The organism is Cryobacterium algoricola (assembly GCF_004402485.1).
Taxonomy (GTDB): Bacteria; Actinomycetota; Actinomycetes; order Actinomycetales; family Microbacteriaceae; genus Cryobacterium; species Cryobacterium algoricola.
The window spans coordinates 1-115,343 of sequence record NZ_SOFG01000007.1 but is presented as its reverse complement, the minus strand read 5'-3'; the positions used below and the strand labels follow the sequence as shown (position 1 = coordinate 115,343).

Sequence of the window (115,343 nt, the reverse complement as noted above, 5' to 3'; positions counted from 1 at the left end):
GAAGCGGATGCCGCGCGCGCGGCCGAGTCGCTCAGCGCGCGCCGGGGCTGGGCGATCGTCACTCTCGGCGAGGAGGGCTGCGTCGTCGCCAGGGGCGGCGTCGCGCTCGGGCTCGCGCCCGCCCGGCCGGTGCGCCCCGTGGACACCACCGGAGCAGGGGACACCTTCGTCGGCGCGCTCGTCGCCCGGCTCGCCGCCGGTGGCGCAGGCACTGACGCAGGTGCCGCAAGTGCCGCAGGTGCCGCAGGCGCTGACGCTGGTGCGGTTGGTGCAGGCACGGCAGATGCTTCGGGCGCCGCGCTTGCGAGTGCTGCGGCACCCGGCACCGCGCGCGCTCGCGCAGAGGTTTCGGAGGACGCCATGATCGACGCCATTCGCTGGGCGACGGTCGCGGCATCCGTTTCGGTCACGAGGGCCGGCGCGACGGCATCGATGCCGACGCACGCCGAGGTCGCCGCGATCCTCGCCTGACCCCTCGACTGAACCCACCGCGAGAGTGCACTCGCGCGGGACGACAAACGCGGGACGCGAGAGGCGGCGCGAGGGCGGGAGGAACGGTTTATGGGGCGAGGCGCAGCGGCAGGTGCGCGGTGAGGTCGGCGCGCTGTCCGCTCGCGTGGATGCGCCCGCTCGCGAGGCCGTCGGACCACGCGAGCTCGCCGGTCGCGAGGGCGAGCCAGGTGGCGGCATCCGTTTCGACGACGTTGGGCGGGGTACCGCGGGTGTGCCGGGGGCCCGCGATGCACTGCACGGCCCCGAACGGCGGCACGCGCACCTCGAGGGTGTTGCCGTTGGCCTCCTCGGAGAGCAGCTGCAGGGTGTAGCGCACGGCGAGCGCACGGATGTCCCGACTCGCGCCCGCCACGTCGGCCGCGTAGCCGCGTACCGCCGCCCGGCCCACTCCGTCGTCGATCCTCGCCCTGGCCATCCCCCTATTCTGCCGGGTTCCATGCGCCGACTGTCCCGGATTCGCCGCCGCACCGGACAGCCGGGCCCCCGTTCGCCTGCCCGGTGGTGGCTAACTCAGGAGATCCAGCGCACGTGAGCTGCTCCGCCGCGTACTTTCGGGCACATGCCCCTGGCGCGCCACCGATCTTCCTGAGTTAGCCCCCGAGGTCGCGGTCCACCCGTGGCCGGGGAACGGTCTGGCAAGCAGGGACCGGGGCGGGGGCGCATCCGGTAGCCTGAACCGGTGAGAATTCTGGTCCTCGGTTCCGGTGCCCGCGAGCACGCCATCATCACCGCCCTGCTCCGCGAGGAGCCGCGCCACGAGGTCGTCGCCGCGCCCGGCAACGCCGGCATCGCCGCCGCGGTGCCCGTGGTCGCCCTCGACCCGAACGTGCCCGGCGCCGTCACCGAGTACGCGATCGCACACGGGGTCGACCTCGTCGTGATCGGGCCGGAGGCTCCCCTTGTCGCGGGCGTCGCCGACGCGCTGCGGGCACAGGGCATCCCGGTGTTCGGCCCCGGCCGCGCCGCCGCCGCCCTCGAAGGCAGCAAGACCTTCGCCAAGCGCATCATGGACGAGGCCGGCGTGCCGACCGGCCGTGCCGAACGCGCCGGCACCCTCGCCGAGGCGACCCACGCCCTCGACACGTTCGGGGCACCCTACGTCGTCAAGGCCGACGGGCTCGCGGCGGGCAAGGGCGTGCTCGTCACCGAGGACCGCGCCGCCGCCCTCGCCCACGCCGAGCACTGGCTGCAGCACGGCGGCGTGCTCATCGAGGAGTTCCTCGCCGGCCAGGAGGTCTCCCTGTTCTTCCTGAGCGACGGCCACACCGTGCTGCCGCTCTCCCCCGCGCAGGACTACAAGCGCCTCGCCGACGGCGACCTCGGCCCGAACACCGGCGGCATGGGCGCATACTCGCCGCTGCCCTGGCTCGACGCCGGCTTCGGCAGCGAGCAGGCCTTCGTCGACGAGGTCCTCGACACGATCGCCCTCCCCACCGTCCGCCGCCTCGCCGCCGAGGACACCCCCTTCATCGGGCTGCTCTACTGCGGCCTCATTCTGACGGATGCCGGCATCCGGGTCATCGAGTTCAACGCGCGTTTCGGTGACCCCGAGACCCAGGTCGTGCTGCCCCGGCTGGTGACCCCGCTCTCTGGGCTGCTGCTCGCGGCGTCCACCGGCGGGCTCGGCGGGCTCGCGCGACCGGTGTTCTCCGGGGAGTCCTGCGTGACCGTCGTGCTGGCGAGCGAGAACTACCCGGACACCCCGGTGACCGGGCGGCCGATCGTGGGCCTCGACGCGGCATCCGCTGTGGACGGCGTCACAATCGCGCACGCCGCGACGGCCCTCGTCGACGGAACGCTCGTCTCCACCGGCGGCCGGGTGCTGAGTGTCGTCGCGCTCGGCGACGGCTTCGCCGAGGCCCGCAGCCGCGCGTACGCCGCCCTCGCCGAGATCACCCTCGAGGGTGCGCAGTTCCGCACGGACATCGCCGCCCGCGTCGCCTCCTGACCCGTCGCCCCGCGAAACGGCCGCCCTGCTGGCGCGTCCCGCGGGGCGGGTTTGGCGCGGGGGCGGGCCGGTGCGGGAGAATGGGGCCGTGACCGCACTCGACCAGCCGACCGCATCCGCCCCCCTCGACCTCCCGGGCTGGCGCCACGCCTACTCCGGCAAGGTCCGCGACCTGTACGTGCCGGCCGCTCCGGCAGCGGATGCCGCGACGCCCGACCTCGACGCCGCCTCCCGCGTGCTCGTGGTCGCGAGCGATCGCGTCAGCGCCTTCGACCACGTGCTCGAGCCCGGTATCCCGGGCAAGGGTGTGCTGCTCACGACGCTCAGCCTCTGGTGGTTCGGCCAGCTCGCCGGGATTCCCAACCACCTGCTGGCGGATGCTGCGAACACCGAGACGTCGGACAGGGCTGACACCGCGGTCACGCACGGTGCCGACGGCATCCCCGCCGCCGTCGCCGGCCGCGCCATGCTCTGCAAGACCCTCGACATGTTCCCGATCGAGTGCGTCGTGCGCGGTTACCTGACCGGCTCCGGCTGGAAGCAATACCAGGTCAGCCAGACGGTCTGCGGCCTCCCGCTCCCGGCCGGGCTGCAGAACGGCGACCGCCTGCCCGAGCCGATCTACACCCCGGCCTGGAAGGCCCCGATGGGCGAGCACGACGAGAACATCTCCTTCGAGCGCACGGTCGAGCTCGTCGGCGCCGACGTCGCCGCAGAGCTGCGCCGCCTCTCCCTCGAGATCTTCCGCCGGGCATCCGTCATCGCCGAGAAGAGCGGCGTGATCCTCGCCGACACCAAGTTCGAGTTCGGCGCCGACCGGGCGACCGGCGAGATCACCCTCGCCGACGAGGTGCTCACGAGCGACTCGAGCCGCTACTGGGACGCCGCCCTCTGGCAGACCGGCACGACACCCGAGCAGCGGATGTCCAGCTTCGACAAGCAGATCGTCCGCGACTGGCTGAGCGCGCACTGGGACCAGACCGGCACGCCCCCGGCCCTCCCCGAGGACATCATCGAGCGCACCGCCGCCCGTTACCGCGAACTGCTCACGCGGCTCGCCGGGACCGACGCGAGCGCCTGACCCGCGCGCCTGCCCGGACCCGCCCGGACCCGCCCGGACCTGCCCGGACCCGCCCGCCCCGGGTACCCGACCCGCGGCCATGCCGTCCCTGGACGACACAGCCACCGGCCCGCTGGACCGTCACAGGCATCATCGCGAGTGCCGCGACCCGTGTCAGCGCGCCCGACGCGCGCGGTCACAGGACTCGGCGCCCGACGCCGCCGAATGTTACGCTCCGGGCATGCGAATCAAGATGTGCAGCGTCCACGTGAAAGACCCCGCCACCGCGTTCGATTTCTACACTTCCGTCCTCGGATTCGAGAAGCTCCTCGCCATGCCCGAGCACCAGCTGTACATCGTCAAGTCCGCGGAGGACCCGGACGGCGTCGGCCTGCTCCTCGAGCCGAGCGACAACAAGGTCGCCGCGAAATACGCCCAGGGCATCCGTGCCCTCGGCCTGCCCGCGATCGTCTTCGGCAGCCCCGACGTCCGCGCCGAATACGAGCGGCTCGGCTTCCTCGGCGTGCAGTTCACGAGCGAACCGTACACGGATGCCTTCGGCACCTCCGTCGTCTTCGACGACACCTGCGGCAACCTGATCCAGCTCCACCAGGACTGACCCCTCCCGCCCCGCAACGCCGGTCCGGCAGCACTCGTTCGCCGTTCTACGCCGCCTCTCACCCTCACGTGGGGGCTAACTCAGGAAATCCACGCCACCGACCGTGGGAAACCCCCGAACCAGTGCCGCCCAACCACGCCCACCCCGCACATCTCCTGAGTTGGCCACGCCCCACGCCTCAGACCGGGGCCGCAGAGCGAGGACCGGGGTACACCGCCGCACTTTCGGGGCGGCGCGGCGCGGAATAGCGGGGCGGGAGCATCCGTTGACGCAGGTGTGACCAGATCTGCAGCAGAACTCCTCCCCGCGGCGACCGGAATGGGCGCCGTCACCCTGCGCGTCGGCAACCTCGACCGCATGATCGCGTACTACCGCGACGCCGTCACCCTCAGCCTGCTCAGCCAGGACGGCGCCATCGCCGTGATGGGGCGCGGCACGACCCCGATCGTGATCCTGCAGCACGCCCCGGAGCTCGCGGCCCCCGAGCCGCGCTCGAGCGGCCTGTTCCACACCGCGATCCTGTTCGAGACCCAGGCGCAGCTCGCCGCAGCGGTCTACTCGGTCGCGACGAAGCATCCGGGCACCTTCACCGGCAGCGCCGATCACCTCGTCAGCCAGGCGTTCTACTTCACCGATCCAGAGGGCAACGGCATCGAGCTCTACTGGGACCGTGACCGCACCGAGTGGAGCTGGGCCCACGGCCAGGTCGAGATGGCCACCCTCGCCCTCGACCCCAACACCTTCATCGGCGAGCACCTCACCGAGACGGGGCTGTCCGACCCGGGCGCCGGCAACGCCATCGTCGGGCACGTGCACCTCTCCGTCGGCGACGTGCCCACCGCCCGCGCCTTCTACGTCGACCGGCTCGGCTTCGAGGCCACCGCGAACTTCGGCCCGTCCGCGCTCTTCGTCTCGGCCGGCGGGTACCACCACCACATGGCGATGAACACCTGGAACAGCGCCGGCTCCGGCCGGCGCCGCCTCGCCCTCGGCCTCGGCGAGGTCGACATCGTGCTGCCCGGCGCCGACGACCTCGGTGCGCTCGGCGAGCGGATGTCCCACTTCGGCATCGAGACCCGGCACGACGGGCAGACCCTCGGCTTCGACGACCCCTGGGGCAACCAGATCGTGGCGCACACGGCGCTCCCCGCCTGACGACCGCGGGCGTTCGTGCGCCTCTGCCCGGCGCGGGACGGTCGCCAAGCGGGGCGGGCGGCTACGGCTACTGCTGCTGCGGCTCGACCGGCGGATGCGCGCGGTCGCGACCCCAGAACTCATCGAGCAGGTCGGCGGTCGCCTCCGGGTTCTCGAGCTGCGGCGAATGCGCAGCCTCCGGGATGATCGCGTACCGGGCATCGAGCAGGCCGGCCATGCTCGCCTGCCAGTCCTGCGGCCACGCCGGGTCGTCGACTCCGTGCGCGACGAGGGTGTCGAGGCCGGTCGCGAGCAACTCGCCGGTGCTGTCGGTCTCGTCGCTGAGGATCGCGGCCGCGCCGAGCAACTGGTCGTCGCTCGTGGCCCCCATCCGCAGCCGGCGGAAGGCCTCGTCGGCGGTCAGGGCGGCATCGGGCAGCCCAACGGTGTGCGGATTGTCCTCGTTCCACCACGCCGCCGATCCGCGCTCGCGGAGGATCGCCTCCTCGCGCTCCATCCGCCCGGCCCAGCCGTGCGGACCCGAGCAGAGCAGGGTGACGTCGAGGAAGCGCTCGGGCGCGAGGATCGCGGCGGCCCGGGCGACGACCCCGCCGAAGCTGTGCCCGAGCAGGTGCACGGGCCGGCCGCTGCCGACGAGTTCGGCCACGGCGACGACGTCCTGCGCGAACGCCTCGAGGGTGTAGTTCTCGGCGCCGGCGGGGGCCGCGGAGTCCGCCTGCCCGCGCTGGCTGTACGACCAGGCGTCCCAGCCGCGGTCGGCGAGCAACGGCAGGAAGCCGCCGAAGTCCTCCTTCGAGCCGGTGAACCCGGGCACGAGAAGCACGACTCCGCGAGCGGATGCCTCCGGCCGGGCATGCAGGGCCGTCACGCGCCCGACGGGAAGGTCGATGCCGACGTTCGCGACGGCATCCGTCAGGGGGACCGGCAGGGTGCCGAAGCGCGGGACCCCGGGCCAGCCGTCGAACGTGCCGGCCGCAGCGTTCGCGACGTCCACGACGTCCGTGACGTCCGTAACGGCCGCGGCGTCCGTGACCTTCGTGACGCCCGCGACGTTCGTGACGTTCGCGACGCCCGCGACGCCCGCGACCTTCGTGACGCCCGCGACGCCCGTGACGTCCGTGACCTTCGTGACGTCCGCGACGGTGGCCGCCTCGGCCGAATGGCGCCCGGTCGCTGGCGGGGTGGCAGTGGGGTCGATCGTGCTCATGGTGCGCTCCATTTCCGGCCCGACGGCCCGGGCTGCCGCCGTGCTGCCGAGGACTCAAGCCTAGGCGCGGCAACGCCGCCGCACCCCGGCCTCCGCCGAGAATCGCCGCTGCCGCCGAGGCGACCCGGTCCACCGGCGACACTGGGCGACAGCGGCGACAGTCGGCACGTGCAGTGGGCGCGGGTCAGGCGGGGAGGGTGCCCTCCGAGCTTTCGCGGAGCAGCACCTTCACGGGCAGGCGCGCCGTGATCGGCGGCTGGTCGGGGTGCTCGATCCGGCTGAGCATCGCCCGGATCGCCGCCCGCCCGAGCTCGACCATCGGCTGGTACACCGTCGTGAGCCGCGGGGTCGACAGGCGTCCGGCCTCGATGCCGTCGAAACCGGTCACGATGACGTCCTCCGGCACGCGCACTCCGGCGGGCACGAGCACGTCGAGCATGCCGAGCGCGGTCCGGTCGTTCGCGCAGACCAGGCCCCGCGGCATCCGCCCGGTGGCGAGCAGCGTTTCGGCGAGCCGACGGGCACGGATGCGGGAGAAGTCGCCCTGCAGGATCGTCGCGGTGGCCGGGTCGAAGCCCGCCCCCTCGAGGGCTTCGACGAAGCCCTGATAGCGCTCGGCGCTGTCCGGCGAATCGGCGGGCCCGGCGACGAAGGCGAGGTCGGTGGCGTCTGCGTTCTCCAGGAGGTGCGCGGTCAGGGCGCGCATGCCTTCCCGGTTGCTCACGCTGACGTGGTCGAAGTCCATCTCGGCGCAGCGGCGGGGACCGCCGATCAGTACGACGGGGATCCGCCGCGAGACGTGCTTGAGGAGTTCGTCCGGGACGCTGCCGGCGAGCACCGCGACAGCGTCGACCCGTCCGGCGATGTCCCGCAACATGTCGGCGGGATTGGCATCCCTGCCGACGCCGACCATGAGGGCGAAACCCTGGCGCCAGGCTTCGCGCTCGCTGCCGCGCAGCACACCGTCGAAGGACAGGTTCGGCGGTGCGACCTCGCTGCCGCCAGCCGCGTCGACGACCATCGAGACCGAGAGGTCCTGCACGAACGGCGCCTCTCCCCCGTCATCCTCGTCGTCGATGCCGGGGAAGAACAGGCCGAGCACGCCGGTGCGCTGGGCGGCGAGGCAGCGTGCGCTCGCGCTCGGCACGTAGCCGAGGGCCTGCACGGAGGCGAGGACCCGCTCCCTGGTCGACTCGCGTACGTCATCCGGCCGGCGCAGCACCCGGGACACCGTCGCGATCGACACCGCCGCGTGGGCGGCGACGTCGTAGACGGTCGCGACCTTCACTCAGCGCCCGGAACCGCTGCCGGATGCCGCGCGCTTGGCGCGCCGGGTGAGCCCGTGAACCGCCGCCTGGAATTCGCGGGCGGCGAGCGGCCGGCCGGGCAGCCGGGGCCGGTCCGTGGCCGGCAGGCGCAGGCCGTCGAGCACGATCGCGAGCTGCCTGCGCCACTGGCCGGTGTGACCGCCGCCGTGCGTGCCGAGGGAACCGACCATGGTGACCAGGACCGCGAGGTCGACCGCGTCGACATCCGCTCGCAGTGCACCGTCCTTCTTCGCGCGGGCGACGAGCCCCGCGATCACGGTCTGGAATTCCTTGCCGCGACCGCTGCCCGGGTCGATGACCTCCATGCGCTTGAGGATGTGCGGGAGCGCGGGGTCGGCGACGAGCCACTCGGAGACACGTTCCATGTAGAGCTCGATGCCGGCCCAGGCCGTCGGCGCCGCGACGACCTCGTCGCGGACGGTCGCGAGTTCGGCGAGCGCGATGTCGTAGAGGGCGCGCACGAGGTCGTCCCTGGTCGGGAAGTTGCGGTACAGCGTGGCCACGCCGACGTCCGCACGGCGGGCGATCTCCTCGAGGGAGGCGTCGACCCCGTTCTGCGCGATGAGCGCCCGTGCCTCGACGATCAGGCGCTCCCGGTTCTGCCGGGCGTCGCGCCGACGCGGTTGTGCGCCGTCCTGCGTGGTCGGTTCGGACGAAGTCATGGAGTCGATTCTAAGTCCCCCGGCTATGCCTGGTCGGAGGGAATCCTCCATGTCGCCTGTGTCCACGCCCGGATTCCGCCGTCCGGGATAGAATCGCGCCGGAGAACCGGGTCTCGCGTGCGAACCCGTGAATCTCGCCGGAGAACCGCGTCGCGCCGGTCAACGGCCCGCAGCCTCCCTGAGAACCAAGGACTCCCGATGACGCCTCCTCCCGACCAGAGCCGCAGCGGTGCCGGCGGCGAGGGCGGCACGGATGCCCACCTCGTCTTCGCGCGCAGAATGGACCGGATCGACGGGCTGGCCCACTACCGTCGGCAGTTCGTGGGCACCGAGGCGGGCGCGGCGGCCGATCCCTTCGTCTACCTGGACGGCAATTCGCTCGGCCGGCCCACCCTCGCGAGTCTCGGGCGGATCACCGAGTTCCTGAGGCACAACTGGGGCACCCGGTTGATCCGCGGCTGGGACGAGGAGTGGATGGACCTGCCGTTCCGGATCGGTGACGAGCTCGGACGGGTCGCGCTCGGGGCGGGACCCGGCCAGGTCTTCATCGGCGACTCGACGACCGTACTGCTCTATAAGCTCGCCCGCGCGGCGGTGGACTACCGCAGGGTCGGCTCGGAACCGGCGCGCACCGAGATCGTGCTCGACACCGACAACTTCCCCACCGACCGGTACCTGCTCGAGGGCATCGCCGCCGAGCGCGGCCTCACCCTGCACTGGATCCACTCCGACCCTGCCGGCGGGGTCTCGGTCGACCAGGTGCGCGCGGCGATCGGCCCGCAGACCGCGCTCGTGCTGCTCAGCCACGTCGCCTACCGCTCGGGATTCCTCGCCGACATGCGCCGGATCACTGCGGCCGCACACTCGGTCGGCGCCCTCGTGCTCTGGGACCTCAGCCACTCCGTCGGCTCCGTCCCGGTCGAGCTGGACCTCTGCGACGTCGACCTCGCCGTCGGCTGCTCGTACAAATACCTCAACGGCGGGCCGGGGGCTCCCGCCTTCGGGTATGTGTGCCGTGACCTGCAGGACGTACTCACCCAGCCGATCCAGGGCTGGATGGGGACCAGAGACGTGTTCACGATGGGGCCGGGGTATCACCCGGCCGACGGCATCCGCCGGTTTCAGAGCGGGACGCCGCCGATCGTCGGGATGCTCGCGATGCAGGACACGATTGCGATGATCGGCGAGGCGGGCATCGAGGAGGTGCGGGCGAAGTCGGTCGCGCTCACCGAGTTCGCGATCACCCTCGTGGACGAGTGGCTCGCGCCGCTCGGTGTGACGCTCACGTCGCCGCGCGACCATACCCACCGCGGCGGCCACGTCACGGTCAACCACCCGGCGATGCGGCAGGTCACGACGACGCTCTGGGAACACGACGTCATCCCCGATTTCCGCGGGCCCGAGGGGCTGCGGATCGGGCTGTCGCCGCTCAGCACGAGCTTCGTCGAGACGCTCGAGGGGGTCGCGGCGATCCGCGACGTGCTGCGCGGGGTACTCCTCGGGCAGGCCGGCCTCGCACCGGGGACCGGCATCGCACCGGGCTTCGGGCAGAGCGGCGCCGGCAGCGGGCGGTAGAAGCCGACCCGGGTGCGGCCCCCGTGGACTGTAGAATCGAGGCATCCACGCCCCCGACGTCTCGGAGTGAACCATGCCAACCATCGTCGTTGAAGTTATGCCCAAGGCCGAGCTGCTCGACCCGCAGGGAAAAGCCGTCGCCGGCGTCCTCGGCCGCCTCGGCAAGACCGGGTTCACGAGCGTTCGCCTCGGCAAGCGTTTTGAGCTCACCGTCGACGGCCCTGTCGACGAGGCCATGCTGGCCGAAGTGCGCGAACTCGCCGACTCCGTGCTCTCCAACGCCGTGATCGAAGACGTCGTCGGCATCCACGTCGTCGGCGCCGACAGCACAGTCGGGGCATCCGCCTGATGCGCATCGGCGTCGTCACCTTCCCCGGTTCGCTCGATGACCGTGACGCGCAGCGCGCGATCCGGATCGCGGGCGCCGAAGCCGTCGCGCTCTGGCACGGCGAGCACGACCTCCGCGGCGTCGACGCGATCGTGCTGCCCGGCGGCTTCAGCTACGGCGACTACCTCCGTGCCGGCGCGATCGCGAGCCTCTCGCCGATCATGGCCGAGGTCATCGACGCCGCGAACAGCGGTATGCCGGTGCTCGGTATCTGCAACGGTTTCCAGATGCTCACCGAGGCGCACCTGCTCGAGGGTGGGCTGACCCGCAACGACCACGGCTCGTTCATCTGCCGCGACCAGCAGCTGCGCGTCGAGAACACCGACACCGTCTGGACCAGCGGCTTCACCGCCGGCCAGGAGATCACCATCCCGCTCAAGAACGGCGAGGGCGGCTTCATCGCCTCCACCGAGACACTCGCCGCGCTCGAGGGCGAAGGCCGCGTCGTCGTGCGCTACGTCGGCCTGAACCCGAACGGCTCCCTCAATGACATCGCCGGCATCAGCAACGCCCGCGGCAACGTCGTCGGCCTGATGCCGCACCCCGAGCACGCGGTCGAGCCCGGCTTCGGCCCGGACACCGCGTCCGCGATGCGCAGCGGCACCGACGGGCTCACGTTCTTCACCTCCGCGATCGAGCGGATGCTCGCAACCGCGTAACCCGGGCACCTGCGGTGCGCGCCGGCATCCGCTCGCCCGCCCTCTGCCGCGAAAGCGGGTGAGTCGTCGTTATCAGTACCGCGAACCGACGATTCACCCGCTTTCGAGAACAGTGAGCTTTTAGACGGCGGCGGATGCCTCCCACAGGTTGATGCCGGCGTCGACGGCGTGAGCGTCGATCGCGATGAGCTCCGCGGTTGTGAAGGTCAGGTTCTCGACGGCGGCGACGTTGGTCTCGAGCTGCGCGACCGAGGACGCCCCGATCAGCGCCGACGTCACCTCCGGGCGCCGCAACACCCAGGCGAGGGCGAGCTGCGCGAGCGACTGCCCGCGCGCCTCGGCGATGTCGGTCAGGGCACGGATGTGGACGAGCGTCTCGTCGCTGACCATGTCGCGTTTCATCGACCCGGCGCGCGCCGCCCGGGAGTCCGCGGGCACCCCGTGCAGGTACCGGTCGGTGAGCAGCCCCTGGGCGAGCGGGGAGAAGGCGATGCAGCCGACGCCGAGGTCCTCGAGGGTGCTCAGCAGGTCGTCCTCGACCCAGCGGTTGAACATCGAGTACGAGGGCTGGTGGATGAGCAGCGGCGTGCCGAGGTCGGCGAGGATCGCCGCGGCCTGCCGGGTGCGTTCTGGCGAGTATGAGGAGATGCCGGCGTAGAGGGCGCGACCGCTCGTGACGGCGGTGTGCAGCGCGCCCATGGTCTCCTCGAGCGGGGTGTCCGGGTCGGCGCGGTGCGAATAGAACACGTCGACGTAGTCGAGGCCCATCCGGCCGAGCGACTGGTCGAGGCTCGCGAGCAGCGACTTGCGGGAGCCCCACTCGCCGTAGGGGCCCGCCCACATGTCGTAGCCGGCCTTGGTCGAGATGACGAGCTCGTCGCGGTGCGGCCGGAAATCCTGCTTGAGGTGGATCCCGAAGTTGCTCTCGGCGCTGCCATAGGGCGGGCCGTAGTTGTTGGCGAGGTCGAAGTGCGTCACGCCGAGGTCGAAGGCGCGGCGCAGGATCGCGCGCTGCGTCTCGAGCGGGGTGACCCCGCCGAAGTTCTGCCACAGCCCGAGCGAGACGGCCGGTAGTTTGAGGCCGCTCTTCCCGGTGCGGCGGTAGGGCATGGACTCATATCTGGTGTCAGCCGGAAGGTAGGTCATTCCTCCATCGTGGCACGGTGCATCCGTTCAGGGGCCCGGCGCGGCGGGTGTGCCTGGCGGGGCAGGCCCGGCGGGCGTTCCAGGCACGGCGGTCACGCCCGCGGGCGACCGGGGGCGCACGGCCGGCTCGTATTCATCAGAGCGAACGATTCTGGCCCGACTGAGCGCGATGGATGCGGGCGAGATCGCGAGCCAGCTGAGCATCGCGATCAGGGGCTGGCCAAGAAGGGCGATCCCGATCGAGACCGTGAACACGACTCCGGGCACCAGGATGTTGCGCCGCACGTAGCGATACAGCCCGCGATCGACCAGGGGGCTGAGCAGGCCCGCCCTCCTGACGTGGACCCAGATCAGGCACTGCACGCCGTTGATCAGCGCAACCGTGGCCGCATAGAGCACGACGCTCAGGATCTCCGGGCCGTACTCGCTGAGCACCGCCGTGGGAAACGGCACGAACGCGACCAGGAGCAGGAGCAGCAGGTCGAGTTGCACGAGCCGCCGGTCGACCCGGTCGATCACCTGGAACCGACGGAAATGGCTCGACCAGTTCAGGCCGATCACGGCGAAGCTGAGCACGTAGGCGAATAACTTGGGCGCCTGGTCGAGAAGCGCCCGACCGAGTTCGTCCCTCGGGACTGTCGCGAGTGACGGAACGCGCAAATCGAGCACGAGGAGCGTCATCGCGATGGCGAACACGGCGTCGCTGAAGAACTCGAGCCGCTCCGTCGAGTCCCTGGCCGCGAGGAGCGCCCGGTGGCGGGCGCGAACGGATGCTCTTTCCATGCCAGCAATGTACCCGCGGATGCGGCGCTCGGGCGCTCTCGCCTGCCTCGGCGCGGATGCCTGCGGCCGGGCGTGTGGGTGCTCTCGCGCCTGCCTCAGAGCGGATGCCGGCGCGCGAGCAGTCGGCGCTGCGCCGCGGACTCGGTAAGCCCGGCCGCCACGACAGCAGCGACGCCCGCCTCCCGGTCTCGCCCCAGCCTGCGGAGCAGCTCCGCCCGGGTCGCGTGGAACCAGAAGTAGTCGTCGAGGCCCTCGATCCGGTCCACCACGGCGAGCGCCGCGGCCGGGTCGCCGCTCTCGGCGAGGGCAGCCGCCCGGTTCAGCCGCACGACCGGGCTCGGGTCGAGGTGGAGCAGCACGTCGTACCAGGCGAGGACCGCGTTCCAGTCGGTCGCCGCGGCATCCGCTGCGAGGGCATGGCAGGCGGCGATCGCGGCCGTGACCGCGAACCGTTCGGGGCGGATGCTGCTGCCGCGGATCGCGGACGCGGCGAGCTCGATGCCCTCCGCGGCAAGGTCAGTGTCCCAGAGGCTGCGATCCTGGTCGGCCAGGAGCACGATGTCGCCGGCGTGATCGAACCGGGCGCGCAGCCGGGAGTGCTGGAGCAGCATCGTCGCGAGCAGTCCCTCGAGCACGGGCTCGCCCGGCATCAGCTCGACGAGCAGCCGCCCCAGCCGGATCGCCTCCTCCGCAACGGATGCGCCGGGCGGCCCGGCCCGCTCGGCCGGCACGGTCACGGGAGGCGGGGCATCCGCCGACCGGGACGCGTAGCCCTCGGTGAACAGCAGGAACACGGTCGTCGCGACGGCGCCCAGCCTGCCGGGCAGCTCCTCGGCATCGGGAACCCGATAGCGGATGCCGGCATCGGCTATCTTGCGCCGCGCCCGGGTGAGGCGCTTGGCCATCGTCGCCTCCGAGACGAGGAGCGCCCGGGCGACCTCTGCGACACTCAGCCCGCAGAGCACGTGCAGGCTGAGCGCGACCTGGGCCTCCTGCGCGAGAGCCGGGTGGCAGCAGGTGAAGATCAGCCGGAGCTGGTCGTCGCGGACGACGCCGGGCGGGGTCTCGTCGGGTGCCCGCTGCACGGCCAGGATGATCGCCTCCCGTTCCTTGACCGGCCGCGCGCCCTCCCGCCGGAGGAGGTCGATCACCCGCCGCTTGGCCGCGAGGGTGAGCCAGGCGCGCGGATTCGGCGGCACGCCGGTCCGACGCCAGGTCTCGAGGGCGCTGACGGCGGCGTCCTGCACGGCGTCTTCGGCGAGGTGCAGGTCGCCGGTCAGGCGGATGACAGTGGCCAGCACCCGGCGCCGCTCGCCACGCAGCAGCGCGGCGAGCGCGCCGCCGGGGTCGGTGCCGGCCGCGACTACCGCGACTGCCGCGCTCCGGATAGTCCCGTGAGATGGCGCAGATCGAGGTTCATCGCCGGCGGGAACGTCGATTCGCGACACCTCAGGGATCCCGCCACCGGCATCCGTCGCGGTCATCACATCAGGGTCGGCACCGTCGGACGCACCTCGACGACGCCGTTCCAGGCGGCGGGGATCGCGGCCGCGTGCCGGATCGCCTCGTCGAGGCTGTCGCATTCGAGCAGGTAGAAGCCGGTGAGGGCTTCCTTGGTCTCGGCGTACGGGCCGTCGCCGACGACGATGTCGCCGCCCTTGCCTCCGGTGACCCGCACGGTCGTCGCGGTCTGGGTCGGGTAGAGCGCGGCACCGCCGCGGATGACGGCCTCGGCGTCGCGGCCGAACTCGCGGTACTCCTGCATCTCTGCCGCCTGCTCCGGGGCGGTCCAGTCGACGTCGCGGGTGTAGGTCAGGGCAACATAGCTGGGCATGGTGACTCCTTCATCGGGGATTTCAGCGAATGACCCATCGGGAATGGTGGGATCTACTCTAGGAACGAACGGGGCGCTCCCGAAAGGACACCGCGGGCCGAATTCGCGGCATCTGTTGCCCGTGCGGACACCTGTGGCCGGTGCGCCGGTCACAGTTGTCCGCAGCGGCAACCGTTCCGAGGGGCCACGGCCCTCTAGGAAGGCAACCGGTAGACTGGGCCGCGCTAAGCATCCGTTGACTCTGGGAGTACACCGCTCGTGACCGCTGCCTCAAACACCCACTCCCGCGGCATCGCCGACACCGTCGAGAACGCGATCGCCACCCCGGACAAGGACCAGCCCTTCGGAGCCCTCGGGCTGACCGCGGGCGAGTACCAGGAGATCCGCACCATCCTCGGCCGCCGGCCCACGAGCGGCGAGCTCGCGATGTACTCGGTGATGTGGAGCGAGCACTGCTCGTACAAGAGCTCGAAGAAGTACCTGCGCCAGTTCGGCGACAAGGTCTCCCCCGCCATGAAGAAGAACCTCATGGTCGGCATGGGCGAGAACGCGGGCGTGCTCGACGTCGGTGAAGGCTGGGCCGTCACCTTCAAGATCGAATCCCACAACCACCCCTCCTACATCGAGCCGTTCCAGGGCGCCGCGACCGGCGTCGGCGGCATCGTGCGCGACATCATCTCGATGGGCGCCCGCCCGGTCGCCGTGATGGACGCCCTCCGCTTCGGCCGCATCGACGACCCGGACACCGCGCGCGTCGTGCACGGCGTCGTCTCCGGCATCTCCTTCTACGGCAACTGCCTCGGCCTGCCGAACATCGGCGGCGAGACCTGGTTCGACTCGGTCTACCAGGGCAACCCGCTCGTCAACGCGCTCTCGGTCGGCGTGCTCCGGCACGAGGACCTGCACCTCGCCAACGCCCGCGGCGTGGGCAACAAGGTCGTGCTCTTCGGGGCCCGCACCGGCGGAGACGGCATCGGCGGGGCATCCATTCTCGCCTCGGACACCTTCAGCGCCGACGGCCCGACCAAGCGCCCCGCGGTGCAGGTCGGCGACCCCTTCGCCGAGAAGGTGCTCATCGAGTGCTGCCTCGAGCTGTTCCGCGACAAGCTCGTCGAGGGCATCCAGGACCTCGGCGCGGCCGGCATCAGCTGCGCCACCTCGGAGCTCGCCTCGAACGGCGACGGCGGCATGTACATCCAGCTCGAGAAGGTGCTGCTGCGCGACCCGACGCTCACCGCCGAGGAGATCCTGATGAGCGAGAGCCAGGAGCGGATGATGGCGGTCGTCACCCCGGAGAAGCTCGAGGGCTTCCTCGCGATGACCCGGAAGTGGGACGTCGAGACGAGCGTGCTCGGCGAGGTCACCGACACCGGACGGCTCGTGATCGACTGGAACGGCGAAGAGATCGTCAACGTCGACCCGCGCACGGTCGCGATTGATGGCCCGGTCTACGACCGCCCGGTCGCGTACCCGACCTGGATCGACGCGCTCCAGGCCGACTCGGCCTCTGCTCTGACCCGCTCGACGGATGCCGCCGACTTGCGCGCGCAGTTCCTCTCCCTGCTGGGCTCGCCCAACCTCGCAGACCCGAGCTGGATCACCGACCAGTACGACCGTTACGTGCTCGGAAACACCGCGCTCTCCTTCCCCGACGACGCCGGCATGATCCGCATCGACGAGGAGTCGGGCCTCGGCTTCGTCATCGCGACCGACGCCAACGGCCGTTACTGCCAGCTCGACCCGTATCGCGGCGCCCAGCTCGCCCTCGCCGAGGCGTACCGCAACGTCGCCGCGACCGGCGCGGTGCCCGTCGGCATCAGCGACTGCCTCAACTTCGGCTCACCGGAAAACCCCGAGGTGATGTGGCAGTTCGAACGCGCCGTCACGGCCCTCGCCGACGGATGCCTCGAGCTCGAGATCCCCGTCACCGGCGGCAACGTGTCGTTCTACAACCAGACCGGCGACCAGCCGATCTACCCGACGCCCGTCGTCGCCGTGCTCGGCGTGATCGACGACGTCGCCCGCCGGGTGCCGAGCGGCTGGCAGGACGACGGCCACAACATTTACCTGCTCGGCATCACCCGCGAGGAACTCGACGGCTCGGCGTGGGCCGATGTCGTGCACGGGCACCTCGGCGGCCTGCCGCCGGTCGTCGACCTCGCCGGGGAGGCCCGCCTCGCCGGGCTGCTCCACGCGGCGTCGATCGAGGCGCTCGTCGACAGCGCGCACGACCTGTCCTCCGGCGGGCTCGCGCAGACCCTGGCCGAGGCCGTGCTCCGGTTCGGGGTCGGAGCCCGCGTGTGGCTCGGCGACATCTGCGAGCGGGACGGGATCGACGCATCCGTCGCCCTGTTCTCGGAGTCGGCCGGCCGCGTCATCGTCTCGGTGCCGCGCGAGGACGACGTGAAGTTCCTCGGCCTCTGCGAGGGCCGCAACTACCCGGTTCTCCGCATCGGCGTCACCGACAACACCCTCGCGGCTCTTGAGGTGCAGGACGTCTTCACGATCTCCCTAGCCGACCTCCGCTCCCGCCACACCGCCACCCTCCCCGCCCACTTCGCCTAGCGCCCTCCCCCGAGCTCCCGCCGCTCGCCCCCAGAACGGGCGTGTGGTTCGCGAGAGTACGAAAATGGCCCCTTCACGACATCCGAAGGGGCCTTTTTCGTACTCTCGCGGTCCCTGACCGACGGGCTGTGGATAGAACGCTCGTTCGTTCGTGGGAATCGGCATCATCGGGGGATGAAACGACGTCGCGAGCTTCCGCCCACGTTGCGTGGCCGACACTTCACCACCCGCCGTGGACGCCACGAGGGCGTATCGCGGAAGCGGATGAGGGGCGTGGACCTTGAGCAGCCGTTTCACGGCATCCGCTCACCACGAGTAGGCCCAGCAACGATCGCGACGCTCATAGCGGCATACTCCGAGCGGATGTCGACGGCCCAGTTCTTCAGTCACGTCACGGCAGCGCACCTGCACGGTCTTCCCCTCCCCCGGAGGTTCGCGTCGTCCGGCGTGATTCATGTCTGCGTCGACGACCCGGCGGAACGACAGAGAGTGAGAGGGACCGTCGCACATCACGCTCGACCTGGCACTGTACGCCTGGTCGATATCGGCGGTTATCGCGTGGCCGCACCGGTCGATGTCTGGCGCCAGCTCGCTGCCGTGCTCAGCCTGGATGAACTCATAGTGATGGGAGACGCCCTGGTCGGAGGGAAGCGGCCGCTGGCGACTATGGCCGAGCTGCGCACCGGCGTGGCGCGCCACGCAGGTAAGCGCGGTGCACGGCGGCTCAGAGAAGCGCTCGAGTGGGTCCGCCCCGGCGTGCTCTCACCACGGGAAACCGAGATCCGGCTACTCCTGGTGCGGGCCGGCCTACCCGAGCCGGAAGTGAACGCTCCCCTGACGGATAGGACGGGACGGAAGATTGCGACGGGTGATCTCGTCTACCGGGAGTATCGAGTGCTCGTTGAGTACGACGGCGAGCAGCATCGAACGGACGAAGAGCAGTATCACTGGGACATCGACCGACTCGATGCGATCATGGAAGCCGATTGGCGGGTGGTTCGCTTGAACAAGACCCATATTCGACTCAAGAGTGCCTCGGCCGTGCGCAAGGTCGACACCGCCCTTCGGGACCGCGGCTGGCGCCCCTGACCCATCCAACCGTCGCGTTCGCGTCGACCCAGCCCCCGGCATCCTTCACCCCTCACCCCTCACTCTTCCCGCGAGAGCGGAGAAATTGCCCCTTGGTGCGCGATATGAGGGCACAATTCGTACTCTCGCAACGGGGTGCCGCCCAGTCGGGTTCGCGAGAGCGGAGAAATGGCCCCTTCGCCAGCGTCGAAGGGGCACAATTCGTACTCTCGCGGCGGGTTTGGGCGGGTTTGGGCGGGAGCGGTGGGCCGAGCGGCTCGGGGCGCTCGGGTTACAGGGGGAAGGGGAGAGTGAGTCGCTCGGTGCGGGACCAGAGGTTCGCCGCAACCAAGGGGTCGAGGCTCGTGTTGGTGGGTTGCTGGCGAGTGGGCACGCCGCGGGTCAGGTAGCGGGGGCCGTAGTATTCGCCGCCACGGGCATCCGTGTCGAGGGCGGCGCGCACGCTCGGCCAGGCGCCGTGGTCCTTGCCCTGGGCGCCGATCAGGCCCTGCAGGTTGTCGGCGAACCGCTGCGGCCGGCTGGGCTCATTGACCCCACGGATGCCCGGCGTCAGCCCAGACACCGAGTAACCGGGGTGCGCAACAAGGCTCTGCACTCCGTCAGGTCCGCCGAGTCCCGCGAGCCGGAGCCGCCGGTCGAGCTCGAAGCCGAACACCTGCATCGCGATCTTCGACTGCGCGTAGGCGACCCAGCCGCTGTACCCCGTCGCGAGCTGCAGGTTGTCCAGGCGCGAGACGACGAGCCGCGTCGCGAGCGACCCGAGCGCGACGACCCGGCTGCCGGGCGTGCGCAGCAGGGCCGGCAGCGTGAGCGCGGTGAGGTGAAAGTGCCCGAGATAGTTCGTCTCGAGGACGATCTCGTTACCGGCCGCGCTCACCTCCCGCTTCCGCGGCGGGTGCACGATGCCCGCGTTGAGCACGAGCCCGTCGAGCCGGGGCAGCTCGAGCAGGAGGGCGGCCGCGGCGCGCACGCTGTCGGCGTCGGCGACGTCGAGCGTGATCGCCGACACGGATGCCCCGGGCACCCGTCCGCGGATGGCCGCGAGTGCGGCATCCGCTCTCACCGGATTGCGGCAGGCGAGCACGACGTGCGCTCCGGTCGCGGCCAGCTGTTCGCTTGTGAAGTAGCCGAGGCCGGCGTTGGCGCCGGTGACGACGAAGGTCTTGCCGGACTGGGAGGGGAGGTGGTGCGGGTCCCAGCTCACGATGCGGGGTCGGACGCCGGGGCCGTAGGCGCCGAGGTCGTAGGCGCCGAGGCTGCGGGAGCCGGGGCCGTAGGCGCGGTCGTTGCAGACGCCTGCGCTGCCGGAGCTGGGGCGCCGATCGCGGAGTCGGCGACGACGCCGGTCGCGGGTGCCGGGGCGCCGATCGCCGAATCGGGCTCGACCCCGATCGCGGCGCCGGGCCCCTGCTCGTCGCCCGAGGCGGCCTGGCCGCCGGCGAGCCGCACGTGGTGGTGGATGACCTCGGCGACGATGAAGTTGAGGAACTTCTCGGCGAAGCCCGGGTCGAGCCTGGCCTCTTCGGCGAGCGCGCGCAGCCGCTGGATCTGCTGCAGCTCCCGCGCGGGGTCTGCGGGCGGGAGACCGTGCTTCGCTTTGAGGCGTCCGACCTGCTGGGTGAACTTGAAGCGCTCAGCGAGCATGTGGATGAGGGCGGCATCGATGTTGTCGATGCTCTGACGGATGCCCGTCAATTCGTCGATCGCATCCTGCCCCGCGCCGGCGGGCAACTCCTCGTGTTCGGCCATGGTTCGACGATACCGTGCGCGCCCTTCCGCGAAAGCGGGTGAATCGTTCTGACTCCCGGAACGCACCCACGATTCGCCCGATCGCGCCGGAGAGAGCGGATACGGCACTCAGCCGGCCGGGCCTCGGTGAGCGAGACTGCGCCGCGAGGCCTGACGAGTCGGCCTGGCCGCGGGCCTCGTTTCGGATCAGGCGAGGACGCGGTGCGGCAGGCGCAAGCGGATGCGCTTCTGGGCGAGCAGGATGCCGAGCAGCACGAGCAGTGCGCCGAGCGGCTCGTTCCAGGAGAGGCTCTCGCCCAGCAGCAGCACCCCGAGGGCGACCCCGACGACGGGCGTCACGTAGGTGACCGTCGACGCATTCGTGGGCCCCCAGGCGCGGAGCACGTTGATGTTCCAGATGTAGGCGAGCCCGGTGCCGAGGGCGCCGAGGGTGAGCAGGCTCAGGACGATCGCCGGGCTGAGCGACACCGGGTGCCAGGCCAGCACCGGGGTGAGCAGCAGCATGATCGCCCCGCCGAGCCCGATGTTGAGGAACGCGAACGTCGCCCCCGCGATCGGCCGCCCGCTCAGGAACCGGCGGGTGTAGCCGAACGTGAAGCCGTAACAGACGGCCGCGCCGAGGCAGGCGAGCTGGCCCCAGAGGTCCCCGGTGAGCGCCGCGTACCGCCACGGCCCGATGATCACGAGCACGCCGGCGATCCCGACGACGACCCCGAGCACCTGCCCGCGCCCGAGCCGTTCGACCCGGAAGGCAAGGGTCGCCATCAGGGCCGTCATGATCGGCGTCACGGCGTTGTAGATGCTCGCGAGACTCGAGGACACGTACTGCTCGGCCCACGCGAAGAGGAGGTGCGGCACGACGCATCCGCTCACCGCGATCACGAGGAAGTGCAGCCACACGACCGCTTCGCGCGGCAGCACGGGGCCGCCGTTCACCCGGGGCCGCGTGATGAGCACGATCAGGCCGAGGGTGAGGCCGCCGAGCACGAGGCGCGACCAGGCGACCTGGCCGAAGCTCACTCCGACGAGGGCGACCTTCATGAACAGGAAGCTCGAGCCCCAGACGACGCCCATGCCGAGGAACTGCAGCGCAACGAGGGCGCGGCGAGCCGGCTCGGCGGGAGCGGACGCGGGGACGGGTGCGGCAGAAGTGGGGGCGTCGCGCGGGGCGGTGCTATCGGTCACCTGCCGACTGTAACGTGTGCGGCCGCCCGCGTCGGCCCCCTCGGAGCGCAACGTCCGGATCCCGCCGGTGAATGGCAGCATCCGCTCGTTTGACGCGGAGTGGGACGGCGTGAGACGACAAGAGCGGATGCGCCGGGCGCATCCGCTCTCTCCGTTCAGGCCCTGCGGCCCGGCCTCAACCGCGCCGGGCCTGGTCGCTAGTTGATCAGGTCGTGGCGGGACACGATCGCTTCGCGGCCGGGGCCGACGCCGATCGCGGAGATGCGGGCGCCGCTCATCTTCTCGAGCGCGAGCACGTAGTCCTGGGCGTTCCGCGGCAGTTCCTCGAAGGTGCGGGCGCCGGTGATGTCCTCGGTCCAGCCGGGGAAGTCCTCGAAGATCGGCTTCGCGTGGTGGAAGTCGGACTGTGAGACGGGCACCTCGTCGTGGCGGACGCCGTCGACGCTGTACGCGACGCAGACCGGGATGGAGGCGAGGCCGGTGAGCACGTCGAGCTTGGTGAGCACGAAGTCGGTGACCCCGTTGATGCGGGCCGTGTAGCGGGCGACGGGCGCGTCGTACCAGCCGCAGCGGCGCGGGCGGCCGGTCGTGGTGCCGAACTCGAAGCCCTTGGCGCGCAGGAACTCGCCGGACTCGTCGAAGAGCTCGGTCGGGAACGGGCCGGCGCCGACGCGGGTCGTGTACGCCTTGACGACGGCGAGGACGCGGTCGATCCGGTTCGGGCCGATGCCCGATCCGGTCACCGCACCGCCGGACGTCGCGTTCGAGGAGGTGACGAAGGGGTACGTGCCGTGGTCGACATCCAGCATCGTGGCCTGGCCGCCCTCGAAGAGCACGGTCTTGCCTGCGGTGAGCGCTTCGTGCAGGAGCAGCGCGGTGTCGGCGACCATCGGGCGGAGGCGCTCGGCGTAGCTGAGCAGGTCGGTCACGATCTCGTCGACCGAGATGGCGCGACGGTTGTAGACCTTGACGAGCAAGTGGTTCTTCTGGGCGAGGGCGCCCTCGACCTTCTGGCGGAGGATGTTCTCGTCGAAGAGGTCCTGCACGCGAATGCCGACGCGGTTGATCTTGTCGGCGTAGGTCGGGCCGATGCCGCGACCGGTCGTGCCGATCTGGCGCTTGCCGAGGAAACGCTCGGTGACCTTGTCGACCGTGCGGTGGTACTGGGTGATGATGTGCGCGTTGGCGCTCACCTTCAGCCGGGACACGTCGACGCCGCGGGAGATCAGTGCGTCGAGCTCCTCGAAGAGCACCTCGATGTCGACGACGACGCCGTTGGCGATGATCGGCGTGACACCGGGGGTCAGGATGCCGGACGGCAGCAGGTGCAGCGCGTACTTCTCGCCGTCGATCACGACGGTGTGCCCGGCGTTGTTGCCGCCGTTGAACTTGACGACGTAGTCGACGCGGCTGCCGAGGAGGTCGGTGGCCTTACCCTTGCCCTCGTCGCCCCACTGGGCTCCGACCAAAACGATCGCTGGCATTAGTTCTCTCCTCGGATGAAAAACGCCTCGGTGATCGGGGCAGGGTCATCGGCCCGGTACCCATCAGGCGTGATGGTCTCCTGGTTGATGCGCGCGATCGCGGTCGGATCGGCGTCGTTCAGGAAGACGGTGAGGCGGTCGAACTCGTCCTGCTCGTTGATCTCGGCGGCAGAGCGGCGCAACGCGTACAGGGCGCGCAGCACCCCGCGGTTGGGCTCGTGGGTCCACGGGATCGGACCGTGTCCGCGCCAGCCGGCCTTGCGGAGGGCGTCGAGGCCGCGGTGGTACCCGACGCGGGCGAAGGCGTATGCCTCGATCGTGCGGCCCTCGAGGTGGGCGACATCCGCCAGCACCGCCCAGGCCAGGGACGACGTCGGGTGCGCGGCGACGAGGGACGGCAACGCGTGGCTTTCGGTACTCCGGAGCGCCGCGATCACCTCCGGTTCCGCGGGAAGGAGGGTCTCGGGCTGGTCGATCAAGTTTTCGCCGGTCACACTCGATCCTAACGCGGTGAGCACTCTGAGCCCCACGGAACCTGCCGCCCCGGGGGCCAATGACCGGAAATGTCCCGGTTTCGGGAGCACGTCGGCACGACCCAGAGCGGGATCAGGCGAGCAGGCCGCCGGAGAGCGACTCGAGGATGGCCGCGGAGACCTCGTCGCGGTCGCGGTCGGGATCGAAGACCAGCCATTCGAGCCCCGCCATCAGCACGGCGCCGAAGACGCTCGACGCCATCAGACCGCTCGTTCCCGCTGCCGCCGTGGCCGGCCGGGCCTCGGCGATCGCCTCGGCGAAGACCGCGAGGGCCTCGTGCCGCAGGGCGAACAGCGTCTTCTGCCAGGCGCGATCGGTGCGGAAGATCTCGGCCGCCATGAGCTTGGCGAGTCCCGCGTTCGATTCGATCAGGTCGAGGAGCACCGCAATCAGCGCGACGAGCGCCTCACTCCCGTGCAGCCCGTCCCGCGCCGCCCGGAGGGAGTCGGAGAGCGAACCGACCCCCTCCTCCAGCAGCGCCTCGAAGAGCTTGTCCTTTGAGCTGAAGTTGTAGTACAGGCTGCCCTTGGCAACGTGCGCGAGCTCGGCGACGTCATCCATCGTGGTGCCGGTGATCCCGCGGGTGGCGGCCAGCTCCAGCGCGGCGTCCAGGATCGCCCGTTTTGTTCCCGTGGCACGTGGCATTGTCGGTCCCTTCGTCGCACTCGGTTCGGGTCGCAACCCTAGATGGTCAGTTCCGGGTGCAGCCGGGTGATCGTCCACATCCGCTGCCGAGACGCGCTCCAGGCGCTGATCGCAATCGAGCCGACCAGGATGCCTACGAGAACGAGCACGGAAAGCCACAGTCTAGAGTCGATCCCACCCGTGATGAGCTGCCGCAGCCCAGTGACGACGTAGGAAGCGGGCATCCACGGGTGCAGGATCTGGAAGAACTCCGGCGTGGTCTCGACGGGATAGGTTCCGCCGGAGGAACTGAGCTGCAGCATGAGCAGCACCAGGCTGATCACGCGGCCGGCCGCCGTGCCGAACAGGATGATGAACATCTGCTGCAGTGCCAGGAACGCAAGCGTCGTGAGGTAGATGAACGCGGACATGCCCAGCCAGTGCGCCGGGGTCAGCCCGATGCCATAGACGAGCACCAGGACCATGATGATGACCTGGCTCAACCCGATTGCCATGGCCGGCAGGAACCCGGTCATCGTGGCCCGCAGGCCGGAGGCTGCGCTGGCGAGCGCCCGCGTCGGCAGGGCCCGCAGGATGAGCCACGTGATGAGTGCACCGACGAAGGTGGCCAGGGCGAGGAAGAAGGGCGCGAAGCCCTCGCCGAAGCTGTCCGAGGCGTTCTCCCACCGTTGGTTGAGGTCGACGGGGTTCGCGATCACCGCGGCCTTCTCGGAGATCTGCGCGTCGGTGAGGCTCGGTGCGTCCGCGGCTCCGGTCGCGAGGGCATCGGCGAGCGTGTGGCTGCCGTCGGCGAGTTGCACGGTGCCGGACTCCAGGGCGGTGCCGCCCGCAACGAGCTGGCTGCTGCCGTCGACGAGGGTGCCGGTTCCGGCGGCGAGGCTATCCGCGCCGGTGGCGAGGGTGGCCGACCCGGTGGCGGCGGTGGCCGCGCCGGTGGCCAGCTGGCCGGCTCCGGAGGCGAGGGCGGCCGATCCGGAGGCCACCTGCGCCGCTCCGGCCGCCACCTGCGCGGCCCCGGGGGCGCCGGCGGTCAGCGAATCGGAGAGCGTCCCCATGCCGGTGGCGAAGTTCCCGCTGAGCTTCGCGTAGCCGGAAACCTGGGTGGCGGCGCCCTGCGTCTTCGTATTGAGGGTGTCGGCTCCGGTTGCGAGCTGCGTCACGGTCGGCAGGAACGCGGATGCCGGCGTTCCGGGCGGGGCAGCGGCCATGGCCGTCTGCAGCTTCGCGAGGCTGTCGTCGAGGTCCTTCGTTCCGGTTGCGAGCTGTCCGGTTCCCGTCGCGATCGTAGTCGCCCCCACGGCGAGCTGGTCGGAGGAGTCAGAGAGGGCGGCCGCCCCCGTTGCGGCCTTTGCGAGTCCGTCGGACACCTTCTGGGTCCCGGCGGCGACAGTCGACGCGCCGTCGGAGAGTTTTACCGAGGAGTCAGAGAGCGTTGCCGCGCCCGAGGAGAGTGTGCCGATCCCCGCGGCCAGCGTTGACGATCCGTCGGCCACCTGGGCCGCGCCGTCGTCGAGGGTGGACGCGCCGGCGGAGAGGTCGTTCAGCCCGGCGACGAGAGTCCCGGTGCCGGTTTCGGCCGTGCTGAGACCGTCGGCGAGTGTTCCGGCACCGGCCGCGGCGGTGCGGATGCCGTCACCGGCCTTGTTGACGGCCACGAGCATCGTGTTGACGGTCTGGTCGCCGATGTTCAGGGACACGGCGTCACGCAGCTGGATCATGGCCTGCTTGCCGAGGGTGGAGGCGAGGAAGCTGTTGCTGTCGTTGTAGTCGACCATGACCTGGGCGGCGGTCGGGGTGTCCGTGCCCGCGGAGATCGCATCCGTGGAGAAGTCCGCGGGGATGGTGACGGAGAAGTAGTAGTCGCCGTCGGTCACGCCGGTGGCGGCATCGGCCGCGCTGGTTTCGACCCAGCCCAGGTCGTGACCGTCGAGGAGCTTGCCGACGAGGTCATTGCCCGCGGTCACGTCCGTGCCGTCGCGGACGGCGCCCGTGTCGGAGTTGACGAGGGCGACCGGGAGCTTGCTGAGTTCCTTGTCCGGCGCCCAGAACGCCCAGAGGTAGAGGGCGCCATAGATCAGCGGAATGAACATCAAGACGACGAGGGCGATCTTGGGCAGGGTGCCCTTGCCGAATCGGCGCAGTTCGGTGCCCGTAGAGAGGAAGGCGAACATCTAGCGAATCTCCTGGTTCATGTACTGGACGGTCGGTTTGAGCCCGAGATCCGCCCACATTTCGAAGTCTGGTGCGATGGCCGAGGCGATCACGGGAGTGCCGGCCGCGACGATCGCGCCGAGCCGGGACCAGAGCAGTCGGCGTGCCTCCGGGGAGTGCACCTGCTCGACCTGGTCGAAGAACAGCACGCTGGGCCGGCTCATCATGGCGAGGGATGCGCGGAGGAGCACCATCTCGACCTCGTCGAGGTCCCAGATCATCGTGCTCGCGGCCGGAACCGGGATGTCGCCGAAGACCGGTCCGCAGACGCGGAAGACCTCGGCGTCGTCGACCGCACGGATGAAGGACCACCAGGGGGCGAGCCAGGCGTGGCGCTCGCGGATGGCCGCCCCGACGGTGACCGACTCTTCGAGGGAGTCGATGCCGTGGAACCCGGACACGCCGGTGCGGCGCTGGACCCGGCGGGCGTGGCGGGGAAGGTCTTCGCCGAGCACCGACAGGGTGCCGGAGGATGGCCGCATCCGCCCGGCGAGGGTGAGGAGCAGGCTCGTGCGCCCACTGCCGGCCGGGCCGCAGATGACCGTGAGGCCGTCATCGGCGGTGAAGCTGATCGGCCCGTAGACCAGGCCTCGTTTGTAACTGACAGTCAGTTCGTCCGCTACCAATGTCGCCTGCACGTCGTTCCTTTCGTGGCGGTACTCGTTTTGTACCGACTAGTCAGTATAGATCCGCGGGCCCGCCCGCGCAAAAACGGGCGGGTTCGACCGGTGCGAGTGCCGGGCTGTCCGACGCCTGTCCGGAATCCCGCGCATTTTCGCCACTGGGACCGCCACGCGGCCGTGCTCTTTGACCGCCAGAACGGCCCCCTCCGTGCGCGCACAAGGGAAGGTCACCTAGCCGCACGCAAAACCGGAACCGCACAAGTCATCATCCCGACCGTGCCGGGCCCGGGCTGGGTTCGGTAAGAACACGCGCACCGACTAGAAAAAGGCCCCGGGATCCCCGGGGCCTTTTTTGTGTCGGGCATCCCTGCCTATGACAGCGCACCCGTAAGACGCTAGATATTGACAGTGTCACCCAGATTTGAAAGGTCAGTAGATGGCGAGACTTCGAGCGCTTCTACTCCCCGGGCTCGCAGTATCTCATCTACACAATCACGAGACGCCGCGACGATCGTGCTGTCATAGTCAATTTCCGAGACCACAAACCAGGCATGGTCCGCAGGCCACCAAAGGTTGGCACGCCGGTCCGCTGGCCAGGGCTCGAACGACTGGTTGGCGTCTTCGATTGAACCTTGAAAGAGTCCCATCACACGATTCGGTATCTCAAACGTTGGGATCTTGGATCCCAACGGAGCCCCACCCCAACCTTCCCACAACCCATAGAAACAGTCGCTAGGTGTGCCTGTATGGTCCGCCAAGATTTGCGTGAGGCGTCGGGCGGGTTCAGAGGGCAAGGATCCAACCATCGGCTCATCAGGGCGATCCCAGGACTCGCTGGCAGTAGACCGGGAAATGCTCTTCCATTGCATAGCGGGATGTGAGATTCGCCCAAATCTCGCGGCGATATCACTCCAGAGCACCGGCGGCTCATCGTCGCCATTGGTCGTCCGGAGAGGGTGAAATATCCTCGCGTACGCGGGGTAGGCGGCGGGTGCGAGGTTCTTCACCGTGGATCCGAAGGTACTCATTCCCGCCACCACCCACTCCGCGGGCCGTGGAGTAGATGAAGGTTTCACGTGTTCACTCAATTGCTTCTCTCATCGTCTTTCGGCCATTGGATTCCAGGTCAGTGCTTTAATGTCTCAGCCAGTCCACGTGGCCGAAAAGTCCTTGATCACAACATACTCATCGTCAGATTCTTGGCTCATCCTGCTCTGAGTCGAGCAATTGATGGGTTCAGTGGCACCGGTAGCTTCCACGCTCTGAACGCGGGTCGTGAACCGCCAGATGGCATGTGACGACCGAGCCGCCGGGCCCCGTCGCTGCCTGGGAGGGTGCCGCTCCGACGAACCCCATTCCCACCAACGTCAGGCAAGCGATTCCGATTGCTTGAATCTTGCGTGAAAGCTTCATCGGGGCTTGGCTGTAGCCGAGTTCCTGCGTCACGTACTCCAACGCGGCAGCACTGCCGATAAGGTCTACGACCTGGTGCGCAATCCTCCTGCCATCCAGCGCGCGATAGGTGGCGGACTGACTAGTCAGTAAAAATGGGGCCCGGTGAATTAGAGTGACCTCAGTCCCAGCGCCGCGATACCCCGTCCTGTCCCCAGGATTCCGTGCCGGCCTCGTACCGGTTTCCTCTCACCTCCGGAGGCGCTCGCATGCGCGTTAACCTCTCGTCCGTCGCCAAGGGTCCGAAAGACTCGGCCCTTCCCCCGACGACCCTGGAATTCACCAGTGGCGCGGTCGCCTTCGCCCGGGCCGAGACCGAACGCCGTCCCACGGTCCTCGGCCTCATCGCCTCCGGCCGGATGCGCCCGGACACCGGGACCGTCACGATCGACGGCCACACCGACTACGCCGCGATGCGCCGTCAGATCGCCCTCGTCGACGCCCTGGGCGTCTCGGAGCCCGCCGCAGACGTCATGGTCGAAGACGTCGTCGCCGAAGAGCTGATGTTCGCCGGCCTCCGCCGCAAGACCACCCAGCACCTCCTCGCCGGCCTCGGCCTCGCCGACCGGGCACGGTGGGACATGGGCGACCTCGCACCCGACGACCGCATCCGCTTGCTGACCGAGCTGGCCGTGCTGCGCGACGGCGTGCTTGGCCTCGTGCTCACCTCTCCCGACCGCCACGGCGGCGACCCGCTCGGCTGGTGGGATATCGCCGGCGGCCTGGCCGCGCGCGGCTATGCGGTGCTCGTCATCGCCGGAGATGCCTCAGCACACGCCATCGCCGACCTTGAACTCGCCAACCTTGAGCCCGACGGCGTGCTGCCCTCCGGACTCGGACGCTCTCCCATAACCACCGCTGGAGCCGATTCCCTGTGAAAGTCCTCGCCATGATCCGCGCCGAACTGGCGCGCCTGACCGCAACCGTGATGTCCCGGGTCGCCCTCGCCGCCCTGCTGCTCGTGCCCGTGCTCTACGGCGGCCTGTACCTGTGGGCCAACCAGGACCCGTACGCCGGCCTCGACCGGGTGCCGGTCGCGCTCGTCGTCGCAGACACCGGAACGGTCATCGACAACGTGAGCCACAACTACGGCGATGACATCGCGACCGAGCTCTCCGACGCTGGCGCTTTCCAGTGGCATCGGGTCTCCGCCGCGACCGCAGAAGCCGGTGTCGCCGACGCGAGCTACGACTTCAGCGTGACCATCCCGGCCGACTTCTCCGAGGGCATCGCGTCCTCTGCGACGTCCGCGCCGCGCAAATCGGTGATCACGCTCACCACGAACGACACCAACAGCTACCTCGCCTCGACGATCGGCGGCCAGGCCGCGACGAAGATCCGCGAGGCGATCGTCTCGAAGGTCAACGAGGAGGCGGCCGACCGGCTGCTGATCGGGCTCTCCGACGTGCGGTCGAGCCTTGTGACGGCCGCAGACGGCGCCACCAAACTGACGGATGGCGCGACCTCGGCCACCGACGGAAGCGCGAGCCTCGCGAGCGGTGCCGCCCAGCTCTCGAGCGGAGTCGGCGTCCTCGCCTCCGGTCTCGGCCAGCTCGCCACCGGGACGAGCTCCCTCGCGACCGGCGCGGGCCAGCTCGCCACCGGCACCAGAGACCTCGCCACCGGTGCAGGCACCCTCGCCTCCGGCACGAGCCAGCTCTCGAGCGGCGCAACGAGCCTCGCCGCCGGGACCGCGACGCTCGCGACCGGCGCGGGCCAGGTCTCCGCAGGGGCGACGAAGGTCTCCTCGGGCGCTGCGGATCTCGCCGCAGGGACAAAGGACCTTGCTGCCGGGACCGCACTCGTGTCGGGTGGGGCGAGCGCCATGTCCGATTGGTTGACCGCCTTCTCGAAGGCTGCGCCCACGCTCGCGACGAAAGCCCTGGCGACGGACGACACCATCACAGCTGCCACCTCCGAGCTCACGGCAGCGCCCTCCACGATCACGACCGCGCTTCAGACGGCCGGTTTGTCGTCCACCCAGCTCGACGCGGTGCTCGCGGCAGTGCACGCCTCAATCGACCCGATCACTGCCCGGCTTGATGGGCAGCACGACGATGCATCCGCAGTCGCTTCAGATCTCGGTATCTTCGCCGGGACGAGCGGAAAGCTTGCTCCTGTAGCCACGTTGACAGCCACCGGCGCAGCAAACTCTGCCGCCGGCGCCGTCACCGCCCGGGACGGCGCGGCGAAACTCGCAACCGGCGCGGCGCAGACCGCGGCCGGTGCGAGCACCGTCTCGACCGGGGCAAACACCGCGGCAGCAGGGGCCGCGAAGCTCGCGTCCGGCGCAAGCGATGCCTCGACCGGCGCGGCGAAGCTCGCCTCCGGAGCCGGCACCGCCGCATCCGGGGCCGCGTCGCTCTCCACCGGAGCCGGAACGGTCAACAGCGGCGCAGCATCCGCCGCCACCGGAGCGAGCACCGCAGCGACCGGCGCCGAAAGCCTGGCGACCGGCGCGACGAGCCTCAACACCGGGCTCGTGACGCTGCAGTCCGGCGCGGGCGTGCTGCGCGACGGCCTCGCGAACGGGGTGACGAGCATCCCGAATTCGGACGCGCCGACCCGCACCCTGCAGGGCTCGACGATCGCCGACCCGGTCTCGCTCGCGACCGCCGCCGTCACCTCGGCCGGAACATACGGCGCGGGCATGGCCCCGTTCTTTGCGAGCCTCGCCGGCTGGATCGGCATTTACGCGCTGTTCCTGATCGTGAAGCCGGTCTCCCGCCGGGCGATCACGGCGCTGCACTCCCCGCTCAAGATCACCCTCGCCGGCTGGCTCACCCCCGGCCTGCTCGGGCTCGTGCAGATGGCGGGGCTGTTCGGAATCCTCGCCGGGATCCTGCACTTCGAGGTGCACAACCCGGTCGGAACCTACGCGATGATGGGGCTCGCCGCCCTCGCCTTCGCGGCGATCATCCTCGCGCTCAATGTGTGGCTCGGCAGCGTCGGCCAGTTCATCGGCCTCGTGCTCATGGTGATCCAGCTCGTCACCGCCGGCGGGACCTTCCCCTGGCAGACCCTGCCGGCCCCGCTCGCGTGGCTGCACCACGTCGTGCCGATGAGTTACGCGGTCGACGGCATCCGCCAGCTGATGTACGGCGGCAACCCGGCCACGGCCTGGGCGGATGCCGGGGTGCTGCTGCTCTGGGTCGTCGGCGGCCTGGTGCTCGCCGCGGTCGGGGTGACGCGGATGACGCACTTCCGCACCCTGCGCGACCTGCGCCCCAGCCTGATCGGCTGATCGGCTGATCGGCCGATCGGCCCGCGCCGGTTTCCGCGGGCCGCACCCGAAACGGCGGGCGCGGGCTGCCAAAACCGGCGCGGCGGCGGCCCGGCTCAGTGGGTCGAGAGGGTGGACCAGCGCAGCAGGGCGGCGGCCCCGCTCCCACCGTGCAACTCCGCAGGCGACACCACGACGACACGCGCGTCGGTGAGCACCGCGGCGCGGACGAGCGCGTCTGCGGCAGGCACGGCTCCGAGAACGACCGCGCCGAGGGCATCCGCTTCATTCGACGCCACCCAGGGCTCACGATCGAGCGCGAGCAGGGTCGCCTCGGGCAGCGCGCCGGACGAGAGCAGGAGGACCTCGACCTGGCCCTGCTGCAGATCGCGCACGACGGCGGCGAAGTCGGCCTCGGAGAGTCCCTCGTCGCGACCCGACTCGAGGCGTTCGAGGGCGTCGTATTCGTCCTGGGCGAGGATCGCCGCGAGGTGCCGGTCGAGGTCGGCCTCGAGCTCCTCGGTCGTCGCGCCGCCTGGCCGGGTATTCGTCGGCACCACGGCGAGGATGTCCCTACTCGCGGGGGCCAGCTGGGCGACCAGTAATTGCCGCGCGCGCACGTCTCCCGTGAGCATCAGCAGCTCCGCGCCGCTCGTGCGGACCATCTCGTCGATCGCGTCGGCGACCTGGCCCTCGTTGCGCTTCCAGATCTCCTCGGTATCGCGCTGGTACCGGGAATTGGAGAGGAATCCCCCCTGCACCTTGGTGATGTACTCGGTGTCGCCCTCGATCTCCTCCTCGGCGACGGCTCCGGTGCGGCTGAGCCGGAACTGCCGGATCTCGCCGCCGTCGCGCCCGACCTCAGCGATGATGTACGTGAGGTCGCGCGGCCGCTGGGTGAGCAGCGGCAGCAGGCTCGGCACCGGCCCGTGCGAGACGATCAGTTCGCCGAGCGGTTCGCCGGGCAGGAGCTCGTCGAGTTCGACGACACCGTCCCGGACGACGAGCAGCCTGCTGACCTTGCCCGGCCTGCCCGGAGGCTCCTCGATCCGGTCGATCACGGCGTCGGCATCCGCATCGAGGGCGCCGGCGTCGGCCAGCGCCTCGCGCACCGAGCGATGCCGCAAGCTCGAGGTGCGTCTCGGATCCTCACGATCCTGGGTGACATCGACATAAACGGTGGATGCGTCACCGGGCCGGCGATAGAGCTCCGCAAGGCCCTCGTTTCCAAAGTCAGCCATTGACCCAGGTCCCTTCTTCGCTACCCAAGGTTCCCCACCTTGCGGGACCCCTGTCTCGCCAAGCTAGACCCGCCCCCCTATCCCCACAAGCCACGCAGCATCCGCTCGCGAAAGCGGGTGGATCGTCGTTATGGCACGCTCATACCGACGATTCACCCGCTTTCGCGGACGGGTTACGGAGCTAGACGGGGCTTTGCTGGTGCAGGGCTACACACCAGCCGCCGTTCTGGAACACGTACGTCGTTGCTGCGCTCGACTCCGTCGTTTCGTCGCCGCGCCGGGTCACCAGCCGGTAGACGAGGATGCCCGCGCGATCGTTGATCCGGATCACGGCGGGGTCGTGCAGCTCGTAGCTGTCGAGCTGCGGGAGTGCCTCGAAGAACGCGGCGACCGCGTCCCGGGCGACCACGTTCCCCGGGAGCACCAACAGGGCATCGCGCGTCATCGTGCGCCAGTAGTAGTCGCCGGCGCGGCGGGCAAGGATCGCATCCCAGCCCTCGCGCTCTTCGTGCAGCAGGCGGGCGGGCAGATCGTCAGTGATCGCAGTCATAGTGCAACGCTAGCCCCTATTCGGAGCGCTGGGCGCGGCGCCGGCGGCTCATGGACACGAGCACGGCACCGAGCAGGAGAGCGAGGAGGGCGAGCAGGGCGAGGAGCTCAACCGGAAGGTCGATTCCGGTGTGCGCGAGGGCCTTCAGAACTGTCGCGGAGTCGCTCGCCGGGGCGGCCGGGTCGGCGTAGAGGCTGTGCGCGGTGGCCGTGTTGACCACGGTCGGGAACGCGGTGGCCAGCACGGACACCGTGATCGTGACCGTGCGGGTCGCCCCGACGGCCAGCGCGCCGGCGAAGGTGCACGTGACCAGCGCCGCGTCGGACCCTGCGGCGCAGGTCACGGCGTCGCCGTGGCCGGAGACGTAGCTGAGCCCGACCGGGAGTGTGTCGACCACGGTGAATCCACCCGGGTCCGCCGTGGCTCCGGTGTTCGTGACCGAGACGAGGTAGTCCAGGTTCGATCCGATGATGGCCTGCCCGGTGTGGTGCTTCGTCACGGCGAGACTCACCAGCGGGGCGACGCCGAGCGGATCGGTCGCCGAGTTGTTTGCCGGGTCCGGGTCGGGGGTGACCGCGGTGACGGCGGCGGCGTTCGTGACCGTCGGGAACGATCGTGCGTCGACGAGGGCGTTCACGACGAGGGTCGGCGCGTCCGCGCCGGGGGCGACCGGCATCGCGAGCGTGCACGAGACATCCGTTGCACCGAGGGAGGCCGATGCCGCGGCCGAGCATGACCACGCCGGGTCACTGCCCGCGCTGTTGACCCAGGTGAGCCCGACCGGGAGGGTGTCGACCACCCGGACCCCGACAGCGCTTGACGGTCCCGCGTTGGAGACCGTGAGGATGAAGGGGGTCGGAGCGCCGATCGCGCCCGAGCCGGTGTGGGTCTTCACAAGGGACAGGTCGGCGCTGCGGGCGAGGAGCACCCGCACGGGGCTCGGGTTGTTGACGAGCGTGGACTCCGTTGTCGGTGTCGCGGCGATCGCGGGGTTGTCGAGCGTGACGGCACCGAGAGTCGGGTCCGTGTTCACCGTGATCGAGAGCGCGGTCGCCGTACCGCCGGCGGCAAGGCCGGTGCTCCCGCCGCCGAGGGTGCAGATGACGACCTGCGGAGCGCTCGCGGCAACGGCACTCGCGACGCAGGTCCAGCCCGTCGTGTTCGAACGGAACCGGAGCCCGGCCGGCAGGGTGTCGGTGATCGTGATCGGACCGATGGCGTCCGAGGGACCGACGTTACGCAGCGCGAAGTCGAAGACGACGTCGGCGCCCGCGAGGGGGGTCGCCCTCGCGGTCGACTGGTTCAGGTCAAGGTCGGCGATCGCGACAACTGTCACAGGGACGGTGTCGGTGTCGCTGTGAGCGGATGAGCGGCTGTCGGTCCAGCCGACGGTCGCGGTGTTGACCGCGCGGGTGCCGTCAGACACCGCTGCGGCAACGGATGCCGTGACACTGATCACGGAGTTCGTCACGCCGAGCTGGGCGCGGGTGCAGCTGAGGCTGGCCAGGACGCAGGTCCAGCCGGCCCCGCTGATCGCGGTGGCGGTAAAACCGGCCGGAAGTGTGTCGGCGACCGTGAGCGCATCCGCGGTCGACGGACCGGAGTTGGTGACCGTCAGGGCATAGCCGATGCTGCCACCGGCGGTGACGGTCCGAGCGGACGGCACAATCGTCTTGACGATCGTGACGTCGGCGTGCGTGGTCACGTCAGTCGGGTCGCTTGCGGAGTTGGGGTGCGCGTTCGGCGTTGGCTCGTCGAGAACCCCGGTCACGTCCGCGACGTTGGTGAAGCCGGCGGGCCCGGCGTTCGCCGGGATTCCGGCGGTCACGGAGACGACGCCTGCCGTGGCTCCCACGGGAAGGATGCTCGTGCTCGTGCACGTCACATCCTGTCCGACGGGTGCAGCGCAGGTCCAGTCGGCGCCGCCGTCCGCGCCCTGGGCAACCAGCCCTGCCGGGATGTGGTCCGTCACGACGGTGCCTGCCGGGGCGTTCGACGGGCCGTAGTTGGTCACCGAGAGGGAATACGTCAGGTCGGTGCCTGCGGTCACGGCGCCGGCGGGGTGGGTCTTCGTAATTCCCAGATCGGCCTTGCCGGTCAGTCCCGTGTTGGTGTTGTCGCTCGCGTCGGGGGCGTTGTCTGCTCCTGCGGTCGCGGTGTTGACGACGGAACCGGTGAGGCCGCTCGGTACCGCGACCACGACGTCGACGGTCTGGGTGGCCCCGGCGCCGGGCTTCAGTGTGCCCGTGAGGATGCACCCGATAGTCGAGGGAGTGGTGCTGGTCTCGGTGCAGGTCCAGGCGCCAGGGGTGCCGGCCGCGAGCCGCACGAAGGTCAGGCCGTTGGGCAGCGCGTCGGTGATCCGCACGTTGCGGGCGTCGGCGCGGCCGGTGTTCGCGACGACGAAACGGTATGTCGCATCCGTTCCGGGCACGAGCTGGGCATCCTGCAGGGTCTTCGCGATCGAGAGCGTTGTTGCGCTCCCGACCGGGGTCGTCGGTGCGGAGCTGTTATTTGCCGGGTTCGGGTCGGGCGTCGTCCCGGTGACGGCAACCGTGTTGGTGAGGCTGCCGGTGAAGTCGGAGGCGATCGTGGCGGTCACGGTCAGGCGCGAGGTCGCGGAGAGCGCGAGGCCGCCCGCGGAGACACAGCTCACCGGGGTCACGGCGGTGGTGCAGGTCCAGCCGGTTCCCGTGACCGAGACGGCGGAGAGGTGCCCGGGCAGGGTGTCGGTCACGGTGATCGGTCCGACAGAGGTCGACGGACCCGCGTTGGTGACGTCTATGGTCCAGGTCGCCGTGTCGCCGGCGGCGAAGACGCCACTGGCGAGCTTCGTGATGCCGAGGTCGGCGCTCGTGGTCACCGTGTTCGTCGCGCTCGCAGTGTTGTTGCCGAGGAGCGGGTCGAAGGTGCGGGCGGAGACGGTGGCGGAATTGACGACGGCCGTGCCGTTCGGCACACCGGATCCGGCGAGAACGGCGACCGTGATCGCCGGGAATGCGGTGTTTGCGACGAGGGTTTCGTTCGCGTTGACACGTTCACAGCTGAAGGCGCCGGTCACGGCGTTCGGAACCGTGCAGCTCCAACCGGTGCCGGTCGCCCCCGTGACGGTGATGCCGGCGGGCAGGGGCTGGGTGGGGGTGTCCGTGACCGTGAAGTTGTGTCCGGCGACGGCCCCGACCGCGGTGTCCGGTCCGGTGTTGCTGACGGTGACGCTGAAGGCATCCGGCGTGCTGCGCCCGGCGACGAGGGCCGAACCGGCCGTCTTGGCCAGGGTGACGTCGGCCGCATCGATGTGCGCGTCAGCGGTCACCGGGCTCGCCGCGTACGGGGCGGGGCCGGCGTCACCGGTCGCACCGGTGGCATCCGTCGCGGAGGCCGAGAGGGTGTTGGTGTGGCGGATGCCCGCGCCGGCTCCCGGAGTGACGGTTGCCGCAGCGGTCGGCTGCGCGCTGTAGCGGATGCTGATGACGGTTCCGGGGGCCACTGCCGTGAACGCGGGCCAGGCCAGGGTCTGCACTCCGCTCGCTGTGGTCACCGTCGGGTCGCCGAGGGGCCCGGCCGCGCCGCTCCCGATCGAGACCGTGCCTGAACCGGCGAGGTACACCCAGTTCGCGGGAAGGGCATCCGTCGGGGTGACGGTCGCCGCGGTGCCGGCTCCGGTGTTCGTGAGCGTCAGCGTCCAGCCGAACGGGGTGTTCACGTATGCGGTCGCACCGTTGGTCGCGGTCTTGGCGAGGCCGATGTGCGGGAAGCGCGGTGTGACCGCCGCCGTCGCCGTCGGCGGGTTGGCCGTGTAAACCCGGCCGCCCGCCGTCAGGGAGGCGTAACTCGTCACGCTCACGCTGTTCACGATCGCGCTGCCGGTGAGGCTCGGTGACGCGGCCAGCCTGGCGTCGAAGGTCAGGGTGACGGACGCGTTCTTGGCGATGGTCGGCATCGTCCAGGTGATGGTCGTGCCGGAGAGCACACCATTGCCGGAGATATTCGCCACGCTCGCAGGGTCGATCCCGGCGGGAAGCGTGTCGACGATGGTCACGGCAAACGCGTCGGACGTCGTTGCTGTGTTCGCGTTGGTCGCGGTGACGGTGTACGTGAAGGCCTGGCCGGGTTCCGGAGTGGCGTTGGAGACGGTCTTGGCGATTCTGAGCACCGGTTCGAGCACGGTGACGCCCGCGGATCCGGACGGGCCGGTGCGGTCGAAGCTCGCTGCGGCATTGGCCGGATCGGACTTGGCCGTGTCGTTCCAGCGCGGAGCGGCGGTGTTGGTCAGCAACGTTCCCGCGGTATTGGCGGGCGCCGTGGTGACGGTGCCGGTGACCGAGACGGTGACGGTGCGGTCCTCGGTCGCAGCGACGACGTCCCCGAGGAGCCACCCGATCTTCTGGCCGGACGGGGCGAGGGTGAAACCGGGGCCCGTGGGCAGCGCGGCGATGCAGTCGACGGCGGTGGCGGTGCGGCAGGCGACCGTGGCGGAGCCGGCGTTCGCGGTCACGCCGACGGGGAGGGTGTCAATGATGGATGCGTTGTAGAAGTTGACGTTCTTGGGCAGGGTGACGGTGATCGTGTATGCGACCGCGCCGCCGACCGCAACGGCATTCGGGGTGGCCGTCTTGACCGTCGTCGCACCTTCGACCGTGACGACGGCCGACGCGGCCGCAGAGACAACGCGCTCGACGAGGGCGTTGTTCGCGGTGTTGCCGCTCAGGGTCGAGCCGGTAACGCTCGCCGTGTTGGTGTACGTGACGAGCCCGGCGGAGCTGGGTGCGACCCGTGCCGAATAGGTGAGCACGGTGGTGGCGGGGGCCAGAAGTGCACCGGTGCCGGGGAGCATCCAGCCGAGCCTGGTGGTTCCGGTGGCGCAACCGTTGGTGCCGTCCCCGGGCACGCTCGTCGTCGTCGGCGAAGCGGCAGGGGAGAGGAAGGCCGTCAGGGTCAGTCCCGCGGGCAGGCAGTCGACGACGACGGAGTCGTAGGCTGCGGGGCGGCCGGCGGTGTTGCCGGCCGTGAGAGTGAAGGTCACGATGTCATTACCCTGGGCGGTGGGCTTGTCGACGATCTTGGCGAGGGTCGGCAGTGGGGTCACGACCGTGATGGCCTTGGCCGCCGTGCGCGGCGTCACCGCGGTCCCGCCGAGGGTGGCATTGCTCGCGAAGGTCGCGGTGTTGGTGAGCGTTCCGGAGGCCAGACCGACGCCGACGAGCACGCCGGGCAGCGTCACCGTGAAGACCTGGTCCACGGCTGTGGTGTTGTCGAAGGTTGCAGGGAAGGTCAGGGCGCCGTTCGTCGGGTCGAATGAGCCGCCGGCCGGCACGCTCGACACTGTCGCGGCGGTTCCGACCGGAATGGTCAGTCCGGCCGGGAGCGCGTCGGAGAGCTTTCCGTTGTATACCGTTGTATGAGCAGGCACCGTGACGGAGAAGGTGTAGTCGACGAGTTCCCCCGCGACGGCCTGGTTGGCGGTGTTGCCGGTCGCCACGATCCGGGACACGCCGGTCTTGGCCACGGCGGCGTCGGCGAGGCGGATCTGCGCGGTGCTGTTGGCCGGGAGCGCATTCCCGTCGGTGTCATGGGCAGGGTTCAACGAGCCCTTCGGGAAGTAGACCGTGTCGCCGCCCGCGGTGTTCGGTGAGGTGAAGGCGACGACGGATGCCGTATTCGGGAACACCGTCGACACGCTCACGCCGGTGGGAACCGTCACCGCATAGCCGAGCCGGGTGGCTGCTGCTCCTGGGGCGAGTGGACCCGGAACGGTCCAGACGATGACGCTGCGAGCGTTGGCCGGCACAGCATTTGTGGTCGGGTAGCCGGAATCAGCGGGATTGAGACAACTGCCGGCGGGTGTGATCGACGCGACGATCCACGTGGTGCAGGTGTAGCCGGCGGGGAGGGCGTCCCAGACCTGTACGGCAGCGACCGGCACATCGGTGCCCGCGGCGGCCGTTCCGGTGTTCGCGACGTCGAGGGCGTACGTCACGACGTCGCCCTCCTTGACCTTGACGTCTGTTGCCGGCGCGGCCGGGGCCGCACCGTTGACGGCGGAGATCTTCTTGGCGAGGGAGACGGTGGGGGCAGGGGCGATCGCGTAGTCGACCTGGTCACGGAGTGCGAGCACGGCGCCTGCCGTGGATTCCTGACGGTACTTCATCAGGTTCGCGGTGATGTCGATGACGGCGGTCGGCGACGTCGACGTGACGATGGCGCTCACGAAAAGGGTCAGGGTTGCGCCCTTGGCGACGTAGAGGTCGGTCGATCCGTTGTCCGGCGTGCCGAGGTTCCAGGCGGCGGGCAGGGTACCGGCCGGGGTTGCCGACTCTGTGCCGGTTGCGGGGGTCACGGCGACGGTGCTTCCTGACGCGGGCGCGAAGCCGTCGAAGCTCGTTCCGACTGGGGTGAAGTCCGTGATGCGGGCGTTGCGGGTGCGGGTTGAGCTTGCGAACGCCACGGTCAGCTGGAAGCAGACCTTGTCGCCGAGGTGGTAGGTCGGCACCTGGGTGTCTGTGTAGTTGGGCGCGTTGACCGCGGCGGCGCAGTCAACGGCGGTGCCACCGGCGGCCGGGCGGGGAAGCACCTTCTTGGTGATGGTCGGGCTGGATGACGCGAGGCCGGCCGACGAGTCGTCTGTGACCGGCGTGCTGCCGAGGCCGGCGGTGACGTCGGTTGTGGTGCCGGTGATCCCGACGGTGTTGAGGAAGCTGTCTCCCGCGACGGTCGGCCCGCTTTGGCTGTCTCCGGCGTAGGTCGAAGACATCAGGGCGTCGTAGCCGATCGTGCGGCTCGTGTTCACCGGGAGGCTCGTCGGGTTCGGCGTGAGGACGACCGTGAAACTGCCGTCGGCGTTGGCGACGACGCTGTTGACGGTGGCGCCCGTCACCGTGCCGCCTCCGGTACAGCCGGCCGGCAGCTGACCGGCCCGCGGACCGGTCACCACGACGGAAGCGGGCATGATCGGGCAGAGCCCGTTGGGAACGACGTCGGTGATCGTCATTGCGGAATCGGTGGTGTACTCACTCGATCGAAGCAGCAGGGTGAAGTGCGCGATGCCGTCGGCCACGAAGTCCGAGGAGTCCACGGATTTGACGATCGATAGGTCCATGGCCTTGACAGTCACGGAGTCGCTCGAGGTTGCGGCAGCATCCGCGGGGGTGGCGACGGGTCCGGTGTATGTGCCGGTGGCGACTGCGGTGTTCGTGAGGCCCTGGCCGGCGGCGGCTGGCGCTTCCTGGCGAGTCGATGCCCCGGTGTTGTTGTTCAGGTTGGCCGCCTGCAGGCGCGCGGCGGCGTTGGGCACCTGGCCGGCGGGCCACATCGTGTTGGCCTTCAGCGGGATCGCGGCCGAATAGGTGACGGTGCGGGTGGACCCGGCCGTGAGGGTGCCGAGGTTCCAGGTGACCTTCGTGAAGACCTGGCCGAGGAAGCCTGCGCGGTCGTTGACCGTTTCGACGAGCGCGGGAGTCGCGCAGGAGGGACCGCCGGTGGAGGAGCCGAGCGGGCCGCTGCCCGGGTATTCCGCTGTGCCCGCCGCACTGTTGTCGACACTACCGCAACCGAGGAATTCGAGGCCGGCCGGGAGGTAGTCGACGAGCACGACGCCGGTCGTGGCGGCGACCCCGGTGTTCTTGGTGGTGATTGTGTAGACGGTGGCCTGGTCCTGTGCGCCGCGCATGAGTTCATGCTCGGGGCTCGGTTCGGTCTTGGTGACCTTGAGGGCGGCGACCTTCGTGGAAACGGGAGTGACGGCATCCGTGAATGCGAAGCTGCCTGCGACGACGACGCCGGTTGTCGGCGTGAATTTGGCGAGCAGTCGAGGATCGGTCTGGCCGTAGACGGAGGCATTGCCGGGGATGGGAGATCCGACCAGGAAGACGGAGGGGTTGGGCGTGATCCCGAAGGTGAGGCCGGTGGTGCTTCCGTGCACGAGGTCGGCGACGTTCGGCCAGATCAGCACCTGGTGGGTGACCGCCGGAGGCCCCACGACGTCGGTGATCGTCACGATCGTCGGGTCTGGGAGGGCCGGACCGCTTGCCCCTGCCGTACTGCCGGGGACATAGCTCGCGCCGGCGGGCAGCTGGTACCGGAATGCGAGGTTGTAGTAGTCCGTTGTGCCGCCGGCAGGAGCCGTCGCGGTGAGACTCACGGTCGCGTTTTCGCCCGCGAGGATGGTCGGCGTGCTGCTGGCCGTGAGGGTGACGAGCCCGGCAGCGGTCGCCGGGGCGACAATGGCGCCGACGGTCAGGCCGACGGCGACGAGCAGTCCGGCCAAGACGCTGGCCGTGATCCGCATGTGCGCCCGGGCCGGGGCGAGGAAACCGTGGTCGAAGAGGATCTGACGCTTTTTGTGGCGCGGCACGATGGCAGGGCGGAAAAGCGGCATGACGAGTACTCCAGGGTAAGCAATGCGAGCAGCGCTGTTTCGGCGTACGCGGGGCATTTCGGGTGCCCGGGTACGCAGAAGCGTCCCTGTCCAGTACGTTTCCTAGAAGCTACTGGTTGCGCGTCGGGCCGGGCCATCCCTCGGATGACCCCAGTGCGGGGCGGAGCCCTCCCCCAGAACGGGGCGGCTCCGGTTCCTGCTCCGGCTCCGTGAGCGGGCTACTTGAAGCGGTGCTGAAGCACCCAGTCGTGCATTGCGACGGCGGCGGCGGCCGAGGCGTTGATCGAGCGCGTCGATCCGAACTGGCTGATCTCGAGCACCGCGTCCGCCGCGTCGATCGCCTCGTCGGAGAGGCCGGGGCCCTCCTGGCCGAACAGGAGCACGCAACGCTCCGGGATCGCGAAGGTTTCGATCAGCACGCTGCCGGGCACGTTGTCGATCGCGATGATCGGCAGGCCCTCGTTCGCCGCCCAGAGGACGAACGTGGCGACATCCGCGTGGTGCAGCACGTGCTGATACCGGTCGGTGACCATGGCACCGCGCTTGTTCCAGCGCTTGCGGCCGATGATGTGCACCGTGTCCGCTCCGAAGGCGTTGGCGCTGCGCACGATCGAGCCGATGTTCATGTCGTGCTGCCAGTTCTCGATCGCGACATGGAACGGGTGCCGCTTCTCGTCGAGGTCCGCGACGATCGCGGCCATCGACCAGTACCGGTACCGGTCGATCACATTGCGGGTGTCGCCGCGCTCGAGGAGTTCCGGGTCGTAGAAGGATTCCTCGGGGAGCTCCCCCTGCCAGGGCCCGACCCCGTTCGTCGACAGCTCGACGGTCGGTGCGGCGGTCTGAGCGGGAATGGGGAGCAGCGGTTCGGTCACCGCTCCACCGTATCCCGACCCGCGCCAACCCCCGCCCCGAATCCGTGCCCGTGCTCGTCCCCGCGAGAGTACACTCTTGGCCCTTAAGACGGCGGTTTAAGGGCCAAAAGTACGCTCTCGCGGACAGGGACGGACGGGCGGGCGAGACTGAACGGGCGGGGCGCGCGTATGATTTCGGTATGCCTAAAACTGCTGGGGGCACCGTAGCGGATGCTGCGCGCCTGCCGGCTGCGCCCGCCCGGCTGGCGATGCTGCTGGGTCCGGCCCTCGTGGCCGGGGTCGCCTACCTGGACCCGGGCAACGTCGCGAGCAACATGACCGCCGGCGCCCGGTTCGGGTATCTGCTGGTCTGGGTGGTGCTCGCCGGGAACCTGATGGCCTGGCTGATCCAGTACCTGTCCGCGAAGCTCGGGATCGTGACCGGGCAGAGTCTGCCGGAGCTCCTCGGGGCCCGGTTCCGGCATCCGTTTCTGCGACGGCTCTACTGGTTGCAGGCCGAACTCGTCGCGATGGCCACGGACCTCGCGGAGATCATCGGCGGCGCGGTCGCACTCTACCTGCTGTTCGGGCTGCCCTTGCTGCTTGGCGGCGTGATCACGGGCACGGTGTCGATGCTCGTGCTCACCGCGCAGGCCCGCCGCGGGGCGCAGAGCTTCGAACGGGTGATCGTCGCCATGCTGTGCGTGATCACGATCGGGTTCACCGCCGGGGTGTTCTTCGCGCCGCCGGACCCCGCGAGCGTGCTCGCCGGCCTCGTGCCGCGGTTCGAGGGCGCCAACTCGGTGCTGCTCGCGGCGTCGATCCTCGGTGCGACGATCATGCCGCACGCGATCTACGCGCATTCCGCCCTCGCCCGCGACCGTTTCCCCGGCGCCCACGACCAGCCGACCACCCGCCGCCTGCTCTGGGGCACCCGCTGGGACGTGACCCTCGCGATGGTGCTCGCCGGAACGGTCAACGTGGCCCTGCTGGTCCTGGCCGCATCCGCTCTGCAGGGTGTGCCGGGCACCGACTCGCTGCCCGGCGCGTACAACGCGCTGCGGGCGAACCTGGGGCCGATCGTCGCGACCGTGTTCGCGGTCGGCCTGCTCGCCTCCGGGCTCGCCTCGACCTCCGTCGGCGCGTACGCGGGCGCCGAGATCATGCACGGGCTGCTGCACCTGCGGCTGCCGCTCCTGGTGCGCCGGCTCGTCACGCTGATCCCGGCGCTGGTCATCCTCGCGATCGGCCTCGACCCGACGGAGGCCCTCGTGCTCAGCCAGGTGGTGCTCTCCTTCGGGATCCCGTTCGCGCTGGTCCCCCTCGTCTGGCTCACCTCCCGGCGCGAGCTCCTCGGCGAGTACACCAACCGCTGGTTCACGACCCTCGCCGGGGCGATCGCCGCGCTGCTGCTCGTGACGCTCAATGTCGTCCTCCTCGTCCTGATCTTCAGCGGCGCATGACCGGCATCCGCCCGGCATTCCAGCGACGGATGCCCGGCATCCGCTCATGATGGACGGCAGCGCATGAAGCACAACGGCACCAGTACCCCGGCCTCCGAGGACTACCTCAAGACCATCTACGCGCACACCGAATGGCAGCCGGAGCGGATCACCCCTTCCGCGCTCGCGGCCCGACTCGGGGTCGCGCCCTCCTCGGTCACCGAGATGGTGAAGAAGCTCGCCGCCGCCGGGCTCATCACGCACGTGCCCTACGGACCGCTCGCCCTCACTCCCGCCGGGGTGCTGCGCGCGAGCGCCGTCGTGCGGCGGCACCGGCTGATCGAGACCTGGCTCGTGCAGGAGATGGGCTACGACTGGGACGAGGTGCACGACGAGGCCGAGATCCTCGAGCATGCTCTCTCCGACCGGCTGCTGGACGCGATCGACGAACGCCTCGGCCGGCCGGTGATCGACCCGCACGGCGACGCGATCCCCGCGGCGGACGGGACGGTCCTGCCGCGCTCCGGGATCACGGTCGACCGGGCCGACCCCGGCCTGGTCGGCGTCGTGCTGCGGGTGAGCGACCGGGACCCCGTGGTGCTCCGCGGCCTCGCTCGCGACGGCATCGGGCCGGGAACCGAACTCGAGGTGCGGGAACCGGGGCGGGTCCGGCTGCCGGGCGGCGACATCCGTCCTCTCTCCGATGCGGAGGCTGCGTCAATCTGGCTCACGGTGCCGTCCGTAGTTGAGTGAACCCTCGACCGCTACTCTGGAAGAGACCCTGAGGAGCGCCGAATGACACGCCGTGACGAGATCGAATGTTGGCTCACCGACATGGACGGGGTGCTGGTCCACGAGAACAGCCCGCTGCCCGGGGCTGCCGCGCTTCTGCAACAGTGGGCCGACGCGGGGACGCCGTTCCTCGTGCTGACCAACAACTCCATCTTCACGCCCCGGGACCTGAGCGCCCGGCTGCGCGCGTCGGGGCTCAACGTGCCGGAGGAGCGCATCTGGACCTCGGCCCTCGCGACCGCCGACTTCCTGAAGAGCCAGATGCCCGGCGGCACGGCCTTCGTGATCGGCGAAGTCGGCCTCACGACGGCACTGCACGAGGCCGGCTTCATCATGACGGAGACCAACCCCGACTATGTCGTGGTGGGCGAGACCCGCAACTACTCCTTCGAGGCGATCACGAAGGCCATCCGCCTGCTGCTCGCCGGCGCGCGATTCATCGCCACGAACCCGGATGCGACGGGGCCGAGCGCGGACGGCCCGATGCCCGCGACGGGCGCCATCGCCGCCCTCATCTCGAAGGCGACGGGCATGGAGCCGTACGTCGTCGGCAAGCCGAACCCGATGATGTTCCGCTCGGCGATGAACAAGATCGGCGCGCACTCGGAGAACACGGCGATGATCGGCGACCGGATGGACACCGACATCGTCGCCGGGATCGAGGCCGGCCTGTACACCCTGCTCGTGATGACCGGGATCAGCGACGAGGCCGAGGTCAGCCGCTACCCGTTCCGTCCGGACGAGATCATCTCCGGGGTGGACAAGCTCGTGTCAGCCGAACCCGTCGAGTCCGACGAGATCTAGCCCGCCAACGGTCATAACTCCTGCAAATTCCGCCAGCGCGGATTGCCGGCCGCGGAATTCCGGGTCACCGCAGGGACCCGGCCGCCGCCGTCGGCAAATTTGCAGGAGTTATGACAAGAACGGCGCGGCCGTGCCCTACGGGGTGCAGAGGGTCAGGCGGTCGGCCCGGGGCCCGCGAGACTCCCGGTGATTCCGTCACCCGATGACCGGCTGACGAAGCAGAAGTACTGGTGCGGGGCATCCGCCCACTGCTCGGCGGTGATGGGATAGCTGCCCTGCACCTGCACGTCGGGATACGCGTTCGCTGCCGCGAGGTCGATCACGCCGGGCGCGCTGCAGAGCAGGTTGATCTGCGCAGCAAGCGCCGCCTCGCCGGGGAACGGCGTGGTCGCGTCGCCGGCGAACAGCCCGCGATAGACGAGCTGCGCCTGGTGCGGGGCTGCGCAGTCGGCGACGGTGAAGGTCTCCTCCCACGGGGAGACGTACGGCTGCAGGCATTCGCCACCGAAGAGGGTCTGCCAGGCGTGCACGCCGACCGGCTGCGCTGCGGTGGGCGCCGGGGTCGGCGTGGGGGTCGGCGTCGCGGTGGGAGTGGGAGTCTCCGATGCAGAGGCGGCGGTCGTCGCCGGGGAGCCGACGAGGCGCTGACCGAGCAGGAAGAGCCCGACCAGAACGACGGCGACGAGCAGGCCGACCGCGGTCCAGATCAAGGGTTTCGGAAGACCACTGTGCTCGGCGGATGCTCCGCTCCGGCCGTGCCCGGAACCACCGTTGCCGGAACCGCCGTTTCCCGAGCCGTGGCCGGAACCGCTCGGTGCGGAAGTGGGTGTCGTCCCCGAAACGCCTGTCCCGGGCACGCCAGCTGCGGCGGCGGGTGATTCCGAGTCGCCGACGGGTGTTCCCTTCGAGCGACGCGAAAAGAAGCCGGCCGTTGCGGGCGTCCGAGGGGACGCATCCGCACCAGTCCCGGCAGCGAGAACCATCGTCGGGGCACCGGCCTCCGCGACCGCGGCGTCGTGTGCGTCCGTGTCGGCGGGGACCTGGAACAGGGCGTCAAACGCGCTCAGCGCCCCTGCAGGTTCTGCGCCGTCGCTGGCCGCGGGTGCAGCCGGGTGCTCGGTGGACTCGGCGAGCGGGGCCGGAGGGGTGACGAGCTCGGTCGGCGCCAGTCCGGAATCGGCCCACGGGTCGTTATCGACCGGAAAGGGCACGATCGGAGCCGGGAGCGGCGGCAGTGCTGCGGCCGGCGCCGCGCTCGCGGACGCGACGGATGCCGCGGCGACCGCGGCAGCGGCACTCGCGGCGGCGGCGCCCTCGATGTCGAACTCAGCGCGGGTCGCGGCCGTGACGTCGGCATGCTCGGCGCCAGCGAATGCGGACGCGTCGGCGTCGGCGTCGGCGTCGGCACGCTCGACGGCGGTTGCCGCTGCTTCAACGGCTTCGGCGTGCTCAGCAGGGGTAGTTGCGACGGCTTCGGCTTCGGCCGCGGCGGCTTCGGTTTCGGCACGCTCGGCTGCTTCGGACGCGGCGGCTTCGGCAATGGCATGATCGGCTGCTTCGGCACGCTCGGCTGCTTCGGCTCGCTCGGCTGCTTCGGACGCCGCGGCTTCGGCAACTGCACGATCGGCAGCAGCGGCTTCGGCCGCGGCACGTTCAGCAGCGGCGGCAGCGACGGCTTCCGCACGCGCCCTGTCGGTGGCTTCGACGGCGGCACGTTCGACGGCTTCGGACGCCGCACGCGCGGCGGCAGCCTCCGCGACCGCACGTGCCGTGGCTGCGGCGGTTGCGGCGGTGAACGCGGCTGCAGCGGCACTCGCTGCAGCGGCACTGGCAGCACCGGCGGCGGTCGCCGCGGCCGGCAACGCCGAGTCGGCCGCCTGAGCGGCGGCACGACGCCCGCGGAGCCGGAAGTGCGACGGCGCAGGCGCCACGGGCAGGGGCTCGGGGACCGGCTCCGGCAGGTTGCGAGCCGGGTACAGGGTGCCGCGCCCGTCGGCGGTGGCGGCGCGATCCGCGGCGACCTCCTCGGGAGTGAGCACGAGCGGCGACCGTGCGGGGGTGGTCCACCAGGGTTCGGGCGGGGTCTCCGGGCGGATGCTCCGGCCGACACCCACGGTCGGCGAGCCTCCGGTGGCGCCCACGTTCGGAGTCGCGGCAGCGTCGCCGGTCGTGGCGAGTGGGCGCGCGGACGGGTAGAAGATGTCGCCGGGGGCGTAGCCTGCGGAACCGACCGTGCCGGTCGAAGCAGGCGAGGTCGATGAGCCCGAGCCTGCGGAGGCAGACGCAGAGGCTGCGGAGCCTGCTGAACCCGCGGCTGCGACTGCCGAACCGGCGGAGGCCGAAGAAGTCGATGGGGTCACCCGGGCCGGCGTCAGCCCGGCCGGCGTCAGTCCAGCGGGCGTCGCGAAGGACGAGGCGCCGGCGGCGCGCGGCCGGAACACGGCCGGATCGCTTGCGGTCGGCTCGCCAGAGGGCGCCGGAGTGTGCACCGCGGGAGTCGGTGCGAGGGGCGGGGCGAGGGGCGGGGCGAGGGGCGCGACCGGCGGGGCAGGGACCGGCGGGGCAGGGACCGCCGGCTTGACCACGGTGACCGCGGCGGTCGCCGTCGTCGGCTTGAGTCCCCACAGGAAAGCGGGGGCCGGAGCAGCGGGAGCCGGGGGTGTGCCGGCAGTACCAGCAGCACCGGAGTCGCCGTGGCCTGCACGGGAGACCCGGCCGGCGGCATCCGCGGGGGTGCCCTTCGCCCGACGCGGGCGGCGCATCACGAAGTCGTCCGGCAGGGTCGGCTTGGTTCCGTCGCCGAGCTGGGAGGCGAGCCAGTCGAGTCCTTCTTCGCCGCTCCCCGGCTGATCCGGCACTAGTTCAGCCCCAGGTCCTCAAGGCCGATCGCTGCGAAGTAGGGGTAGCCGGCCGCTTCGATCACTTCGCGTGCGCCGGTGTTGCGGTCGACGACGACCGCGACGCCCGCGATGATGGCGCCGACCTTGAGCAGGGCTTCGACGGCCGCGAGCGGGGACCCACCGGTGGTGGAGGTGTCCTCGAGCACGATCACGCGCTTGCCGGCGAGGTCAGGGCCTTCGACCTGGCGGCCGCGACCGTGGTCCTTGGGCTCCTTGCGCACGACGAACGCGTCGTAGGCGAGGCCGCGGGCGACGCCCTGATGCAGGATCGCAGCGGCGACGGGGTCTGCGCCCATCGTCATACCGCCGACGGCGGAGACGTCGGGCACGTCGGCGATGAGGTCGATCATGACCTGACCGATCAGCGGGGCGACCCGGTGGTCGAGGCTCACCTTGCGGAGGTCGACATAGTACGTCGCCTTCTTGCCGCTCGTGAGGGTGAAGTCACCGTGGAACACGGCCTCAGCCGAGATGTAGTCAATGAGCTGCTGCCGAATGTCCGTCACGGATCAACTGTATGCCATTCGGGATTGGCGATGCCTGCCCCGTCCCGGGGGACAGGGAGGCGTCGCACCGGGATCAGAAGCCGCGGACGAAGGTGCGCTGTTCGGGCATGTGACGGTAGCCGTCATTCTGCACATCGACAACAACGCCGACGATGGACGCGACGACGATCAGGGAGAGCACGGCAATGAGAACGAACACGATGGGGCCTTTCAACCAGGGGTGGATGTCGGTGAGACGGAGGCACTGCTGCACGTGTTCGACGTATTTATTTGACCACCTCTAACCATTCAGCACAATCGCATTGTCCTGTACTCATTGTGTAGCGTGGCTACATGGACATTCAGCGGCTCGAACTGCTCAGGGAATTGGCCGAACGCGGCTCGATCACCGACGTCGCCCGGGCGACGCATCGCACGGCATCCGCTGTTTCGCAGCAGCTCAAAGTGCTCGAACGCGAGGCCGGCGTGCGCCTCACCGAGCGTCGCGGTCGGGGCATCGTGCTGACGGATGCCGGGCGCGCGCTCGCCCGCAGCGCCACCGATGTGTCGGTCGCGATCGCCCGCGCCACCGCCGTCTGGCACGAGTTCCGGAACGACGCCTCCGGCGGGGTCAGCGTGGTCACCTTCCCGACCGCTGGCGAGATGCTGCTGCCGGGGACGATGCTGCAACTCGCCGACCGGCCGGGCCTCGTGGTCACGTGCACCGACCTCGATCCCGAGCTGCGGGACTTCCCCGCGCTCACGGCCGACTACGACATCGTGCTCGCGTACAGCCTGAGCGGCCAACGGTCCTGGGGCGGGCGCGGCCTCACCGTGGTTCCGCTCATGACCGAGCCGATCGACGTCGGGCTGCCGGCCGATCACCGGCTCGCCGGCCGGACCTGGCTGGCCCCGGCGGACGTGATCGACGAGACCTGGATCGGGGTACCGGACGGATACCCCTTCGAGCGGATCCTGGACGAGATCGAGGAGCGGACCCCGGGCCACGTGAAGGTCGCCCAGCGGTTCGCCGATATGCGGCTGATCGAGGCCTTCGTCGCGGCCGGGCTCGGGATCGCGCTCGTGCCGCGGTACACCTGGGGCGACGGGGAGCCGGACAAGGTGACACTCAAGCCCCTGCGCGGCGTGGACGCCGAGCGGCAGATCGTCGCACTGATGCGCCCGGACCGCGCCGAGCGCCTCGCGGTGCGCACGGTCGTCGACGTGCTCCGCACCCAGGCCGCCCGCGTCCAGCAGGCCCACACCCCCGCATCCGCCCCCACCGCCACCCTCTGAGCCGCCCCACCCTCCCGCGAGAGTACGAAATGTGCCCGTATTCGCGTGGTTTAGGGGCACATTTCGTACTCTCGCGGAAGAGCGGACGAGCGGAAGAACGGACGCGAGCATGCGGGGAGGTGCGGCGCGGTGCGGGCGGCTAGAGGAGGGTGAGGACCTCGTCGTAGATGGAGAGGGCTTCGGCTGCCTCGGCGTCCGTCACCACGCAGGGGGGCACCACGTGGATGCGGTTCTCGGCGATGAAGGGCAGCAGTCCGCGGGCGAGCAGCTCAGCCTTGATCTTCGCCATCACCCCGGCTCCCACGGGTTCCCTGGTCGCCCGGTCCGCGACGAGTTCGAGCGCCCAGAAGACGCCAACCCCGCGCACCTCGCCGATGATCGGGTGCCGCTCCGCGAGCTCCGCGAGCCCCGGCGCGAGCACGTCCCGGCCGATCCGGGCCGCGTTGTCGACGATCCCCTCCGCCTCCATCGCGTCGAGTGCCGCGACGATCGCGGCCATGGCGAGCGGATGCCCGCTGTAGGTGAGTCCGCCGGGGAACACGGTCGTGTCGAAGTCGTTCGCGATCGAATCCGGGATGATCACCCCGCCGGCGGGAACGTACCCCGAGTTGACGCCCTTCGCGAAGGTGATCAGGTCGGGAACCACGTCGTAGAGATCGAGCGCGAGCCAGCTGCCGGTGCGGCCGAAGCCCGCCATCACCTCGTCGAGGATGAGCAGGATGCCGTAGCGGTCGCACAGCGCGCGCACCCCCGGCAGGTACCCGGGCGGTGGCAGCAGCACGCCCGCGGTGCCGGGGATCGTCTCGAGCAGCACGGCGGCGATCCCGCTCGGCCCCTCGCTCACGATCACGCGCTCGAGGTGCCGCAGGGCGCGTTCGCACTCCTGCTCCGGGGTCGTCGCCCAGAAGTCGCTGCGGTAGAGGTACGGGCCGAAGAAGTGCGCGTGGCCGCGCGCGAACTCGTTCGGCACCCGCCGCCAGTCCCCCGTCGCGACGATCGCGGCGCCGGTGTTGCCGTGGTACGAGCGATAGGTCGAGAGGATCTTGTCGCGACCGGTGTGCAACCGGGCCAGCCGGATCGCGTTCTCGTTCGCATCCGCCCCGCCGTTGGTGAAGAACACCTTGTGGAAGCCGTCGGGGGCGCGGGCGACGATGCGGCTCGCGGCCTGGCCGCGGGTGAGGTTCGCCGTCGCGGGCGCGACCGTGGCCAGCAGGCCGGCCTGTTCGACGATCGCTCGCACCACGGCCGGATGCTGGTGGCCGATATTGAGGTTGACGAGTTGACTCGAGAAGTCCAGATACGTGGTGCCGGAGTGGTCCCAGACCCGGGACCCGCGCCCGCCGGCGAGGACGAACGGGGTGCGCCCGCCGCCCTGCGCCGACCAGGAGTGGAACACGTGGGCGAGGTCGAGATCGGCGGTGAGTTCGTCGAGGTCGGCGGTCGGCTTATGGTCGGTCACAGGGGTTCTCCTTGGTGTTTCGGCCGGACCGGACAGTCCGGCCGGATGGGATCTGCCGGGCGGATTGCCGGCACCGGGGTGTCGGCCCGGCGACTCATGACTTCGCCGAGACCGCGGTCTGCAGCGCGGGGATGACGCTCTCGCCGTAGACCCGCAGGGTTTCTTCCTTGTTGTCGTGCTGCAGGTATCCGGCGAACTGGTCGACGCCGAGGTCGCGGAGCGCCTCGAGTTTCGTGATGTGGTCCGTCTTGGATCCGAGCACGCAGAACCGGTCGACGATCTCGTCCGGCACGAAGTCGGCGTGGGTGTTGCCCGCCCGGCCGTGCTGGTTGTAGTCGTAGCCCTCGCGGCCGGCGATGTAGTCGGTGAGGGCCCGCGGCACGGCGGAGTCGGCGCCGTACTTGGCGACGATGTCGGCGACGTGGTTGCCGACCATGCCGCCGAACCAGCGGCACTGGTTGCGCATGTGCTCCCAGTCGTCGCCGATGTACATCGGCGCGGCGACGCAGAACTTCACCGCGGCCGGGTCGCGACCCGCGGCCGCGGCCGCCTTCCGGACGGTCGTGATCATCCATTCGGCCACGTCGAGGTCGGCCATCTGCAGGATGAAGCCGTCTCCGACCTCGCCGGTGAGTTTGAGGGCGAGCGGCCCGTACGCGGCGACCCACACCTCGAGGGAGCTGCCGAAGCTCCACGGGAACCGGAGCGTGGCACCGTTGTACTCGACCGCGCGGGAGTTGGCGAGCTCACGGATGACGTGGATCGCCTCCCGGAGGGTCTTCAGGGTGGCCGGGGCGCCGTTCGTGACGCGCACGGCGGAGTCGCCGCGCCCGATGCCGCAGATGGTGCGGTTTCCGTACATCTCGTTGAGGGTCGCGAAGGTCGACGCGGTCACCGTCCAATCCCGGGTGGACGGGTTCGTGACCATCGGGCCGACCAGGATCTTGCGGGTCTCGGCGAGGATGCGGCTGTGGATCACGTACGGTTCCTGCCAGAGCAGGTGCGAGTCGAAGGTCCAGACATGGCTGAACCCGTAGGCCTCGGCGAGCTGCGCGAGCTGCACGACCCTGGCCGATGGCGGGTTGGTCTGCAGCACTGCTCCGAAGTCCATGGGTTGCCTGCGCTCTCTCGGTGGTGGGGCGGGTGGGCGGCGGATGCCGGGGTGACGCGACTAGGTCAGGTACTGGCTCAGGCCGCGCGGCAGGTACCGCCCGTCGCCCTTCGCCCCGAGGTAGCTGTTGCCGTCGACGATGACCTTGCCGCGGCTGAGCACGGTGTCGACGTGCCCGTCGATCTCGTACCCCTCCCACGCGGAGTGGTCCATGTTCATGTGGTGGGTCTTGCCCACCCCGATGGAGGTGTGCCCGGCGGGATCGTAGACGACCACGTCGGCATCCGCCCCCGGCTGGATCACGCCCTTGGTGCCGTAGAGGCCGAACATCCGGGCCGGCGTCGTCGAGGTCAACTCGACCCAGCGCTCGAGGGTGATCCGGCCTTCGACGACGCCCTGGTACAGCAGGTCGAGGCGGTGCTCGACCGAGCCGATGCCGTTCGGGATCTTCGAGAAGTCGCCGAGTCCGAGGTCTTTCTGGCCCTTCATGCAGAACGGGCAGTGGTCGGTCGAGACGAGCTGCAGCTCGTTCGTGCGGAGGCTCTGCCAGAGCTCCTCCTGATGTCCCTCCGCGCGGGAACGCAGCGGCGTCGAGCAGACCCATTTCGCACCCTCGAAGCCCGGGGCGCCGAGGCTCTCCTCGAGCGAGAGGTAGAGGTACTGCGGGCAGGTCTCCCCGAACACGTTCTTGCCCCGGGAGCGGGCGGCCGCGAGCTGGGCGACGGCCTGTTTCGCGCTGACGTGCACGACGTAGAGCGGCGCCCCGGTGAGGTCGGCGAGCATGATCGCCCGGTGGGTGGCCTCCTCCTCGAGCTGCCAGGCCCTGGCGATGCCGTGGTAGTACGGGTCGGTCTTGCCCTCGGCGAGCAGCTGACCGACGAGCACGTCGATCGCCGGCCCGTTCTCGGCGTGCATCATCGTCATGAGCCCGGTCTTCGCGGACTTCTGCATCGCCCGGAGGATCTGCGCATCGTCGGAGTAGAACACGCCCGGGTAGGCCATGAAGAGCTTGAAGCTCGACACCCCCTCGGCGAGCAGCCCGTCCATCGCCTGCAGCGAGTCCGCGTTGAGGTCGCCGATGATCTGGTGGAAGCCGTAGTCGATCGCGCAGTTGCCCGCCGCCTTCTCGTGCCAGGTCGCGAGGCCGTCGAAGACCCGTTGCCCGTAACTCTGCACGGCGAAGTCGATGATCGTCGTCGTACCGCCCCACGCGGCGGCGCGGGTGCCGGTCTCGAAGGTGTCCGAGGCCGCGGTACCGCCGAAGGGCAGCTCCATGTGGGTGTGCGCGTCGATGCCGCCGGGGATGACGTATTTCCCGGTCGCGTCGATGACCCGGTCGGCGGATGCCGCGACGTCGAACCCGAGAATCGTGGAGCCAGGGGCGAGCACCGCGACGATCGTCTCGCCGTCGATGAGGACATCCGCTTCGGAACGGCCGGTCGAGCTGACCACCGTGCCGCCCCGGATCAGGGTGCGCCCGACCCGGGTGCTCATGCTTCGACGATCGGGTCGTAGGAGTCCGGCCTGCGGTCGCGGTAGAACTGCCAGGAGTTGCGGGTCTCCCGGATCACGCTCAGGTCGAGGTCCCGGATCACGATCTCCTCGGTGTCGGTCGAGGCGATGGCGCCGACATAGTTGCCGCGCGGGTCGACGAAGTAGGAGCTGCCGTAGAACGTGACGGCCTCGTCGCCGAACTCGCCGGATTCGGTGCCGATCCGGTTGTTGGCGCCGATGAAGTACTGGTTGGCGACGGCGGCGGCCGGCTGCTCGAGTTCCCAGAGCCGGTTGGACAGGCCGGGCTTGGTGGCCGAGGGGTTGAAGACGATCTCGGCGCCGTTCAGGCCGAGGATGCGCCAGCCCTCCGGGAAGTGCCGGTCGTAACAGATGTAGACGCCGATCTTCCCGACCGCGGTGTCGAAGACCGGGTAGTCGAGGTTGCCGGGCCGGAAGTAGAACTTCTCCCAGAACTGCGGGAGGTGCGGGATGTGGTGCTTGCGGTACTTGCCGAGGTAGCTGCCGTCGGCGTCGATCACTGCGGCGGTGTTGTAGAGCACCCCGGCCTGCTCCTCCTCGTAGACCGGCAGCACGATCACGATGTGGTGCTCCGCGGCGAGCGCCTGGAACCGTTCGACGAGCGGCCCGGGGACGCTCGTCGCGTAGCCGTAGTACTGGGGGTCCTGGACGATGCCGAAGTACGGGCCGTGGAAGAGCTCCTGGAAACAGATCACCTGCGCGCCCTGCGCGGCCGCCGAGCGGACGAATCCCTCGTGCTTGGCGATCATGGATGCTTCGTCGCCGGTCCAGGTGGCCTGGGTGATCGCCGCTCGCACGATGTTCGCACCCTGGCCGGCTGCATCCCGACCGATCTTCCCGCTGGCCGGGTTATTGGATCCGTCGGACATGTCTGCCTCCACCAAGTCAGTATTGCGAGATGACTGAACCTGCACTGGAACTTCCGGGCGTGCTGAGTGCGTGTGGATCATCCTGTCGCCCAACAGCGCCCGTGGCAAGCGATCGGCGAAACCGTTATCAGGCGCTGGTACGATTCAGAAAGTCCCGCCCGGCCACCGAAGGTCTCATGACACGTCTCCCGTTCTCCCGCGGGCCCCGCGCTTCTCGCGCCTGGCCGGCGCTCATTGCTGCCACGGCGCTCACCGCCCTCCTCGGAGGCTGCGCGACCACGAGCCCGATTCCCGCAGGCCCCGCCCCGGATGCGGCAACGGCCAGCGCCACCCCGACGGCGACGCCGGCCTACCCGCTCACGATCGAGAACTGCGGCAGGACGACCACGATCACGAAGGCCCCGAGCCGGATCGTGTCGATCAAGTCGTCGGCCACGGAACTCCTCCTCGCCCTCGGTCTCGGCGACCGCATCGTCGGCACCGCGTTCCTGGACGGTCCGCTCCCGCAGGCGCTCAGTTCCATCGGCACCAACCTCAAGGTCGTCAGCGACTTCCTGCCCAGCCAGGAGGCCGTGCTCGCCCTGAACCCGGACTTCGTCTTCGGCGGCTGGGAGTCCAACTTCGCCGCCGACGGTGTCGGTACCCGCGACACCCTCGCCGCGGTCGGCATCGGCAGCTACGTCGCTCCGTCCGCCTGCAAGGGCGCCGCCCAGCCCAACCCGCTCACCTTCGACACCGTCTTCGGCGAGATCACCCAGGCCGGCGCCGTGTTCGGCGCCCCGGAGGCCGCCGCGCGGCTCGTCGCCACCCAGCGCAAGGAGCTCACGACGCTCTCCCCCGCGACCACGAAGACCTCCGCAGTCTGGTACTCGAGCGGCGTCGACAGCCCGTACGTCGGCGCCGGAATCGGCGCGCCGCAGATGATCATGGATGCCGCCGGCCTCACGAACGTCTTCGCGAGCGTGAAGGACACCTGGACCTCGGTCGGCTGGGAATCCGTCGTCGCGGCCAACCCGAGCGTCATCGTGCTCGTCGACGCGACCTGGAACACGGCAGAGTCGAAGATCAAGACCCTCGAGGCGAACCCGGCGACGAAGAACCTCTCCGCGGTGAAGAACAAGCGCTACATCACCCTCCCGTTCGCCTCGACGGAGGCCGGCATCCGCAACGTCGAGGCCGCGGCCACGACGATCGACCAGCTGGCCGACCTCAACTCGCTGAGCAAGTAGTCGGTGAGAGCGGTCACGGGCTCCGCGGCGGGACGGACCCGGCCGGCGGCATCCGCTCGCCGGAACGCTCGCTTCGGGCTGTGGCTCGCGCTCGCCCTGGCCTCTCTCGTGCTCGTCTCCGCGCTGGCCGTGACGATCGGGCCCGCCCCGGTGAGCCTCACGGATGTCCTCGGCAGCCTCGCGGCGCACCTCGGCTTCCCGCACTCCGGCACGGTGCCCGTGCTCACGGACGCGATCGTCTGGCAGCTGCGGCTCCCCCGGGTGCTGACCGCGGCGTTCGTCGGCGCCGGCCTCGCCCTGAGCGGCGCGGTCATGCAGAGCGTGACCCGCAACCCGCTCGCCGACCCGTACCTGCTCGGCCTGTCGTCGGGGGCGTCGCTCGGCGCGGTCTGCGTCGTGATCCTCGGCGTCGGGGTCGCGCTCCCGCTCGCCGCCTTCGCCGGGGCACTCGCCGCGCTCGTCGCGACGCTCTCGATCGCCAGGGTCGGCGGAACGATCACGCCCGGACGGGCCGTGCTCGCCGGACTCGCCATCGCCCAGCTCGGCGCGGCGGGCACCTCCTTCGTGATCTTCTGGGCGGCCAAGGGCGACTCCTACCGGGAGATCCTGAACTGGTTGCTCGGCTCCCTCGCCGGCAGTTCCTGGGGCACGGTCCTCATCGCCGGGAGCGCGCTTCTCCTCGCCGGCACCGGGCTCGTGCTCGCCGCGAGCCGCCTCGACGCCTTCGCCTTCGGCGACACTGCCGCCGCCTCGCTCGGAGTCGACGTCAACCGCACCCGCTGGGCGCTCCTCGGCCTGGTCGCGCTGCTGACCGGGGCGATGGTCGCCGTGAGCGGTGCGATCGGGTTCGTCGGGCTGATCCTGCCGCACCTCGTGCGCGGGCTCAGCGGGCCGGGGCATCGCCGACTGCTGCCTCTCGTCGCGGTATCCGGCGCGGTGTTCCTCGTGATCGCGGACACCCTCGCCCGCACGGTCTTCGATCCGCGCGAGCTGCCGGTGGGGATCATCACCGCCCTGATCGGGGTGCCGGTGTTCATCGCGCTGATCAAGAGCCGGAAGTCCGGGACATGGGTGTAGTCATCGAGCGGGTGTCGTTCCGCATCGGCGGGCGCACGATCCTGGACGACGTCTCCGCGGCGATCCCGACCGGCTCGGTGACCGGCCTGCTCGGCCCGAACGGCGCGGGGAAATCCACGCTGCTGCGCCTCATCGCGGGCCTGCACACCCCGACGACGGGACGGATCACCCTCGACGACGCGCCCCTCGCGACCCTCGGCCGGCGCGAGACCGCCCGGCGGATCGCCCTCCTCGAGCAGAACGCGAGCCCCACGATCGACCTCCTCGTGCGCGAGGTCGTCCTCCTCGGTCGCATCCCGTACCGCACCGGGATCTTCGGCGGATTCGACGGGGCCGGGGACCTGCGCATCGTCGCCGAGTCGCTCGCCCAGGTCGGCGGCACAGAGCTGGCCGACCGGAACTGGGGCTCCCTGAGCGGCGGTGAGCAGCAAAGGGTGCAGATCGCCCGCGCCCTCGCCCAGCGCCCGAGCCTGCTCCTGCTCGACGAGCCGACCAATCACCTCGACATCGGCGGACAGCTCGGCCTGCTCGCCCAGGTGCGGGACCTCGGCCTCACCGCGGTCCTCGCCCTGCACGACCTCAACCTCGCCGCCGCGTATTGCGACCAGATCCTGCTGCTCTCCGACGGCCGCCTGGCAGCTGCCGGCGCCCCCGCCGAGGTGCTGGTCCCCTCAGTCATCGCCGCTGTCTATGGCGTGGACAGTTTCGTCGTCCCGCACCCCCGCGGCGGGCATCCGTCTCTGCTCTTCGCACCCCCCGCCCCGCCCGTTCGCGAAAGCGGGTGAATCGTCGTTATGACTCATCGAAACCGACGATTCACCCGCTTTCGCGGCAGCAGGACGACTGCAGGAGGATAGGGGTATGACGAAGATCACGGTTTTGGCGGGCGGGATCGGCGGGGCCCGGTTCACGCGCGGGCTGCTGCACTACCTGGAGGCGAACGATCCGTCCGCGCAAGTGACCGTCATCGTCAACACCGGCGACGACATGTGGCTCGACGGCCTGCGGATCTGCCCCGACCTTGACACCGTGATGTACACCCTCGGCGGTGGCATCAACGAGGAGCAGGGCTGGGGCCGCCCGGACGAATCCCGCCGCACCTCGTCCGAGATCGCGGCGTACGGGCGCGGCTGGTCCTGGTTCACGCTCGGCGACCTCGACCTCGCGACCCACATTGTGCGCAGCGACCTGCTGCGCTCCGGCTCCACCCTGAGCGAGGCGACCGCGTTCCTCTGCGAGCGCTGGCAGCCCGGCGCCCGCCTGCTGCCGATGAGCGACCAGCCGGTCGAGACCCACGCCCGCCTCGCAGCGGATGCCGACGAGCACCGCGCCGGGGACCTGATCCACTTCGAAGAATGGTGGGTCCGGTACCGCGCGAGCGTGCCGGTCACGCAGTTCGTGCAGCGCGGGCTCGACGCAGCTGAGGCCGCGCCGGGCGTCCTCGAGGCGATCCTGACGGCGGACCTCGTGATCCTGCCGCCATCGAACCCCGTGGTCTCGATCGGCACGATCCTCGCGATCCCGGGCATCCGCGACGCCCTGCGGTCGACCCCGGCCCGCGTCGTCGGCGTCTCGCCGATCATCGCGGGAGCGGCCGTTCGCGGCATGGCCGACGCGTGCCTCCAGACCATCGGCGTCGCCACGACCGCTGCGGCCGTCGGCCTGCACTATGGCGCCCGGTCCACCGGCGGCCTCCTGGACGGCTGGCTCGTCGACGAAACGGATGCCGCGGCCCTGCCCGCTCTCACGGCCGCCGGCATCCGCTCGCTCGCCGTGCCGCTCTGGATGCACGACCTGGACACGACGGCGGAAATTGCGGCAACATTGTTCCGAGTGGCGTCGCCCGCGCGGGGGATACACTAAGTCAGGCTAATTATTTCTTAAGCTAACTAATTTGCCCCCGGTTCAGCGCTCGATTCCGGTCGGCCTACCGGAAGGACCCTACTGTCATGCCCGCACATCTCGACTCCGTGTTGCACGGCGGCTCGATCACCGCCGTCGTCGGAGCAGTTCCCGGCATGCCGGCCATCGTCCCCGTGCTCATCGTGGCCGTCATCGTCGTGGCGGCCGTCGTCGTCGCGATCGTCGTCTCCCGGCGCCGCGCGGCACGACGCATCGCCCCCAGCGCCTCCAGCGCCTCCGCGCGCGCCACGGACACCGCGCGCCCCGCCGCCACCACGACCGCGTACCCCTCAGGCATCCGCGGGCACGCTGCTGCCGGCGCCCCCCACACCGCCGCCGGCACGGCCGCGAACCCCGCAGGTAGCGCCCAGCGAGGCACTCAGACGGTCGCAGCCGACTCCGCCACCGCAGCCGCTCGCGCCGCAGCCCCCTCGGTCGACTCCACCGGCGCATCAACCTCCCGGGCCGCAGCGCCCGCTCCGGATTCGGCCGCGACCCCTGCCGCGACCCCGGGGACACGCGCCGTCGCCTCGGCCGCAGCCGCGGCATCCGCCCCCGTCGCATCAGCCCCGTCCCTGGTGCACCCGAAGGCCGAGCCCGTGGTCATCAGCACTCCGCACCCCAAGCGCAACCTCGCCACGATGACGATGCCGCTGACGACCGCGATCCCGATCGTGCCGTCGACGACGACCGGCTCGGTGTCGACAGGCAAGAAGACCGTGCTCGACTACATCGACGCGCGCACCATCGTGCTCGACGTCGACGAGACCGACCGGGACCGGATGATCCGCACCCTCGCCGGCATGATGAGCACGACCGGTCGCATCACCGACGTCGCACTCGTCGCCCAGGCCGCTTTCCGCCGTGAGACCCACGGCACCACGAGCATGGGCAACGGCATCGCGATCGCGCACGCGAAGTCCGAGGCCGTGCTCGCGCCGGTGCTCGCCTTCGCCCGGAGCAAGCACGGCATCGACTGGAACTCGGCCGACGGTGAGAAGGCGACGCTGATCTTCATGATCGCCGTGCCCAAGGCCTCGGCGGGAACCGAACACCTCCGGGTGCTGTCCCAGCTCTCGCGCTGCCTCGCGAAGCCGGCGTTCCGCGCCGCGATCCAGTCCGCTCAGACTCCCGCCGCCGTGCTCGAGGCCCTCGCGATCAGCGCCAACCTCAAGAAGCCCGAGCACCCCCAGGCCTGACTCCGCGGGGCCGACCACCCGGCACCGCGTGACACCCATTTGTCTCCGGCACCGGCGGGGGCTAACTCAGGAAATCCGGCCCACCGGCCGCGGACACCCCGCGGACCAGTGCGGCCGATCCACCCCACCCCGGGGAGTCTCCTGAGTTAGCCACACTCACCCGGATACACACCACGCCACCGAGCCACCGAATTGGGGATCGCCTCAGCCCACAAGAGGCATGGCCCCACACCGGGCGCCCGCCTTTGCGGGGGCCAACTCAGGAAATCCGGCCCACCGTCCGCGGACACCCCGCGGACCAGTGCGGCCGATCCGCCCCGGCCCCGAGAATCTCCTGAGTTAGCCACGGCCGATGGCGCGCTCCGCCGGGCGGCGGCGTTCCACAAGGCCAGGTGCGGGTCAGGCGCCGGCGCGGGCGCGGATGCGGGGGGCCAGGTCGCGCTCGAAGGCCGTCAGGAACCGCTCCTGGTCGTGTCCGGGGGCGTGGAAGACCAGGTGGTTGAAGCCGGCGTCGATGTACTGGCCGATCGCCGCGACCGTCTCGTCAGGGTCCGAACCGACGATCCAACGCTTCGCGACCTGCTCGATCGGCAGGGCATCCGCGGCAGCCTCCATCTCCGAGGGATCGGTGATGTCGTGCTTCTGCTCGGGCGTGAGCGACAACGGCGCCCAGAACCGGGTGTTCTCGAGCGCGAGCGCCGGGTCGGTGTCGTAGGACAGCTTGATCTCGATCATTCTGTCGATCGTGGCCCCGTCCCTCCCGGCCTTCTCCGCGCCGGCCGCGACCGCCGGCAGCAGCTTCTCGGTGTAGAGCTCCATGCCCTTGCCCGAGGTGCAGATGAAGCCGTCCCCCGACCGTCCCGCGTAGCCGGCCACAAGGGGCCCGCCCGCCGCGATGTACACCGGGATGCCTCCCTCGGGCCGATCGTAGATGCTCGCGTCGTGGGTGCTGTAGTACTCGCCCTCGAAGCTCACCTTGTCCTCCGACCAGAGCGCGCGCATCAGCGCGATCGACTCGCGCAGCCGGGCGTAACGTTCCTTGAACTCGGGCCAGTCCTGGGCGCCGGCGCCGCGGAACCCGGTCGCGATCTCGTTGAGGGCCTCGCCGGTCCCGACACCGAGCATGATCCTGCCCGGGTAGAGGCAGCCGAGCGTCGCGAAGGCCTGGGCGATCACGGCCGGGTTGTACCGGAACGTCGGCGTCATCACCGAGGTACCGATCTGCACCCGCGTCGTGCGTTCCCCGACGGCCGCCATCCAGGCGAGCGAGAACGGCGCATGCCCGCCCGTGTGCCGCCAGGGCTGGAAGTGGTCGCTCACCGCGACCGATTCGAAACCGTGCCGCTCGGCGGCGACGGCGATCTCGACCAGCTCGCGCGGGGCGAACTGTTCGGCGGATGCCTTGTATCCGAGTTTCAGAGGAAGCATGATGCTCATTTCTCGAGGGGGCGATCGGTGGACGTAACCAGGGGTGCGGCAAGTGGGACGCGTGCGTGGTGAGGGGCGGATGCCGCGGCGAACAGCGCGGACGTGTGCGGTCCCGCGCCCAGCCGTTCGACCAGGTCCAGGTCGGCCGGGGTGTCGACGTCGCGGCGAATTCCGGAGCGGGTGGGCAGTGCGAGCGGAACGTGCCCCGCCGACTCGTGCGCGGCACGTGAGCCGGGTCCGAAGCGCGGGCTGATCGGCACCCCGGCGAGCGCGAGCAGGGTCGTCGTGCCGGTCCCGTCGGCGTCGGGCACGAACGAGCGTTCGTGCCCCGCGGCGAGCACGAACGCCCGTTCGACGTCGGCCGCGGTGAGGGCAGGCAGGTCCCCGGTCATCACGGCACGATGCGCGGTCGGGAACTCCGCGGCCGCCGCGGCCAGCCCCACGACTATCGCGGCGTTGAGCGCGTCGGCCTGGTCCCGAACCTCGGGGACGATGTGCGCGCCGAGGCGGGCGAGTTGCGCGCCGAGGACGGTGTCCCCGGTCACGACGAAGACGGCGAGGACCGGGGCGGCGGCGGTGAGGGCGGCAACGGTGTCGAGCGCGAACGCGTCGGCGAGCCGGGCACGGTCCTGGCCGGGGCCGCCGAGGCGCGTCTTCGCGCCCGGGTTGCCCTTGACCGGAACCACGACCACCCAGCTCACGGCAGGTCGGCTTTCGCGGCCGCGGCTGGAACGTCCGCGACCGCTTCAGCGTCGCCAGCCCGCCCGGCCGCGATTCCGGCCGCATAGCCCCGGGCATATCCGAGGGCCTCCGCCTCCGCACTGCCGAGCCGGAACATGTCTGTCTCGCTCGGGCGCCGCAGGACCGCAGCACCGCGATCGACAGCACCACGGTCAGCAGCACCGTTGTCGGCACCGGTCGGTGCAGCATCGGCGCCTGCGGATGCGGCATCGGGGGCCTCCGCGGCCGGGAGCGGCAGGACCAGCCGGCCGAGTCCCCGGATCACGGCGACCGGGGTGCCATTCGCCTTGCCCTTGACGAGGTCGGCAGCGCCGGCGATCTCGTCGCCGACGGCGGGCGCGGTGACGTCGAGGCGCCGGCCGTGGGCATCCGTCGTGCCGCGCAGGTCGTCGATCACGGCGACGCCGGCCGCGCCGATCGCGATGTCGGTCTGGCCCTCGCGCCAGGGGCGTCCTGCGGTGTCGGTGATGATCACGCCGAGGCGAAGCCCGGTGCGCACACGGAGCGCGGCGCAGAGGGTGCGGGCGGAGGCATCCGGTTGGGAGGGGAGCAGCAGCACGAGGCCGTCGGGGGTGTTGCTCGCGTCGACGCCGGCCGCGGCCATTACGAGGCCCTGCCGGTTCTCGACGATGCGGGTGACGCCGCCCGGGTAGGCGCGGGTCGCGACGACGCGCACGGTCTCGTCGGTGATCGCCTGCTCGCGGTCACTCGCCGCGCGCACCCGCCCCTCGGCCTTGGANCGCACGGTCTCGTCGGTGATCGCCTGCTCGCGGTCACTCGCCGCGCGCACCCGCCCCTCGGCCTTGGAGACGATCTTGCTCGTGACCGCGAGGATATCGCCGTCACGCAGCAGGGTGCCCGCACCGGCACCGGCGGCACCTGCGGCCGCGAGGATCAGCCCGGCGAGGTCGTCGCCCGCGACGACCTCGCCGATCCCGCCGAGTGCGAAAATGCTCAGTTCGCCGTGCACCGGTCCCGCTTTCCGCTCATTCTTCGATCCTGTCACGTCCCATAACCGCCCGGACGTCCCCGCTCTTCCCGAGGTGTCGCAGATCGAGGTTCCCACGTCCCGCGAACGTCGATCTGCGATACCTCGCCCGGTCACCCTCGTTCGCGGGGCGAAATGAAGTTAGTTAAGCTTATGAAATTGAGCTGTGGTGTTCACGGAGATTCCGGTCGACCTCGGCCCGGAAGGACTCTCGAGCCATGCCCGAACCCCTCACCGCAGCGCCGATAGCACCGCATCGGCTTCTGATCCTGGGAATCACCGCCTGCCCCACCGGCATCGCGCACACCTACATGGCCGCAGAGAAACTCGCGGCCGCGGCGGCCGAACTGGGCTACGACATGAAGGTCGAGACACACGGCTCCGTCGGCGTCGAAGGAACCTTCAGCCAGGCCGACATCGACCGTTCCGACGCCGTCGTGATCGCCGCAGACACCAGGATCGACCCGTCGCGCTTCGCGGGCAAGCGGATCGTCTCCGTCGGGGTGGCCGACGGCATCCACCGCCCCGCCGCACTGATCCGGGAGGCCCTCGCAGCCGAGCCCTCCCCCACGGCCGACGGCTCCGCCGGTTCGGGCGGGGCGACCCCGGCCTCGACCACCGGCAGAACCGACTTCGGCGGCACCCTGTACCGCGCCCTGATGAACGGCGTGTCCTACATGATCCCGTTCGTCGTGGTCGGCGGGCTGCTGATCGCCATCTCGCTCTCCCTCGGCGGCGAGGCGACCCCGAAGGGACTCGTCATCCCGGAGGGCAGCTTCTGGTTGACGATCAACCAGATCGGCGTGCTCGGCTTCACCCTGATGGTGCCGATCCTCTCCGGTTTCATCGCCTACGCGATCGCCGACCGGCCCGGGCTCGCGCCGGGCATGATCTGCGGCTGGATCGCCACGACCGGATCGTTCTACCACTCCGAATCCGGGGCGGGCTTCATCGGCGGCATCGTCACCGGATTCCTCGTCGGCTTCGTCGCCCTCGGCATCAAGAAGATCCCCGTGCACCGCTACATCAAGCCGATCATGCCGATCCTCGTCATCCCCGTGCTCACGACCGTGATCGTCGGCGGTGCCTTCGTGCTCGCCCTCGGCCAGCCGATCAGCTGGGTCTTCTCGACCATGAGCACGTTCCTCACCGGCCTGCAGGGCGGCAGTGCGATCGTGCTCGGCCTGATCCTCGGCGCCATGGTCGCCTTCGACATGGGCGGCCCGGTCAACAAGACCGCGTTCCTCTTCGGCAGCGCCCTGATCGCGACGGGGAACCCCGCCCCGATGGGCATGGTCGCCGCCGCGATCGCCGTTCCGCCGCTCGGAATGGGCCTGGCCACCCTGATCCGCGGCCGCTACTTCTCCAAGCCGGAGCGTGAGGCCGGGATCGCCGCCCTGTTCATGGGCTTCTTCGGCATCACGGAGGGCGCCATCCCGCTCGCCGCCGCCAAGCCGCTGCAGGTCATCCCCGCGAACATGATCGGCGGAGCCGTCGCCGGTGGCATCGCCGCCCTCTTCGCGGTCACCGACTCCGTGCCGCACGGAGGCCCCATCGTCGCCGTCTTCGGCGCGGTCTCCGGGGTGCCGATGTACTTCGCCGCCCTGCTCATCGGTGCCGTCGTCACCGCCCTCGTCTCCCTGCTGCTTCTCGGCGTATCGGCGCGCAGGGCGGAACGCCACGCACCGTCGGTCGCTGGCACGACTCCGACGAACGGTTCCCCCGTTTCGGTCTCCGCTCCGGCCAGCACGTCACTGGCGGATGACCCCACGCCCGACCCGGCGGCGGTCACGCCCGCCGCCGCGAAGACATCCGTCTCGACAGCACCGAAGACGGTGCTCGACTACATCGACGAAGACACGATCGTGCTCGACGCCGCCGAGACCGACCGGGACGCGATGATCCGCACCCTCGTCGGCCTGATGGGCACGACCGGTCGCGTCACCGACGAGGGCCTCGTGGTCCGGGCGGCCCTCGCCCGCGAGCAGCTCGGCACGACGGCGGTCGGCGACGGCATCGCGATCCCGCACGCCAAGTCGGACGGAGTGAGCGCCCCCATCCTGGCCTTCGCCCGCAGCAGGCACGGCGTCGACTGGACCTCGCCGGACGGCACCCCGGCCACGCTGATCTTCCTGATCGCCGTTCCGGAAGCGGCGGCCGGAACCGAGCACCTGAAGGTGCTCGCCCAGCTGTCCCGCGCCCTGATGAAGCCCGCGTTCCGCGCCACCCTCCAGGCCGCGGCGACCCCGGCGGACGTGCTCGCAGCGCTGGCCGCCCAGGTCGGCCCGAAGCAGTCGGCGCCCGTAGCCCCCTGAGGCCGGCACCCGCGCGCCGTGCGGTGTCGCAGATCGAGGTTCCCACGTCCCGCGAACGTCGATCTGCGACACCTCACGGAGCCGTGCCGGCAAACGCGAGCTGCGGCATCCGTCAAATAGGCTGGGCGCATGCGCATCGCCACCTGGAACGTCAACTCCATCCGAGCCCGCTCCGCCCGTGTCGTCGACTGGCTCGTGCGCGAGGACATCGACGTGCTCGCCATGCAGGAGATCAAGTGCAAGCCGGAGCAGTTCCCCTCCGACGTCTTCGAGGAGGCCGGCTACGAGCTCGCCATCCACGGCCTCAGCCAGTGGAACGGCGTCGCCTTCGCGAGCAGGCACCCTATGACGGATGTCGCCACGAGCTTCCCCGGCATGCCCGGCTTCCTCAAAGGCCAGGAGGGCCCCGGGCTGCCGCTCGAGGCCCGGGCGCTCGGGGTCACGGTCAACGACCTGCGACTCTGGAGCCTCTACGTACCGAACGGGCGCGCGCTCGACGACCCGCACTACGCCTACAAGCTCGACTGGCTCGCCAAGCTCGACGGGCACACCCGCGCCGAACTCGCCGCCCGCCCCGATCTCGCCCTCGCGCTGATGGGCGACTGGAACGTCGCCCCGCTCGACTCCGACGTCGGCGACCCGACGCTGATCCCCGGGGTGTCGACGCACATCTCACCGCCGGAACGGGCCGCCTTCGAGGCCTTCGCCGCCGCGGGGCTCACCGACCCGGTGCGCCCCCTCGTTCCGGAGGGCTTCACCTACTGGGACTACAAACAGCTGCGGTTCCCGCGCAATGAGGGCCTCCGCATCGACTTCATTCTCGGCTCGCCGGCGTTCACCGACCTCGTCACGGACGCAAGCATCCACCGGAACGAGCGCAAGGGCGACGCACCGAGTGACCACGTGCCCGTCGTCGTCGACCTCACCCTCGACGACGAGGACGACGACCGCCCAATGATCTTCTAGTCGAGCCGCTCGACCCGCATGGCTCTACCGGCCCCGTGTGGTTCCGAATTCAGGAGTTGAGCTCGAGTGCGGTCCCCCGGGTCGCAGACCAGTGCCGCACATCCGCTGAGTTCGAGCACCTGTGGGGCTCAACTCCTGAATTCGGAACCATACCGCCGCACGGGGATGCCTGAGCGGAAGGATGCGGTGGGGGCTCGACCGGGACCGCGGCCGTCGAGGATACTGGATGCATGTCTTCCGCATCGCCGGGGAATGATGGCAATCCGGCGGCGGCCGGGCCGTCCGATTCCATCACCGTCTCCATCACCCGCCGCGTGCAGCCCACCCGGATCCCCGAGGCGACCCACTGGGCCCAGCAGGGCATGGACCTCGCGAGTGCGTTCCCCGGGTTCCTCGGCTCCGGCTGGGTGCGCACGAGCGCGGACTCGCTCAGCTGGCACATGCTCTACCGCTTCGACAACTCCGATTCCCTGGATGCCTGGGAAGGGTCCGATGAACGCGCCGAGTGGCTCGCCCAGGGCGTCGACTACATCCTCGACGCCCGGGTGCAGAAGCGCACCGGCATCGAAGGCTGGTTCGACACCCCGCAGGAGGGCGCGGACTCGAGCATCTATCAGCCCTCGCAGTGGAAGCAGACGGTCGCGATCGGCCTCGGCTTCTTTCCGACGAATGTCGTCTTCACGTTCCTCGTCACCCTCGCGATCCCCGAGTGGGGCGGCTTTCCGATCGTGCCCCGCATCCTGCTGACGACCCTCGTGATGGCGCCCACGATGACGCTGCTCGTGATGCCGTGGATCACGCGGTGGCTCCGTCCGTGGCTGACCCGGCCGCCGGCATCCGCCTACCGCCGCCCGCGGGTCTGACAGTCCGGGACGCTACGCGACCGGCGCGAGTAGCGCGGCGACCACGATCAGCGCCGGCACAGCGGCGAGCGTCGTGATCAGCACGGTGTCGCGCGCGACGATCGTGCCCCGGTTGTACCGCGCCGCGAAGTTGAAGACGTTCTGCGCGGTCGGCAACGCGGCCACGCTCACCACGGCGAAGAGCTCCGCGGGTGAGAGGTCGAAGACGAACCGGCCGAGGGCCCACGCGACGACCGGCATCACGGCGATCTTGAGCACGGCGGCGAGCACGACCTGGCGCCGGCCTGACCCCGGCCGCAGCACCCGGTCGCCGTGCAGCGACATGCCGAACGCGAGGAGGACCATCGGCACGCCGGCCCCGCCGAGAATGTCGAGGGGAGCGAACACGGCCTCCGGGATCGGGATGCCGAACACCGCCACGATGAGCCCGCACAGCGACGCGAGGATCATCGGGTTCCGCAGCGGCTGGGTCGCGACCGCCCGGAACGAGAGCCGCCCGCTCGTGGTGACGTCCAGGATGCCGAGCACGATCGGGGCGAACAAGAGCAACTGCAGGAGCAGCACCGGGGCGACGTAGTGCGCGCTGCCGAGCACGTAGATCGCAACGGGCAGGCCGATGTTGTTCGAGTTGACGTAGCTGGCGCCGGCGGCCCCGAGCACCGTCTCGGCGACCCGGTCCCGGCGCGGCACCGCGCCTTGACCGCTGCCGCGGCCGAGGAACCGGCTCGCGACCAGGTACAGGGCCACCACGATCAGGACGCTGCACAGGGTCGTCAGGAGGAAGCGGGAGAACACGACCCGGACATCCGTGCGGCTCAACACCGTGAACAGCAACGCGGGCATCGCCACGAAGAACGCAACCCGGTTGAGCACGAACCCCGCCGAGGGGCCGGCGAACCCCGCACGCTCGATGAGGTAGCCCACCAGGATCACGAATCCGATGATGGAGAACCCGACCAGGACGCCGCTCATTACTCCCAGATTAGGGGACAGTTCGGCCGCAGCGGGAGCCGGTTCCTTGCCAGCGGTCACGCCGCCGCCGTACGCTCGAAGCATGCCTCATCTCAGCGTTCCGGGTGCGTCGCTCTACTACGAGACCGAGGGCGCGCTGTCGTCACCGGCGATCCTGCTGCTGCACGCCGGGATCGCGAACCTGCGGATGTGGGACCCCCAGGTCGCTGCACTCGCCGCGAAGCACTTCGTGGTGCGGTTCGACTCGCGCGGCTTCGGGCAGACCTCGACCGAGAACGTCGCGTTCTCCAACCGGGCGGATGCGCTCGCCCTGCTCGACCATCTCGGCATTGCGTCCGCGACCCTCATCGGCTGCTCGCGCGGAGGGTCGATCGCGATCGACATCGCCGTGGAGAGCCCGGACCGGGTCGCGGGGCTCGTCACGATCGGGTCCGGCCCGAGCGGGTTCCCCGAGGTCGAGCTCACCGAGCTCGAGGATGCCCGCTTCGACGAGCTCGACGAGGCCTTCGACGCCCGGGACTGGCACCGGCTCGCCCGGCTCGAGGTCGCGCTCTGGGCGATCGGGCCGACCAGGGACGAGAAGGCCCTCGACCCCGAGTTCGTGTCGACGGCGTACGCGCTCAACCGGGTCAACGTTGTGCACGCCGAGGAGAGTCCGGTGCCGATCCCGCTCGAACCGCCCGCGAGCAACCGGGTGATCGACATCGAGGTTCCCGCGCTCGTGACGGTCGGCGAGTTCGACGTGACGCCGGCGCTCGCCCAGTACGAGTACCTGCTGTCGACGCTGCCCTTCGCGAGCGGCTGCACCTTCCGCGACACCGCGCACCTCCCGAGCGTCGAGCGTCCCGAGGAGTTCGAGCGCGTGCTCCTGGACTGGCTCACCTCCAACGGCCTCTAGCCCCCTCCCGCGCTCCGCTCCCCGCGCATCCGCTCGACCTCCCGCGAGAGCGGAGTTATGGCCCTTAAAACGCTGGTTTGAGGGCCACAACTCCGCTCTCGCGGAACGAGAGGGGGCGAGGGGTGGGAGACGGAAGCGGTTCTCCACAGGCCGAACGGGGGCCGCCGCGTGCCTGCGGCCGCACGATAGCCTGTGGGGGCAGTCCACATCTAGCGAGGGGCAAGGATGTCAGAACCGGCCGGCGGCGATTCCGCCGTACCCGATCCGTTCGCACAGTACGCGGGCACGGTGCTCTGGCCCGGCGCGCTCCGCGACCTGACCGACACGACCCTGTGCCCGGCCTGCCAGACCCCGCTCGCACCATACGGGTGCCCGTCCTGCGGGCTCGACCTGCGGCATCCGGTCGCCGCAGACCTTCTCGCCGTGTCAACGGATGCCGCGAAACTGTTCGACCGGCGCGTCGCACTGATCGGGCGGCTGCGTTTCGACGCCGCCCAGGCCCGGGCCGCCGCCCAGCAAGTGCAGCGGACGCCGACCGCGCCCGCTCCGGCGCCTCCCCTGTCCTGGCTGCCCCAACCGTCCGCGACTGCTCCCCTGGTCGTCCCGATCGCGGGTGCGGCTTCGACCGCTTCTTCGGTGCCGGTTCCGTCCGCGCACGCGACGCCGGCGCCCTCCCTGTCCGCGCCCGCGATGTCCACGCAGCCCCACCAGTCGCCGCCCAGCCAATCCACGCCCCGCCCGTCCCCGCCGCGGCAGGCACCCCCGCAGTCCGCACCGGCGCTGCGGGACCCGTCGCTCCCGCCGAAACGGTCGAGCGTGCAGATCCTGCTGCTCCTGGTCGGGGTCACGCTCGTGTCCGTCGCCGCGATCTTCTTCCTCACGGTGGCGTGGATCTTCGCCGGGCTCCTCGTGCGCTCCCTCATCGTCGGGGCGTTCACCGCCGGGGCACTGGTCACGGCCGCGCTGCTCAAGCGGCGCGGTCTCGGGGTCACGGCGGAGGGCATCGGCGCCCTCGCGGTCGTGCTCGTGCTGCTCGACGCCTGGTCCCTCCGCCAGAACGACCTCTTCGGGCTCGGCGCGACAGAGGCCGACGGCTATTGGGGAGTGACGCTCCTCCTCTGCACCGTGCTGTTCCTCGGTTGGAACGCCGTGTCCGGTCTGCGGGTCGCGAGCGTCGCCGGCTTCGCGGCCGCCGCGCCCGGTCTCGGCCTGCTCGTCTCCGCCGCGGCCGTCGGCCAGGACGGAGTGACCCGGGTCTACCTCGCGTGCCTCGGGGCAGCCGTCGGCGCGCTCATCCACCGCTTCACACGGGTGTCACCATCGACGGGTGCCGCTGCGCCGGCCGGTCGCCGACCCGGTGCCGACCGGGCGCCCGAGCGGGCGATCGTGTTCGGTTTCGCCGTCGTGTCGCTGCTCGGCGCGCTCGCAACGGCCCTCTTCGTCGACCCGGGCAGCGAGGTCGCCCCGCTCTGGCTGCTCGGCGCGGTCGCGCTCGTCGCGGCCGTGCACGCGGCCATGGTCGTCGGGGTGCGCTCGGCGCTTCCGGCCCCGGGTGCCGGATCGCTCGTCTTCGCGTGCTTCTGCTCGGCCGTCGCGGCGCTCGCGCTCTCGCTGATCGCCCTGATCATCGCGATCCGCACCAGCACCATGCCGCTGCTCGTCACAGCGCCCCTGCTGGTCGCGCTGGCCCTTGCGCTCGGCCTGGAGTTCCTGTCCAACCGCGCCACCGGAGCCCGGCGCACCGCCGAGCGCGTCGCCGCCCTGACCGCAGCACTTGCGGCGGGCTATTTCGGCCTCGCGACGACGCTCTCTGCGGCGGCGTGGCCGCTCGGTGTCGCGGTCGTGCGCGGCCTGACGGTGTTCTCCAGCGACCCGGGCACCACGTTCAATCCGCTCCTCTCCTGGTTCGACGAGCTGGACAACCCGGTCGGTGCGACCAGTCTCTGGGCCCTTGGCGCCCTTGTCGTCGCCGGCGCCCTCGCCGCCGCCAGCTGGCGCGCCGGGGGGCTGCTGCGCGCCCGCGCACGCCTCGTCGCCGCGTTGTTCGCTGCGACTCTCGTGCTCGCGGTGCCGTTCACCGGGCCGGTTTCGGGCCTGCTGTGGCTCGTCACCGCGCTCTTCGCGCTGGTGGGCGCGGGCGCCCTACTCGCTCTCTTCGCGCACCAGCACGGCCGCCTGCCGCTCGGATCCCTCCGTCCGATCGTGCTCGCGCTCGTCATCGTGAGCATCTCCCTCGGTTTCCTGGTCGGCTGGGCGCGCTCGGACACCTGGTGGATCGGCACGGCCGCCGGCATCCTCGCGCTCGTCTTCGCCCGCGGCCTGCTCGGCGCCGGCCAGGAAGCGAACGTCTCCGGACCCGCCGACCAGCCCGCACGCGGCCGACGAGCGCAGGGGCGAGGCGCACTGCTCGCGGGCGCGGTCCTGCTCACCCTGCTCGCCGCCGTCGTCGCACCGTGGGCGCTCACCCTCGGCGCCCGCCCACCGGCATCGGTGCTGCTCGTGGATCAATTGCGCGGCCTCACCGCCGCGACCGCGCTCCTCCAGCTCTTCTTCGCCGTTCCGTTGCCCCGGTGGGTGCAGCCCACCGAGCGCCGCTGGGCGTTCCGCACCCTGCTCGCCCCCACGATCCTGGCCTTCGCCCTGGCGGTCGCGAGCCTCGCCGCGGCCCTCGACCCCGCCGGACGCGCCGACCTGCTGCAGCCCGAACCGGTCGCGGGCATCATCCACACCGCGGTTCTGCTCGCCGCCGCCGCTCTCTGGCTCGCCCTCCGCGGAAACCGGGTCGGTGCACCCATCGAGCGCCTCACCGCGATCGTCGCGCTCGCCCCGGTGCTGCTCCTGCTCCTTGGCGCCGTGCTCCGGGCGACGGATGCCCCCACCACCGTCGCCGACGTCGCCGCGCCTGCCGCCGCCATCCTCTGCTGTGCCCTCGGGCTCACGCTCGGGTCGCTCGGGTCGCGCACGCCGCCCGGAACACCCCCGTCGATGCCCCGCCGCCCCTCCGACCGGCTCGCCCTCGAGGCCGGTGCGCTGCTCGTGCTCGGCCCGGCAACGATCACTGCGATCGCCACGGGCCGCCCGCTCGGCTGGGTCGCGCTCCTCCTCGCCGGCCTCGCCGCGCTCCTGGCCGCGATCGCCTCCGACGGGCTGTTCGGTTCGCGCTCCCCGCGACGCCACCTCGGCTGGGTCGCGCTCTGCCTCGGGATCGCGGGCCTCTGGCTCGGCCTCTCCCGGTCGGGAACCGAGGCCCTGGAACCCTATGTCCTGCCCGTCGCGGCGGTCCTGCTCGTGCTCGCCGCGCTCATCCGCCGCTTCGGCCTGGTCGACCGCCGGACCGCCGGGAGCCCCGTCGCCGGCTGGCTCACCCTCGCCGGGCTGCTCGTCGCGCTCGTGCCCCTCGCGCTCGTCTCCGGAACCGGCGCGCTCGCCCGCCCGCTCGCGGTCGCCGGTACCTCGGCCGTACTGCTCCTTGTGGGCTGCGCCGTGCGCTGGACCCCTCCGCGGTCCGGGTACCTCGCGGCGGCCACGGCGAGCGGCGCCCTCGGGCTCCTCGTGACGAGTGGCGGCCGGATCGTGGCACTCCTCCGCGGCCCCGAGGACGCGGGCCTGCTCATCGAGGCCTGGCTCCTGCCCGCGCTGCTGGTTCTCGTGGTCGCCGGAATCCTCAGCGCACGATCCGGGCGACGGATGCTCGGGGACGCCTCGGCTGCCGGTGACGCCCACATCACCGCCCGGCTCGCGGTGCGCACCGGCTACGGCCTGCTCACGCTCGCCATCACCTTCGGCGCACTCGCCGAGGTCCTGAGCCTCGCTGCAGCGGCCCCCGACGAGATCCCGCTCGCCGCCCCGCGCGTCGTACTGCTCGCCCTCGCCTGCGCGGCCGTGCACGTCGGCCTGATCCGGTGGGACCGCACCCCCGAGGGCCGCGCCCTCGCCTGGGCCGCCCTCAGCGGGGCCGGCGTGGCACTGATCGGCGGGTACCTGCACGGCGTCCCGGTTCCGCTCGAGATCGTGACGGTGCCCGTCGGACTCGCGATCGTCGCCGGACGTCTCCTCGCGGCTGACTTCTTTCGCGACCCCCTTCCGGGCGCGGGCGCGGCCCGGTCGACCCAGTTCTGGATCCAGGCCGGCCTCCTGCTCGCCGTACTCCCGAGCGCCACGCTCCCGCAGGCACCGGACGGGTCCCTGCTCCGCCCGATCCTCGTGCTCGCTCTCGGCGGCGCGCTCGCGATCGGCGGCGCCGCACTCAGCGCAGCACCGGCGTGGCACCCGCTGGCCTGGTCGGCCGTCGCCGCCGGACTCGTCGCCGTACTGCTCACCGCCCTGAACCGGGTGAGCCCGCTCCTCGACAGCGTCCCGGACGGGCCGGACTCCCGGCTCGAGGGCTGGCTGTTACCCGCTGCCGTCCTGACGACCGCGACCGGAATCATTCTCGTGGCCGGGGTCCGCCGGGGCACCCTCGCCGGGCTCCCCGCTGCCGTCGGCGACCGCGCGCCCGACGGCACCGACGGCACCGGCGGCACCGGCGGCGGCGGCGCACGCGACGGCATCCGCTTCACCGGTGCACTGCCCGGTCTGACGCCGCCTGGTCCGCAGCGGGCTCCAGGGACGGATGCCGCGGCGATCCTGACCGGCTACGGTCTCGTCGTCCTGGCGATGGCCAGCGTGCTCGGGGCCGAAGTCGCCGCACTCGGCTACGAGCCGCTCGCGACGATCCGCGTGGTGCTGCTCGCGTGGACCTTCTCCGCCGTGCACGTCACGCTGTTCCAGCTCGACCCGAGCCGCGGCGGTCGCTGGGTGGCCTGGCTGGCCATCATTGCCGGCGGAGTCGCGGTGCTCGCCGGCTACGGTCACGGCGTGCCGCACCCGATCGAGATCGTGAGCGTGCCACTCGCCGTCGCACTCGTCGCGAGCGGCTGGCTGCACCTCGAGGCGACGCCGTCCGCGCGGAGCTGGCCGTGGCTCGCGCCCGGCCTGGTCGTGCTACTCGTTCCATCGCTGCTGCTCGACGTGACCGAGAGCCCGCTCTGGCGGGTCGTCGGACTCGGCGTGCTCGCGCTCGGCGTGCTCCTGGTCGGCCTCCGTCAGCGGCTGCAGGCGCCGTTCGTCCTCGGCGCCGTGGTGCTGCTCGTGCACGGTCTCGCCCAGCTGTGGCCGTGGATCGCGCTCGCCTACGCCGCCGTCGCCTGGTGGCTGTGGCTCGGAATCGGCGGCACCCTGCTGATCGTGCTCGCCGCCCGCTACGAGCAGCGGATCCGGAACCTCAAGCAGATCGCACTCGGCATCTCCTCGCTCCGCTAGTCCCCCGTTAATCCAGCGCGACCGGATGCGCGCGGCGCCGCCGCCGCTCCCGTTTTCGCAGGCCGCGCCCGCCGTTTCGGGCGCGGCCTGCGAAAACCGGCGCGGGCGTGGACGCAGGAATGCGACGAGCGGCCGAGCTCGTCTACAGGAGCGACAGGGCGTCAGCCGAGATCGAAGGTGACCCCGGTGAGACGTTCGCTTTCCGACCAGAGGCGGAGGGCATCCGCTCGGTTGGCGGCCCGCTCGGACCGCCCGACCGGATGCGGGTGGCCGTGCTGCTCACCGAAGCCGTCCGGCCCGACGAAGGTGTTCCCGCCGAGCCCCGGCTCGGTCGCCGCGTAGAGCGAGGGCAGCGCCCCCATCTCCGCGGGCTGGGCGAGCACCCGGTTCGCGAGCTCCGTCAGGCGGCGTTCGAAACCGCTGCCGCGCATGCTCGCGCCGACGGACTGCAGGTTCGTGCGGGCGTACCCGGGGTGGGCGGCGAGTGCGAGCAGGGGTGCCCCCGCGGCGTCGGCCCGGCGCTGCAGTTCGCTCGTGAAGAGCAGGTTGGCGAGCTTGCTCTGGCCGTAGGCGGCCCACGGCTTGTACTTCTGCTCGCCCATCAGGTCGTCGAAGTCCATCCGGCCGCGCCGGTGCAGGGCGGAGGAGAGCGTGACGACCCTGGCCTTCCGGCCGGCTCCCCCGACGGTGTCCGTGCCGGCGACGGCGCGGGAGAGCAGGCCGGGCAGCAGCAACCCGGTGAGTGCGAAGTGGCCGAGGTGGTTGGTGCCGAACTGCAGTTCGAATCCGTCGGCGGTCCGGCGTTCCGGCACGTTCATCACGCCCGCGTTGTTGACCAGGATGTCGAGTCCGCCCGGGTGCGCGGCGAGCCAGGCGCTCGCGAAGGCCCGAACCGAGGCGAGGCTGGACAGGTCGAGCACGCGCACCTGCACCGCGGCATCCGCTGCCCGGCCGGCAGGAAGCCCCGCCAGAATGCGCCGCGCGGCGTCTTCGCCCCGCGCGAGATCGCGCACGGCGAGGGTGACGGATGCCCCGTGCCCGGCCAGCTCCGACGCCGTCACGAAGCCGAGCCCCGAGTTCGCTCCCGTGACGATGGCCGTGCGGCCGCGGAGGTCGGGGATGTCCGCGGCGGTCCAGCCGGACTTCTTCGGCGATTTCATCGACGAAGCGGCGGTCATTTCGACAGCTCGATCCGGTAGCGCACGTGGTTCCGGTCGGCGCTCGCCTGCCAGAATTCGATTTCGCTCGGCTGCAGGGCGTAGAGCCGCCAGCTCGGGTTGGGCCGGCCGTCTGTGGCCGGGCGCTCGTCCCAGTCCCTGGCGGATGCCTCGGCCGAGAGCTCGATGACCGAACCGACCACCCGCACCTGCCTACCCAGCTGCGGCCAGTAGAAGTTCATCGCGGCGCGCGGGTTCTCGCTGAGCTCGAGCCCCTTCCGCGATGTCACCGAGCTCGCGAAGTGCCAGCCGGCTTCGTCGATGTTCTTGAGGATCAGCATCCGCGAGGACGGCTGGCCGGCGGCCGTCGCCGTGGCCAGGCTGAAGGCGTGCGGCTGGGGTACCCCGGCGGCGAGCGCAGCGGCGAGCCAGCCCTGGAAGAGCAGGGTGGGATCGGACTCGGCGGCCTTCGCGTCGAAGGGCGGGAGGGAGGCCGGGAAGTCCGGCAGGGAGCGCAACAGGGAACGGAAGGATTCGGTCACGCGCCGAGCCTAGCGGGATCGGCCGGGATCGATCGGTGTCGCGGAGGAGGCGCGGACGATCAGCCGGCTGGGCAGGCGCACGGACTCTGGCGCGCCGCCGTCGATCACGGTCCTGAGCATGTCGACGGCGATCCGGCCCATGTCCGCGACGCTGTGCGCGATGACGCTCACGGGCGGGTCGAGCAGGGCGAGCCAGTCGATGTCGTCGAAGGAGACGAGAGCGACGTCGGTGCCGATCCGCAGGCCGAGCCTCTGGATCGCGCCGATCGCGCCGATCGCCATCGGGCTGTCCGCGACGAGCAGCGCGGTCGGCGGTTCGTTGAGGGCGAGCAGGGTGCGCACGGCGGTGGATCCGCTTTCGGCCTGGAAGTCGCCGAAGACGATGAGCGCGGGGTCGAGGCTGAGGCCCCGGTCGCCGGCGGCCCGCACGAAGCTCGCGTAGCGTTCGCGGCCGGTCGAGGTGGACTGCGGCCCCGCGATGTAGCCGATCCGGGTGTGCCCGAGCGCGGCGAGGTGATCCACCGCCTCCCGGATCCCGGTGTCGCTGTCCGTGGTCACGCTCGGCAGATCGATGCCCTCGATGGTGCGGTCGATGAAGACGGCCGGGATCTCCCGGCCGACGACCGAGCGGATGCTGCCGCTCCCGTCCCCGAGCGGCGCCACGATGATGCCGTCGACGCGCCGGGCGATCAGGTTGTCGAGGTAGCGGTCCTGCTGGTCCTTCCGTTCGTTCGCGTTGCCGAGCAGCGTCGCGAAGCCGTGCACGAGGGCCGCCTGCTCGACCGTGTGCGCGAGGTCCGCGAAGAACGGGTTCCGGACATCCGGCACCAGAAGTCCGATCGCGTGCGTGCGCGTCGACCGGAGCGCCCTGGCCTGGGCGTTCGGGTGATAGTCGAGTTCTGCGGCGGCCGCATGCACCCGGGAGCGGGCGTCCGCCGAGGTGGCGGGATTGCCCGAGAGCACCCGGGACGTCGTCGCGACGGACACGCCGGCGAGTGCGGCGACATCCTTGATGGTGATGGTGACCATCACTGCACTCCCCTGCCCGGCCGGGACTGCGTTAAGTGGAAACGTTTCCAAGCTGATGCCCAGACTATGGCGGGAGCGCGGAGGTGTCAAAATGCGAGAGGGGGTTGTTCTTCCCCCGGCACTCACGCGAGGAGACGCACATGGCCCAGGTCGTTCAGTACACGGAATTCGGCGGACCCGAGGTGCTCGAGCTGGTCGAGGTCGCCGAGCCCCGGGCATCCGTGGGCGAGGTCGTCGTCGCGGTCCGGGCGGCGGGCGTGAACCCGATCGACTGGAAGATCCGGAGGGCCATCCGCCCGACCGGCCCGATCACGACGCCGAGGCGGCCAGGCTCCGACGCCGCCGGCCGAATCGTCGAGGTCGGTGCCGGAGTCACCGGCTGGTCGGTCGGGGACGCCGTGATCATCCTCGGCGCGGCGGGTGCCTATGCCAGCCGCCTGACGGCGACCCCCGCGCAGCTCACCCGGAAGCCGGACGGGCTCGGCTGGGCGGAGGCCGCCGCCCTCGGGGTACCGGCCGGGACGGCGTACCAGGCGCTCCGTTCCCTCGGGCTGGGGTCCGCGGACACCCTGCTCATCCACGGCGGCTCCGGCAGCGTCGGCCAGGCCGCGATCCAGTTCGCCCTGCTCGACGGTGCGACCGTGATCGCCACGGCGAGTGAGCCGAACCAGGCCCGGCTGGCCGAACTCGGCGCCACCCCGGTCGTGTACGGGCCCGGCCTCGTCGATCGCATCCGCGCGGTCGCGCCCCAGGGCGTCGATGTCGTCCTGGATGCCGCGGGCACCGATGAGGCCCTCGAGGCCTCCTTCGCGCTCGTCGACGACCGCAGCAGGATCGGCACGATCGTGGTCGGCTGGAAGGCAGCAGAACTCGGCATCCAGGCCTGGTCAGGCGGCAGCCCGGTGCCGCTCACCCCCGAGCAGGTCGAGCTCAGGGCGGAGGGCCTGCAGCTCGCCACCGAGCTGGCCGCCGCCGGCCGGTTCGACGTCGAGATCGCGACGGTCTTTCCGCTCGCCGAGGCCGCCGCGGCCCAGGACCTCAGCGAGCACGGGCATCCGCGCGGCAAGATCGTGCTGCTGCCCTGACCCGCGTTGCCGGCCAGCGATGGTCGCCGACGCTCAGTGACGGTCAGCGACGGCCGACGAAGCCGTCCATGGTGTTGTAGACGCCGAAGACGCGGCCGGCCACGAAGTCCCAGACCGGCAGCGGCAGGACGCCCCGCAGCACTCTCGAGAGACCGACCGTCCACGGCATGGTCACCTGCGGAGTCCCGGCGAGCATGGCCCGCCAGACCCGGTCGACGACGTATTCCGGGGTGAGGATGGGGGTCAGCAGCGGCCCGCGTGCGCCGTCGAACATGCCGGTCGAGATGTAGCTCGGCGACACCGTGGTGACCTTGACCCGGCTGAAGCCCTGCTGCACGAGTTCGAGCCGGAGGGAGTCGCTCCAGCCGATCAGGGCGGCCTTCGAGGCCGCGTACACGCTCATCCTCGGGTTGGAGAGCAGTCCCGCCGCCGAGGCGATGTTCACGATCCGCGATTCGCGGCCGTTGGTGCTCATCATCCCCGGCAGGAACTCGCGGGCGATGTACATCGGGGCGAGGGCGTTGATCTGCATGGTCGGGCGCGTGTCGTCGCCGTTGTCGTGCTCCCAGAAGAAGGCGCCGCGCACGATCCCGGCGTTGTTGATCACGATGTCCGGATTTCCGACCTCTGTGCGCACGCGCTGGGCGGTCTGCGCGATCGCGCCGAGGTCTCCGATGTCGACGACGTAGGGGAACACCGTCGTCGATGCGGTAGCGCCCTCGGAGAGGAGAGCTACGGTGCGGGTGAGAGCGGCGGCATCCCGGTCCCAGAGGATGACCGCCCGCGCCCCTTCGGCGACGGCCCGCTCGGCGTAGAGGCGGCCCATGCCGCTGGCAGCGCCGGTGATCAGCACGCGGGCTCCGGAAACGGTTCGAGTCATGCCTCCATCATTCATCATCGCCGCCGGTCCGGGGGCCGCCACCCGCGGGAGCGCCTGCGAAGCCCAGTGCATACCCAGCCCGGCCTGCCATCGTGGACGCAACCGATCGACGATCCACCCCGAACACCGACTGACCAGGAGCACACCATGGGATTCCTCGACCGCCTCTTCGGCCGCGACGAACAGGGCACCACGGCTCAGGCCCGAACCGCGCCCACCACGCGCGGCGCCACCCCGCAGCGCACCGACGACGAGATCGCCGTCGAGCGCTACCAGTACCTGTTGCGCACCGCGCCGCCGGAGACCATCGAGCAGGTGCACACCGAGGCGTTCGCGAAGCTGACCGACCAGCAGCGCGACCTGCTCTTCCAGCGCCTCACCGAGAACTCCACGCCGAGCGAACGACCCGCCGACGCCGAACCGGCAACGCTCGCGAAGGCGGCCACCCGTGCAGAGCTCCGCGAGCCCGGCGCCCTCGAACGCACCCTCGGCCGCCAGGGCCAGGGCGGCCTGGGGTTCGGCGGCATGGTCGGCAGCACCATCCTCGGCACGGTCGCCGGCTACGTGATCGGGTCCGCGCTCGTGAGCGCGTTCATGCCTGACCCGGGGGCGACGGATGCCGCGGCGAGCGACTCGGGGACCGATTCCGGCGGGGGCGCCGCAAGCGACACGAGCACGGAAGCCGGTGCAGACACCGGTGCCGACTCGGGCGGCGACTTCGGCGGGGGCGACTTCGGCGGCGGGGACTTCGGCGGCGGCTTCGACTTCTGAGCCCCGCCCCGGAACGACGCCGCACAGGACGACGCCGCACGGCACTCCACGGCACGACACGACACGGCACGACCGGGCGATAACCTGACAGGAGCGTCCCAGCCGGAGCGCCGAGAGGACAGGCCAGTGAGCACGCACACTCCCGGTACCCTCGTGCTCCTGCGGCACGGCGAGAGCACGGCGAATGCCGCAGGCCTGTTCACCGGAATCCTCGACGCGCCACTGTCCGACCAGGGGGCGGCAGAGGCCCGGTCGGCCGCCAGGCTCCTGGCCTCGGCGGCCCTGCACCCCGACGTCGTGTTCACCTCCGCCTTGCAGCGGGCCCGGCGAACGGCCGAGATCGTGGTCGAGGAGCTCCGGCCGCACCCGGCGGCCGCGCTGGCCGACTGGCGGCTCAACGAACGCAATTACGGGGCCCTGACCGGTCGCTCCAAGGCCGATGTGCGCACCGAATTCGGCGAGGCCCAGTTCCTGGCCTGGCGACGGTCGGTGAACACCGCGCCGCCCCCGCTCGACGACGCGGCCTTCGCGGCCGCCCGCGACTCTCCCCTGTTCCGCGGACTCCCCGCTGACGCACTGACCCGCACCGAGGCGCTCAGCCAGGTCATGGCCCGGGTCGGCCGCTTCCATGCCGAACGGGTGGTTCCGCGCCTGCGCCTCGGCCAGACCGTGCTCGTCGTCGCCCACGGAAACTCGCTCCGGGCCTACTGCGCCCTGCTGGACGGCCTCGACGACCACGCGATCCACCGGCTTAATCTGCCGACCGGGCATCCGCTCGTCTATCGCTTCACGACCGCCGACCTGGTGACGGAACCCACGGATGCGCTCCCGCGGCAGCCGCTCTCGGCCGGCGGCCACTACCTCGACTCCGCCGCCGCCCTGCCGGCCGCGGCCCGGCTCACCGCAGACGGCGGCACCTAACCCGCTCGAGTTGCGGAAGCGGATGCCGCGGGTCAGGACCCGGCGTGCGTCGAAACCGCGAGCAGGCGACAGGTGGTCGCGACGGCGTTCTCCAGGTTGGCCGCGCCCGCGGCGAGCGCCTCCTCCAGGGTGCAGACGCCCGGCACGATCGGCACGAGGGCAGCGAACCCGTGCCGATAGAGCGCCTCGGCGCCCTCCCCGACCCGCCCGGCGAAGGCGATCACCGGCACGCCGTGCCGGGCCGCGAGCTCAGCGACGCCTAACGGGGTCTTCCCGCCGAGGGTCTGGGCGTCGATGCTGCCCTCCCCGGTGAACACGACGTCGGCGCCCGCCATCGACTCCGAGAGGTGGGTACCGTCCATCACGACGTCCACGCCGCGCCGCATCGTGCTCTCGAAGAAGGCGAGGAAGGCGGCCCCGAGCCCGCCGGCGGCGCCGGACCCGGCGACCGTGGCGACCTCGCGCCCGGTGGCCTCCCGAACCACGGCCGCGTAGACGCCGAGGGCCGCATCGAGCTCGGCCACGGCGCCTGCGTCGGCGCCCTTCTGGGGTCCGAACACCCGGCTGGCGCCGTCCGGGCCGAGCAGCGGGTTGGTCACGTCGCTCGCGATCCGGAAGGCCGTGCCGGCGAGGCGCGGGTCGAACCCGGCCAGGTCGATCCGCGTGAGCCGGGCGAGGGCGGCTCCGCCGTCTGGCAGCTCAGCACCGTCCGCGTCGAGCAGCCTGGCTCCGAGGGCCCGCAGCATCCCGGCACCGCCGTCGTTGGTGACGGATCCGCCGAGCCCGATGATGAACCGGCGCGCGCCGCGGTCGAGCGCGTCGGTGATCAGCCGGCCGACCCCGAAACTGCTCGCGATCCGCGGGTCGCGGTCGGGCGCCGCGACGAGGTGGATGCCGGCGGCCGCTGCGATCTCGATGATCGCGAGTTCCTCCGCCGCGACGAACCCATAGCTCGCCCGCACCGTTCGGCCGAGCGCATCCTGTACCTCGGCCGTGACGAGCGTGCCGCCGAGTGCGGTCACGAGGGCGTCTGCCGTGCCTTCGCCGCCGTCGGCCATGGGCACGGCGACACAGACGGCATCCGGGAACACCGAGCGGATGCCGCGTTCCATCGCGGCGACGGCCTCCGCCGCGGTCAGCGATTCCTTGAAGGAGTCGGGTGCCAGAACGAACTTCATGCGGTTTCCTCTGCCGAGCGCGGCCGATGGGGGCGAAAAAAGGGGGCCGGGGAAAATTCCCCGACCCCCTCAGTGTGGCCGTTTCGGTGCACCACGTCGATCTCTGGAGCCGTGGCTCAGAACGACACCCCGCAGACCAGCGCCGCATTCGCGTACGGCGTGGCCTCGCCCGTGCGGATGAAGAGCTTGGCGGACGCGGACAGCGCCTTGAGCTCCTCGTGGCTGATGTACTCGATCCCGTCGAAGCGCTCCGTCAGCCAGGCACCCGCAGGGGCGCCCTTCGCCTCCTCGGCGGCGATGCAGTGCTGGAAGACCATCTCGCCCAGCAGGGCATCGAGGACCTGCTCGAACCGCGGAATGCCGTGGACGAGGGCGAGATCGATCACCGAGACCCCGGCCGGGATCGGCATGCCGCAATCGGCCAGGAGCACCACGTCGGTGTGTCCGAGGCGGGCCAGGGCTCCGCAGAGGTCCGCATTGATGATGCCGTTTCGCTTCATTTCTCCACCTCGGGCAGGTCGTCGTCCAGGCCAGGATATGACTGCTGGGTGCCGAGGGTGCGCACCGCGAACGCGCCGACCCTGACCGCGAGGCGCACGGCGTCGACGAGGCTGGAACCGGCGGCAAGCCGCCCGCTCAGCGCCCCGACGAAGGCGTCGCCTGCGCCGGATGAGTCGACCGCGGCGACCCGGGGAGAGGGAACCGTGGTCGTGCCGAGGGAATCGGAGCAGATCGCGCCCTGTTCTCCCCTGGTCAGTACCACGGAGGTCACGCCGGTGGCGCGGAGCCGGGACACGAGCTCGGCGTCTGCGCGGGGAATGTCGGTCCCGGGGTCGAGGAGCGCGAGGACCAGTGCGGCCTCGTGCTCGTTGACCACGAGCGGGTCGGCCCGCCGGATCGTGGCGGGGTCGACCGTGATCACCGGAGCGAGGTTGAGCACGACCCGGCCGGTGGCCAGGCGTGCGGCGGCCTCGATGCCGGCGGCGGGGATCTCGCCCTGCAGCACGACGACCGCGGCCTGGGCGATGAGCTCGGCGGCGCCGACGACGACGCTCTCTCCTACCGCGGCGTTCGCGCCGGGGACGACGACGATCGTGTTCTCACCGTCGTCGGCCACGGTGACGAGGGCGAGGCCGGTCGGGCCGTCGATTGCGGACACGGCGGACAGGTCGACGCCGGCCCGTTCGAGGAGCTCGATCGTGAGCGCGGCCACCGCGTCGCGTCCGGTGGCGCCGACGAGGCTGACGTGCGCGCCCAGCCGGGCCGCCGCGACGGCCTGGTTGGCGCCCTTGCCGCCAGGCAGGAATTCCATCGACCGCGCGATCAGGGTTTCCCCTGGCGCGGGGTGGCGCTCGACGACCATCACCTGGTCGACGTTGATCGAGCCGACGACGACGATCGGGCCGCCGTCAGCGGTGGGGGTGAAGGAACTCACTTGGTGAAGTCGCCCACGTTCGTCTTCGTGACGGTGACGACCTCGACGGGGACGGTCGCGTCGACCTTCTCGCCGGCGAGGGTCTTGACGGCCAGTTCGATGGCGAGCTTGCCGAGTTCGGCCGGCTGCTGGGCGATCGTGGCGGCGAGGGTGCCCGCCGTGATCGCGGCGAGTCCGTCGGTGGTTCCGTCGAAGCCGACGACCTTGATGTCGGTTCCGGCGCGGGAGCCGAGCGCCTGCACGGCGCCGAGGGCCATCTCATCGTTCTCGGCGAAGACGCCGGTCACGTCGGGGTGGGCCTGGAGCAGGTTCGTGGTCACGTCGAGTGCGGTCGCCCGGTCGAAGTTGGCGGTCTGCTTGGCCACGACGGTGATGTTCGGGTATGCCTTCATGCCCTCCTCGAAGCCGGCTCCGCGGTCGCGGCTCGCGCTGGTTCCCGAGACACCCTGCAGGTCGATGACGCTGCCCTTCTCGCCCATCGCGGTCGCGAGCTCGATCGCGGCCTGCTTGCCGCCTGCGACGTTGTCGCTCGCGACGAGGGACGCGACGGTGGCGCCGTTGACGGTGCGGTCGACCGCGATGACCGGGATGTTCGCGGTGTTGAGCGCCTTGACCGCCGAGCCGGCGGCATCCGAGTCGACGGGGTTGACGATGACGAGCTTGGCACCGCTCGACGCGGCCGTGGCCAGCTGGTTGGCCTGGGTGGCCGAGTCGTTCTGGGCATCCACGATGTTGAGCTGGACACCGGCGGCCGTCGCAGCGGCCTGGGCGCCGTCGCGGAGTTCGACGAAGAACGGGTTGTTCAGGGTGGAGACGGCGAGCACGATCTTGGTGCCGGACGCCGAGTCCCCGCCGCCCCGGCCGCAGGCGGTCGTGCCGACGAGGATGAGTGCGGCTGCGGTGGTGACGGCGGCGATTCTGCGGAAAGAGGACGACTTCATTGTGTGTTCCTTTGGGTTGGGCGATGGAAGGGAAAAAGGGGAAGGAGGGAGGACGGGCGCCGGCGGGTCAGCTGTTGCGCGTCTTGCGGCGGAGCACGTCGACGCCGACCGCGAGGGCGATCACGAGGCCGATGACGACCTGCTGCCAGAACGAGGTGACGTTCAGCAGGTTGAGGCCGTTGCGGATGACGACGAGCACGAGCGCGCCGACGAAGGTGCCCGAGATCTTGCCGAGGCCGCCGGAGAGCGACGCGCCACCGATGACGACGGCCGCGATGGCGTCGAGCTCGTAGCCGGCCGCGGCCTGGGGCTGCGCGGAGTCGAGCCGCCCGGCGAGGAGGAGCCCGGCGAGCGCCGCGAACAGGCCGGCGAGGGCGAAGACCGTGACGAGGATGCGCTTCACCGGCAGTCCGGACAGGCGAGCCGCCTCGGCGTTGCCGCCCACCGCGTACATCGACCGCCCGATCACCGTGCGGTTGAGCACGAAGGAGGCGACGACGGCCGAAAGCAGGAGCACGACGATCGGCATCGGGACGGGTCCGAGGTTTCCGCCGAGGAAGGAGACCTCGGGTGCGGTCTTGATCGGCCGCCCGTCGGAGATCACGAGGGTGAGTCCGCGGGCGACGCTCAGCATGGCCAGAGTCGCGATGAAGGAGGGCAGCTTGCCGTAGGCGTTGGCCAGACCGTTGACCATGCCGGCGAGGAGCCCGGTGGCGAGGCCGCCGAGCAGGGTGAGCCAGCCGGGCAGCCCGGCGGCGACGAAGAGCCAGCTGGACACCATGGCGGCGAGGGCCGCGACCGCGCCGACCGACAGGTCGATGCCGCCCGCGACGATGACGAAGGTCATCCCGAACGCGAGCACGGCCACGGTCGAGACCTGGATGCCGATGTTCAGCAGGTTCTGCCCGGTCAGGAAGTCCGGGGTGGCGATGAAGAGGGCGAGGCACAACACGACGAGGCCGACGAGCGCTCCGTTGTTGGCGAGGAATTTCTTGTAGTCGACGCGGCGGCGCGCCGGGGCCAGGGTAGTCGTGGACATCGGTGTCATTCCTTCTCGTGGGTCGGTGCGTTGTCTGGGGTGACGGCGGCGAGGGTGCCGTCGATCGTCGTGCTGTTCGGTTCGCTGATCGGTTCGTCGGATTCGATGTCGTCGACGATGGCGTCGATCTCGGTGCTGCCCGCCTCCCGGGCGGCGAGGGTCATCACGGCGTCCTGGGTCGCCTCCGCGGCGCTCAGCTCGCCGGCGATCCGGCCGTCCCGCATCACCAGGATGCGGTCACTCATGCCGAGGACCTCGGGGAGTTCGCTCGAGACCATGACGATCGCGCCCCCGGCATCCGTGATCGCGTTCATCAGTTCGTAGATCTCCACCTTGGCGCCGACGTCGACGCCGCGGGTGGGCTCGTCGAGCAGGAGCACGGTCGAGGCGGCAATAATCCAGCGGCCGAACACGGCCTTCTGCTGGTTGCCGCCGGACAGCGCGCCGACGGCCTGGTCGATGGTGTGCATCCGGATGCGGAGCTTCTCGGCGACGGCCTGGGCCCTGCGCCGCTGCCCGGTGAAGTCCGCGAGCCCGAGGCGGGCGGTCGACGCGAGCGTCGCGTAGCCGAGGTTGTCGTTGACGGATGCCCCGAGCACGAGCCCCTGTCCCTTGCGGTCCTCGGGCACGTGGCCGATCCCTGCCGCGATGGCGGCCGGGATGTTGCCCTTGGGCAGCCGGTGCCCGCGCACCAGAACGGTGCCGGAGTCATAGTGATCGACGCCCACGATTGCCCGGATCAGCTCGGTGCGCCCCGCGCCGACGAGCCCGGCGATGCCGAGCACCTCGCCGGCGTGCACGGTGAAGCTGACGTCGCTGAACGAGCCGCTCGCGCCGAGCTTGTCGACCGCGAGGATCTCGGCCGGGTTCACGAGCTCGGGGGCACGGCGGGGGAACTGGTCCTCGATGTTGCGGCCGACCATGAGCCGCACCAACTCGGCCTCCGGCGTGGACGCGGGCACCTCCGCGACGAACTCGCCGTCGCGCAGCACCGTGACGGTGTCGCCGACCTCGGCGATCTCGTCGAGGTGGTGGCTGATGAAGAGCATCGCGACGCCCCGGCGCCGCAGGTCGGCCATCACGGCGAAGAGCGCCTCGGTCTCGTGCCTGGTCAACGCGGCGGTCGGCTCGTCGAGGATGAGGATGCGCGCGTTGATGCTGAGCGCCTTGGCGATCTCGACGAGTTGCTGCTTGGCGATGCCGAGCTCGCCGACCGGGGTGTCCACGTCGACGTCGAGGCCGATCAGGGCGAGGGCGGCACGCGCCCGATTGCGGAGGGCGCGCCGGTCGACCATGCCGTGCCTGGTCGGCATCCGCCCGAGCATCACGTTCTCGGCGACGCTCATGGTCGGTACGAGGTTGAGCTCCTGGTGGATGGTGGCGATGCCGAGGTCCTCCGCCGCGCGGGTCGTCGGCAGTGTCACGACGGCGCCGTCGACGACGATGGCGCCGGAATCCGGCTGGTAGACACCGGCCATCATCTTGATCAGCGTGGATTTTCCGGCGCCGTTCTCGCCGAGGAGCACCTGCACGTGGCCGGCGTACACGCTCACGGTGACGTCCTTGATGACGGTCACCTGGCCGAAGATCTTGCCCACGTTCTGCAGGGTGACCAGGGGTTGTGGATTCATTTCAGTGCGTCCTTACGCTGTTATGACTGGCTGTGGGTGCTGTGGGCGGGGTCGCCGGCGTTCCCGCTGCTCCCGCTGTCGCCGACGACGCCGACGACGCCGACGACGCCCGGACGATCAGTTCGCTCGGCAGCACGACGGAGGCGGGGGTGCCGCCGTCGATGACCTGCAGCAGCAGGTCGACGGCGGTGCGGCCCATGTCCGCGACGCTGTGCGAGATGACGCTCAGTGCGGGGTTGAGCAGCGCGAACCATTCGATGTCGTCGAAGGCGACCATCGCGAGGTCGACGCCGAGCCGAACCCCACGGTCGTGCAGGCTGGCGATGGCGCCGACGGCCATCAGGCTGTCGGCCACGAGCAGGGCGGTCGGCGGCTCGCGGAGGCCCAGCAGGGCATGCACTCCGGCCGATCCGCTGGCCGCCTGGTAGTCGCCGAAGTAGACGAGTGCGGGGTCGGCGCTCAGCCCGTTCTCGACGACGGACCGGGTGAACGCGGCGAACCGGTCGCGCCCGGTCGAGCTGGCTTGCGGGCCGGAGATGTAGCCGATCCGGGTGTGCCCGGCCACCGCGAGGTGCTCGACGGCCTGGCGGATGCCGGCCGTTCCGTCCGTCGTGACGCTCGGCACGTCCATGCCCGCGATCGTGCGGTCGACGAAGACGGTGGGGATCTCGCGGGCGATCAGCGAGCGGATGCTGTCGCTCCCCGCCCCGACGGGGGCGAGGATGATGCCGTCGACCCTCCGCGAGATCAGGGTGTCGAGGTACCGGTCCTGCTGGTCGGCGCGTTCGTTGGCGTTGCCGAGCAGCGTCACGTAGCCGTGCAGGATGGCCGCCTGTTCCACGGTGTGTGCGAGGTCGGCGAAGAAGGGGTTCCGCACGTCGGAGACGAGCAGGCCGAGGGCGTTCGTCCTGGCCCCGCGCAGCGCGCGGGCTTGGGCGTTCGGCCGGAAGTCGAGTTCCGCCGCGGCGGAGGCGACGCGGGACCGCGAGGCCGGGGACGTGGCCGGGTTGCCGGAGAGCACCCGGGAGGCGGTGGCGACGGAGACGCCGGCGAGCGCTGCGACCTCGCGGATCGTGATCGCGTTCATCAAGCTCACCTCATTGTGTGATCGGGCCGTACCTCGTGGAAACGATTCCATGGAATCGTTTCCATACTAGGACGCTCCCCGTCGGACTGTCAACACCCCTCCCGCAAACCGCGTTTTCCCACCCCATCCCTTCTCGAACGCTGCGATACTCGGGAGAGACCGCCGGCACTCGTCCGGGGGGACGAGTCCCGCGCGCACGAGCGTCGAAGGCCCTGCTACCGAAGTTCGTGTCACTGGAGCGGACCCCATGTCCCGCACACCGCAGAAGCCCGCCGATCTCACGCATCCGGCGCCCCCGATCACCGGCTGGCATTCGGAGAACCACTGGCCCGCCCCGGAGACCGTCGTGGTCGCCGACGACCGGATGACCGCGGACGCGGCCTACCGCCTCGCCAAGTCGGGCACCGGGATGCTGTGGGCCGGCGACTTCCAGAACGCCCGGCAGCTACTCGGCGCGCTCGCCCGCCGCATCGACCACATCGACACCGCCCGCCGTCGCACGCATCCGCCGCGCCGCGGCCCGGCCGCCCTCTTCGAGCGGACCAGGGCCGACGCCCACGAGCGCGCCCGGCTACTCGGCCTCGTGCTGATCCCGCTCGACGCCGACTACACGATCGCCCTGCGCCGCGCGCCAGACGCCCGCGCCGCCTGCCTCGAGACCTACGGCCCGGCCGGCCGCACCGCGACGGTCACGTCGCTCCGCGAGCTGCTCGGAGTCATGGGCGCCCACGAGTGGCGGGTCAGGGGCGTCGATGTCCCGGCGCTCGGCGGCAGCATCCACGCGCACTACGGCGTCTTCTCGCCCGTGCGCGGGGAGTACCTCGACCTCGTGCTCGCCGCGCCGCTCCCCGCGTCGGCCGCGACCACTGCGACCGGGACCACGGCGACCGGGACCACGAACGCGGCAGCGGATGCCTCGCGCACCGCCTTCGACATCGGCACCGGCACCGGCGTGATCGCCGCGATCCTCGCCGGCCGTGGCTTCGATCGCGTGATCGGCACGGACACGGCCCCGCGGGCGCTGGCCTGCGCGCGCGAGAACGTGGCCAGGCTTGGCCTCACGAAGACGGTCACGATCGAGGACACCGACCTGTTCCCCTCGGGTCTGGCCGACCTGATCGTCTGCAATCCGCCGTGGATCCCCGGCGCCGCCGTCACCGCGACCGACCACGCCGTCTACGATCCCGACGGGCAGATGCTGCAGGGCTTCCTCTCCGGCCTCGCGGGCCATCTCACTCCCGGGGGCGAGGGCTGGCTCGTGCTCTCCGACATCGCCGAGCACCTCGGCCTGCGATCGAGGGACGCCCTGCTCGACCAGTTCGACGACGCCGGTCTCGAGGTCGTCGCCCGCCTCGACACGAAGCCCGTGCACCGGAAGGCCGCCGACGCCGACGACCCGCTGCACGCGGCGAGGGCCGCAGAGGTGACCTCGCTCTGGCGGCTGCGCGCGGGATCCGCCCCCGAGCGCCCGTGACTGAAAAAACACAAGGCGGGCAGAGGATTCTCTGCCCGCCTTGTGCGGTGAAGCGGTGAAACGGTGAAACGGTCTAGCGAGTGACGACCGTTACTTCGCGTCGACGGTCAGGAGCGGGCTTCCGACCTGGACGTGGCCGGAGGCGGCCGGCTCGACGGGCCCGAACTTCCGGGCGTTCGTCACGAGCACCGGAGTGACGAGCGAGTAGCCCGCAGCCTCGATGACCGCGCGGTCGAAGGTGACCAGCGGGGTGCCGGCTTCGACCCGGTCGCCGGCGGCGACCTTGACGTCGAAGCCCTTGCCGGCCAGGTTCACGGTGTCGATACCCACGTGAATGAGCAGTTCGACGCCGCTGTCGAGCAGCAGCCCGAAGGCGTGACCGGTCGGCTGCGCGACGAGGACCTTGCCGGCCGCGGGGGCGTAGACGGTGTCCTCTGTCGGGTCGATCCCGACGCCGGGGCCGACGATTCCCTTGCTGAACACGGGGTCTGGGACCTCGGCGAGCGGAACGACGATACCGGCGACCGGCGAACCGATCGTGGCGAGCAGGGTGGCGACGGCGGTGGCCGTGCCGGTGCTGGTCGCTGCGGCAGTTGCCGTGGCGACGCCTGCGGTACCGGCGACTACCGGTGCTGCGACGGATGCGGCGTGCGCGTCCTTCTTGGCGGTTGCGGCGTCATCGGCCTCGACCTGGGCGACAACGGCCGCCTTCTGCTCGGGCGTCTGGTAACCGGAGAGGATCACGAGGACCATCGCAACGATGAACGATGCGGCGACGGCGATCGTGTAGAGGGGGATGTTGTCGAACGCGGGGATGGTCAGCAGCGAGGTGAACACGAATGCGCTCGTCTTCACGCCACCGCCGATTCCGATGATGACACCGCCGACGAGGCAGCCGATGAGCATGCGCGGGTAGATGCGCTTGAAGCGCAGGTGGATTCCGTACAGGGAGGGTTCTGAAATACCGCCGAGGAGACCGGCGGCGAGCGCGCCCGTTGCGGTCTGCTTCATCTGCTTGTCACGTTCGCGGATGGCGATGACGAGCACACCGGCGGTTGCACCGAAGCACGCGAAGTTCCAGGCGCCCATCGGGCCCTGGATGAAGTCAAACCCGAGGGTCTGGATGTTGAGCAGCATGACCGCGTTCAACGGCCAGTGCAGTCCGAGCGGAACCATGAACGGGTAGGCGAGCGGGATGACGACCGCGAAGATGAACGGTGAGAAGTCATTGATCGACTTGAGGAAGTTGCCGAGAGCCGCACCTCCGTAGACGCCGAGCGGGCCGATCAGGAAGGCGGTCAGCGGGATCATCACGAGCATGAGGATGAACGGCACGAAGATCAGCTGGATGCTGCTGGGGATGATCTTCTTCAGGCCCTTGTTCAGCAGCGCGAGCACGCCGGCCATCAGCAGCGGCGGGAACACCTGCGAGCTGTAGTCGGTCACGGTCAGCGGCAGGCCGAAGACCTGCACGATGGTTGCGTGGCCGTCGAAGACGGTCTGCGCACCCTCGGTGAGGCCGAGGGACGTGAAGCCGGGGAGCATGACGACGGCCATGACGCCGAAGCCGACCCACGGGTCCGCGCCGAGCTTCTTGGTGGCGTTGTAGGCGACCATGAGCGGCAGGAAGACGAAAACGCCCTTCCACATCAGGTTCACGAACTGCCAGGACGGGTCGAGGGTGACGCCCGGGGCGTTCCACGCCGGAATGACACCGAGGGTGGCCATCAGGGCCATGAACGTAATGAACAGCGAGGCGCCGAGCAGGGCGCCGAGGATCGGGCGGAACGAGTCGGACAAGACCTCGAAGAACGTGTCGAGCCAGGCGAACTTGCCGCGCGGGCCCTGTGCCCGTCCGGCGGCCTTCATGTCGGCGACGGAGTCACCGGCGGCGGCTTCGCCGGAGCTGATCCGCTTCATTTCGGGCAGCGCCATAATGTCGTTGTACACAGTCTCAACCGCTCCACCGATGACGACCTGGTAGCGTTCGCCCGCTTGGGGGACAGCGCCCAGAACGACCGGGATCGCCTCGACGACCGACTGGTCGATTCCGGATGCATCCTTGAGCTGGAAGCGGAGCCGGGTGGCGCAATGGGTCAGACCCACGACGTTTCCGGCACCTCCGATACTTTGAATAATCTCTGCAGCAGGTTTCGACGCCACCTTGGACTCCTTTGGGTGTGGATTAAGGACGTGTGTCTCCGGTGGCACGGCTCAGCGCGACCGTGTGGGCCGGCTGAGAAAGTCGTGTGGGTTTTCACACATCATTAGCAACGTACACGATCTTTGTGCACATCTCACCTCCGGTTTAGGCCGTCGCGACGAGCGCACGGACCGTGAATCGTTTCAGGACATCGCGAGCGAGATGACGAGCCAACCCGACTCGCATCCCCAGCGTCCGGGGCCGACGCCGGCCGGTCGGGCGCGGCATATTCACGCGCGAAACCGACCGAACACAGCGATTCGCTGCGGAAGCCCGCATGAAAACGCCGTCTGTCCCCGGATACGCTGGGGGCGCGCGCCGAGAAACGCGTTCACCCCGCCGCGACCGCGGCACTCACGAGGACGGGAGGTTCCCATGTCGAATTACATTGCAGATGCACTGGTCGGTGAGCCCGAGGTTCTCGAAGACGCCGCGAACCTCGCGACGTCGTCGGAGTGGCTCCGGCTCAAGGCGGCCGCGACCGCGATGCAGGCCATCCAGGCGAAGGACGGCTCGGTCCCCGAGCCCACCGACCGGGCGGATGCCGCCGGCCACGTCGCCGTGATCCGCTCGGCCATTGAAGAACTCGCCCCGCACTTCCCGCACGACGCCGGCTACCTCGCGGCGCTCGACCGTGATTTCGCCCGCTGGGCGACCGAGGACTTCGGCGTGCCCGACTTCTTCGACTCCCTGATGGAGTTCCAGCCCCAGGCGCACCGGGACGCCGGAATCCGTCACCTCGTCGTCTTCCCGATGTACACGCAGAACGGCAGCACGAACCGGCTGGTCGAGGCGGTCCTCGTCGAGGTGATCTGGCCGGAGTTCGTCGCCGAGCTGGAGCAGGAATACACGAACAAGCTGTTCGTGCCGATCCGGTTCCTCGACTTCACGCCCGGGTACGACACCAATTCCGCGGTGCTCTTCCCCGAGACGGTCGCGATGCGGGAGATCCCCACGTTCACGTGGGGCGCCATCTTCGCCGACCGTGAGGCCGCCCGGTTCCGCAGGGTCGTGCGCGCGGCATCCGCCATCACCCGACTCGAGGTGCCTGCCGGCCTGTCCCTGCTGCTCGAGGACCAGCGCCTCGCCGAAGAGACCTTCGTAATGTGGGACCTGATCCACGACCGCACCCACATGCGCGGCGACCTCCCCTTCGACCCGTTCATGATCAAGCAGCGGATGCCGTTCTTCCTCTACTCCCTCGAGGAACTGCGCTGCGACCTCACCGCCTTCCGCGAGGCCGTGACGATCGAGCGCGACGACAACGCGAGCCCGGAGGCCCGCAGGCACGCGAGCCTCGTGCAGTACGCGGTGATCTTCGACCGGATCTTCCGGTTCGCGATCAGCGGCAGCCGGGTACGCAACTACGACGGCCTCGGCGGGCAACTGCTGTTCGCGTGGATGCACCAGCACCATGTGCTGCACTGGACGGACACGGCGCTCACCTTCGACTGGGACGCCGTCCCCGATGTCGTGATCGCCCTCGGAGCCCGGATCGACGAGCTCTACTGGGCCTCGATCGACCGGCCGAAGAAGGCACACTGGCTCGCCGCGTACGCGATGGTCGCCGAGACGCTCACTCCGAACCCGGCGTCCACCTGGGCGCGCGGGCTGCCCATCGACGTGCTCGCCGGGCCGCCGAAGGGGTACACCGACCTCGTCCTCGACGACGAGTTTCCGCTCTCGATGTTCTTCGAGGCGCTCGACAAGAAGATGAAGACCGTCATCGAGTCGACGGCCGGCATCACCGGGCGCGACTAGGCCGGGCTGGGCCGGCGACGATGACCGAAGCAGTGGATTCCGCGCGCCGGTCCGTCGCCGGCCGCACGGTACTCGTCGCGGGCGCGACGAGTACCGCCGGCCGTGCGGTGTCCGCGGCGCTGGCCGGGGCCGGCGCCCGCGTGATCGTCGTCGGCTCGAACGGGCAGCGCCTCGACGCGCTCGTCGAGAGCGTGCCCGGCGCATTCCCCTACGTCTGCGACCTCGCCGACCCCCCGGCCGTCACGGGCCTCGCCGAACGCGTCCATGCCGATCACGGCATGATCGACGGGCTCATCCACCTCGTCGGCGGCTGGCGCGGCGGCGGCGGGCTCGCCGGGCAGTCCGACGAGGACTGGGCATTCCTGCACCGGAATATCGTCACGACGCTGCGCAATACGACCCGCGCCTTCAACGCCGACCTGCTGGCCTCGCCGGCCGGGCGCCTCGCCATCGTCTCCTCGGTCTCGGTGGGCACCCCCACCCCCGGCGGCGCCAACTACGCCGCGGCGAAGTCGGCGGCCGAGACCTGGACCCGCGCCGTCGGCCACGGCTTCGCGAAGGCTGCCCTGCCGAGCGGCCAGACCGCCGCGACCGCGATCTTCGTCGTCCGCGCCCTCGACGGCCTCGAACCCGAGCTCGCCGAACGGGTGGTCGCCCTCTGGGACGTGCCGGCGGCATCCGTCACCAACACCCGCATCCCCCTCGGCTGACCTCCCGGCCACAGATAGTGGCCAGCCGGCCCTGCGACCACTAGCCTGAACGCACAGACGCACCAGCAGCGCACCAACCGGCACCATCGACGGCTCGGGGGAGCACACCATGGACGATCGCCAGACGGAATTCCTGGACACGGCTCGGCGGTTCATGGAGGAGCTGATCCTCGCGCCACGACCGACCCCGTCGTCCCGCACCCCGCTCGGCGAAGTGGTGGAGGAGTTCCTGCACGCCGACGTCACCACGCTCCCCCTCGTCACCGAAGACCTGCCCGCTCACCGCCTGGTCGATGCGGAGATCGCCCTCGACGAACTCGCCGCCGGGCCCGGTTCCCGGTTGCTCGGAGTCTCCGGCGGCCAGCAGCGGGAGCACTGCTCGTTCCAGGAGCTCATCTCCAGCCCCTTTCTCGCCTATGGGACGGCGCCCGTCGACTACATCACCGCGGCGACCGGCCCGGACACCGAACGTCGCGTCGTCTCCTTCGGCATCCGCCTGCTGACCGTGGACGGGCATCCGGTCGCCGTGCTGCAACGCGGCGCCCGCCCCGAGTTCAACCGCCAGAGCGCCCGGCTCGAGATCCTCGCCGTCGACGAGGCCGGCAGCGCGGCGTTCCTCTCCGCCCTCCGGCGCCTGATGCTCGAGCGCAGCGTGCTCCGCGGCCAGGTGCTGTCCTTCAGCGGCAACCAATACAACATGGGGGCCGCGGGCGCCGATTTCCTGCCGCGGCCCGAGGTCCCGGTCGAGGACGTGATCCTCCCGCCCGGCGTGCTCGACGAGATCCTGCGCCAGGTCGTCGGGATCGGGGCGCATCGCCGGGCCTTGCGGGCCTCCGGCCGGCACCTGAAGCGGGGCGTCCTGCTCTACGGCCCTCCCGGCACCGGAAAAACGCTCACGGTGCGACACCTCCTGAGCGCGACTCCCGGGGTGACCGCAGTCGTTCTCACGGGCAACAGCATCGTGTTCGTCACCCAGGCCGCTGAGCTCGCCCGGGCGATGCAGCCCGCCATCGTCGTGCTCGAGGACGTCGACCTCATCGCCGAGGACCGCTCCCTGGCGCAGGGCCCGCAGCCGTTGCTGTTCGCGATGCTCGATGCCCTCGACGGGCTCGACGGCGACGCCGACGTCGCCTTCGTGCTCACGACGAACCGGGTCGACGTGCTCGAACGCGCCCTCGCCGACCGCCCCGGCCGCGTCGACCTCGCCGTGGAGATCCCGCTGCCCGATGCGGATGCGCGACGTCAACTTTTCGAGCTCTACGCGCGCGGCCTGCCGCTCTCCCCCGGGGCGATCCACGCCGCCGCCGAGCGCGCCACTGGTGCGACGGGCGCCTTCGCCAAGGAACTCATGCGGCGCACCGTCCTGCTCGCCGCCGAGGCCGCCCGGCCACCCCGCGACGCGGATCTCGCCGAGGCCCTGGACGCGCTGGTCTCGGCCCGCGGCGCCCTCACCCGCCGTCTCCTCGGAGCGTCCCCCGAAACCGCCGCCCCGCAGGTCGGCGGCCCGCGCTAGCGTGGGCGTTCAGACGGAGGAGGGGCATGCTTTCGATCGAGCACGTTGACAAGCGGTTCGGCACCCGGCAGGTGCTCACCGATGTGAGCTTCGACATTGCCGACGGCCGCCTGACCGGGTTCGTCGGGGCGAACGGTGCGGGCAAGACCACGGCGATGCGGATCATCCTCGGCGTGCTCTCGTCCGACTCGGGCGTGGTCCGGCTCGATGGGGTCCCGCTCACCGCGGACGACCGCCGCCGCTTCGGCTACATGCCCGAGGAACGCGGGCTCTACCCCAAGATGAAGATCGGCGAGCAACTCGTCTACCTGGCCCGCCTGCACGGGCTGCCGCCGGCATCCGCCCGGCGCAACACCGCAGAGCTGCTCGAACGCCTCGGCCTCGGCGAGCGCAGTGGCGATCTCGTCGAATCGCTCTCCCTCGGCAACCAGCAGCGCGCGCAGATCGCGGCGGCCCTCGTGCACGACCCCGAGTTCCTCGTCCTCGACGAACCGTTCTCCGGGCTCGACCCGCTCGCGGTGGAGGTCGTGATGGGCGTGCTCGGCAGTTATGCCGCACGCGGCGTCCCTGTGCTGTTCTCGTCGCACCAGCTCGACATCGTCGAACGCCTCTGCGACGACCTCGTCATCATCGCCGGCGGCGAGATCCGCGCGAACGGCCCCCGCGACGAGCTTCGCGAACGGCACAGCAGCCCGCGCTTCGAGATCCGCACGGGTGACGACGTCGGCTGGGTCCGCACCGTCCCCGGCATCGACGTCCTCGAGGTGAACGGCGGTTTCGCGGTCTTCGAGGCCCAGACGGATGCCGCGAGCCAGCACGTCCTCCGCCTCGCCCTCGAGCGCGGCCCCGTCTCCGCGTTCAGCCAGCAACGCCCGAGCCTCGCCACCATCTTCAAGGAGGTCGTCCAGTGAGCGCCGCGAGCGGCAACGCCACCCCGACACGGTACCCGCGGCATCCCGCGCCCTCGCTCGGGCAGAGCGTCCGGCTCGTGGCGACCCGGGAGATCGTGGCCCGGCTCCGCAGCAAGGCCTTCCTGATCTCCACGGGCATCCTGCTGCTCGTCTCCATCGGGTCCGTCGTCGCCGGCGGCATCGCGAGCCAGAACCAGACCCTGCCCAAGGTCGCGGTGGTCGGGTCCGCCGCCGCGCAGATCGTGCGCCAGGCCGGCACGCTGACCGCCGTCGAGGCCGACGACGTCGCCGCCGCCGAGTCCCTCGTGCGCGCGGGCACGGTGACCGCCGCGATCGTGCCCGCGGAGTCGCAGGCCGGCTACCCGCTGCCCGTGCGGGTGATCGCCCTCTCCGGGACCCCGCTCGAGGTCGTCGGCGTCCTGAGCCTCCGGCCGGAGGTGACCCTCCTGGAACCGTCGAAACAGGGCGAGGGCCTCGTGTACCTCGTCGCGATCGGTTTCGGGCTCGTCTTCTTCATGTCGGCGATCACCTTCGGCTCCACAATCGCGCAGAGCGTCGTCGAGGAGAAGCAGACCCGCGTCGTCGAGATCCTGATGACGACCATCCCGGTGCGGGCGCTCCTCGCCGGCAAGGTCGTCGGCAACAGCGTCATGGCCTTCGGGCAGATCGTCGCGATCGGCCTGCTCGTCTCGATCGGCATGGCGGTCACCGGCCAGCACGTCCTGCTCGGCGACATCGGCCCGGCGCTCGTCTGGTTCGCGGTGTTCTTCGCGTTCGGGTTCGTTATGCTCGCCTCGCTGTTCGCGGCGACGGCGTCGATGGTGTCCCGGCAGGAGGACGTCGGCTCCGCGACGTCGCCGGTGCTCGTCCTCGTGATGATTCCGTATTTCCTGGTGATCCTGTTCAACGACAACCCCACCGTGCTCGCAATCATGTCCTACATTCCGTTCTCGGCACCCGTCGGAATGCCGATGCGGATCTTCCTCGGCACCGCCGCCTGGTGGGAACCGCTGCTCTCACTCGCGATCCTGCTCGCCTCGACCGCGCTCGTGATCCTGATCGGCTCCCGGATCTACGCGAATTCGCTGCTCCGGATGGGCGCACGGGTCACCTTCCGCGAGGCACTCCAGGGCTGAGCGGACGCGGCTGAACGGATGCTCGGGAGTCGCCCGGTCGGCACGACTCACAGTGGCGGCGGAGCCGGATGCGCAAGGATGGAGGGGTGACTCAACTCCATGACCTTTCCTCGCGCGGTTTCGCCTCGGACAACTACTCCGGGGTGCACCCCGAGATCCTCGAGGCGATCGGCAGGGCCAACGGCGCCCACCAGATCGCCTACGGCGAAGACGTCTACACCGAGCGACTGCAGGAGGTGTTCGCGCGGCACTTCGGCGAGGGCACAGAGGCCTTCCCCGTCTTCAATGGCACCGGCGCGAACGTCGTCGGCCTGCAGTCGATGCTGCCGCGCTGGGGCGCCGTCATCTGCGCATCGACCGCGCACATCAACTCGGATGAGGGCGGTGCCCCCGAGAAGGTCGCCGGCATCAAGCTCCTCACCGTCGATACCCCGGACGGCAAGCTCACCCCCGAGCTGATCGACCAGCAGGCCTGGGGGTGGGGGGACGAGCACCGCGCCCAGCCGCTCGTCGTCTCGATCACCCAGACCACCGAACTCGGCACCGCGTACAGCGTCGACGAGGTGCGGGCCATCGCCGACCACGCGCACGCGAACGGGATGACCCTGCACATGGACGGCGCCCGCCTCTCCAACGCGGCCGTGGCGCTCGGTGTCCCGTTCCGCGCGTTCACGCGCGACGCCGGCGTCGACGTGCTGAGCTTCGGCGGCACCAAGAACGGGATGATGTACGGCGAGTGCATCGTCGTGCTCAACCCCGAGGCATCCGCGGGCCTGGTCTACCTGCGCAAGCTCAACATGCAGCTCGCCTCGAAGATGCGATTCATCTCGGCTCAGCTGATCGCGCTGCTCGACGGCGACCTCTGGCTGCGCAACGCCGGCCACGCGAACGCCATGGCCACCAAGCTGCGCACCGCCCTCGACGCCGGCATCGCCGACGGCTCGATCGCGGGTGTCTCCTTCAGCCAGCCCACCCAGTCCAACGCGGTGTTCGCGGTGCTGCCGCCCGGCGTCGCCGACCGCCTGCGCGAGGCGTTCCGGTTCTACGACTGGAACCCGGCGACCGGCGAGGTGCGCTGGATGTGCGGTTTCGACACCGAGGAGACCGACATCGATGCCTTCGTCGCCGCGCTCACGGTCGAGCTCGGATCGGCTCACGCACTCGCGAGCGACCTGAACACGGCGCCGACCCCCGAACCGGCCGCACGATGAACGCCTTCGCCAACAAACCCTGGCTCGGCTCGTACGCCCCCGGGGTGCCGAACACCATCCCCGCCCCCTCCGAGACCCTCGTCGGCATGATCGAGGCCTCCTGCCGGCTCTACGCCGACGCGATCGCGCTCGACTTCTTCGGCGGCACCACGAGCTACACCCAACTCGGCGAGCAGATCTCCCGCGTCGCGAACGGGCTGATGCGCCTCGGCGTGAAGCCCGGCGACCGGGTCGCGCTCGTGCTGCCCAACTGCCCCCAGCACGTCGTCGCGTTCTACGCCGTGCTGCGCCTCGGCGCGATCGTCGTCGAGCACAACCCGCTCTACACCGAGCGCGAGCTGCGGCATCAGTTCGAGGACCACGGCGCCCGGGTCGCGATCGTCTGGGACAAGGTCTATGCGACCGTGCGGGACTTCCCCGCCGACCTGGGGGTCCGCACCGTGGTCGCCGTGGACCTCACGGATGCGATGCCGCTCGTCAAGCGCCTCGCCCTGCGGCTGCCGATCAAGCAGGCCAGGTCCTCGCGAGACGCACTCACCGTCTCCGCGCTGCCGAAGGACGCCGTCGAGTGGTCCTCCCTCGTGCGCGCACGCAAGCTCCGCCACAACCACCCGCGGCCGGCCCTCGGCGACACCGCCGTGCTGCAGTACACCAGCGGCACGACCGGCACCCCGAAGGGCGCGATCCTCACCCACTCCAACCTGAGGGCCAACGCACTCCAGGGCGAGGCGTGGGTACCTGGGCTCACCCCCGGCCAGGAGGTCTTCTACGCCGTCCTGCCGATGTTCCACGCCTACGGCCTCACCCTGTGCCTCACCTTCGCGATGGCGACCGGCGCCCGGCTCGTGCTGTTCCCCAAGTTCGACGAGAACCTGCTGCTGGATGCCGCGAAGCACACTCCGCCGACCTTCCTTCCCGCGGTCCCGCCGATCTACGACCGGCTGGTCACCGCTGCCGAGAAACGGAAGGTGAGCCTGCGCAGCATCCGCTTCTCGATCTCGGGCGCGATGAGCCTGCCCGTCTCGATCGTCGAACGCTGGGAGACCGCGACCGGCGGGCTGCTCGTCGAGGGCTACGGCATGACCGAGGCCTCGCCGATCGCCGTCGGAAACCCGATCGGCCCGAGCCGCCGCCCCGGCACCGTCGGGGTGCCGTTCCCGAGCACCGAGATCCGGGTCGTCGACCCGGCGGACCCGTCGATCGACCGCGGTGTCGAGGAAGAGGGCGAGCTGCTCGTGCGCGGCCCGCAGGTCTTCTCCGGGTACTGGGACCAGCCGAGTGAAACCGCCAAGGTCCTCCTCGAGGGCGGCTGGCTTCGCACCGGCGACATCGTGCGCGTCTCCGCCGACGGCTTCGTCACGATCGTCGACCGCATCAAGGAACTCATCATCACCGGCGGTTTCAACGTGTCACCGTCCGAGGTCGAGGCCGCTCTCCTCTCGCACCCCGACGTCGCCGACGCCGCGGTCGTGGGCCTCGCGAGCAAGAACGGCGGGGAGGACGTCGTTGCCGCGATCGTGCTCACCGACGGTGCCGCGCTCGACGTCGACGCCCTGCGCGCGTATTGCCGCACCCGCCTCTCGGCGTACAAGGTGCCCCGGCGCATCGTCGAGGTCGAGGAACTCCCCCGCTCGATGATGGGCAAGGTGCTCCGTCGCTCCGTGCGCGACGACCTCATCGCCGCCACCCCCAACTAGTCCCGCCCCCCCCGGCCCACCCCCCTCCGGCGAAAGCGGGTGAATCGTCGTTATCGCGCGCTGAAACCGACGATTCACCCGCTTTCGCGACGCATAGGGGGGCACACGGGGAGACGCGAGCGCACAGTATGCGTGCGCATGGAATAAGCGCGCGGCGTGCGCGTTTTAGATCGTGGGTCAGCGTTGCCCCGGACACCCACAGGCTCCAGACGAAAGACGGGCACATGACCCTCATCACCGACACCCTCAGCCGCGCCGCCGACACGACGTCGCCCATCCTCTCCGTGCTCTCCGAGCGTTGGAGCCCGCGCGGTTTCGACCCGACCGCGGTCATCGACGAGACCACCCTGACCACCATCCTCGAGGCCGCCCGCTGGGCCCCCTCCGCGAGCAACATCCAGCCGGCCCGCTTCATCGTCGCGCGCCGCGGCACCGCGAGCTTCGCCAAGGTGCACGAGGGCCTGATGGGCTTCAACAAGGCCTGGGCGGATTCCGCGTCGGTCCTGATCGTGAACATCGCGCACCTGCCGATCGACGAGACCCGCGAGAACCCGTGGGCGCGTTACGACCTCGGCCAGGCGGTCGCGCACCTCACCATCCAGGCCCAGGAAGAGGGCCTGTACACGCATCAGCTCGGCGGCATCGACGGTGCCGCGATCGCCGAATCCTTCGGACTCACGCCCGATCTGGCCGTCGTCTCGGTGACCGTCCTCGGCGTCCTCGGCGACGTCGACGCCCTCTCCCCCGAGCTCTACGCCCGCGAGATCGCCCCGCGCACCCGCAAGCCCCTCGCCGAGCTCCTGCTCGCCAACGACTAACCCGCCCCTCCCCCTCGCGAGAGCACGAAAAAGGCCCCTTCACGCGAAGTGAAGGGGCCCTTTTCGTACTCTCGCGGTCAGGAACGGCGCGAGCCGAGCCTGGCGCGGGCGGTTCAGGGGCGGAGGAGCACCTTGATCGCGCGGCGTTCGTCCATCGCGGCGTATGCCTCGGCGACGTCGGCGAGCGGCAGCTCCAGGTCGAAGACGCGACCCGGGTTGATCGACCCGGAGAGTACCTCGGGGAGCAGTTCCTCGATGTAGCCGCGCACGGATGCGACGCCGCCGTTGATCCCGACGTTGCGGCCGAAGAGGGGCTGCATCGCGATCGGGCCACCGGTGGGCACGCCGACGTAGCCGACCATTCCGCCGGGACGGGCAGACGCAACCGCCTGCTCCATCGATTCCTTGGTGCCGACGCACTCGAGCACGAAGTCCGCGCCGATGCCGTCGAACATCTCGCGGATCTTCGCGACACCCTCGGCGCCACGCTCCTCGACGATGTCGGTCGCGCCGAATTCGCGCGCGACGACCTGCCGCGAGGCGTGCCGGGACATGGCGACTATCCGCGAGGCGCCGAGGCGCTTCGCGGCGATGATCGCGCAGAGGCCCACGGCGCCGTCACCCACGACGACGACGGTGCTGCCCGCGGTCACTCCCGCAGAGACCGCGGCGTGGTGGCCGGTACCCATCACATCGGCGAGGGTCAGCAGGCCGGGGATCTGGGCATCCGTCGGCATGGCCGGCGTCGCGACGAGGGAACCGTCCGCGTGCGGAACGCGCACGCGCTCGCCCTGGGCGCCGTCGGCGAAGCCGCCGAGCCGGTCGTCGGCACCCCACCAGCCGCCGTGCAGGCACGAGGTGCTCACGCCGTTGCGGCAGTTGATGCAGGTGTTGTCGCAGTCGTAGAAGGGGGCGATGACGAAGTCGCCGACCTTGATCGTCGTTACGTCTGCGCCGATCTCCTCGACGACCCCGACGAACTCGTGGCCGATCCGGTGCGGCTCGGTGGTGGGCTGCACGCCGCGGTACGGCCACAGGTCGGAGCCGCACACGCAGGCTGCGACGACACGCACGATCGCGTCACCGCCGGTCGAGAGAATCGGGTCGGGTACTTCTTCGAGGCGGATGTCCCGCTCGCCATAAATCACAGTTGCACGCATGCTTCGAGCCTAGTTCCCGCCCTCGCGAGCACGCAGTCACCCGGCCTCCGTTCCGCTGACCGCGAAAGCGGGTGAATCGTCGGTTTCGGGACCCGAAAACGACGATTCACCCGCTCTCGCGGTGATACGGGCCGGCGCCCGAGGTGACCTAGAGGTCGGCCTCGTCGAGCGGATGCGCCGGCACGGGCGCCGCGGGCGCCGGCGTGACCGTGAGGGAGTCGCCGTCCGCCGCGAGGTCCACGAGCACGGTGTCGCCGTCGCGCACCTTGCCGGAGAGGATCGCAGTCGCGAGCCGGTCGTCGATCTCGGTCTGCATGAGGCGCCGCAGCGGACGGGCGCCGTACATCGGGTCGTAGCCGCGTTCGGAGAGCCAGGTGCGCGCCTTCGGGGTCACGGCGAGTTCGAGGCGGCGCTCCACGAGGCGCTTCTCGAGCCGGTCGATCATGAGCTCCACGATCTGGCCGAGGTCCTCCATCGACAGCGACTGGAAGACGACGATGTCGTCGAGCCGGTTGACGAACTCCGGCTTGAAGGTCTGCCGTACGAGCAGTTGCACGGCTTCCTCCTTCTGCTCGGTGCTGAGGGTGGGGTCGATCAGGAACGCCGAGCCGAGGTTCGAGGTCAGCACGAGGATGGTGTTGCGGAAGTCCACCGTGCGGCCCTGGCCGTCGGTGAGGCGCCCGTCATCGAGCACCTGCAGCAGCACGTCGAAGATCTCCGGATGCGCCTTCTCCACCTCGTCGAACAGGATCACCGAATACGGGCGCCGGCGCACCGCCTCGGTGAGCTGCCCACCCTGTTCGTAACCGATGTAGCCCGGAGGAGCACCGACCAGGCGGGACACCGAGAACTTCTCGCCGTACTCGCTCATGTCGATGCGGATCATGGCCTTCTCGTCGTCGAAGAGGAATTCGGCGAGCGCCTTGGCGAGCTCGGTCTTGCCCACGCCCGTCGGGCCGAGGAAGAGGAACGAGCCGGTCGGCCGGTCCGGGTCGGAGATGCCGGCCCGGCTGCGGCGCACGGCGTCGGCGACCGCGCGCACGGCGCGCTTCTGGCCGATCAGCCGGTGAGCGAGTTCGCCCTCGAGGTTCAGGAGCTTCTCGGTCTCGCCCTGGAGCAGGCGCCCGACGGGAATGCCCGTCCACATGGCGACGACCGCGGCGATGTCCTCCGCGGTGACCTGGTCGTTGACCATCCTGGGCCCGTCCGACTCCGCCTGCTCCGCCGCGGCGAGCTCGCGTTCCATCACGGGGATGTCGCCGTAGAGCAGCCGGGAGGCGCGTTCGAGGTTGCCCTCGCGCTGGGCGCGCTCCGATTCGCTCCGCGCGGTGTCGAGCCGGGTCTTGAGTTCGCCGACCCGGTTGAGCGAGGCGCGTTCCTTGTCCCAGCGCGCCTGCAGCCCCTTCAGGGTGTCCTCACGTTCGAGCAGGTCGGCCCGCAGCTTCTCGAGTCGCTGGCGGGAGGCGTCGTCCTTCTCCTTCTTGAGCGCGAGCTCCTCGAGCTTGAGCCGGTCGACGCTGCGTCGCAGCTCGTCGATCTCGACGGGTGCGGAGTCGATCTCCATCCGGAGCCGGCTCGCGGCCTCGTCGATCAGGTCGATGGCCTTGTCCGGCAGTTGCCGGGCGGTGATGTAGCGGTTCGAGAGCGAGGCGGCCGCGACGAGGGCGGCATCCGCGATCGACACCTTGTGGTGGGCTTCGTAGCGCTCCTTGAGGCCGCGCAGGATCGCGACGGTGTCCTCGACGCTCGGCTCGTCGACGAGCACGGGCTGGAAGCGCCGCTCGAGGGCGGCGTCCTTCTCGATGAACTCCCGGTATTCGTTGAGCGTCGTCGCGCCGATCAGGCGCAGCTCGCCGCGCGCGAGCATCGGCTTGAGCATGTTGGAGGCCGCGACCGAGCCCTCCCCGCCGCCCGCGCCCATCAGGGTGTGCAGTTCGTCGACGAAGGTGATGATCTGGCCCTCGGCGTCGTTGATCTCTTTGAGCACGGCCTTCAATCGCTCCTCGAACTCGCCGCGGTACTTCGCCCCAGCCACGAGGGCCGCGAGGTCGAGCGCCACGAGTTGCTTTCCCTTGAGCGAGTCGGCGACGTCGCCGGCCACGATCCGCTGGGCGAGGCCCTCGACCACGGCGGTCTTCCCGACGCCGGGTTCGCCGATCAGCACCGGATTGTTCTTGGTCCGGCGGGTGAGCACCTGGCTCACGCGACGGATCTCGGCGTCGCGCCCGATCACGGGGTCGAGCTTGCCGCTCTTCGCGATCTCGGTGAGGTTCACTCCGTACTTCTCGAGCGCAGATTTCGCTTCTTCCTGGGGCGGCTGCTGGCCTGCTTGCATGGGGAAGATCCTCTCTCTCGCGCGACCACCCGCCGACGGGTAAAGCTGAGTCGCCTCGACTCAAGTTTAGGGGATCTCGGCGGATGCCGCTAGCACTCACGATCGACGGTACCGGTGCCATAATGACCGCAAACGGCGCCGGGCAACAGCGCCGTCGACACGCACAGCCGATCACGAGGAGCCCCGATGACCTTCCATCCCCTCGACCCGCTGACGGCCGACGAGTTCACCGCGGCCGCAGGCATCCTCGCCCGCGAACGCGGCGTCGGACCGGGCTGGAGGTTCGCCTCGATCGAACTCGTCGAGCCGGGCCGGCACGCCAGGGCCGCCTTCGACGTCGCGGGGGCGGTCCCCGAGCGCCTCGCCCGGCTCGTCGTGCTGAACCGGGCCGAGAACAGCACCTGGGTGGCGGTCGTCTCCCTCAGCGCCGACGCCCTGCTGGACTGGAGCACGGTGCCCGGCGTGCAGGCCAACTTCACGGTCGACGAGTGGGACGAAGCGGATGCCGCTCTCCGCGCGCACCCGGAGGTGGTCGCGGCCCTCGCCCGCAGGGGCATCACCGATCTCGACACCGTCTTCATCGATACCTGGACCTACGGCGACGCCGTCATCCCCGAGCGGTTCCGGGGCCGGAGGATCGGCTGGTCCGACGTCTGGGTGCGCGCCGATGCGGGCGCCAACCCGTACGCCGGACCGGTGAGCGGCCTGCACTTCGTGATCGACGTCAACACGATGGAACTCCTCGACGTCGAGGACACGTTCGCGGTCGACCGGCCGGCCGTGATGGGCGAATACGTCCCGCACCTCATCCCGCCCCGCATCCGCGACCTCAGCCGGCGTCCGCCGCTCAAGCCGCTCGACATCGTGCAGCAGGAGGGGCCGAGCTTCACGGTCACCGGCCACCGGGTCGAGTGGCAGAACTGGTCGCTGCGGGTCGGCTTCAACTACCGGGAGGGCATGACCCTGCACGAGGTGAGCTACCGGGACGGCGAGCGGGTGCGCCCGATCGCCAATCGGCTCTCCTTCGCCGAGATGGTCGTGCCCTACCGGGATCCGAGCGTCGACCACTTCCGTCGCACGGCCTTCGACATCGGCGAGTGGGGCCTGGGCTTCATGACCACCTCCCTCGAACTGGGCTGCGACTGCCTCGGCGAGATCCGCTACCTCGACGCCGTCCTGCACAACAGCGCCGGCGAACCGTACGCGATCCCCAACGCCATCTGCATCCACGAAGAGGACAACGCGGTGCTCTGGAAGCACGTCGACCATAGCGGCGGATCGGAGGTGCGACGGATGCGGCGCCTCGTCGTCTCCTTCCACGTCACCGTCGCCAACTACGAATACCTCGTCTACTGGCGCTTCTACCAGGACGGCAACATGGAGTGCGAGGTACGTGCCACCGGGATCATGGTCGTCACGAGCCTCGCAGAGGGCCAGTCGCACCCGAGCGGCACCCTCGTGGACACGCGCACCTATGCGCCCTTCCACCAGCACTTCATCGTCGCGCGGATGGACCTCGACATCGACGGGCCCGAGAACACGGTGTTCCGCTCCGAGACCCGCGTCGAGCCGATCGACGACGCGAATCCGCTCGGCCTGGCCCTCACCCAGCAGAACACGCCCATCGAGACCGAGGGCTTCGACGACTACGACTGGACGACCCAGCGCAGCTGGAAGGTCGTGAACGAGACCGCGGTCAACGGGCTCGGCACCCCGGTGTCGTACAAGCTCGTTCCGGGCGGCGCCATCCCGGCGTTCTTCGACCCCGCCTCCCCGGTGTTCCAGCGCGCCCAGGTGATCGGACACACGGTGTGGGTCACGCCTACCGACGACCGGCAGCGCTGGCCCTGCGGTGAGTTCGTAAACCAGAGCGCGGTCGACCACGGCCTGCCCGAGTGGACCCGTGCCGGTCGAACGGTACGGAACACCGACATCGTGCTCTGGTACGTCTTCGGCATCCACCACATCACCCGCCAGGAGGAGTGGCCGATCATGCCGGCGGACACCGTGTCGTTCTGGCTCAAGCCGGTCGGCTTCTTCGACCGCAACCCCTCCCTCGACGTGCCGGCGAGTCACGCGGGACCCGCCCACGCCGACGGGCACGGGCATCACGACCAGCACTGAGCAGCCCTGAGCAGCAGCACAGGCCCCGAAGCGCACAGACCAGCACGACCGATATTTCACCGAGACCCCAGGGAGATCCAGAGTGACCAGGACAGCGAATTACGTCGTCGCCTACGAGGCAACCGATCGCGGCAATGATGCCATCGAGCTCGGAGTCGCCCTCGCGCGCCTGACCGGAGCCGAGTTGCGGATCTGCCTGGTGCTGCCGCACTCGACCGTCGCGCCCTCACGGCTGCGCGCCTCCGGCTCCGACTTCGAGGCGCTCCTCGAGCAGCAGGGCCTCGAATGGCTCGTCGGGGCCGCGGCGCGGGTGCCGGCGGGCATTGTGGCCACGACGCACCTGATCTGGGCGGATGCTGTCTCCGACGGTCTCCTGAGGGCCGTCACGGAATTCGACTCCGACCGGATCGTCGTCGGGGCCTCCCGGCACGGCATCCGCGGCCGCTACACGATCGGCAGCGTCGCCAACGCACTGCTGCACGCCTCGCCCGTTCCCGTCGCGCTCGCACCGCACGGGTACATCGCCCCGGCACAGCTCTCCCGGATCACCTGCGCGATCGGCACCCGGCCCGGCTGGTCGACGCTCCTCGATTCGCTCCTGGCGTTCACGGCGGGCCTCACCGTGGACGTGCGCTTCCTCACCCTCGTCGAGGTCGACTCCCGGCGCACCCAGCATGGCGAGTCGACACCCGCACTGGAGGCGGCCCGGACCGCAGAGAGCACGGCGCATCTGGAATCGGTGCTCGAGTACTTCACCACGCGGGCGCCTGCACCGGGCACCATCACGACCGAGGTCGCCGTCGGCGAAAACGTGGAGTCCGCCGTCGAGGCCATCGAGTGGCGTGCGGAGGAGGTCGCCTTCGTCGGTTCGAGCCGCCTCGCCCAGCCGACCACGATCTTCCTCGGCATCACCGCCCACCGCATGCTCAACGCCCTGCCCGTGCCGCTCATCGTCGTTCCCACCGGCGCGTCCGCCCGGCTGGCCCGCTGAGCCGCAGCCGCGGGGCCGTCATCGCCGACGAGTGCCCGCACACCGTGGGAGAATGGGGTTCGACCTTCTAAGGAACCCTCTTCCCCCTTATGGCTCACTCTCTCAGCTCACACGAGATCGCCCTCCTCGTTGGAAGCCAGGCCTTTTCGCGCGGTGAACGTTACGCGCGCAACGGCCACGTCCTCTCCGAGATCTGGGACGAGTCGGGGACCAGGCTCACCGGGAAGGTCCGCGGCACCGGACGCTCCCCGTACACGGTGACCATTTCGTTCATCCTGAATCCCGCCGGGGTCGCGGTGCGCGCGACCGGACTCTGCACCTGCCCGATGCGGAGCAACTGCAAGCATGTCGCCGCCCTCCTCGTCACGAGCCGGAACGGCGGGAACCCGGGGTCGATCGAGGTCGACGAGGCCGGCATCGACCGCTTCAGCCGGCGACCCGCGCCGCCGGCCCTGTACGCACTCCAGTCCCCCACACCCCCCGCAGCCCCGCCCGCGCCGTCCGTTCCGCGCTGGCGCAGCGCCCTCGGCGGCCTGCCGACGCCCGGGGCGACCTCCGCGCAGACCGGGACGGAACTCGCGCTGCAGTTCCAGGTGCTCGCCCCGGTCAACTCCCGGTTCCAGTCCGGCGGACGGCACCTGGCCGCCCGGCCGATGCTGCTCGGCAAGCAGGGCCGCTGGATTCGCGGCGCCCTGACCTGGGACAACATCGCCCAGACCGCGGGCACCGCCCAGCGCGCCCAACGGCGGGTGCTGTCCGCGCTCTACGCCCTGCATCTCGCCGGACGCCCGTACTACGGCTCGGCGACGCAGTGGATCCAGCTCGACGATTTCCCCGACCGCGCGCTCTGGGGCCTGCTCGAGGAGGCGACGGCCGCCGGCATCCCGCTCATCTCCACCTCGGGCGCCCAGGATCCCGTCCGCATCGCGGAGCGTCCGGCATCGCTCGAGCTCGACATCCGCCGCACGCCCGGCGGCCTCGCGCTCACCCCGACCGTCGTGCTCGACGAGCACCGGCTGCCCGGGGGCCGGTTCGGGTTCACGGGCGATCCCGCCCACGGCATCTACACCTGGCAGGACGCCCCCGCCGGGGACCCGACCGGGGGCCGCCTCACCCTCGCCCCGCTCGCGATCGAGGTCAGCAGGGAGCTGCGCACCCTCGCGCTGAGCAGCCAGTCCATCGACGTGCCCACCGACGACGAGCCGGCCTTCCTCGCCGAGTTCTACCCCTATCTCCGCGACCGGGCGCGCGTCACGAGCCGCGACGCCTCGTTCGAGCTGCCCGAGACCCCCCGGCCCGCGCTCACGCTCACGATCGGCCACCAGACGGATGCCCGGATCGCCCTGAACTGGGCGTGGCGCTACCAGGCCGGTCCGTCTACCGCCGGTGCCTCCGCCAGCACAACGGGGACTCCCGCCGAGGCCCCTGGCGGCGCCTACGACCTCGAGCTGAGGCCCGTTCCCGGCGAGCACCGCTACCGCGACGCCGCCGCTGAGGCCCGGATCCTCCGCGGCGTCGACGACCTGCTCGCCCCCCTCACCGAGCTCGCGCCGAGACGCGGCGGCGTGCCGCGGCTGTCCGCGCACTCCGAACTCGGCGGCGCCGGCATGATCCACTTCCTGGAGCAGGTCCTGCCGCGGCTCGACGAACTCCCCGACGTCCTCGTCGTCCAGAGCGGCGACGTGATCGACTACCGCCCGGCGGACACCGCCCCGGTGATCAGCGTCGGGACGAGCGAACGCCTCGACGACCGGGACTGGTTCAACCTCGCGGTCTCCGTGTCGATCGACGGCGAGGACGTGCCCTTCGACGTGCTGTTCCGGGCCCTCGCCACGGGCCAGGACATCCTCATCCTGCCGAGCGGCACCTACTTCAGTCTCGACCGGCCCGAACTGCACACCTTGCGCCGCCTGATCGAGGAAGCCCGCAGCCTGCAGGAACCATCCGCGACCTCACTCGGCATCAGCCCGTTCCAGGCTGATCTCTGGGAAGAGCTGCAGGAACTCGGCGTCGTCACGAGCCAGGCCGCCGGCTGGCGGGACATCGTCGCCGGGCTCACCGATGTCGAACGGGTGCCGACGCTCCCCGTGCCGGACGGCGTGCACGCGACCCTCCGCAGCTATCAGCAGTCCGGCTTCGAGTGGCTCGGCTTCCTCCACGACCACCGGCTCGGCGGCATCCTCGCCGACGACATGGGTCTCGGCAAGACCCTGCAGGCGATCGCCCTGATCAGCCGCACGGTGGCCGGACGCGACAGCGACGCACCCGCAGACCCGTTCCTCGTCGTCGCGCCCACGAGCGTCGTCTCGAACTGGGCCGCCGAATGCGCCAGGTTCGCGCCGGACCTGCGCGTCGCCTCCGTCACCGAGACCTCACGCAAACGGGCGACGAGCATCGCGGCACTGCACGCCGGAGCGGATGTCGTGATCACCTCATACACGTTGTTCCGCCTCGACTTCGACGAGTACAACGCCGTCCCCTGGGCCGGTCTCCTGCTCGATGAGGCCCAGTTCGTGAAGAACCGCGTGTCCCGGGCCTACCAGTGCGCCCGGCGCCTGGACACGCCGTTCAAGCTCGCGATCACCGGCACCCCGCTCGAGAACAACCTGATGGAGTTCTGGTCGCTGCTGTCGATCACCGCGCCCGGTCTGTTCCCGAGCCCGACGCGCTTCGCCGACTTCTACCAGAAACCCATCGAGCGGGACGCGAACGACGAGCGGCTCGCCCAGCTCCGCCGCCGCATCCGCCCGTTCATGCTGCGCCGCACCAAGGAGGAGGTCGCCGGTGACCTGCCGAGCAAGCAGGAACAGGTGCTCGAGCTCACGCTCAACCACCGGCACCGGGCCGTCTACGACACCCACCTGCAGCGGGAACGCCAGAAGGTACTCGGCCTGATCGAGAACCTGAACGCGAACCGGTTCGAGATCTTCCGGTCGCTCACGATGCTCCGCCAGCTGAGCCTCGATGCGGGGCTGTACGACGCCAAGTACGACGGGATCCCCTCGACCAAGCTCGACGCCCTCCTCGAACTGCTCGAAGACATCGTCGCCGGCGGGCACCGCACGCTCATCTTCAGCCAGTTCACCCAGTACCTCGGCCGGGCCCGCGCCCGGCTCGACGCCGCGGGAATCAGCTATTCGTACCTCGATGGCAAAACCCGCAATCGCGCGGCGGTGATCGACGAGTTCAAGACCGGCGACAACGCGGTGTTCCTGATCAGCCTCAAGGCGGGCGGATTCGGGCTCAACCTCACCGAGGCCGACTACGCGATCCTGCTCGACCCGTGGTGGAATCCCGCCACCGAGGCGCAGGCCGTCGACCGGATGCACCGGATCGGCCAGACCAAGAACGTCTTCGTGTACCGGCTCGTCGCCAAGAACACGATCGAGGAAAAGGTCATGGCGCTCAAGACCACCAAGGCCCGCCTCTTCGACAGCGTGCTCTCCGCCGACGGCGCCAGGGGAACCGCGCTCACGGCCGCGGACATCCGCGAACTGCTCGCCTGACCGCCATCAGGCTGTGAGCTCTCTCAGCAGGAAGGGCCGGTAACCGGGCAGAACTGTCTTGCAACCCAGCGGACAAACCTATAATTTGGATGAAGTCTGCCCTCCCGGGCTTTTGGCCGTCTGCAGAGGTGAGTGAAATGTCCTACATTCTTGACCAGGTCGACCACCGGGTCCGACGCGTCCTCACGCCCGCACGGCGCCTGTGGCTGGAAACCCCGCGCACCCTCGTGATCGGCTTCATCGCCATCCACGTCGTCTTCCTGCTCGCCCTGCTTCCCGCGATCCTGACCGGCAATGTGCTCGGCGACCTGCCCCTGTACCGCACCTGGGCCCAGCAGGGCCTCGTGCACCACGTCTGGATGGGCATCAACGTCGAGTGGGTCTACCCGATCGGCGCCCTGTTCCCGATCGTGGTCGCCGGCCTCGGCGGCCCGCTGCTGTACCAGCTGATGTGGTTCCTGATGACGGCCGCGCTGAACGCCTTCGCCGTCGTCGTGCTGACGGATGCCGGCCGCAAGATCAGCGGCTACCGTTCCGCCTGGTTCTTCCTGGTGATCAGCTTCGTGCTCAGCCCCGTCGGACTCCTCAGGCTCGAGGGTCTCACCGCCCCGCTCGTGATCATGGGCCTCGTGCTGCTCGCGCGCCGCCCGGTCGTCGCGGCAGCCCTGCTCACCATCGCCACGTGGGTAAAGGTCTGGCCCGCCGCCGTCGTCGTCGCGGTCGTCGTCGCCTCCCGGCGTCGCATCACCGTGATCCTCACGGGCATCGCCGTCACCGCGGGCATCGTCGGCACGGTGTTCGCCCTCGGCGGCCTCAAGTACATCACCGGATTCGTCACGATGCAGTCCGACCGGGCCATGCAGCTCGAAGCGCCGATCACGACCCCTTGGGTCTGGCTCGCCGCCCTCGGCCACCCGAACACCTTCATCTACCAGAACTACGCGATCGCCACCCGCGAGGTCAGCGGCCCCGGCACCACGCTCGTCGCTTCCCTGATGAACCCGCTGATGTTCATCGCGATGGGGGCGATCGTGACGCTCATGCTGGTCGCGTTGCGCCGTCACCACGACGTCTCGCAGCTCCTGCTGGTCGGGTCCCTTGCCCTCGTCGGAGCCTTCATCATCTTCAACAAGGTCGGGTCCCCGCAGTACATGCTGTGGCTCGCACCCGTCGTCGTCGTCGGGGTCAGCCAGAGCTGGCACGCGTGGCGTGCGCCGGCGTACATGATGGTCGCCATCGGCATTCTGACCACCCTGATCTTCCCGGTCTTCTACATGCCGCTCATCAACGGCGACCTGTCGGCTCTCGTGCTGCTCACCGCGCGTAACGGCCTGCTGATCGTGATGTTCGGCTGGTCGCTTGTCGCTCTGTGGCGCATGGTCGTGGCTCCCGTCACCTCGCCCGCCCTGCTGTCTCGCCGCCAGGCCGCGAGCGACGCGCGCACCTTCGCCGCGTAGTCCGGTCCACGCAGGTCGCCATCGGGTGATTCTGCGTTGTCTCCCCAGCCGGGGGACAATGGAGGGGTGACTTCACCAACGACCTTCGCCCTCATCCGCCACGGCCAGACCGACTGGAATGCCGCTATGCGGATTCAGGGCCTGTCGGACGTCCCCCTCAACGACACCGGGCGTGACCAGGCCGCCGAGGCGGTGGGGCACCTGGCCCGGTACGAGTGGGACTTCGTCGTCTCCTCGACCCTGTCCCGCGCGGCAGAGACCGCTGACCTCATTGCGGACGGCCTCGGCCTCACGGTGACCCGGCGCATCCCCGAGCTCGTCGAGCGCAACTACGGCCCCGCGGAGGGCCTGAGCGCCGGCTCCGAGCTCGACGCACTGCGCATCGACGGGGGCCCGACCGGCAACGGCGGCTTCATCGGCGCAGAGCCCGAGGCGGATGTCGCCTCCCGCGGCCTCCACGCACTGCGTGAGCTCGCGGCGGCGCACCCGGGGGCCCGCATCATCGTCGTCTCCCACGGCACCCTGATCCGCCTGACACTGATGAGCGCCCTGGGCAAGTTCGTCGGCACCATCACCAACGCGGCCCTGACCGTAGCCAGCGTCGATGACGACGGCTGGACCCTCCAGGCACTCAACGGCGAGGTCCTGACTCCCGTAGACGACCTCGACAACGACCTCGATCCCCTGGACGCTGTCCCCGCCCGTTAGCCGGCTCCTGCGGTTACCTTTCCGGTCGAGAGTTACCCATACGAGGGCAACTCTCGACCGGAGAGGCAACTCTCGGAGGAACGTGTGAGAGGGCACCTCCTTCGCGGACAGTGACGGTCGATCGCACTAGTGTCATGGCATGGTTGTGACCCGTCCTACGCGCGCACGTGACTACGCGCGTCTTCTTGAGTGGGTGCCCGATGCGCCTGCGTTGTATCTGTTTGCCGGTCCGAGCGTGACGTGGCCGCCGACCGCAGCGCAATTCGAGGAGATCTCCCGAAGACCGGGGCTGAGCGCCTGGATGGTGGCTCATGACGAATATCCGGCCGCCTGGGGACATTTCGATCTCACGGTGGGCGGCGCTTCAGCCCGCCTGGGACGAGTCATTGTCGACCCCCGGTACCGCGGGCAGGGCCTGGGGCGCATACTCACCCGGGCAGTCATCGAAAAGGCTCGCGAACTCGGAGTTGACGAAGTCCGCCTGGCCGTCGTCGCGGACAATGAGCCTGCGGTGAGGGCCTACCGTCGAGCTGGGTTCACAGAATTCGTAGATCCCGAGCGCCCCCAGTTCACGGCGATGACGTATCGACTCCTCGAACGCCAGTGAGGGTTAAAGCAGAAAAGCCACCCCGTGGGGTGGCTTTTCTGGTGTTTCTAAGTTAAGTCCGGCGGTGTCCTACTCTCCCACAGGGTCCCCCCTGCAGTA

At 70.3% G+C, this 115,343-nt stretch carries 88 protein-coding genes and 1 pseudogene (1 of these 89 running past the window's edge); 44 read left to right on the top strand and 45 right to left on the bottom strand.

Annotated elements, in window-relative coordinates:
- A protein-coding gene (locus E3O44_RS05225; protein ID WP_241976070.1) for a ribokinase crosses the window boundary here: on the top strand, window positions 1–471 show its 3' portion. It extends 573 nt beyond the left edge of the window; the window shows 471 of its 1,044 coding nt (coding positions 574–1,044); the start codon falls outside the window, past its left edge; its stop codon occupies window positions 469–471.
- Between the two features lie 88 nt (window positions 472–559).
- Here the strand turns inward: E3O44_RS05225 and E3O44_RS05220 are convergent, their stop codons facing one another.
- Window positions 560–928: a sterol carrier family protein gene (locus tag E3O44_RS05220; protein ID WP_134533236.1), complete on the bottom strand. Its 369-nt coding sequence runs from the start codon at window positions 926–928 to the stop codon at window positions 560–562.
- Window positions 929–1,192: 264 nt separating this feature from the next.
- Between E3O44_RS05220 and purD the strand changes: the two genes are divergently transcribed.
- The 4 genes from purD (at window position 1,193) to E3O44_RS05200 (ending at window position 5,295) form a co-directional block, all read left to right on the top strand.
- The gene (gene purD, locus E3O44_RS05215; protein WP_134533234.1) at window positions 1,193–2,461 is read left to right on the top strand and encodes a phosphoribosylamine--glycine ligase; all 1,269 of its coding nucleotides are present in this window, start codon (window positions 1,193–1,195) and stop codon (window positions 2,459–2,461) included.
- 88 nt (window positions 2,462–2,549) lie between these two features.
- The gene (locus tag E3O44_RS05210; protein ID WP_134533232.1) at window positions 2,550–3,542 is read left to right on the top strand and encodes a phosphoribosylaminoimidazolesuccinocarboxamide synthase; all 993 of its coding nucleotides are present in this window, start codon (window positions 2,550–2,552) and stop codon (window positions 3,540–3,542) included.
- 220 nt (window positions 3,543–3,762) lie between these two features.
- Complete coding sequence (locus E3O44_RS05205; protein WP_134533230.1) at window positions 3,763–4,140, top strand: VOC family protein; 378 nt, start codon at window positions 3,763–3,765, stop codon at window positions 4,138–4,140.
- A 318-nt stretch (window positions 4,141–4,458) separates the two neighbouring features.
- Window positions 4,459–5,295, top strand: a complete 837-nt coding sequence (locus E3O44_RS05200; protein WP_134533263.1) for a VOC family protein — start codon at window positions 4,459–4,461, stop codon at window positions 5,293–5,295.
- A gap of 67 nt (window positions 5,296–5,362) precedes the next feature.
- Here the strand turns inward: E3O44_RS05200 and E3O44_RS05195 are convergent, their stop codons facing one another.
- From E3O44_RS05195 to E3O44_RS05185, 3 genes are all read right to left on the bottom strand, one after another.
- Window positions 5,363–6,502, bottom strand: a complete 1,140-nt coding sequence (locus E3O44_RS05195; protein WP_134533228.1) for an alpha/beta fold hydrolase — start codon at window positions 6,500–6,502, stop codon at window positions 5,363–5,365.
- A 184-nt stretch (window positions 6,503–6,686) separates the two neighbouring features.
- Window positions 6,687–7,790 carry a LacI family DNA-binding transcriptional regulator gene (locus E3O44_RS05190; RefSeq protein ID WP_134533226.1) on the bottom strand — a complete coding sequence of 368 codons (1,104 nt, stop codon included), beginning with the start codon at window positions 7,788–7,790 and terminating at the stop codon, window positions 6,687–6,689.
- Window positions 7,791–8,492 carry a TetR/AcrR family transcriptional regulator gene (locus tag E3O44_RS05185; protein WP_166792550.1) on the bottom strand — a complete coding sequence of 234 codons (702 nt, stop codon included), beginning with the start codon at window positions 8,490–8,492 and terminating at the stop codon, window positions 7,791–7,793.
- A 279-nt stretch (window positions 8,493–8,771) separates the two neighbouring features.
- On the opposite strand from E3O44_RS05185, the gene E3O44_RS05180 reads away from it, so the two are divergent.
- From E3O44_RS05180 to purQ, 3 genes are all read left to right on the top strand, one after another.
- Entirely contained in the window at window positions 8,772–10,067 is a 1,296-nt protein-coding gene (locus tag E3O44_RS05180) for a kynureninase (protein ID WP_241976074.1), read from the top strand.
- A gap of 73 nt (window positions 10,068–10,140) precedes the next feature.
- On the top strand, window positions 10,141–10,416 hold the full coding sequence (gene purS / locus E3O44_RS05175; RefSeq protein WP_134533220.1) for a phosphoribosylformylglycinamidine synthase subunit PurS: 276 nt from the start codon (window positions 10,141–10,143) through the stop codon (window positions 10,414–10,416).
- The gene (gene purQ / locus E3O44_RS05170; RefSeq protein WP_134533218.1) at window positions 10,416–11,114 is read left to right on the top strand and encodes a phosphoribosylformylglycinamidine synthase subunit PurQ; all 699 of its coding nucleotides are present in this window, start codon (window positions 10,416–10,418) and stop codon (window positions 11,112–11,114) included. Before purS ends, purQ begins: the two co-directional genes overlap by 1 nt.
- 120 nt (window positions 11,115–11,234) lie before the next feature.
- On the opposite strand, the gene mgrA is transcribed toward purQ, so the two are convergent.
- The 4 genes from mgrA to E3O44_RS05150 form a co-directional block, all read right to left on the bottom strand.
- Window positions 11,235–12,260: an L-glyceraldehyde 3-phosphate reductase gene (mgrA, locus tag E3O44_RS05165; RefSeq protein ID WP_134533216.1), complete on the bottom strand. Its 1,026-nt coding sequence runs from the start codon at window positions 12,258–12,260 to the stop codon at window positions 11,235–11,237.
- Window positions 12,261–12,287: 27 nt separating this feature from the next.
- On the bottom strand, window positions 12,288–13,043 hold the full coding sequence (locus tag E3O44_RS05160; RefSeq protein WP_134533214.1) for a TMEM175 family protein: 756 nt from the start codon (window positions 13,041–13,043) through the stop codon (window positions 12,288–12,290).
- 95 nt (window positions 13,044–13,138) lie between these two features.
- Complete coding sequence (locus E3O44_RS05155) at window positions 13,139–14,527, bottom strand: RNA polymerase sigma factor (RefSeq protein WP_134533212.1); 1,389 nt, start codon at window positions 14,525–14,527, stop codon at window positions 13,139–13,141.
- Window positions 14,527–14,877 (bottom strand): YciI family protein, encoded by a 351-nt coding sequence (locus E3O44_RS05150; RefSeq protein WP_134533210.1) that lies wholly within the window; start codon window positions 14,875–14,877, stop codon window positions 14,527–14,529. Before E3O44_RS05150 ends, E3O44_RS05155 begins: the two co-directional genes overlap by 1 nt.
- 258 nt (window positions 14,878–15,135) lie before the next feature.
- Between E3O44_RS05150 and purL the strand changes: the two genes are divergently transcribed.
- Window positions 15,136–17,442, top strand: a complete 2,307-nt coding sequence (purL, locus tag E3O44_RS05145) for a phosphoribosylformylglycinamidine synthase subunit PurL (RefSeq protein WP_134533208.1) — start codon at window positions 15,136–15,138, stop codon at window positions 17,440–17,442.
- 273 nt (window positions 17,443–17,715) lie between these two features.
- On the top strand, window positions 17,716–18,531 hold the full coding sequence (locus E3O44_RS05140) for a hypothetical protein (protein WP_134533206.1): 816 nt from the start codon (window positions 17,716–17,718) through the stop codon (window positions 18,529–18,531).
- A gap of 271 nt (window positions 18,532–18,802) precedes the next feature.
- Here the strand turns inward: E3O44_RS05140 and E3O44_RS05135 are convergent, their stop codons facing one another.
- The 8 genes and pseudogenes from E3O44_RS05135 to E3O44_RS05100 form a co-directional block, all read right to left on the bottom strand.
- Complete coding sequence (locus tag E3O44_RS05135) at window positions 18,803–19,735, bottom strand: SDR family NAD(P)-dependent oxidoreductase (protein ID WP_134533204.1); 933 nt, start codon at window positions 19,733–19,735, stop codon at window positions 18,803–18,805.
- Between the two features lie 218 nt (window positions 19,736–19,953).
- Window positions 19,954–20,280 (bottom strand): annotated as a pseudogene (locus E3O44_RS19515) (chorismate mutase); the annotation flags it as partial.
- Between the two features lie 186 nt (window positions 20,281–20,466).
- Window positions 20,467–21,369, bottom strand: a complete 903-nt coding sequence (locus E3O44_RS05125) for a DMT family transporter (protein WP_478213353.1) — start codon at window positions 21,367–21,369, stop codon at window positions 20,467–20,469.
- A 293-nt stretch (window positions 21,370–21,662) separates the two neighbouring features.
- Entirely contained in the window at window positions 21,663–22,949 is a 1,287-nt protein-coding gene (locus E3O44_RS05120) for an adenylosuccinate synthase (RefSeq protein ID WP_134533200.1), read from the bottom strand.
- Window positions 22,949–23,443, bottom strand: coding sequence for a DUF3151 domain-containing protein (locus tag E3O44_RS05115; protein ID WP_134533198.1), 495 nt, complete (start codon window positions 23,441–23,443; stop codon window positions 22,949–22,951). Before E3O44_RS05115 ends, E3O44_RS05120 begins: the two co-directional genes overlap by 1 nt.
- 112 nt (window positions 23,444–23,555) lie before the next feature.
- Entirely contained in the window at window positions 23,556–24,128 is a 573-nt protein-coding gene (locus tag E3O44_RS05110; RefSeq protein WP_134533197.1) for a TetR/AcrR family transcriptional regulator, read from the bottom strand.
- A gap of 38 nt (window positions 24,129–24,166) precedes the next feature.
- The gene (locus E3O44_RS05105) at window positions 24,167–26,299 is read right to left on the bottom strand and encodes a YhgE/Pip domain-containing protein (protein ID WP_134533195.1); all 2,133 of its coding nucleotides are present in this window, start codon (window positions 26,297–26,299) and stop codon (window positions 24,167–24,169) included.
- Window positions 26,300–26,977: an ATP-binding cassette domain-containing protein gene (locus E3O44_RS05100; protein ID WP_134533193.1), complete on the bottom strand. Its 678-nt coding sequence runs from the start codon at window positions 26,975–26,977 to the stop codon at window positions 26,300–26,302.
- Window positions 26,978–28,623: 1,646 nt separating this feature from the next.
- Between E3O44_RS05100 and E3O44_RS05095 the strand changes: the two genes are divergently transcribed.
- Both E3O44_RS05095 and E3O44_RS05090 read left to right on the top strand, forming a co-directional pair.
- Window positions 28,624–29,292: a hypothetical protein gene (locus tag E3O44_RS05095; protein ID WP_174775041.1), complete on the top strand. Its 669-nt coding sequence runs from the start codon at window positions 28,624–28,626 to the stop codon at window positions 29,290–29,292.
- Between the two features lie 11 nt (window positions 29,293–29,303).
- Window positions 29,304–31,658: a YhgE/Pip domain-containing protein gene (locus E3O44_RS05090; protein WP_134533191.1), complete on the top strand. Its 2,355-nt coding sequence runs from the start codon at window positions 29,304–29,306 to the stop codon at window positions 31,656–31,658.
- 95 nt (window positions 31,659–31,753) lie between these two features.
- Here E3O44_RS05090 and E3O44_RS05085 read toward each other — a convergent pair whose 3' ends face one another.
- The 4 genes from E3O44_RS05085 to E3O44_RS05070 form a co-directional block, all read right to left on the bottom strand.
- Window positions 31,754–32,878 carry a baeRF2 domain-containing protein gene (locus tag E3O44_RS05085; protein ID WP_134533190.1) on the bottom strand — a complete coding sequence of 375 codons (1,125 nt, stop codon included), beginning with the start codon at window positions 32,876–32,878 and terminating at the stop codon, window positions 31,754–31,756.
- A 181-nt stretch (window positions 32,879–33,059) separates the two neighbouring features.
- The gene (locus tag E3O44_RS05080; RefSeq protein ID WP_134533188.1) at window positions 33,060–33,428 is read right to left on the bottom strand and encodes a DUF4440 domain-containing protein; all 369 of its coding nucleotides are present in this window, start codon (window positions 33,426–33,428) and stop codon (window positions 33,060–33,062) included.
- A 16-nt stretch (window positions 33,429–33,444) separates the two neighbouring features.
- Window positions 33,445–41,802, bottom strand: coding sequence for an isopeptide-forming domain-containing fimbrial protein (locus tag E3O44_RS05075; protein ID WP_166792549.1), 8,358 nt, complete (start codon window positions 41,800–41,802; stop codon window positions 33,445–33,447).
- Between the two features lie 218 nt (window positions 41,803–42,020).
- Complete coding sequence (locus E3O44_RS05070; RefSeq protein WP_420897911.1) at window positions 42,021–42,677, bottom strand: TrmH family RNA methyltransferase; 657 nt, start codon at window positions 42,675–42,677, stop codon at window positions 42,021–42,023.
- A 179-nt stretch (window positions 42,678–42,856) separates the two neighbouring features.
- On the opposite strand from E3O44_RS05070, the gene E3O44_RS05065 reads away from it, so the two are divergent.
- The 3 genes from E3O44_RS05065 (at window position 42,857) to E3O44_RS05055 (ending at window position 45,694) form a co-directional block, all read left to right on the top strand.
- On the top strand, window positions 42,857–44,119 hold the full coding sequence (locus E3O44_RS05065) for an Nramp family divalent metal transporter (protein ID WP_166792548.1): 1,263 nt from the start codon (window positions 42,857–42,859) through the stop codon (window positions 44,117–44,119).
- A gap of 63 nt (window positions 44,120–44,182) precedes the next feature.
- The gene (locus E3O44_RS05060; protein ID WP_134533185.1) at window positions 44,183–44,851 is read left to right on the top strand and encodes a metal-dependent transcriptional regulator; all 669 of its coding nucleotides are present in this window, start codon (window positions 44,183–44,185) and stop codon (window positions 44,849–44,851) included.
- Window positions 44,852–44,893: 42 nt separating this feature from the next.
- Complete coding sequence (locus E3O44_RS05055; RefSeq protein ID WP_134533183.1) at window positions 44,894–45,694, top strand: HAD-IIA family hydrolase; 801 nt, start codon at window positions 44,894–44,896, stop codon at window positions 45,692–45,694.
- 152 nt (window positions 45,695–45,846) lie between these two features.
- On the opposite strand, the gene E3O44_RS05050 is transcribed toward E3O44_RS05055, so the two are convergent.
- From E3O44_RS05050 to E3O44_RS19735, 3 genes are all read right to left on the bottom strand, one after another.
- Window positions 45,847–48,552: a hypothetical protein gene (locus tag E3O44_RS05050; RefSeq protein WP_134533181.1), complete on the bottom strand. Its 2,706-nt coding sequence runs from the start codon at window positions 48,550–48,552 to the stop codon at window positions 45,847–45,849.
- Window positions 48,552–49,100 (bottom strand): orotate phosphoribosyltransferase, encoded by a 549-nt coding sequence (gene pyrE / locus E3O44_RS05045; RefSeq protein WP_134533179.1) that lies wholly within the window; start codon window positions 49,098–49,100, stop codon window positions 48,552–48,554. Before pyrE ends, E3O44_RS05050 begins: the two co-directional genes overlap by 1 nt.
- Window positions 49,101–49,173: 73 nt before the next feature.
- Window positions 49,174–49,299, bottom strand: coding sequence for a hypothetical protein (locus E3O44_RS19735; protein WP_255454334.1), 126 nt, complete (start codon window positions 49,297–49,299; stop codon window positions 49,174–49,176).
- A 134-nt stretch (window positions 49,300–49,433) separates the two neighbouring features.
- Between E3O44_RS19735 and E3O44_RS05040 the strand changes: the two genes are divergently transcribed.
- Entirely contained in the window at window positions 49,434–50,375 is a 942-nt protein-coding gene (locus E3O44_RS05040; protein ID WP_134533177.1) for a LysR family transcriptional regulator, read from the top strand.
- A 139-nt stretch (window positions 50,376–50,514) separates the two neighbouring features.
- Here the strand turns inward: E3O44_RS05040 and E3O44_RS05035 are convergent, their stop codons facing one another.
- The 4 genes from E3O44_RS05035 to E3O44_RS05020 form a co-directional block, all read right to left on the bottom strand.
- Window positions 50,515–51,834 (bottom strand): aspartate aminotransferase family protein, encoded by a 1,320-nt coding sequence (locus tag E3O44_RS05035; protein ID WP_134533175.1) that lies wholly within the window; start codon window positions 51,832–51,834, stop codon window positions 50,515–50,517.
- Between the two features lie 94 nt (window positions 51,835–51,928).
- A complete protein-coding gene (locus E3O44_RS05030) occupies window positions 51,929–52,945 on the bottom strand; it encodes a TIGR03842 family LLM class F420-dependent oxidoreductase (RefSeq protein ID WP_134533173.1) in 1,017 nt (338 codons plus the stop codon).
- Window positions 52,946–53,005: 60 nt separating this feature from the next.
- Window positions 53,006–54,439: a dihydropyrimidinase gene (hydA, locus tag E3O44_RS05025; protein WP_134533171.1), complete on the bottom strand. Its 1,434-nt coding sequence runs from the start codon at window positions 54,437–54,439 to the stop codon at window positions 53,006–53,008.
- On the bottom strand, window positions 54,436–55,347 hold the full coding sequence (locus tag E3O44_RS05020) for a nitrilase-related carbon-nitrogen hydrolase (protein WP_134533169.1): 912 nt from the start codon (window positions 55,345–55,347) through the stop codon (window positions 54,436–54,438). Before E3O44_RS05020 ends, hydA begins: the two co-directional genes overlap by 4 nt.
- A gap of 176 nt (window positions 55,348–55,523) precedes the next feature.
- On the opposite strand from E3O44_RS05020, the gene E3O44_RS05015 reads away from it, so the two are divergent.
- The 5 genes from E3O44_RS05015 (at window position 55,524) to E3O44_RS04995 (ending at window position 60,754) form a co-directional block, all read left to right on the top strand.
- Window positions 55,524–56,576, top strand: coding sequence for a putative F420-0 ABC transporter substrate-binding protein (locus E3O44_RS05015; RefSeq protein WP_134533167.1), 1,053 nt, complete (start codon window positions 55,524–55,526; stop codon window positions 56,574–56,576).
- Between the two features lie 3 nt (window positions 56,577–56,579).
- Complete coding sequence (locus E3O44_RS05010; RefSeq protein ID WP_174775040.1) at window positions 56,580–57,653, top strand: putative F420-0 ABC transporter permease subunit; 1,074 nt, start codon at window positions 56,580–56,582, stop codon at window positions 57,651–57,653.
- Window positions 57,644–58,438 (top strand): ABC transporter ATP-binding protein, encoded by a 795-nt coding sequence (locus tag E3O44_RS05005; RefSeq protein ID WP_134533166.1) that lies wholly within the window; start codon window positions 57,644–57,646, stop codon window positions 58,436–58,438. The genes E3O44_RS05010 and E3O44_RS05005 overlap by 10 nt, the downstream gene beginning before the upstream one ends.
- A 76-nt stretch (window positions 58,439–58,514) precedes the next feature.
- A complete protein-coding gene (gene cofD / locus E3O44_RS05000; protein WP_134533164.1) occupies window positions 58,515–59,516 on the top strand; it encodes a 2-phospho-L-lactate transferase in 1,002 nt (333 codons plus the stop codon).
- 86 nt (window positions 59,517–59,602) lie between these two features.
- Window positions 59,603–60,754, top strand: a complete 1,152-nt coding sequence (locus tag E3O44_RS04995) for a PTS sugar transporter subunit IIA (RefSeq protein ID WP_134533162.1) — start codon at window positions 59,603–59,605, stop codon at window positions 60,752–60,754.
- Window positions 60,755–61,153: 399 nt separating this feature from the next.
- Here the strand turns inward: E3O44_RS04995 and fgd are convergent, their stop codons facing one another.
- The 3 genes from fgd to cofE are packed head-to-tail and all read right to left on the bottom strand — an operon-like array spanning window position 61,154 to window position 63,893.
- Window positions 61,154–62,182 carry a glucose-6-phosphate dehydrogenase (coenzyme-F420) gene (gene fgd, locus E3O44_RS04990; protein WP_198415872.1) on the bottom strand — a complete coding sequence of 343 codons (1,029 nt, stop codon included), beginning with the start codon at window positions 62,180–62,182 and terminating at the stop codon, window positions 61,154–61,156.
- A 5-nt stretch (window positions 62,183–62,187) separates the two neighbouring features.
- The gene (cofC, locus tag E3O44_RS04985; RefSeq protein ID WP_134533160.1) at window positions 62,188–62,883 is read right to left on the bottom strand and encodes a 2-phospho-L-lactate guanylyltransferase; all 696 of its coding nucleotides are present in this window, start codon (window positions 62,881–62,883) and stop codon (window positions 62,188–62,190) included.
- The gene (cofE, locus tag E3O44_RS04980) at window positions 62,880–63,893 is read right to left on the bottom strand and encodes a coenzyme F420-0:L-glutamate ligase (protein ID WP_134533252.1); all 1,014 of its coding nucleotides are present in this window, start codon (window positions 63,891–63,893) and stop codon (window positions 62,880–62,882) included. Before cofE ends, cofC begins: the two co-directional genes overlap by 4 nt.
- A 236-nt stretch (window positions 63,894–64,129) precedes the next feature.
- Between cofE and E3O44_RS04975 the strand changes: the two genes are divergently transcribed.
- From E3O44_RS04975 to E3O44_RS04965, 3 genes are all read left to right on the top strand, one after another.
- A complete protein-coding gene (locus E3O44_RS04975; protein ID WP_134533158.1) occupies window positions 64,130–66,226 on the top strand; it encodes a PTS fructose transporter subunit IIABC in 2,097 nt (698 codons plus the stop codon).
- 129 nt (window positions 66,227–66,355) lie between these two features.
- A complete protein-coding gene (locus E3O44_RS04970; RefSeq protein WP_134533156.1) occupies window positions 66,356–67,192 on the top strand; it encodes an exodeoxyribonuclease III in 837 nt (278 codons plus the stop codon).
- A gap of 230 nt (window positions 67,193–67,422) precedes the next feature.
- A complete protein-coding gene (locus E3O44_RS04965; protein WP_134533155.1) occupies window positions 67,423–68,055 on the top strand; it encodes an antibiotic biosynthesis monooxygenase in 633 nt (210 codons plus the stop codon).
- A 12-nt stretch (window positions 68,056–68,067) separates the two neighbouring features.
- Here the strand turns inward: E3O44_RS04965 and E3O44_RS04960 are convergent, their stop codons facing one another.
- Complete coding sequence (locus tag E3O44_RS04960) at window positions 68,068–69,027, bottom strand: AEC family transporter (protein WP_134533153.1); 960 nt, start codon at window positions 69,025–69,027, stop codon at window positions 68,068–68,070.
- An 82-nt stretch (window positions 69,028–69,109) separates the two neighbouring features.
- Here E3O44_RS04960 and E3O44_RS04955 point away from each other — a divergent pair, with 82 nt between their 5' ends.
- Together E3O44_RS04955 and E3O44_RS04950 are read left to right on the top strand one after the other, a co-directional pair.
- A complete protein-coding gene (locus tag E3O44_RS04955) occupies window positions 69,110–69,925 on the top strand; it encodes an alpha/beta fold hydrolase (RefSeq protein ID WP_166792547.1) in 816 nt (271 codons plus the stop codon).
- A gap of 225 nt (window positions 69,926–70,150) precedes the next feature.
- Window positions 70,151–75,226 (top strand): SCO7613 C-terminal domain-containing membrane protein, encoded by a 5,076-nt coding sequence (locus E3O44_RS04950; protein ID WP_134533149.1) that lies wholly within the window; start codon window positions 70,151–70,153, stop codon window positions 75,224–75,226.
- Between the two features lie 161 nt (window positions 75,227–75,387).
- Here the strand turns inward: E3O44_RS04950 and E3O44_RS04945 are convergent, their stop codons facing one another.
- The 3 genes from E3O44_RS04945 to E3O44_RS04935 are packed head-to-tail and all read right to left on the bottom strand — an operon-like array spanning window position 75,388 to window position 77,954.
- A complete protein-coding gene (locus E3O44_RS04945; RefSeq protein ID WP_198415871.1) occupies window positions 75,388–76,404 on the bottom strand; it encodes an oxidoreductase in 1,017 nt (338 codons plus the stop codon).
- On the bottom strand, window positions 76,401–76,925 hold the full coding sequence (locus E3O44_RS04940; protein WP_134533147.1) for a pyridoxine/pyridoxamine 5'-phosphate oxidase: 525 nt from the start codon (window positions 76,923–76,925) through the stop codon (window positions 76,401–76,403). Before E3O44_RS04940 ends, E3O44_RS04945 begins: the two co-directional genes overlap by 4 nt.
- Before the next feature lie 9 nt (window positions 76,926–76,934).
- The gene (locus E3O44_RS04935) at window positions 76,935–77,954 is read right to left on the bottom strand and encodes a LacI family DNA-binding transcriptional regulator (protein ID WP_134533145.1); all 1,020 of its coding nucleotides are present in this window, start codon (window positions 77,952–77,954) and stop codon (window positions 76,935–76,937) included.
- A 140-nt stretch (window positions 77,955–78,094) separates the two neighbouring features.
- On the opposite strand from E3O44_RS04935, the gene E3O44_RS04930 reads away from it, so the two are divergent.
- Window positions 78,095–79,039, top strand: coding sequence for an NADP-dependent oxidoreductase (locus E3O44_RS04930; protein WP_134533143.1), 945 nt, complete (start codon window positions 78,095–78,097; stop codon window positions 79,037–79,039).
- Window positions 79,040–79,082: 43 nt separating this feature from the next.
- Here the strand turns inward: E3O44_RS04930 and E3O44_RS04925 are convergent, their stop codons facing one another.
- Entirely contained in the window at window positions 79,083–79,919 is an 837-nt protein-coding gene (locus E3O44_RS04925; RefSeq protein ID WP_134533141.1) for an SDR family NAD(P)-dependent oxidoreductase, read from the bottom strand.
- A 147-nt stretch (window positions 79,920–80,066) separates the two neighbouring features.
- Here E3O44_RS04925 and E3O44_RS04920 point away from each other — a divergent pair, with 147 nt between their 5' ends.
- Window positions 80,067–80,690, top strand: a complete 624-nt coding sequence (locus tag E3O44_RS04920) for a hypothetical protein (RefSeq protein WP_134533139.1) — start codon at window positions 80,067–80,069, stop codon at window positions 80,688–80,690.
- 126 nt (window positions 80,691–80,816) lie between these two features.
- Entirely contained in the window at window positions 80,817–81,611 is a 795-nt protein-coding gene (locus tag E3O44_RS04915; protein ID WP_134533137.1) for a 2,3-bisphosphoglycerate-dependent phosphoglycerate mutase, read from the top strand.
- 32 nt (window positions 81,612–81,643) lie between these two features.
- On the opposite strand, the gene E3O44_RS04910 is transcribed toward E3O44_RS04915, so the two are convergent.
- The 7 genes from E3O44_RS04910 to E3O44_RS04880 all read right to left on the bottom strand — a co-directional run bounded on the left by E3O44_RS04910 (window position 81,644) and on the right by E3O44_RS04880 (window position 88,922).
- A complete protein-coding gene (locus E3O44_RS04910; protein WP_134533136.1) occupies window positions 81,644–82,789 on the bottom strand; it encodes a glycerate kinase in 1,146 nt (381 codons plus the stop codon).
- 116 nt (window positions 82,790–82,905) lie between these two features.
- Entirely contained in the window at window positions 82,906–83,289 is a 384-nt protein-coding gene (gene rbsD, locus E3O44_RS04905) for a D-ribose pyranase (protein WP_134533134.1), read from the bottom strand.
- The gene (locus E3O44_RS04900; protein WP_134533133.1) at window positions 83,286–84,224 is read right to left on the bottom strand and encodes a ribokinase; all 939 of its coding nucleotides are present in this window, start codon (window positions 84,222–84,224) and stop codon (window positions 83,286–83,288) included. Before E3O44_RS04900 ends, rbsD begins: the two co-directional genes overlap by 4 nt.
- Window positions 84,221–85,165, bottom strand: coding sequence for a substrate-binding domain-containing protein (locus E3O44_RS04895; RefSeq protein ID WP_134533131.1), 945 nt, complete (start codon window positions 85,163–85,165; stop codon window positions 84,221–84,223). The genes E3O44_RS04900 and E3O44_RS04895 overlap by 4 nt, the downstream gene beginning before the upstream one ends.
- A gap of 67 nt (window positions 85,166–85,232) precedes the next feature.
- Window positions 85,233–86,204, bottom strand: coding sequence for an ABC transporter permease (locus E3O44_RS04890; protein WP_308196438.1), 972 nt, complete (start codon window positions 86,202–86,204; stop codon window positions 85,233–85,235).
- Between the two features lie 5 nt (window positions 86,205–86,209).
- Window positions 86,210–87,835, bottom strand: a complete 1,626-nt coding sequence (locus tag E3O44_RS04885; RefSeq protein WP_134533127.1) for a sugar ABC transporter ATP-binding protein — start codon at window positions 87,833–87,835, stop codon at window positions 86,210–86,212.
- A 1-nt stretch (window position 87,836) separates the two neighbouring features.
- On the bottom strand, window positions 87,837–88,922 hold the full coding sequence (locus E3O44_RS04880) for a LacI family DNA-binding transcriptional regulator (protein ID WP_134533125.1): 1,086 nt from the start codon (window positions 88,920–88,922) through the stop codon (window positions 87,837–87,839).
- A gap of 247 nt (window positions 88,923–89,169) precedes the next feature.
- On the opposite strand from E3O44_RS04880, the gene E3O44_RS04875 reads away from it, so the two are divergent.
- Entirely contained in the window at window positions 89,170–90,396 is a 1,227-nt protein-coding gene (locus E3O44_RS04875; protein ID WP_134533123.1) for a methyltransferase, read from the top strand.
- A gap of 90 nt (window positions 90,397–90,486) precedes the next feature.
- On the opposite strand, the gene E3O44_RS04870 is transcribed toward E3O44_RS04875, so the two are convergent.
- Window positions 90,487–92,502 carry a glucose PTS transporter subunit IIA gene (locus tag E3O44_RS04870; RefSeq protein ID WP_372488133.1) on the bottom strand — a complete coding sequence of 672 codons (2,016 nt, stop codon included), beginning with the start codon at window positions 92,500–92,502 and terminating at the stop codon, window positions 90,487–90,489.
- A gap of 472 nt (window positions 92,503–92,974) precedes the next feature.
- On the opposite strand from E3O44_RS04870, the gene E3O44_RS04865 reads away from it, so the two are divergent.
- The 8 genes from E3O44_RS04865 (at window position 92,975) to E3O44_RS04830 (ending at window position 102,356) form a co-directional block, all read left to right on the top strand.
- Window positions 92,975–94,360, top strand: a complete 1,386-nt coding sequence (locus E3O44_RS04865) for a DUF6421 family protein (protein WP_134533119.1) — start codon at window positions 92,975–92,977, stop codon at window positions 94,358–94,360.
- A 20-nt stretch (window positions 94,361–94,380) separates the two neighbouring features.
- Entirely contained in the window at window positions 94,381–95,070 is a 690-nt protein-coding gene (locus tag E3O44_RS04860) for an SDR family oxidoreductase (protein ID WP_134533117.1), read from the top strand.
- 109 nt (window positions 95,071–95,179) lie between these two features.
- Window positions 95,180–96,583, top strand: a complete 1,404-nt coding sequence (locus E3O44_RS04855; protein ID WP_134533115.1) for an AAA family ATPase — start codon at window positions 95,180–95,182, stop codon at window positions 96,581–96,583.
- 26 nt (window positions 96,584–96,609) lie between these two features.
- Complete coding sequence (locus E3O44_RS04850; RefSeq protein WP_134533113.1) at window positions 96,610–97,494, top strand: ABC transporter ATP-binding protein; 885 nt, start codon at window positions 96,610–96,612, stop codon at window positions 97,492–97,494.
- Complete coding sequence (locus tag E3O44_RS04845; protein WP_134533111.1) at window positions 97,491–98,630, top strand: ABC transporter permease; 1,140 nt, start codon at window positions 97,491–97,493, stop codon at window positions 98,628–98,630. The genes E3O44_RS04850 and E3O44_RS04845 overlap by 4 nt, the downstream gene beginning before the upstream one ends.
- A gap of 86 nt (window positions 98,631–98,716) precedes the next feature.
- A complete protein-coding gene (locus tag E3O44_RS04840) occupies window positions 98,717–99,841 on the top strand; it encodes a threonine aldolase family protein (protein WP_174775039.1) in 1,125 nt (374 codons plus the stop codon).
- On the top strand, window positions 99,838–101,538 hold the full coding sequence (locus tag E3O44_RS04835) for a long-chain-fatty-acid--CoA ligase (protein WP_134533106.1): 1,701 nt from the start codon (window positions 99,838–99,840) through the stop codon (window positions 101,536–101,538). Before E3O44_RS04840 ends, E3O44_RS04835 begins: the two co-directional genes overlap by 4 nt.
- A 224-nt stretch (window positions 101,539–101,762) precedes the next feature.
- Window positions 101,763–102,356 carry a nitroreductase family protein gene (locus E3O44_RS04830; protein WP_134533104.1) on the top strand — a complete coding sequence of 198 codons (594 nt, stop codon included), beginning with the start codon at window positions 101,763–101,765 and terminating at the stop codon, window positions 102,354–102,356.
- A gap of 113 nt (window positions 102,357–102,469) precedes the next feature.
- Here the strand turns inward: E3O44_RS04830 and E3O44_RS04825 are convergent, their stop codons facing one another.
- Both E3O44_RS04825 and E3O44_RS04820 read right to left on the bottom strand, forming a co-directional pair.
- On the bottom strand, window positions 102,470–103,516 hold the full coding sequence (locus tag E3O44_RS04825; RefSeq protein ID WP_134533102.1) for a zinc-dependent alcohol dehydrogenase family protein: 1,047 nt from the start codon (window positions 103,514–103,516) through the stop codon (window positions 102,470–102,472).
- 148 nt (window positions 103,517–103,664) lie between these two features.
- Window positions 103,665–105,851: an ATP-dependent Clp protease ATP-binding subunit gene (locus tag E3O44_RS04820; protein WP_134533100.1), complete on the bottom strand. Its 2,187-nt coding sequence runs from the start codon at window positions 105,849–105,851 to the stop codon at window positions 103,665–103,667.
- A gap of 186 nt (window positions 105,852–106,037) precedes the next feature.
- Between E3O44_RS04820 and E3O44_RS04815 the strand changes: the two genes are divergently transcribed.
- From E3O44_RS04815 to E3O44_RS04790, 6 genes are all read left to right on the top strand, one after another.
- Entirely contained in the window at window positions 106,038–107,975 is a 1,938-nt protein-coding gene (locus E3O44_RS04815) for a primary-amine oxidase (protein WP_134533098.1), read from the top strand.
- An 82-nt stretch (window positions 107,976–108,057) separates the two neighbouring features.
- Window positions 108,058–108,966 carry a universal stress protein gene (locus tag E3O44_RS04810; RefSeq protein ID WP_134533096.1) on the top strand — a complete coding sequence of 303 codons (909 nt, stop codon included), beginning with the start codon at window positions 108,058–108,060 and terminating at the stop codon, window positions 108,964–108,966.
- Window positions 108,967–109,055: 89 nt separating this feature from the next.
- Window positions 109,056–112,472 carry a DEAD/DEAH box helicase gene (locus E3O44_RS04805; protein ID WP_134533094.1) on the top strand — a complete coding sequence of 1,139 codons (3,417 nt, stop codon included), beginning with the start codon at window positions 109,056–109,058 and terminating at the stop codon, window positions 112,470–112,472.
- Between the two features lie 137 nt (window positions 112,473–112,609).
- Window positions 112,610–113,929, top strand: coding sequence for a glycosyltransferase 87 family protein (locus E3O44_RS04800; protein ID WP_166792546.1), 1,320 nt, complete (start codon window positions 112,610–112,612; stop codon window positions 113,927–113,929).
- 66 nt (window positions 113,930–113,995) lie between these two features.
- Entirely contained in the window at window positions 113,996–114,637 is a 642-nt protein-coding gene (locus tag E3O44_RS04795) for a histidine phosphatase family protein (RefSeq protein WP_241976066.1), read from the top strand.
- A gap of 139 nt (window positions 114,638–114,776) precedes the next feature.
- A complete protein-coding gene (locus E3O44_RS04790; RefSeq protein ID WP_134533090.1) occupies window positions 114,777–115,244 on the top strand; it encodes a GNAT family N-acetyltransferase in 468 nt (155 codons plus the stop codon).
- The last annotated feature ends 99 nt before the right edge of the window (window positions 115,245–115,343 follow it).

Excerpts from the sequence above, each read along its gene's own strand:
- E3O44_RS05220 (WP_134533236.1), bottom strand. The coding sequence starts at position 928 with ATGGCCAGGGCGAGGATCGACGACGGAGTGGGCCGGGCGGCGGTACGC.
- E3O44_RS05205 (WP_134533230.1), top strand. The coding sequence starts at position 3,763 with ATGCGAATCAAGATGTGCAGCGTCCACGTGAAAGACCCCGCCACCGCG.
- E3O44_RS05200 (WP_134533263.1), top strand. The coding sequence starts at position 4,459 with ATGGGCGCCGTCACCCTGCGCGTCGGCAACCTCGACCGCATGATCGCG.
- E3O44_RS05195 (WP_134533228.1), bottom strand. The coding sequence starts at position 6,502 with ATGAGCACGATCGACCCCACTGCCACCCCGCCAGCGACCGGGCGCCAT.
- E3O44_RS05185 (WP_166792550.1), bottom strand. The coding sequence starts at position 8,492 with ATGACTTCGTCCGAACCGACCACGCAGGACGGCGCACAACCGCGTCGG.
- E3O44_RS05180 (WP_241976074.1), top strand. The coding sequence starts at position 8,772 with ATGGACCGGATCGACGGGCTGGCCCACTACCGTCGGCAGTTCGTGGGC.
- purS (WP_134533220.1), top strand. The coding sequence starts at position 10,141 with ATGCCAACCATCGTCGTTGAAGTTATGCCCAAGGCCGAGCTGCTCGAC.
- purQ (WP_134533218.1), top strand. The coding sequence starts at position 10,416 with ATGCGCATCGGCGTCGTCACCTTCCCCGGTTCGCTCGATGACCGTGAC.
- mgrA (WP_134533216.1), bottom strand. The coding sequence starts at position 12,260 with ATGACCTACCTTCCGGCTGACACCAGATATGAGTCCATGCCCTACCGC.
- E3O44_RS05160 (WP_134533214.1), bottom strand. The coding sequence starts at position 13,043 with ATGGAAAGAGCATCCGTTCGCGCCCGCCACCGGGCGCTCCTCGCGGCC.
- E3O44_RS05155 (WP_134533212.1), bottom strand. The coding sequence starts at position 14,527 with ATGACCGCGACGGATGCCGGTGGCGGGATCCCTGAGGTGTCGCGAATC.
- E3O44_RS05150 (WP_134533210.1), bottom strand. The coding sequence starts at position 14,877 with ATGCCCAGCTATGTTGCCCTGACCTACACCCGCGACGTCGACTGGACC.
- E3O44_RS05120 (WP_134533200.1), bottom strand. The coding sequence starts at position 22,949 with ATGCCAGCGATCGTTTTGGTCGGAGCCCAGTGGGGCGACGAGGGCAAG.
- E3O44_RS05110 (WP_134533197.1), bottom strand. The coding sequence starts at position 24,128 with ATGCCACGTGCCACGGGAACAAAACGGGCGATCCTGGACGCCGCGCTG.
- E3O44_RS05105 (WP_134533195.1), bottom strand. The coding sequence starts at position 26,299 with ATGTTCGCCTTCCTCTCTACGGGCACCGAACTGCGCCGATTCGGCAAG.
- E3O44_RS05095 (WP_174775041.1), top strand. The coding sequence starts at position 28,624 with ATGCGCGTTAACCTCTCGTCCGTCGCCAAGGGTCCGAAAGACTCGGCC.
- E3O44_RS05090 (WP_134533191.1), top strand. The coding sequence starts at position 29,304 with ATGATCCGCGCCGAACTGGCGCGCCTGACCGCAACCGTGATGTCCCGG.
- E3O44_RS05085 (WP_134533190.1), bottom strand. The coding sequence starts at position 32,878 with ATGGCTGACTTTGGAAACGAGGGCCTTGCGGAGCTCTATCGCCGGCCC.
- E3O44_RS05080 (WP_134533188.1), bottom strand. The coding sequence starts at position 33,428 with ATGACTGCGATCACTGACGATCTGCCCGCCCGCCTGCTGCACGAAGAG.
- E3O44_RS05075 (WP_166792549.1), bottom strand. The coding sequence starts at position 41,802 with ATGCCGCTTTTCCGCCCTGCCATCGTGCCGCGCCACAAAAAGCGTCAG.
- E3O44_RS05065 (WP_166792548.1), top strand. The coding sequence starts at position 42,857 with ATGCCTAAAACTGCTGGGGGCACCGTAGCGGATGCTGCGCGCCTGCCG.
- E3O44_RS05060 (WP_134533185.1), top strand. The coding sequence starts at position 44,183 with ATGAAGCACAACGGCACCAGTACCCCGGCCTCCGAGGACTACCTCAAG.
- E3O44_RS05055 (WP_134533183.1), top strand. The coding sequence starts at position 44,894 with ATGACACGCCGTGACGAGATCGAATGTTGGCTCACCGACATGGACGGG.
- E3O44_RS05040 (WP_134533177.1), top strand. The coding sequence starts at position 49,434 with ATGGACATTCAGCGGCTCGAACTGCTCAGGGAATTGGCCGAACGCGGC.
- E3O44_RS05030 (WP_134533173.1), bottom strand. The coding sequence starts at position 52,945 with ATGGACTTCGGAGCAGTGCTGCAGACCAACCCGCCATCGGCCAGGGTC.
- hydA (WP_134533171.1), bottom strand. The coding sequence starts at position 54,439 with ATGAGCACCCGGGTCGGGCGCACCCTGATCCGGGGCGGCACGGTGGTC.
- E3O44_RS05020 (WP_134533169.1), bottom strand. The coding sequence starts at position 55,347 with ATGTCCGACGGATCCAATAACCCGGCCAGCGGGAAGATCGGTCGGGAT.
- E3O44_RS05015 (WP_134533167.1), top strand. The coding sequence starts at position 55,524 with ATGACACGTCTCCCGTTCTCCCGCGGGCCCCGCGCTTCTCGCGCCTGG.
- E3O44_RS05005 (WP_134533166.1), top strand. The coding sequence starts at position 57,644 with ATGGGTGTAGTCATCGAGCGGGTGTCGTTCCGCATCGGCGGGCGCACG.
- cofD (WP_134533164.1), top strand. The coding sequence starts at position 58,515 with ATGACGAAGATCACGGTTTTGGCGGGCGGGATCGGCGGGGCCCGGTTC.
- E3O44_RS04995 (WP_134533162.1), top strand. The coding sequence starts at position 59,603 with ATGCCCGCACATCTCGACTCCGTGTTGCACGGCGGCTCGATCACCGCC.
- fgd (WP_198415872.1), bottom strand. The coding sequence starts at position 62,182 with ATGCTTCCTCTGAAACTCGGATACAAGGCATCCGCCGAACAGTTCGCC.
- E3O44_RS04975 (WP_134533158.1), top strand. The coding sequence starts at position 64,130 with ATGCCCGAACCCCTCACCGCAGCGCCGATAGCACCGCATCGGCTTCTG.
- E3O44_RS04970 (WP_134533156.1), top strand. The coding sequence starts at position 66,356 with ATGCGCATCGCCACCTGGAACGTCAACTCCATCCGAGCCCGCTCCGCC.
- E3O44_RS04965 (WP_134533155.1), top strand. The coding sequence starts at position 67,423 with ATGTCTTCCGCATCGCCGGGGAATGATGGCAATCCGGCGGCGGCCGGG.
- E3O44_RS04960 (WP_134533153.1), bottom strand. The coding sequence starts at position 69,027 with ATGAGCGGCGTCCTGGTCGGGTTCTCCATCATCGGATTCGTGATCCTG.
- E3O44_RS04955 (WP_166792547.1), top strand. The coding sequence starts at position 69,110 with ATGCCTCATCTCAGCGTTCCGGGTGCGTCGCTCTACTACGAGACCGAG.
- E3O44_RS04950 (WP_134533149.1), top strand. The coding sequence starts at position 70,151 with ATGTCAGAACCGGCCGGCGGCGATTCCGCCGTACCCGATCCGTTCGCA.
- E3O44_RS04945 (WP_198415871.1), bottom strand. The coding sequence starts at position 76,404 with ATGACCGCCGCTTCGTCGATGAAATCGCCGAAGAAGTCCGGCTGGACC.
- E3O44_RS04935 (WP_134533145.1), bottom strand. The coding sequence starts at position 77,954 with ATGGTCACCATCACCATCAAGGATGTCGCCGCACTCGCCGGCGTGTCC.
- E3O44_RS04930 (WP_134533143.1), top strand. The coding sequence starts at position 78,095 with ATGGCCCAGGTCGTTCAGTACACGGAATTCGGCGGACCCGAGGTGCTC.
- E3O44_RS04925 (WP_134533141.1), bottom strand. The coding sequence starts at position 79,919 with ATGACTCGAACCGTTTCCGGAGCCCGCGTGCTGATCACCGGCGCTGCC.
- E3O44_RS04920 (WP_134533139.1), top strand. The coding sequence starts at position 80,067 with ATGGGATTCCTCGACCGCCTCTTCGGCCGCGACGAACAGGGCACCACG.
- E3O44_RS04910 (WP_134533136.1), bottom strand. The coding sequence starts at position 82,789 with ATGAAGTTCGTTCTGGCACCCGACTCCTTCAAGGAATCGCTGACCGCG.
- rbsD (WP_134533134.1), bottom strand. The coding sequence starts at position 83,289 with ATGAAGCGAAACGGCATCATCAATGCGGACCTCTGCGGAGCCCTGGCC.
- E3O44_RS04895 (WP_134533131.1), bottom strand. The coding sequence starts at position 85,165 with ATGAAGTCGTCCTCTTTCCGCAGAATCGCCGCCGTCACCACCGCAGCC.
- E3O44_RS04890 (WP_308196438.1), bottom strand. The coding sequence starts at position 86,204 with ATGTCCACGACTACCCTGGCCCCGGCGCGCCGCCGCGTCGACTACAAG.
- E3O44_RS04885 (WP_134533127.1), bottom strand. The coding sequence starts at position 87,835 with ATGAATCCACAACCCCTGGTCACCCTGCAGAACGTGGGCAAGATCTTC.
- E3O44_RS04880 (WP_134533125.1), bottom strand. The coding sequence starts at position 88,922 with ATGAACGCGATCACGATCCGCGAGGTCGCAGCGCTCGCCGGCGTCTCC.
- E3O44_RS04875 (WP_134533123.1), top strand. The coding sequence starts at position 89,170 with ATGTCCCGCACACCGCAGAAGCCCGCCGATCTCACGCATCCGGCGCCC.
- E3O44_RS04865 (WP_134533119.1), top strand. The coding sequence starts at position 92,975 with ATGTCGAATTACATTGCAGATGCACTGGTCGGTGAGCCCGAGGTTCTC.
- E3O44_RS04860 (WP_134533117.1), top strand. The coding sequence starts at position 94,381 with ATGACCGAAGCAGTGGATTCCGCGCGCCGGTCCGTCGCCGGCCGCACG.
- E3O44_RS04855 (WP_134533115.1), top strand. The coding sequence starts at position 95,180 with ATGGACGATCGCCAGACGGAATTCCTGGACACGGCTCGGCGGTTCATG.
- E3O44_RS04850 (WP_134533113.1), top strand. The coding sequence starts at position 96,610 with ATGCTTTCGATCGAGCACGTTGACAAGCGGTTCGGCACCCGGCAGGTG.
- E3O44_RS04835 (WP_134533106.1), top strand. The coding sequence starts at position 99,838 with ATGAACGCCTTCGCCAACAAACCCTGGCTCGGCTCGTACGCCCCCGGG.
- E3O44_RS04830 (WP_134533104.1), top strand. The coding sequence starts at position 101,763 with ATGACCCTCATCACCGACACCCTCAGCCGCGCCGCCGACACGACGTCG.
- E3O44_RS04825 (WP_134533102.1), bottom strand. The coding sequence starts at position 103,516 with ATGCGTGCAACTGTGATTTATGGCGAGCGGGACATCCGCCTCGAAGAA.
- E3O44_RS04820 (WP_134533100.1), bottom strand. The coding sequence starts at position 105,851 with ATGCAAGCAGGCCAGCAGCCGCCCCAGGAAGAAGCGAAATCTGCGCTC.
- E3O44_RS04815 (WP_134533098.1), top strand. The coding sequence starts at position 106,038 with ATGACCTTCCATCCCCTCGACCCGCTGACGGCCGACGAGTTCACCGCG.
- E3O44_RS04805 (WP_134533094.1), top strand. The coding sequence starts at position 109,056 with ATGGCTCACTCTCTCAGCTCACACGAGATCGCCCTCCTCGTTGGAAGC.
- E3O44_RS04800 (WP_166792546.1), top strand. The coding sequence starts at position 112,610 with ATGTCCTACATTCTTGACCAGGTCGACCACCGGGTCCGACGCGTCCTC.
- E3O44_RS04790 (WP_134533090.1), top strand. The coding sequence starts at position 114,777 with ATGGTTGTGACCCGTCCTACGCGCGCACGTGACTACGCGCGTCTTCTT.